This is a genomic window from Desulfovibrio sp. (assembly GCA_016208105.1).
Taxonomy (GTDB): domain Bacteria; phylum Desulfobacterota; class Desulfovibrionia; order Desulfovibrionales; family Desulfovibrionaceae; genus Fundidesulfovibrio.
In genome coordinates this window covers 1-114,864 of sequence record JACQYS010000012.1, presented here as the reverse complement: position 1 = coordinate 114,864, position 114,864 = coordinate 1, and the positions used below count along the sequence as shown (strand labels likewise).

Sequence of the window (114,864 nt, the reverse complement as noted above, 5' to 3'; positions counted from 1 at the left end):
GAGCCATCCTAGAACTTGCCGATGTTCTTGCCAGGATGCGCCGCTACCAGGACGCGCTCAAACTGCTCGAGTCTATCACCCTGGGCTCGACCCCTCGTCCCGAGAGCGTGAGCCTGCTTGGGGACATCAGGCTCTACTCAGGGGACATTCCAGGTGCAGTCCAGGCCTATAGCAAGGCGTATTCACTCAAACCCACCCTGCCAGGCCTTGAACTGAAACTGGCCCAGGCCCTCAGTTGGTCCGGGAGGCAGCGCGCGGCATTGCCACTTCTCAGGCACCTGCATGCCGTAAAACCTGAGGACACTGGAGTAGCTGTTCTGTTTGCCCAGGCCCTGGCTGCCACCGGGAACCGGGAGCAGGCCGCCGGACTGGTTGCCGGGCTGCTGGCGAAAAGACCTCATGATGTGGATATTCTCCTGACTGCGGCAGACATCCAGGCAGGGATGGGGCACGCAAAGGATGCCAGGGGGTTGTTTGAACGGGCTGAAATTCTTGATCCAACCGGAAAAGCCAGGGCGGTACACGGCGACCGGTCCATCGCCTGGGGCGATTTCCACCGGGCCGAAGATGCCGTACGAGCCGAAATCGCCACCCGAGGCAATGCGCGTGAACTGAGCCTCAAGCTCGCTTCCGTGCTCAGTGGAGCGCAAAGGTACGAGGAAGCGGCTATTCTCTATGACAAGCTTCTCTCGACTGATGCAAACGACATGAAATCCCTGGCCGGGTTGGCCAAGCTGCGTCTTCTGGAGAAGAACCCGTCAGCCGCCTTGGAACTTGCCGGACGTATGTCCCAGAGAGCCCCGGGATTTGTGGATGCCCTTCGATTGGAAGCGCAGGCCAAATCGGATTCGGGCGATCTGGAGGGCGCACTGATCGCCGCGTCAGCCGCAACCGAGAGGCCCGGAGCCGTCCCGGAGGACTTCAGCCGTCTGGGAGACTTGTTTCAACGCAAGGGACAGACGGAACAGGCGGTTGCGGCTTACCGGCGCGCGGCTGGTATGGAGCCGCCAGATCCCTGGGCAGTCTGGAAGATCTCAGGGGAACAAGATTCCGTGCTTCCGGACGATTCTTCGGGTCTGAGCACCTTCGCTTCGGAACTGAAAACCGATGGCCGCTTTGAAGCGGCCGGACGCCTGTATAGAAAAGCTCTGAAACGGGATCCTGAAAATTTCCAAGCCCAGATGGGCCTGGCGGAACTGCTTGCCACAACAGGCTGGTATGGCGAGGCGCTGGCGATTCTTGACCAACTCGCCAAGGATAACCCCGGCGTCTCCAAGGTTCTCCTGACAAGGGCCCGAGTGCTTGGCTGGGCAAAACGCTATGACGAATCCCTGGCCGCCTATGACGCTCTGCACCGTATGAGGCCGGAGGATCCAGTTCCGCTTCGAGAGGAAGCGCGAACGGCCGTATGGGGCAAAAAGCCAACTCAAGCCGTGGCCCTGTATTCCTCCCTGGAAAAGGGCAACTACCCTGACAAAGTGCGTCAATCTGCCGAACTTGAACGCACAGCCAAGATGGAGGGCTTTGAACGCCGGTTCTCAAACGCCAAAGACGCCAATGACAAACTCCTCTCTATTGAGCCCGGCAACCAGGAGGCCCTTTTCGACAGAGCCCAGGCTGCCTGCGCCCTGGGACTGTGCGACGAGGAGGAAGCCACCTACCGGCGCCTCCTGGCAGTCGACCCCCGGCACACCATGGCCGGCCAGGCAGTGGACCGGCTGCGTTGGCGAAACGCCACGTCTGTCAAGGCAAGCTTTTCGGCGTGGGACGAGGACGGCAAATCAGGACGCCTGGCCCAGATCACGCGTTACCGCTGGGATATGGAGGTCAATGTCCCCATCGAGGGCCGCTACTATCTCCGTGCGGCCCAGAACCTCTGGTTGGAAGACCCAAAGACTCCCAAGGAAGCCCAGCAGAGTCAGGGGCAAGGGCAAACCCGGATACCGGTACGCCGCTTCGACGGCTCCTACCTGGCCGAGGGTCAGACCGTCGGGGCGGGTGGCAAGGTGAACCAATGGCTCTCGGGTGATTTTTCCTTCACCAACAAGCAGTATTTCGATGCAGGCCTTCGCCCTTTGTATTCCGGGCTGGCGCGCATAGAAGCCAACCTGCGCGACGTGGCCAGACTGGCAGTCTTCTACCAACGCACGGACGAGATAACCAACGACATGAGCCTCGCCCAGGGCATACAGATCGACAACTGGGGCGCGAGTGTCCTGCTGCAGCCCACCCGGCGCGTGGAGTTCTCCTTCCAGGGCCGCTACCAGAACTACAGTGATGGCAACCAGGGGACGCATCTCAAGGCCGACGCCGGGGTCACCCTCACCGATCATCCGCACGAGTTGAAGCTCACCGCCACCGGCGAATACCGCGACACCCGGGATATGAACAAGTTCGTCTACGTGGACGGAAATCTGATCACCATCATCCATCCCTACTGGACCCCGCAACGGTACTACTCCGGGGCCATGACGCTTGGCTGGCGCCACGACCTGGCCAAGGATTTCTTCTGCGGTGCGCGGCAACATTTCTACGGCCTACAGTTTTCCGGCGGTACAGACACCGACAACAATCCGTTCTGGCGGTTGGAAGCTGAGTACGTGAATGACTTTTCCGACCGATGGTCGTTAAGCCTCAAGGGATTGATCCACCGTTCCCAGCAATGGGACGCCCTGGGGGCCTGGACCGGGCTGACATACAGGTTCTAGGAGGAAGCGTGTCGAAAGCCGCGACGATTCTCGGACCATTGGTGAGCATGGCGCTTCTGGCGTGCATGATCGCCACGTTCCTCTACCTGATGGTGCGAACCGCGCTCCTGCTGGAGGCCGACTATCTCTGGTATGAGAAGTCCCTGGCCACTCTTTTGCTGCTGGCTGAAGCCTTCACCATGACCCACGCCTTCGGTTACTTCCTGAACCTGTATCATGTGATTTCCAAGCCTTCAGGCCAAAAGTATTCTCCCGACAACGTCCCCCCTTTGGACGAATACCCTCCGGTGGCCATCATCGTCTCCTCGTTCCATGAACCCTTGAGCATCATCGAGGACACTCTCACCTGCTTTTATAACCTGACCTACCCCAACAAGCGCATCTACTTCCTCGACGACACCCGCTACGACCGGCCCGGACAAGATCCGGCCGCCATGGCTGCCTACCGCAAGAGTGTGGAAGCGTTGTGCGAACGCATCGGGGTAAACATGTTCCGGCGGGCATGGCGAGGGGCGAAGGCAGGCATGATCAATGACTTCCTGTCGTTCCTGAAGGGAGAAGATAGGCAGGGGTTCACCTTCTACGGCTTCGAGGACGCACCCAAGGACCGCGATGAAAAGTACATCATCGTCTTCGACGCGGACCAGAACCCCTTCCCCGACTTCGTCGAACCTCTTGTTGCGTTCATGGAGGCCAACCCCAAACTGGCCTTCATCCAGACGCCCCAATACTACACGAACTTCGAAACCAACCGGGTGGCCAGGGCTGCGGGGCTCCAGCAGGCAGTGTTCTATGAGTATATATGCGAAGGAAAAAGCATGCAGGACGCCATGTTCTGCTGCGGCACCAACGTCATTTTCCGCCGCGAAGCCCTTTCGTCCGTCGGAGGTTTTGAGGAAAGCTCCGTCACCGAAGACTTCGCCACCTCCCTCAAGTTCCACCTTGGAGGCTGGTCTTCGGCCTATCTCAACAAGATCTGCGCCTTCGGCATGGGGCCTGAAGACCTGGGCGCCTACTTCAAGCAGCAGTTCCGGTGGGCACACGGCACGGTTGGTCTATTCCGGGAGATTCTCTTTGCGTTCTTAAGAAACCCGCGCAGGCTTCCTGGAGCGAAATGGTGGGAGTACTTCCTTTCAGGAACGCACTATTTCGTAGGCTGGGTGCTCTTCACCATGATTCTTTGCCCGGTGTTGTATCTTTTTCTGGAGGTGCCAAGCTATTTCGCGCGGCCCGAAATATATTTCCTTTTCTTCTTCCCCTATATCCTGCTGACTTTATCGCTTTTCATCTTCACCCTTACTCAGCGCAGATACGGACTAGCCGAGATGGGAATAGGCATCGTTCTCCAGGCGCTGGCCTTCCCAGTGTACATGCAGGCATCACTGCTTGGTATTCTTGGCGTCAAGCGCAGTTTCGGAGTGACTCCCAAAGGCGGAAGCTCGTCTCTGCCGCTACGGGCGTTGTGGCCCCAGGTGCTCACCTGCATGGCTGCGGCCGGGGCGGTGGCCTATGGACTCAACCGGGCGTATTTCGAGCGCGAGCCAGTGTATGCCATCCTAGTCAACTGCATGTGGTGCCTGTACCATCTGGCCATCCTCTCTTCCGTGCTCTACTTCAACCATCCGGAGGTACAAAGGCATGATTGACCTCCGGGCGAGGCTTGTACGCACGCTTGCCGTTGTAGCTATTGCCGCACATATCATGATCCCCTCGTGGGCACTTGGTGAGGCGAAACCCTCTTTCGGCTTCGTTCTGGACGGCTACCCTATCGATTCGGCCAGACTCAAGGTCTTACGCAACCAGACCGGTATAACCCCGGGCATGGTGACCTTCTTTCTTCAATGGCCAAAAAATCCGGACGGTTCACCATTCCCGCTGGAGTCGGTAAAGGCCATCAGCCAGGCCAACGCCCTGCCATGCATTACCTGGGAGCCCATGTTCATCGAGGAAGACAAAGAGGTGGCCATCGACGCCCGCGACATCCTTTCCGGGCGCTACGACATGTATATCGACCGTTTCGCTCAGAACGCGAAGCAGTACCAAAAGAGCCTAATGATCCGTTTCGCCCACGAAATGAACCTAGAGCGCTACCATTGGGGAGGGCCAAAAGAATCCTACGGGCCACAGAGTCCTGCCCGCTACCGCGAGATGTTCCGGTATGTGGTGAAAAGATTCCGGGAGGTAGGGGCACACAACGTGTTTTTCGCCTTCTGCCCCAATGCGGAGTCCCTGCCTCACCCCAGGCGCGACAACGCCGGCTGGAATGAAGCCAAAGCGTACTACCCAGGAGACGATGTGGTCGATGTGGTGGGCATGGACGGCTATAATTGGGGGACAACCCAGACCAGGGAAAAGCACGGCTGGGAAAGCACGTTCAGAAGCTTCGCGGACATTTTCGGCCCAATCCGTCTCGAACTTGTCTCCTTCGCTCCTGGCAAGCCCGTGATGGTCTTCGAGACGGCCTCGGCCGCCTTAGGAGGCGACAAGGCCGTCTGGGTGAATGATGCCCTTGATACGGCCAAGGCCTGGAATCTGGTCTCGTTCAATTGGTTCGAAGCGGACAAGGAAGTGGATTGGCGGCTTATGACGGGAACCGGCTCATCCATGTCCACATTGGTGAACGGGAAAACAGACTCGGGAACGGCGAGCATTCTCGCGGCGTTGAAGCGCTCAAGGCTCAAATAACCAGCAGTTCAAGCTAAGTGGTCCTGGCCTCTCCGGTCAAAACACTTGGAGCAACAAGAAGGTGTGTATTCATGGAAACCAGGGAATCACTCATCGATGGGGTAATGGTGGTCGAGCTGATCGGCCAGCGCCTGGACGCTGCAACAGCACCTGTTTTCAAGGGCAAAATGATCGATCTGATAAACAAGGGTAACAGCCTGTTTCTTTTAGATTTTACGCGCTTGGATTTCATGGACAGCAGCGGTCTCGGTTCGCTCATCTCGTGCGTGAAGTCATTGGGAGGCGATGGGGCTCTGGCGCTCTTCGGCCTGCGCGAAAGCGTACGGAAGATTTTTTCTGTCACCCGTCTGGACCGGGGAGTTTTCCGGATTTTCGAAAGCAGAGATGAGGCGCTCAAGTCGCTTGCCGGGAGAAAAGCATGACTGCGGACATTGCCCGAACCTTGACCATCACCATCCCGGCGCAACTCAAACACGTTGCCCTGGTGGGCCTTTCCGTGCGCGCTATAAGCGGGTTCGAACTCTTCATACAAGACGATGCGGTATTGATCGAACTGGCGGTGTGCGAAGCGCTCAACAACGCCATCATTCATTCTCTCAAGGAGCGCGAAGGAGAATCCATAGAGCTTGGCATCTCCTTGCGGCCAGGACGGATCGGTTTCACCATTCGCGACAGGGGAACGCACATTGAGGATGGCTTGAACGTCGACCAGGAACGCTCCCGGGAACCGTTGGCAACCAGCGGGCGCGGGATGGCCATCATACACGACATCATGGACAGCGTTCGGTACGAGAGGCATGGTGAGTACAATGTTCTTTCCATGGAAAAACAATCCGACAACGCTTGCCCGAACATCCCGTGAGCGATCTCCAGCCTCGGCGGGAAGCCCGCCTCCCCATTGAATCCATCGTCCTCCCCTTTTTCGGGTCCAGGGGGACGGACTACCAGCCTTTCGACTACCTTATCCAGGATGTGAGCCCGGGAGGGGTTAAAATCGCGATTCCCAGCTGGGTGTTGGGTCGCGAACGGATTCACCAGGGGGAGAGAGTCAACCTTCATGTGCCTTTCGAGCTTGAAGGTAAGGTTCTCTATTCAGGTGTGGCCGCCTGGCAAAAGCCCGATGAGGATGGCCAGGGACAGATTGTCGGCCTCATCATGGACCAGGCCAGACCACTCAGTTATCCGGTCTTCTTCTCTGTAAGCTCCAGGCAACTGGCCATTGATCTTACGGTTTTCGAGTCGAGGGGATCGCTTTTGGCGAAGATTGCCAAGGACGCGTATTTGCTCAAACGGGGATGTCTTATTTATCTCAAGCATCTGTCCGCGTTCTTCTCACGTATTTCGGATCTCTCCCACGAAGAGTACAAACAGTTCCGGGATTTCGTTTTTGACGACATAATCGCCAGAACGCAAAAGAACGCCGACCATCTCTTTGTTTTTCACGAGAAAATGGCTCAGGCCAAGGATTCATTGGAGGACGCCTGCGCTGTCGTGGATCTTGCGGAGTTGCGCCAGGCAGTGGAGCCCGAAATGTATATCGAGCTTTTCAAGAACGTATACACCGACAGCTTTGCCATGCAGTATCTCTATGCCATCAAAGAACTCGAGAACAAACTGTATATAAGCTACAATTCTCTCGTCCTGGTGTACTGTAGCACCCTGTAGTTATTCGCAGCGTAATAATTTCAGGCACAGAAGCGATACGTCATCTTCATAGGCATTGCCGCGTCCATGCTCATCCATTGCCGCGCCTACCTCCCTGACAAGAGATTCCGCAGTGTCGCCACAGGATCGAATCATGCTTTCCCTAAGTCTCACCTCCCCGAACTGTTCGCCTGCGGGATTCATATGTTCGGGGCACCCGTCCGTGTAGAGAAGAAGGCAGTCACCCAGGCTCAGGACGCCACTTCCCACACGAAAGGGCTCCTCTCCATCTACCCCGATGACTGGCCCTCCCTCGGCAAGAAAGGTCAAGTTGCCGTCATTTTTCATAAACAAGGGTGGAGGGTGCCCCGCATTGCAGTACTCAAAACTTCCAGTGGAGATGTCGAGCACGAGGTAAAACATGGTGAAGAACTTCTCGAAACGCTCGAAATAACCTTCGTAATTGAGCACTCTCATCACCTCGCCTGGGGAGACGATGGAAACTCCCCCCCCCCCGGGGGCCGAGCGAGTCAGTATCCCCACGCCAGGCAACATCGCCTGGTGAACCAGAACGCTGACAAGGGCTGAAGGAACACCATGCCCACTGACATCCATGATGTAGGCGCCCACATGGCTGCCATCAAGTTCTACGATATTAAAAATGTCTCCGCCGAGTGCGGAACTCGGCTCGAACCGCCAGGCAACGTCAAGCCTATCCTCCCAGAATGGCGATAGTGGCAGGAGAGCTCGTTGTATTACTGAGGCAGCCGACAGGTCCGCGTCCAAGCGGCGCTGTTTCTCCTCAAGCAATGCGTTGGCTGTCCGCAAGTCCTCCCGGGCCTTCACCCTTTCGGTGATGTCTCTGAGAATTCCCGTAAACATGCGGGCTTCGCCCACGCGCATCTCGTTGACGGCAAGCTCAAGATGCACAGTGGAGCCATCCTTTCGCAAACCCAACACTTCACGCCCCCCCAAACCAACCACTGTCCCCTTGCCCGTGTTTAAATAATTTCTGATAGCTGTTTGGTGGTTGCTGCTCTCTGGTTCGGGCATGAGGAGGCTGACGTTTTGTCCGATCAACTCTTCTTGTGAATACCCAAAGATACCAAGTGCGGAATTGTTCACGGATTCGATGGTCCCGTCACCCTGGATGGTTATGATCCCGTCCACGGCGGTGTTCACCAAGGCGTTCAGCTTCGCTTCGCTGTATTGGAGTTGCCGCTCGGCCTGAAGTCTTTGGGTGATGATCTCCCTCATTATCAGCATGCCGCCTACCGACTCGGGAGTCTCGTACCAGGGTAGCATTTCCCACCGGAGGAACTCCACGGAACCGTCCTGACGCATGAACACGTCCCGCTCGTTCCGAAAAGTTTCGCCCTGAAGGCAGCGGACATGCATATCCTTCCACAGTCGCGGAGTATCGGGGAATACATCGTAGTGGGATCTCCCGATAACCACCTGGCCTTCAAGGCCGTAGTCCTTGAGCCACCGTTGACTGACAAGAAGATAGCGCATGTCGCGGTCGAGCATAGCCACTGCGGCCGGGGTGTGCTCAACGAACAGTCGGAGCCTGGCATCGCTTTGCCGCAAAGCGGCTTCGTTTTCTTTTTGTTCCGAGATGTCGACCGCGATGCCGAGAAACCCCTTGAACCCTCCCTGTCCATCCGGAATGCCGGTTACCGTGAGCAGCACAGGGACATGAGAGCCATCCTTGCGGACGTATGTCCATTCGCGGGCTTCGTAGCTGCCTTGTCTGGCCAACTCAACGAACACGTCGAACCCTTCGATTCGTCTCCCGAACTTCTCCGAGAGATAATCCCCATGGGCTGTGACTTCGGAATCCAAGTGAAATTCCGTCGGAGTTTTAAGCCCAACCATCTCCTCTGATGTGTATTTGAGGATGTTCTCGGCGCCGACGTTGAAAAGAGTGATGATCCCGCTTTGATCCGTGGCAATTATGGAGACGTGAGTTGCAGCGCTGATGACGCTAAAAAGGTGATCGGAGAGGCTGGCTTCCCGCGGAAATTGCATCGTGCGCCCTCATGATGTCACAGTGACACGGAACTCGGTCGAGAGTTCACTACCAGACTCTGAGGTGGAAAGAAAAGGCCGCGTCAGCCTTTAACGTCCTAGAGGCTCGGGTGGGGCTCATTTAATTGTGTGACCAGCGATTTTTACCAAAGAAAAAGGGCTCACGGTTTGTCACCGTAAGCCCTCGATCTTTATGGTCGGGATGAGAGGAGTTGAACCTCCGACCCCCTGAACCCCATTCAGGTGCGCTACCAGGCTGCGCTACATCCCGACGCGAAAGGGACCCTCCTTTACCGCTGGGGGGCGTACGTGTCAACGCGGAATTTCACACGTTGGCCAATTAATCCATTCTCGGGGTGGACCGATGTTGCCTCTTCCCTGTATGTCGACGTTATGGAGACTCCCTTGAGTACGGAAAAAGCGCCTATACTGGTAACAGGTGCCACTGGCTATGTGGGGGGCAGGCTTGCCCCCATGCTGCTGGAGCGCGGCTGGCGCGTGCGGGCTGTGGCCCGGTCTTTGGAAAAGCTGGCTTGCCGCCCTTGGGCTTCCCACCCCCGGTGTGAACTGGCCCGGGCCGACGTGCTTGATTTGAAAAGCCTGTGCGCGGCTCTGGAAGGATGCCGGATCGCGTACTACCTGGTTCATTCCATGGGATCGGCCGGGCAGCATTTTGCCGAAGCTGATTTGGAATCCGCCCGAACATTCGCTAAGGCCTGTGCCGAGGCGGGCGTGGAGCGCATTATCTATCTGGGGGGGCTGGGCAACGATTCCGACCAGCTGTCGCACCACCTTCGCTCCAGGCTGGAAACAGCGAAAGCCCTGGCATCCGGACCGGTCCCCGTGACGTATCTGCGGGCAGCGGCCATCCTTGGGGCGGGCAGCGCTTCCTACGAGATCCTGCGCTCCCTGGTGGAGCGTCTGCCGGTGATGCTTACCCCCCGCTGGGTGCGCACCAAATGCCAGCCAATCTCCGTGCGCAATGTGCTCGAATATCTGGTGGGCTGCTTGGAGCACCCTGAGACCACTGGACAAACCTATGACATCGGCGGCCCTGACATCCTGACCTACGAGGATCTCTTTCAACTTTACGCAGAAGTGGCCGGATTGCGTCGGCGGATCATCATACCAGTACCCCTTATGAGTCCCGGCTTGTCAAAGTTCTGGGTGCGCCTGGTCACTCCGGTGGCTCCTTCGGTGGCCTCCCCCCTCATAGAAGGATTGCGTAACGAGGTGATATGCCAGGACAACCGAATCCGGGAAATCATTCCCCTGAAGCTGCAGAGCTGCCGGGAAACCTTCCAGGCCGCCAGGCGAGATCTCAAAGACAGGCTGGTTCCCACATGCTGGGCGGATGCCGGCCTGGTTCAGGCTCCTGAGTGGCTGGTGTGCGGCGACGCGCCATACTCCGGGGGCGCGGTCTACGAGATGGGATACAAGGCGTTGCTCCAGGCGCCTCCGGAAAAGGTATGGCCAGCTTTGGAAGCCATTGGTGGAGAAAGGGGCTGGTATTTCGCGGATATCTTATGGACGTTGAGGGGATTGGTCGACCGCCTCATGGGAGGAGTTGGTCTGGGGCCTGGCAGGCGCGACCCCAAGTGCCTGCTGACGGGCGACGCGGTGGACTGCTGGCGGGTGTGGGAAGCGCAGCCACCCCGGCTTTTGGTGCTCCTGGCAGCAATGAAGTCTCCGGGCGAGGCGGCCCTGGAGCTTTCGCTTGCCCCCGATGCTGGCGGGACTCAGTTCACCCTCCTTGCCAGATTCCAGCCAAGGGGCCTGGCCGGGCTCATCTACTGGTATGGCATGTTTGTGCCCCATATGATTTTGTTCACCGGTCTGGTCAAAGGGCTAGCGCAAGCTGCTGGGACTCGGATTGTCAAAGGGCCCTATAGATTCACGCCCACAGTGCCAGGCAAATGTTCTCCGCCTCCGCGCAGCGTGTGACTTTTCAGTCACAACCGCTTGCCACGCTTGCTTTTTGGCCGCACTGGGGGTAGCCGGGCAAGGCCTTGAAAGGGGGGCACATGCGCGTTTTTCAAACTTCTCTTCCCGCCAGAAAAGGGGTGTCGGCGGCTGACGGGCTGGTCCTCCTGGCCTTTTTCGTCCTGGTGTATGCTGGCGTTCGCCTTGCCGCCCAATCTCCCGACGTGGTGGACGGGCCGGCTATCACCACCGATCCAGCCAGCCTGCCCTGGTACGCGCTCTTGTCCGTTGGGCGCATGTTCGCTGCATACGTATTGTCCCTGCTCTTCACCTTCCTCTATGGTACCGCCGCTGCCCGAAACAAACAGGCCCAGGTGGTGCTCATGCCCATCCTGGACATCCTTCAGAGCGTACCCATCCTGTCGTTCTTGCCCGTGGTCATCCTGAGTTTGGCCGCCGTCCTGCCACTTGGCTTGGCTGTTGAACTCTCCTCCATAGTGCTCATTTTCACCTCCCAGGCCTGGAACATGACCTTCGCCTGGTATCAGTCGCTGACCACGATCCCCAGAGAGCTCCGGGAGGCCGCGCGGATATTTCGCTTCAACAAGTGGATGCGCTTTCGGGTTTTGGAACTGCCATTTGCGGCCATAGGCCTGTTGTGGAATTCCATGATGAGCTGGGCCGGTGGCTGGTTCTTTCTCATGGCCTCGGAAATGTTCACGGTGGGGCAGAAGGATTTTCGCCTGCCCGGGCTCGGGGCCTACCTCCAGGAGGCGGCCTCCAAGGGCGACATGCAGGCCATTGCCTGGGGAGTGGGCACGCTGTTGGCGGTGATCATCTGTCTGGATACCTTCGTGTGGCGCCCTCTTCTTGCCTGGTCGGAGCGGTTCAAGCTCCAGATGCAGGACAGCGAAGAACATGCCACGTCCTGGTTCCTCAATTCCCTGCGAGCCTCGCGCCTGGTCGGCTGGATTTTCGAGAAATGCCTGGAACCGGCAATGGAATGCGTGGACTCCCTGTTCCTCAAATTAAAACCCGTGGAAAGCGAGACGTCCTCCGGACGAGGCTGGGGCATACGGCTGTTCACTTTGGCGGTGATGGCCGGGGGCGGCTACGGGGCCTTCCTGGGCGTGGGCATGCTGAGCGAGGTTGGAGCTGCAAAATGGGTCGAGATCGGCCTGGGGCTTCTGGCCACCCTGGCCAGGGTGTGGGCGGCGCTCGTCATAGCCCTGGCCATTACCTTGCCGCTGGGGCTTGGGATCGGGCTCAACAAGCGCATGTCCAACATGCTGTTGCCCGTGGTACAGGTGCTGGCCTCCATCCCGTCAACGGCGCTTTTTCCCGTGGTGCTGCTGGGCTTGCTCAAACTGCCGGGCGGTCTGGCTCTTGCCTCGGTATTTCTCATGCTCATGGGTACCATTTGGTACCTGCTGTTTAACATCATGGCCGGAGCCTCGGCCATTCCGCAGGAACTCATTAGCATGAGCGCCATCCTTAAGATTGAAGGATGGGAGCGCTGGAAGACCTTGTATCTTCCCGCGCTGTTTCCCTACTGCATCACCGGAGCCATCACGGCCACGGGTGGGGCCTGGAACGCCTCCATTGTTGCCGAGTATGTGCTCTTTGGCGGTGAGTACGTCACAACCACCGGCCTTGGCTCCATCATCGCCCAGGCCACGGCCGCCGGGGATTACCCACTGCTGTTGGCAGCCACCCTGGTCATGGTGGGCACTGTGGTCGGGTTCAACCGTTTTTTCTGGCGCAGGCTCTATCGGCTTGCCGCCGAACGCTACGTCATGGAGTAAACCATGTTCGAAGTCTTGCAGCACTTGAAAAACGTCTCGCAGGTCTACGGAATCGGCGACCGGCAGTTCACCGCCATTTCCGATGTGGAACTCGATATCGGAGAAGGCGAGTTCGTCTCCCTGCTTGGCCCTTCTGGCTGCGGCAAGTCCACGCTTCTGCGCATCATCACTGGGCTGCAGCCCCCCACCTCTGGCGAAGTGATCTACCGGGGCGAGCAGCTCAAAGGCGTAAACCCTCGATCATCCATAATATTTCAGAGTTTTGCTTTGTATCCGTGGCTCACCGTACAGGAGAACGTGGAAGTGGCCCTCAAGGCGCGTGGTGTTACGCCCAAGCAGCGCGGACGCCGTGCCCTGGACATGCTCCACAGGGTGGGCCTGGAGGGCTTCGAGACGGCCTATCCCCGCGAGCTCTCAGGCGGCATGCGCCAGAAGGTTGGTTTTGCCAGGGCCCTGTCCATCGAGCCCGAGCTTCTCTGCCTGGATGAACCCTTCTCAGCCCTGGACCCCTTGTCCGCCGAGGCTCTGCGCGGCGAGCTTTTGGAACTGTGGACCACCGGGGCCATACCCACCAAGAGCCTGCTCATGGTGTCGCACAACATCGAAGAGGCGGTGTTCATGTCCGACCGTATTGTTTTGATGGACAAGGAGCCCGGGCGGGTGGTTGCCGAATTGACGGTGAGCTTGCCTCATCCCAGGGACCGCAAGTCAAGGGAGTTTCTTGAAATAGTGGACAAGGTGTTCGCCATCCTGGCCGGGCAGACCTTGCCCGAGGCCGACGAACACGGCTCCGCTCCGGGTGCACCTGGCCGGACGCGCCCCCTGCCGCACATTGAGCTTTCGGACCTGTTCGGCCTTGTGGAGCATATCGACCTGAGCCCTGGCAACACCGCCGACATCTACCGGCTGGCCGACGAATTCCAGATGGAGGTGGACGATGTGCTTCCCCTGGTGGAAGCGGCCGAGATTCTGGGCATGGGAGTGGTCAGCAAGGGCGATATTGCCCTTACCACCCTGGGAGAAACCTTTGCCGAGGCGTCCATTGGCGCGCGCAAGGAGATCTTCGCCAGCCGCATCCGCAGGCTGCCGTTTTTCCAGTGGCTGCTCACGCTTCTTAAGAAATCAGACAAGCATCAGCTCAAGTGGGATGTGGTCCAGATGGCCCTGGAACTGGAGTTCCCCCCCCATGAGGCGGAGAAGCAGCTGGAAACGGCCGTCACCTGGGGCCGCTACGCCACGGTGCTGGCCTATGAGGACGATACAGGCATCCTGAGTCTGGAGCCGGAGTCTTCAACGGACAAGGCGGCATGACCCCCCCCGCCAGCGATGGTTCTTGTGCATGGATCGTGCAGGGTGGCCCGCCTCGTGCATGAGAGGGCCAGACATTGCCACACCGGCAGAATCGGCCTATTTGAGAGGCCCAATCAGTCACCGAGAGGCCGCTATGAAACCGATCAGGCTTTTCGCCGTTCTAGTGCTTGCCTTCCTGGTTGCCGTTCCGGCCCAGGCTGCGAAAAAGGTCACCAAACAGGAGGCCGCGCCCCCAGCTGACGCCAACGCGCAAAGCCTGGTGGAGTTTTTCAAAGGGGAGACAGCCCCTTCTCCCCAAAAATTGGATTTCATGATTGAGGGCGGATACGCCGACATACGCACGGAAACCTCAGAGTCCTCAGGCCGGTACTTTCTGGCCGGGCAGGCCATAAGCGGGGTCGCCCAGGATATCTACCGGCTGGACCTGACGTTCAAGAAAAAATACCAGCGGGACGTGATAGATCTGACGCCTGAGTATTTCTTTACGCAGCAGCGTTCGTATTACTTTTGGTATAACGGGGGGAACAGGATCGTGTTCAAGATTGGTGGAGGCAAGAAGGAATTCAAGTTCCCCAAGAAGGAGCTCACCGAGATCAAGGTGAAGTCGCTCGAGACCTACACCATCGAAAAGACAAAGCTTCCGTTCGATATGAAACTTTCTGATGGGAACACCCAGATTTTTATGCAGCTGAAATTCATATAAGAAAAGCCGGAGAGGGCTTTGCCCCCTCCGGCCGCCAGAGACCGCCCCCTCCGGTGGCCCCCAGCCTTTAAGCAGATTATCCCAGATTCTTAGCCACGAATTCCCAATTCACCAGTTTTTCCAGCACGTCCTTCACATAATCGGCCCGCCGGTTTTGGTAATCCAGATAGTAGGCGTGCTCCCACACGTCCACGGTCCACAGGGGTTTCTGGTTATTTACCAAGGGATTCATTGCGTTGGGGGTCTTGACCACCTTCAATGCGCCGTTCTCCTCCACCAGCCAAGCCCAGCCGCTGCCGAACTGGGTTGTGGCAGCGTCAATCATGCTCTTTTTGAATTCCTCGTAGCCCCCGAAAGCGGCCTTTATGGCGTCAGCAAGCTTGCCGGAGGGGTTTCCCCCGCCACCTTTTTTCAAGCCAGCGAAGTAGAATGTATGGTTCCAGGCCTGGGCGGAATTATTAAAAAGCCCAACGGTGGCGGCATCCTTGGCCGCGTCCAGGAAGACCTTCTCCAGGGTCAGGCCAGCGGTGGGTTTTCCTTCCAGAGCCTTGTTCATGTTGTCGTAATAGGCCTTGGTATGCTTGCCGTAATGAAACGACAGAGTTTTGGCTGATATCACGGGGTCTAGGGCGTCTTCCGGATAGGGCAGGGCAGGGATGGGGAACACGGCTACTCCTTGCGCTTGGGCCGGTTGGGGTGAAAATACGCCAAAAGCGGCGGCCGCGGCAGCGGTTGCCGCAAGAGTGTTGAAGTCTCGCCTGGTCAGGCCGCTCGTGGTCATCTTGTCCATGAATACCTCCAAGGTTCGCCGGCAGCGGGTGTGCCGCTGTCCGCAAAACGGGATTCTCTGATAATCCCTCATGAACCGTGTGGGTAAAGCTGTCAAGCGGGCTGATGCCGCTCAGCTTTCGAAGGGCATGGCAAGGGCCGGGGCAGCCTGGAAGTGATGGAGTGTCCGGCGGATGCGCCGGATACATTTCTGGCGGATTTGCAGAGTTCAGGCCAACCTTAACAACTGCCCGGCACAGCATTTTCTGATGTTTTTTGGAATTGCGAAAGTGACTTCTCTATCAGGAGTGATAGGGCGTAAGAGCAAATTTTTATGGGCACATTAAAAACAACAAAAAACTACAATCAGCGACAATATAGTCTGTGCAGGGAGAAATTACACCTACGTGATGGAAAGTCTGGGAAAAGCGTTTCTGGTCCTGCTGGAGGAGTGCGCTTGTACAGGAGTGCTAGAACGAACAGGATCAGAAGCGACCGTTAGCTGGACGGCAGGCAGCCTGCGCAAACGCTGAGTCTAATCGTGCTCGTGGGGAATGGCGCCCAGCAAGTGGACGTGCTGGTGTACATGCGGGGCTTCTGCAGCTTCGTGAAGATGTCCGTGGGAGAGTAGAAAGTAGCGGGAGGTTACTTGCGTCAGAAAGTCCCATTCGTGCGAGACGACCAGCAGAGCGAGGTCCAGGCCGCACAGGACCTCGGCCACCCTGGCCTTGCTCTCGGGGTCCAGGCCGGTGGTGGGCTCGTCAAGAAGAAGCGCCTTGGGGCGCATGGCCAGCACGCCCGCCAGGGAGGCCAGGCGTTTCTCGCCGCCGGACAGGCAATGGGTGAGCCGTTCCTCGAATCCGCCCAGGCCGACCATTTCCAGGCATTCCTCGGCAATGCTTCGAGCCTGAGAAGCAGTTACCCCTAGATTCAGTGGCCCGAAGGCAACGTCCTCGATCACCGTGGGGCAAAAAAGCTGGTCGTCTGGATTCTGGAAGAGATAGCCGAGCGCGGTGCGGGCTTTGGCGAAGTCGCGTTCACAGCGGCACTCCCGGCCCTCGATATGGACCGACCCGGACTTGGGGGTGACAAGCCCCATGATGGTTTTAAGCAGAGTGGTCTTACCGCTTCCCGTGTGTCCGGCCAAGCCGAGCCTGGCCCCCGGGTCCAGGCAAAGATCGAGGTGATTGAGGACGTCGCGTCCATTGTAGCCGCAGCTGAGCTCTTTGATTTCGATCAGCCTCACGCGACCTCCAGCCAGACCACGGCGGCGACGGCCAAACAACTCGCCATTCCAAGGGCGGTATCCCTGCCCTGCCAGCGCAACCCTCCCAGGCTTCGGAAACGGCCGTCGAACCCGCGGCAGATCATGGCCTGATGGATGGCTGTGGCCCGGTCAAGGGCGCGCATGAACAAGAGCGCCAACATAAGCCCATATGTCCGAAAGGTTTTCCCGGAAAGGTTTGGCAAAAAACCTCGCAACTTGGCCGAAGTGGCCAGCCGCGACCATTCGTGGCGCATAAGGTCAAGATAGCGGTACGTGAGCGAAAGAATGAGGCACAGCTTGTCTGGAACCCCGAGCGCAGACAGGGCCGCTCCCAGCCTGGGAGGCGAAAGCGGCCGCACGAGCCCCCAGAAGAGCAGGAATATGGCGTTGCCCTTAACCGTCATGTGCAGGGCGAGCATGAGGCCTTCCCTGGTGAATGACAAGGATCCCAAGCGCAAAAGCGATTCGCCCGGGACAGCCATCGGCACCGTGGCCAGGATACCCAGGAAAAAGATGTTCACGAGGGCGAGGCGGCGCACAAGGCGACCCCACTGGCGTTCACCCACGGCCAGAGCGGCGGCGCCGCAGCACATGCCAAGCATGGCTGAAGGCCACCTATGGCAGACCGCTATGGCCACTGAAAGGGCCAGGGCGCAGAGAAGCCTGGCGCGTGCGTCGAGTTCGCTCATAGAAGTTCCGGGCGCATGCGCTTTAAGAAACTGAGGATGAGCATGGTAATGGCTCCCTCGATTCCCATGAGCACCAGGTGTGCCCAGAAGAAAAGCCCGGCGAAAACGGTCAATGCTTCCCCGGAGAGGACCAAGGACAGGTAGAGCAGGGCCAGGCTGCCGAGTATGGAGAACGCCCCGCATCCGAAAGAAGCAAGAGCGAAGACCGTGCCGTTGCGCTTAAAAAAAGGTCTGGCCGCGAGCCCGCAGAGCACGGCGGGCAGGCCCATGACCACGGAGTTGACGCCCAGCACGGTGAGTCCGCCGAACTGGAAAAGCAGAGCCTGAAGCAAGAGTCCCACGAAGATGGCAGGAAAAGCGGCCCAACCGAGCATGGCCCCCATGAGGCCGGAAAGAACAAGATGTATGCTCACCGGCCCCAGAGGAAGGTGGATCAGGCTGGCTGCGAAAAAAGCCGCGGAGAGAACTCCGGTTCTGACCAGGGCTTCGCCTTCGAGCTTCTTGATGCCCACTGCAATTCCGGCTGCCGTGGCAATCGCGCCGGAAAGCAGCACAGGACCGGAAAGAACGCCTTCGGAAATATGCATAATTACTAAGCCTGCCGGACCATCGTCTCATGAACGGTGCTCATGAAAATGATCGATATCAGAGCAAAATCAACCATCTGCGATCCAGGCAACAGATTCTCAGCCGAGTGAACTCGTCCGGGTAAAGGTAGCCTTTGGCAGTACCACATGTTTTTAAAGCTTCCAGGCAACGGCGGTCTTTGTTCGCAGAAACGAACTTGGCGGCCAGAAGTTCAAAGCCAAGTGAGTAGGGCCCCGAATCCGTGCTCGTATGTTCGTGTTACGTAAACGTGTTGTGTGCCACGGTCAACCCCGGAGATCTTGACAGTGGTGCAACTTGGTTGCATGTGGCCGGTTAAGAGTGTTCTCCGGAGGATGTATGAGACGAGTCAAAGCTGTGCTGACGCTTTTGTTCTGGCTCTGGGCGGGGTTGGCATGTGCTTCCCCTGTGTCGGTAATGGTCAGTGTGCCGCCCCAGAAAAATTTTGTGGAAAAAATCGCGGGTCCATTGGCCGAGGTTTACGTGATGGTTACCCCGGGCGCGGACGCACACACCTTCGAACCCAAGCCCAGCCAGATGGCCCAGGCGGCCAAAGCCACGCTGTACCTGACCCAGGGGGTGGAATTCGAGCACACGTGGCTTCCCAGACTGGTCAAAACCAATCCCGGTCTTTTGGTGGTGGACACCCTGGAGGGCGTAGAACTCATGCCCATGGGCGGAGGACACGGGAATGGGCACGGCAAACATGGGATCAAGGGAAAGCATGCCGACAAGGAAATGGATGTTCATACCTGGACGTCTCCGGCCCTGGTCAAAATCCAGGCTGGCGCTATCGCCAGGGCCTTGGCCAAGGCCGACCCCGGCAACAGGGAGACATACGTTGCCAACCTTAAGGCGTTCCAGGCAGAGCTAGATGCACTCGATATTCAGGTCCGAGCTTTGCTGAAGGGCGTGCCTGCCGGGGCGGAGTTCTTGGTGTTCCATCCTGCCTGGGCCTATTTCGCGCGCGACTACGGGCTCAAGGAGCAGGCCATAGAATCCGGCGGTAAGGAACCGGGCCCCCGCAAGCTCAAAGACCTTATCGAGCACGCCAAAGAGTCGCGTGCCAAGGCCGTGTTCGTGCAGCCGCAATTTTCCCGGAAGGCCGCACAGACCGTGGCCGACGCAATCGGAGCGAAGCTGGTGGAGGCCGACGACCTTGCCGAAGAGTGGGGAAAGAATATTCTTCTGGTGGCCAAGGCCCTTGGCGATGCGTTACGGTAAACAGGGAAGGGAGCTGACTTAAAGGGACGTAATGAACGATCTTGCCATCGAGCTTGATTCCGCCAGTTACGGCTATGCCAACAATCCGGCCTTGGAAAACGTGAGTCTTCGCGTTCCCAGGGGCGAGTTCCTGGCGGTCATCGGTCCTAACGGCGGAGGGAAGACCACCCTCCTGAGACTTCTGCTGGGTCTCATCGAACCTGTGTCAGGGGCTGTGCGGGTGTTGGGTGAGGCTCCGGAGAAAGCGGCAGAGCGGGTCGGATATATGCCGCAATTCACCTCCACGGGCAGGGCTTTCCCTATTAGCGTATTGCAAACGGTGTTACTCGGCCGGCTCACGCCTCATTCTTTCTGGCCGTGGTGGCCCCGCTCCGACAGGATCAAGGCCCTGGAATGTTTGGCCCGGGTGGGCGTGGACCACTTGTCCGCAAAGGCACTGTCCGACCTGTCAGGCGGGCAGCGCCAAAGGGTGTTCATTGCCCGGGCCCTGGCCTGCGATCCGGAGTTGCTCCTTCTGGACGAGCCCACGGCCAGCGTGGACCCGGAGGGCCGGGCATCGCTCCAGGAACTGTTGGGCGAACTGGCCAAAAGCCTCACCGTGGTGCTGGTGAGCCACGACGTGTCTGTCATCTCCCGGCATGTGACCTCCGTGGCCTGCGTGAACCGCACGGTCCATTTCCATCCTCGTCCGGAGATCACGCCGGAAATGTTCGGCATGATGTACCAGTGCGGGCCCCACAGCTGCCCGGTGGAGCTTATCGCCCACGGAATTCCGCACAGGGTGGTGGCAAGCCACGAGGAAAAATCGTGATCGAAGCCCTTTCCTACGACTTCATGCGCCACGCAGTTCTGGCCGGAATTCTGGCCAGCATAGCCTGCGGCATCATAGGCAGCCTGGTGGTGGTCAACCGGGTGGTGTTCGTGGCCGGGGGAATCTCACATGCGGCGTATGGCGGTGTGGGCCTGGCCTTTTTCCTGGGCCTGCCCGTCCTGCCGGTCACCATCGCATTCAGCCTGGGGATCTCGGCCATCATGGCCGCAGTCACCTTCGGGCGCAGAGAACGGGCCGACACCGTGGTGGGGGTGCTCTGGGCGGCCGGCATGGCCTTCGGCATCATCCTGGTGGACGTAACCCACGGCTACAACGTGGATCTCATGAGTTTCCTGTTCGGTTCCATATTGGCCGTGCCGAAGTCGGACCTGTGGCTCATGGCCGGGTTGGACGTTCTCTTGCTGGCGGTCATCGCCCTTTACTACCGGGGATTCATGGCCATGAGCTTCGACCCGGAATTCGCAGGATTGCGCGGCGTGCGGGTCAGGCTGCTGCATTTCGTCATGCTGGCCATGATTGCGGCGTCAATAGTCATGATCATCCGGGTTGTGGGGCTCATCCTGGTCATCGCACTGTTGACCATCCCCCCTTACCTGGCCGAGAGGCGCTGCAGGTCGCTTGGCGGGATGATGTTCTCCTCTTCCCTGTATTCTTGCGTATTCTGCCTTGCCGGGCTGGGTCTTTCCTATGCCTACGATCTCACTTCCGGGGCAAGCATCATCGCGGTGGCAACCATATGGTTCTTCCTGGAGAACATTCTGGGCAGGAGGGCTGCCTGATGTGCTCCCAGTGCGATCCGCGAGCCATGCTACAAGACAGCGGGTTGAAGGCAACGCCGCAAAGGATCAGGGTGCTCTCCGCAGTGCAAGCCTCCCGGGAGGCTTTGTCACCGCTCATGCTTCTGGCCAAGCTCAGGGAAAACGAGCCCATGGACAAGGTGACGCTGTATCGCGCCCTGGACTCTTTGGCCGAGCATGGGCTCATAACCCGTCACGAGGCCGGGGATGGCTCGGCAAGGTATTGCGCTGGAGGACCGGCCCATCCGGAGCATCATCACTTTTATTGCCTGAGCTGCCGCAGGCTGCTGTGTCTGGGGCCTGAGGCTGTCCGCGTGGGCGTGGACCTGCCCGGAGTGAAACATGTGAACGTCCGTCTGGATGGTACGTGCGAACACTGTGGAGGCTAGGCATCCCCAGTGGCCTAGAAGCATCTTTGTTTCTTTTACCCGATGAATCTGGAACTCCGGCGCTTCTATTGCGCTCCAGACCGTTATTTTCGTTGATAGGTCTTTCTGGCGGGGGTATATGAGAACAAGAATCCTAAAAGCCAGGAGACCCCGACATGAAGATCGACGACATCGCCAAGCTGCTTGGCGGCGAAGCCAAATCCCTGCTGGAACACGTCTGCACAACCGTACCCAAGAAAAACCTTCATCTGCCAGGCCCGGACATGGTGGACCGGATCTATGCCCTCTCGGACCGGTCCGTGCCGGTTCTGCGCAGCCTGCAGGCGCTGTATTCGGCGGGCCGCTTGGCGAAAACCGGGTTCGTGTCCATTCTGCCCGTGGACCAGGGCATCGAACATTCGGCCGGGGCGTCCTTCGCGCCCAACCCCATCTATTTCGACCCTGAAAACATCGTAAAGCTGGCCATCGAAGCCGGATGCAACGGGGTGGCGTCAACCATGGGAGTGCTCGGGGCAGTGGCCCGCAAGTACGCGCACAAGATCCCCTTCATCCTGAAGATCAACCACAACGAGCTGCTCTCCCTGCCCCCGAAGCATGATCAGATCATGTTCGCCCAGGTTGAGCAGGCTTTCGACATGGGGTGCATAGCAGTGGGTGCCACCATCTATTTCGGGGCGCCTGAGTCCACCCGGCAGATCCAGGAGGTCTCCAAGGCCTTTCGCCGTGCCCACGAGATGGGAATGGCCACCATCCTGTGGTGCTACACCAGAAACCCCGGTTTCGTGAAAGACGGAGTGGATTACCATGCCTCGGCGGACCTCACGGGCCAGGCCAATCATCTGGGCGTGACCATCGAGGCGGACATCATCAAGCAGAAGCTGCCAGTGAACAACGGCGGTTATACGGCCATCAAGTTCGGCAAGACCGACAAACGGGTCTATTCCGAACTGACCTCGGACCACCCCATCGACCTGTGCCGCTATCAGGTGCTCAACTGCTACAGCGGGCGAATGGGACTCATAAACTCCGGCGGTCCGTCGGAAGGCGCTTCAGATCTGCTGGAAGCGGTGAAGACGGCGGTCATCAACAAACGGGCCGGTGGTATGGGCTTGATTTCCGGGCGCAAGGCCTTCCAAAGGCCCATGGCCGAGGGAATAAAGCTCTTGCGGTCCATCCAGGATGTGTACCTGTGCAAGAAGGTGACAGTGGCCTAGCCTAGGAAGGGGGCGAAGCTCCGTTCCTGGAAAGTGTTCTCCACAGTTTGTCCAGAATATTTACGGGCGCCATCGAGAATTCGGTGGCGCCCATTGCGTTTAGCAGACTGCGAAGATCGCCGGTTGCACCGGGCTGTTAAAGAAACAGAAAATGTCTTCAATCATCCCCAGAAGAAGGCTCAGTGGAGGTTGAACTACTGCTTGCTTAAGAGAAAAATACCGTAGTTCGCCAGCAGGTTGGGGAGCCTGGTGATGACCAGGCCGCTTCGCGAAGAGGGGCCTGTCTTGATGGCCACAGCCTCGTGCACGGTGATTAAATGGCGGGTGCAGAAGCGTGAAAAGTCCTTGAAGGTGATCACCCGGATGTTCGGGGTGTCGTGCCAATCGTAGGGAAGTTCAGGCGTCACAGGCGCCTGGCCCTGGAAAAAGAGCTGGCAGCGGTTTCGCCAGTGGGCGAAGTTGGGGAAGCTCACCACGGCCTTGCGGCCAACACGCAGGATCTTCTGGAGCAGCTTGAGGGGTTCCGGCACCTGCTGCAAGGTCTGGGAGAGCACCACGAAATCGAAGGCGTTGTCCGGGTAGTCTCCCACTTCCTGGCTCAAGTCTCCCTGGAGGATCGACACACCTCGGCTGATTCCGGCCGCGGCATTCGATTCGTCCTGCTCCACACCGAACCCGCGGACCTGCTTGGTCTCATGCAGAAACTCCAAAAGCTCTCCCTTGCCGCAGCCCAAGTCCAGCACGCGTGAGCCCGGAGTGATCCAGGAGGCAATGAGGTCTAAGTCGTAACGCATCAGAGGATGCCCCTTTCCAGGTCGCGCTGGGTGCGTTCGAGATGGCCGGAAATGAGCCCGGCCAAACGGGGGCTGTCCAGGAGGAAAGCGTCGTGACCCCATTGGGCTTCGATCTCACAGAAGCTCACGTCCTTTCCGGCGCGCTTGAGAGCCTGCACCAGTTCGCGGGACTGGTAGGTGGGGTAGAGCCAGTCCGAGCTGAAGGATACCACCAGGAACCTCGTGCTCCCGCGTGAGAAGGCCTTGGTAAGCGAGCCCCCCCCATGGGTGGCTCCCAGGTCGAAATAGTCGGCTGCCCGAGTGATGTAGAGAAAGGAATTGGCGTCGAAGCGTTCCACGAACTTGAGCCCCTGGTAGCGCAGGTAGGACTCCACCTGGAAGTCGGCTTCGAAGCTGAAGGAAAAATCAGCCCTGTCCTGGAGGCCGCGGCCGAACTTGTGGCGCATGGCCTCGTCGGAAAGGTAGGTGATGTGCCCTATCATGCGGGCCACGGCCAGGCCGTGGGCTGGTTTGGCGCAGTCGTAGTAGTCGCCTCCGTTCCAGTCAGGATCAGCCACGATGGCCTGGCGGGCCACCTCGTGGAAGGCGATGTGAAGGGCGGAGTGCTTTGCCGCCGTGGCCAGGGGGATGGCTGAAACAACCATCTCGGGATAGCGGGCGGCCCACTCCAGCACCTGCATGCCGCCCATGGAACCGCCGACAACGGACAAGAGCCGGCTGATGCCAAGGTGTTCCAGCAAAGCCTTCTGGGCGCGCACCATGTCGCCGATGGTGAGCACCGGGAAGGCCAGTCCGTAGGGTTTTCCGGTGGCGGGATTGGGACTCGCCGGTCCGGTGGAACCCATGCACCCCCCCAGGACGTTGGCGCAGACCACGAAATATTTATCGGTGTCGAGCCCTTTCCCAGGGCCGATCATCACTTCCCACCAGCCAGGCTTGGGGTCCGAAGGGGAGTAGATTCCAGCCGCGTGGGAGTCACCGGTGAGGGCGTGGCAGACCAGCACAGCATTGGAGGCGTCCGGGGCCAGCTGGCCATATGTCTCGTAGGCCAAGGTGACGGGGCCAATGTCCGCTCCACTCACCAAGGGGAAGGGATTGCTCTCGGCGAAGGTGAAGAAGCGTTTCTTAACCAGGCCGACTCCAGCCCCGTCCACGATATGTTCAGCGTACTCGCTCATGATTTACGGTGCGGGTGGAGAGTTGAGGGATGCGATGGCCCTGGCCAACTGCGCCTCCAGGTCGCCAAGAACGACCAACGCGCTGCTGAGGTCGCTGGTTTTCAGAAGGTCTTCGAGTTGTCCAGAGAGTTCCTGTACCGCTGTGGCGCAGACCACCGACGACATCCCTTTCAGGGTGTGGGCTGCGGTAGCCGCTACCGGAAGATCGCCACAGGAGAGGGCTGTGCGGATAGTGTCAAGATGCTCTCCGGCGTTTACGCGAAAGAGGCTGAGCAGTTCGGGGAGAAAATCCATCATGTTGGCGAAGCGATGCCTCTGCAGGGCAAGGTTGAAAGGGGCGAATCCGGATGTGTCTGCGCTCGTTGGCCAGGAAACGTCGCGAGGTCCGTGCTCAAACGTGGTTGCACAAGCGGTGCTTTCGCAGCTCGTGGGAGAAGCAGTTGGAAAAAGATGTTCCGGATATACCTGGTCAGAGTCACGCATTGGTCACCATGCACACCGCTAGCGGACTAAAGTGAAGGGGCTGTCACTCATGCAATAACAACCAAATTTTGTCATGTTGCCAATGAAAGTTCAAGCGGCCAAGAAGGCATGTCCGGAGGCAGTCTGAGGGCTTTTAAGAATCAGAGTTTAGGCTTATAAGTCTGTCGATTTCGCGGATGACATCACCGGTCTTTGGAGCTATCCACCCTGAATCCCGTACAAGGAGCCACTATGCGAAGCAAACTTATGACCGGCGGGGTGGAGAAAGCCCCGCACCGTTCCCTGCTCCACGCCCTGGGACTGACCCGCGAAGAAATCGAACGCCCCCTGGTGGGCATCGTCAACTCCGCCAACGAAGTCGTTCCGGGCCATATACACTTAGACACCATAGCCAATGCCGCCAAGGCCGGCGTGCGCATGGCCGGCGGAACCCCCATGGAGTTCCCGGTGATCGGCGTCTGTGACGGCCTGGCCATGAACCATGCGGGCATGCGCTTCTCCCTGCCCAGCCGGGAGATAATTGCCGACTCCATCGAGATCATGGCCATGGCCCATCCTTTTGACGCCCTGGTGCTCATCCCCAACTGCGACAAGACGGTTCCGGCCATGCTCATGGCCATGCTCAGGCTCAACATCCCCTCGATTCTCATCTCGGGCGGGCCCATGCTTGCCGGAGCCTCCGCAGGGGGGCCGGTCGACCTCATCAGCGTGTTCGAGGCCGTGGGTCGGGTCAAGCAGGGCACAATGGGCGAAGCTGAGCTTAGCGAGCTGGAGGTTCGGGCCTGCCCCGGCTGCGGCTCCTGCTCCGGCATGTTCACGGCCAATTCCATGAACTGCCTCTCCGAATCCATCGGCCTTGCCTTGCCCGGCAACGGAACCATCCCGGCGGTCACGGCCGAGCGGGTGCGTCTGGCCAAGAAGGCGGGCATGTTGGTGATGGATCTTTTGAAAAAGGACATCAAACCCCGCGACATCGTCACCAAGGCATCGGTGGCCAACGCAGTGACCATGGACATGGCGCTTGGCTGCTCCACCAACACAGTGTTGCACCTGCCTGCGATCTTCGCGGAGGCTGGCCTGGACCTCACCCTGGACATTTTCGACCAGGTGAGCCGCAAGACGCCCAACCTCTGTAAGCTCTCACCCGCTGGTCACCACCATATCGAGGACCTGCACAGGGCGGGTGGCATCCCGGCGGTTATGAACGCTCTGTCTGCTCGGGGGCTCATAGACACCTCGGCGCTTACAGTTACCGGGAAAACCGTGGGCGAGAACCTGGCCGAGTTGAAACCGAGCATCATGGATGCGGATGTCATTCGTGATAAGAAGCCCTATTCGGACCAGGGCGGAATCGCGGTGCTTCGCGGCTCGCTGGCTCCTGACGGCGCGGTGGTGAAGCAGTCCGCCGTGGCTCCGGAAATGATGAAACGCACCCTGACCGCCCGCGTGTTCAATTCCGAGGAGGACGCCTACAAGGCCATCCTGGCCGGAGAGATCACCAAGGGGCTGGCCATCATCATCCGTTACGAAGGCCCCCAGGGAGGCCCTGGCATGCGCGAGATGCTCTCCCCCACGGCAGCCATCATGGGCATGGGGCTGGGATCGGACGTGGCCCTCATCACCGATGGCCGGTTCTCGGGCGGCACGCGCGGCCCGGCCATCGGGCATGTCTCCCCGGAGGCGGCCGAGGGCGGGCCCATAGGACTTGTGCAGGACGGAGACACCATCGAGCTGGACATTCCGGCCCGCAGGCTGGACCTGGCTCTTTCCGAGGAAGAGTTTGCCAAGCGCAGGGCAGCCTTCAAACCGGTGGAAAAACCTCTGCCTTCAGGACTACTGAGGCGCTACGCCAGGTCCGTGAAGTCAGCCGCGTACGGGGCGGCTTACAAATAGGGCAGGCTGCCGTCGTCACTGGCTTTCTGCAAAACGCAAAGGGCGGCCCATCATGGGCCGCCCTTTTTTCATTCAAATATCCCAGAAGGTTTATCTACCAGCCTCGCCTGTATCCCCGTGGGGGGTAATGGTGCCATGGCCGGCCATCCGCAGCCGGAATGACCACATACCTTCCCAGGCGTTGAGGGTAATACACATATGACGGCAAGGGACCCAATACCCAAGTCCCGCGATGCTGCGACCAGTAGAGGCCCCAATAAGGATGCCAGCACAGATGGGTCGGGGCAAGCGGGTGATTCGTTACGTCCCGGAAAGAAGTATCATCCTCTCGCGATGAAGGCTCTTTAGGCGATGGTCTTCGTGATTCAGCGTCACTAGCTGTCATGGAGTGTCTCTAAGCTTGCGAAGCATCTCCCGCATCCTGTCATGGTGGGATCCCGCCCAGTACACACGCCCGCAGGAAGGGCACTGTGAAAACGCTTCATAGTAGAGCTTGGTCTTGGGCTGAAGTACGTGCAGCACGGCGGATTTAGGAACTGACGCGAGTGCCCTGTTGCAGCGTACGCATCGTGAAAATGGAGCCGCAAGCGGGGCGAGGCCGAAAAAGCGGACGATGTCCCTGGTCTGCTCAATTGGATCGTTGGCGCGTACCAACCTTCCCCACTCAACGGTTTTGCGGCGGAGAAGGCCATGGTCCCGGGTAAGGACGACTCTGCCTTCCCGGGCAGCGGTTAAAGCTACGTCGTCATCGCTTAAGCAGCGGTTGTAGGCCACATCGAGACCCATAAGTCGCAGGTAGGTGGACAGGCGGCCCACATTGGCGTCCGCAATGAAATGTGGTGATGGCAGGGCGCTCCGCAGCGGATGATCGCAGGTAACGTTCACCGGCGGCTCTCCGGGATGGACGCTGACCTCATCACCAGGAACCAGGATATGCCTGAAATGGACGGGTTGCCCATCCACCGTCAGGAAGTATACTTCAGTGTGCGGCACGCCGACCGCTTCCAGGACATCCTTGAGCGAAGCCCGGCGCGTCACACGATAGTCCAGCCTTTCGCCCCCGGTTAGGGGGGCGAGTTCGCCGTGGAAATGGAGAATTGCCGTGCTCATCAATGGCTACGTGCTGTTTGTTCTTGGGGCTCTTGCTCTTACATTCACCATAACAGGCCTGGCCCGTTGGCTCAATGTGCGTGGTTTGTCCGCAGAGTTGCCTGAAGAATTCGCGGGAGTCTTCGACCCTGCGGAGTATGGAAAGTCCCAGGAGTATCTCCGTGCCCGGGTTCGGCTGGAGTGGGCGAGCGAGGGATTTGATCTCGTCGTGGCCTGTTTGTTCGTGCTGGCGGGGGGCATGGGGTGGCTGGACGCCGGAGTTCGCTCCCTGGGCTTTGGGGAAATATCTTCGGGAATGATGTTCATCGGCGTCCTGGCCTTGGCCCAGTCAGTCCTGGCCCTGCCTTTCGACGTGTACGGGACTTTTGTCATAGAAGCCCGTTTCGGGTTCAACACGACCACGCCCAGGGTGTTCGTGGCGGACAGGCTCAAGGGTGTTGCTCTGGGAGCCGTTCTCGGAGGCGGGCTTCTCTGGGCCGTGTTGTACGCGTATTCGAGCCTCGGGCAGTTGGCCTGGCTGGTCTCCTGGCTGGTGATCACCGCGGTGACGGCTGTCTTGCTGGTGGTCGCTCCGGTCTGGATTCTGCCGCTCTTCAACCGATTCACCCCACTTGCCGACGGGGAACTTCGTCAGGCCATAGAAACGTATGCATTGAGCCAGGGGTTCCATCTCTCCGGAGTGTTCATCATGGACGGCTCCAAACGCTCCACCAAGGCCAACGCCTTTTTCACTGGCCTTGGCAAACACAAGCGCATTAGTTTGTATGACACTTTGATAGACAGAATGACCGTAGATGAGGTCGTGGCTGTACTGGCCCATGAGGTGGGGCATTCAAGGCTCGGGCACATTGGCAAAGGGTTCGCCCTGGCGACAGCCAAGATGGGCTTGGTGCTTATTGTGCTCCAAGCCTTTCTGGGGAATGCCGATGTGCAGGCGGCTTTCGGAGTGGCCAAGCCCTCGGCCCATGTGGGTCTGGCCCTGTTTGGCCTTGCCTATCAGCCGCTGGCGCTTCTTCTGGGGGTTGTGGCGAACGCTGTGTCCAGACGTTTCGAGTTCCAGGCGGACGCTTTTGCCGCAGCGGGAACAGGAAGTGCTAAAGAGTTGGTTTCGGCTCTTAAAACCCTGAGCCTCGCCAACCTTTCCAATCTGACGCCGCATCCTTTCACGGTGTGGCTTCAGTACAGTCATCCACCTGTTCTTGAGAGAATCCGGCGTCTTATGAACCTGTCCGCGTGAACGAGGCCGCGAACTCCATGGCCTGGGTGTAGCCTTCGGCAGCAAGGCTAGCCGGGATGTTCAGGGCCTCAAGGGTGTTCTCCAACCCTGCCCAGTCACCCTGCTCGAACTGGAGGGCCATGTTCATCCACCGGGCGTATTCCCCATGCTGGGTGAGGAGCGCATCTTTCAAAACCGCGTCCAGGGGGAGGTTAAGCAGTATTTCCTGCATGGGCGCGTGCAGCATTGCGTCCAGCAGCGAGAAGAGCCCCAAGGTGAACAGATTCTCTGTTTCCGCGCTGTCGCGCCCAAGGCCCTGTCCCACCACCTCGAAAAATCTGGCCCGCTGCAAGGACAAAAAGGACAGTTCACTGGTTTTTCCTGATGGGGAAAGATCGGTCAATGCGATGACCTTCAGCCAGTGCCGCAGGTGGGTCCAGCCGAGCACCAGGAGGGCCCGGGGGATGGAGAGTCTGGACATGCGTTGGCCGTTGAGCGGCGAATTGAGGTAGCTGAGCAACCGGTAGCTGAGGGATACGTCCGAGCGGATGGCGTCGCGCAGGGCGTTCTCGTCAGGATGGTCGGCCTGGGTGAGCCGCAGGAGCTTGATCCGGGCAAGCTCGTTGGAAGCCAGACGCTTGCCGGCCACCACCTCGGGGCGTTTGAAGAAATAGCCTTGGAAAAGGCTGAATCCTAGACTCTTGCACAATACAAAGGAGGCCTTGTCTTCCACTCTCTGGGCAACGGCTCGGAGCTTCTTGGCCAGCACGGGCTGAAGCAGGCCCTGGAGCGCCTGCTTGCTCTTGCCCAGGACGTCGATGATGACCAGATCGGCTATGTCTAAGAGGGATGACGCTTCCGGGAGGGAGTTGAATCCGTCCACTGCCAGGAGGTATCCGTCGGCCTTGAGGGCTGTAAGAGTTTCAAGCAGAGGGGAGTCAAGCTGGACGTTCTCCTCCACCTGGACCACGGTCCTGTCAGAGGGGAGGGCGTAGGGGGCTTTGTCCAATATGGTCTTGCGGCCGAAGTTAACGAGAATTTTCTGTCCGCCGGCAAGATCCCCGGGATGCCATTGAAAAGCACCGGCCACGACCGTGAGGGTGGCCGCGTCCAGATCGGTGAATACCGCCTGGGTGGATGTGAGGGCCTGCCGATAGAGCAGCTCGTGGCCGAAGACGTTCAAATCCGCGGTGAATACGGGTTGGCGTGCGAAAAGCGGGGGGGCAGGCAGGGCCTGAAAGCCGTCCATGTTGGGCGCACCCTACCCGTCTTGCTTTCGGGATGCAACACGCGACAACGCCGAATTCAGGCTAGTCCAGCATGCAATAACCATCGGTAATGGATTCACATTCCTTGAAGACTTTCGCCTGGCATCGGCAGCAGATGGAGTAGTCGATGTTTTTTAAAACCTCACGCACGGCCTCGGCTTTGGTGTCGAACACGGAGTCCTTGCCCAGGCCCTGCATGCAGCCGCACAGGCGAAGGGTATCCAGCACCTCCTGCTTCAGAGAACACAGGTAAAGGCGTCTTCCTTCCTTGCCGAGGGCTGTCTCCTGTTGAAAGACCATTTGGCAGCCGGTCACGTCGATGAAGTTCACTCCGCTGGCCACAAGGATCACATGCTTTTGTGCCGGTGTTTCTTGCATCAGGTGATGCAATTCTTCTGAGATGTGGTTCACTGCTCCGAAAAAGATCGAGCCGTCCAGGCGCAGTATTTTTATTTGCGGGCATTCAGGCATGGGCTTTCGGGCAATGTTCACCAAGTGGCGTCTGCGGCCGGAGCCGTCCGGGGCGAGAGTGATGAAGTTGGGGTGGGAGGTGCGGTTTAAGTAAAAGAGCAATGAGAGCATGACGCCAGTGAAGAGGGCGAATTCGAGATTAACGGCCAAACAGGAGATGGCTGTGATGGCCATGACCATGGCCTCCTGGCTGCTGGTGCGTATGATGCGGTCGATGTCGCGCATATGTATGAGCCCACCGGCCACAACCATGAGCACTCCGGCCACCCCGGCCATGGGTAGGTGTGCCGTAAGCGGAGCGACCAGAACGGCTGCCAGGGCGACAGCCACTGCCGAGACCACGGCTGCCAAGGGAGTCTTGCCCCCGGACTGGATGTTCACACCCGTGCGGGTGAAGGACCCTGAAGATGCGTATGCCGAGAAAAAACTTCCAAAGAGGTTGGAAAGGCCCTGGCCCATGAATTCCTGGTTGTTGTCCAGGCGCTGCCCCGTGCCGGCCGCTACGGCTCGCGCTATGGCCACGGCCTCTGCCAGCCCAAGCATGGCAACTGCGAGGGCTCCAGGAATGAGGCTGCCGATGGACGACGCTTCGGCCAGGGGCCAGGAAAGGGGAGGCAGACCGCCCGGCAGGGCACCGGCCATTTTCAACCCGCTTTGTTCGCCCCCGAAGAACCAGGCCAGAAGACTGGCCACCACCATGGCCACCAGCAAGCCTGGAAGGCGGGGAAACTTTTTCTTAAAGAACAAAGCTGTGACCAAGGCTGTGCCGCCCACTGCCAAGGAAGGGAGGCTGGCCCGCGACAGAGCGCCAGGAAGGGCGGCCAGGAGTCCGGCGATGGATCCCTTCGGCAGATCCACGCCAATGAAATGGTGCAGCTGCCCGATGGCGATAAGCACAGCGGCCCCGGCCGTGAAACCCGTCATCACCGACCTGGACACGAAATTAATCAGGCCGCCCATTTTGGCCATACCAAGGCCCAGTTGGAAAAGTCCGGTAAGGAAGGTGAGTGTCAGGGCCAACTCGATGTATCGGGGGGTAAACGGCTGCGCCATGGTGGAGATATTGGCGAAGACCACGATGGAGATGGCCGTTGTGGGTCCAGATATCAGGTGATGGCTCGACCCGAAGAGGGCGGCGATGATGGTGGGGACAATGGCCGTGTACAGGCCGAATTCGGGAGGCAGGCCGGCGATAAGGGCGAAGGCCACGCCTTGCGGAAGCACGACCACCGCGCCGGTAAGCCCGGCGAGAATGTCGGCCTTAAAGGCTTCCCGGGTTAACCCCTTGCGCCAGACGCAGCAGGTGGGGGGCTGAACATGACGTCTGACGATGTCCAAGACGTCCCGAATTACGGCCATGGGCACCCCGGCTCTTGCAGTTCTTATACTTTGTATTTTCTTAAGCCCGGGAGCGGTTTTTTGGCAACCGTCAGGAGCCTTGGCCAAAATAATTGCCGGCAGCGGCCCAGGTCCTCAGAGCAAAGTCCCCAAGTCAGGAGGGGGAACTTCAGTGGGTTCCACATGCCGGGCTATCTCGTAGCCTGACGCGGATTTCTCCAACCCAAGACGCAGCGTTGCCACTCTCCTGGGTTTCACCGGGAGGCCGTCAGGGTTTCTGAAAATCGTCATGTACGGGTTCAAGGGTCTTGCCGGGTCATGCCCGGTCACAATCGCGTAGTAGCCATTTTTAAGCTGGACCACGGTGCCAGGGGGGTAAAGACCCACGCACTTGACGAAACGGTCCAGGACGTTCTCGGGAAATGCCCCCCCCCGTTTTTCGTAGATGGTCCTAAGCGCCATGTGCGGGCTCATACGCGTCCGGTAGACCCTGTCGCTGGTCAGGGCGTCGTAGACGTCAAGGACCGAGAGAATTCGGGAAACTCCGGCGATGTTGCTTCCTTTGAGCCTCCTGGGATAGCCGCTGCCATCGAGCCTCTCATGGTGTTCCAGAACTCCCAGCGCCGCGGGAACCGGAATGCCTGGCTGATCTTTGATGTACTCCCAGCCCAGCACCGTATGGCTTTTCATCACCTCGTACTCAGCGTCGGTCAGCTTGCTGGGTTTGTTCACGATGTCCTTCGGGAGCAGACATTTGCCCACATCGTGCAACAGGCCCGACAAGCCGATGAGTTCAAGCTGACTGTCCGGAAGGCCCATGTGGTTGCCGAAAAGAACCCCCATGGACGCCACGTTCAAACTGTGGGTGTATGTATATTCGTCGTAGTCCTTGAGAACACAGAGCAGGCGCAGGACGCTCTCGTTGGTCTTGACGGAGGCTATGAGCCTGGCAATGAGCATTTTTGCCTGTTCGAGCTCAACAGGCTTGCCGTCTTCAACTCCACCCAGAACATGCCTGGTGCGGTCCACGGCTTCAGTGAAGAGCTTCTTGGCGAAACGCAGGGTTCTTGAGGGATCTGACGCAGAGGGAATGGCTGTTTCGGAATTGTCAGGCTTCGGAGGTTCTCCCTGGTGGAGTAACCAGTCATCTTGGCATGGCTCCTCCACATCCAAACCTCTGTCCAGATCGATCTCAACCGAATCGATGCCAAGTGCCTTGAGCTCAGCGATGGTTTTATGATCGCCCAGCACGCCGAGACGGGAGGTCAGATAGGGATGCTTGAACCAGGAGAGCTCAAACCTGCTTACGAACATGCCCGGACGCAGCCGCTCAACTGGAATGCGTTTGATTACCGCCATGGCGAGGCTCCTCTGGCCACAGAGAAGCGCGGCGAGATGGGAGGCCTGAAAACGAAGATGACCTCCTGCGGACTCGTCATTGCGGCGAAAAGTGGTTCAGGGTGCAGCGAACGTCCTTCGCCCTGGCCCTACAGCCTGCCAGAGCACCGGCGTGCTCCCTCAAGTTTTGTGCAAACCCACTCTGTGGAGTCTCCGAATGCATGGTGACTCCGGCCGGGAGCATGGCCGGCGTACCTATGCGATGCCAGCGGCAGTGGGAGCGGACAACTCGTCCGGTTCCACCGGGCGTTCTATTTCGAATTCCTTGCGGGCCATTTCACCGCATAATCTCCACGTGTCCACCTTGCGTTTGACCACGGGCCTGCGGTTGCTGTCGCAGAATACCATCACTTCCGGGAAGAGCGGTTTGCCTGGCGTCTGCTTGACAACAAGGGCGTAGCATCCATTTCTGAGCTGCACGACGCTATAGGCGGGGTAAACGCCGAGATGCTTGATGAAGCGGTCCACCATGTCCTCGGGGAAAGCCTGGCCTCTGAGACTGAAAAGCGTCCGCAGAGCCAAGTATGGAGAAACAGGGCTCCGGTAGGCCCGGTCAGAGGTCAGGGCGTCGTAGACATCCACCACGCTGATGATGGAACTGAAAGGATGAATGGCATCCCTGGTAAGGCCAGCGGGATACCCCTTCCCGTCAATGCGTTCATGATGCTCGAGCACGGCCCTCAGGACAATCTCGGGAATGTTGCCCTGCCTTCTGAGATGCTCATAACCCAGGCAGGGGTGGAGTTTTACGGCCTCGAATTCGGCGGGTGTGAGCGTGCTGGGCTTGGCGATAATCTCCTTGGGAACGAGGCATTTGCCAACATCATGGAGAATTCCGGCCAGTCCCAGTGTTTCCAGGTCGGCAGTTTCCAACCCCATGGATTTGCCCAAAAGCACTCCAAGACCGGCCAAATTAAGAGAATGCGTGTAGGTGTAGTCGTCGTAGGTCTTTAGCGAGAACAGAACGTGCAGCACATTTTCGTTCTGGTTAACCGAATCAATGAGCTTGGCTATAAGCGGTTGCAACTCCTCAATGTCTACGGCGTTGCCCTTGGTGACGCTATCCATCAAGGCTTTGGTGGCGCTCATGGCCTGGTCGAAGAGCTTCTTCGCAAACCGTGCAGTCCGTTCCGGGTCTGAAATCGGAGGGCACGGAGTTGCGCGGGGTTTCTTGAGGGACTCGGCCTCAGCAGCTGCGGGTGGCGCTTTTGGGGCAAGGGCGGACCTGGACGTGTCGACTTCAACCTGGCTTACTCCGAGGCGGCGGAGTTCCTCGATCAGGTTCTGGTCGCGCACGAGTCCCAGGCGGGTGGAAACGTAGGGGTGTTTGAACCAAGAAAGATCAAAAGCGCTGACGAACATGCCTGGCTTCAGATCGTTCAAGGGTATCTTTTTCAACATGGATGCGGCCCACTACAAACAGCTTTTTTCATCAGCGGGAAATAATCCATTCAACCCCTAACGGATTACGCCGGGAAGCAACAATACCTGTTTCCCTAATTTTTTTTGGTATAAACGTCAAAAGTTGTATGATTACGGGAGAGGCGCGCCCCCTTTGAGGAAGTGCGAAACGGCCATGATGGTGTTCACATAGGTCTGCGAATGGTTGTAGCGGAACAGCGCTTCGCGCAGAGTGGCCTCGTCATTCAGGTTGCCTGTGAAACCGTGGGCGCGCAGGTAGTTGGCCATGGAGTTCACGGCATCGCGAACATTGAAGATGTCCACCCTGCCGTCGCCGTCACCGTCCGCACCGTAGCGCAAGAGGCTTGTCGGCATGAACTGGCTGACGCCGATGGCCCCGTAGATTGACCCGGGCATGCCCCCCATATCCAGCTTATTCTGGCGGGCATATTGGAATAGGGCCTTGAGTTCCGTGTAGGCCCAGGCGGCTTTTTCCGAAGCCTTTGTATCCAGCCATGCTTTGCGGTCTGGGGTGACATTTTCCCCGGCAAAGACGCTCATGACGCTGGCAGCCTTGGAGGAGGCCGCCATGCTCGCCAGGTTGTTGAGCGCCAGATTGTCTCCCAGGAACTTGCCTACGCGGGTTTCAACAGTGAGAAGCCCGACCGTAACCACTGCCGGGACCCCGTAGCGCTGCTGCACCTCATCGAGAATCTGCCTGTTGGCCTCCAGGAAAGCCTTGGCCTCGGCCAAACGCTCGGGCTGGATGATGACCTCGTACATGTCAGGAGGACCCTTTGCGGCCATTTCCTTGAGCTCGGATTGCGTCTCAGCGGAGGCCTTCTGCTGTTCCTGTTCGGCAAGAGTGAGCAGGTCCTGGCTGTACCGGCCGTCCACGGAGAGACCATGGTCGCGCTGGAAGGCTCGCAGACCATTTCTGAACAGGTAATCCGGGCGGCCGTTGGCCGGACCGAAGAAGTAGCCGAGGGTGCTTAAGCGCGTCTGGAGTTTGCGGACCACGTCGGAACCAAACTTGGCCGTATACATCTCCAGGAGCTTCTTTCCCATGGGATCAGGGGTGAACCGCACTTCCGGCTTGGAGAAGACGGAATTCACCTCGGACTGAGGAATGCCATCCGAGATGAGCTTGGACTTCACAGCGTCGAACTCGCCTGCCAAAGCCCGGGGAGCGGTCAAAGCCAGGAAAAGCACCAGTAGAAGAGCCTTGCGCATAGCTGCCTCCAGAGTGTCAGTTGCCCGAGAGCATCTCGCCCATGTCTAAGAGAATGGCCCGGCCGTCTTCAAATCCGCAAGCCAAATGAAGCCCCTGAGCACTCCAGGCCAGGGCGGAGACTGGACTTGCAGGGACGATGTCCAGCGGGAAGGCCGCAAAGCGTTTGAGCTCCGCCAGGAGCACCGTGCCGTCCGTGAATCCGCCAGCCGCGAAGGGGATCAGAGGGTTGGCGCTCAGGGAGCACATTCTGGCCTCTTCCTGCACGGCGAAGGCAACCGGCTGCGGATTCTCCCGGAAGCAGGCCGGAACCGGCCAGCAGATCACCGCCTTGGTGCCTGAGTGCAGCAGCAGGCTTCCGTCGTGGGACCAGTCCAGCTTGCCGGGTTTGGCGGGCAGGCCGGAAAGCCCGAAAACCTTGCGTGAGGCCAGGTCGATGATGTGCACCGCGTTTTCCTGGTGGCCGCAGGCAAGATAGTTGCCGTCCGGGGAAAAGGCCGGTGCCACATTCAAGCCGCGCAGATCCAGGGTGATCGGCTCGCCTGGCTCGTCCAAGTCATAGAGAGAGACGCCGCCCACGTGTGTGGCGGCCAGGACGCCTCCAGCCGGGCTCACTGCTATCCCGGACACCGAAGCGGGATGAGGGCCGTATGTCGCCAGGGAACCGGCCGCGAGGTCTAAGATGATGACCTCCCTGCCTGCCGCCACGGCAACGGTGTCGCCGTTTTTCGACCGGGCCATGTGTTCGAGCCAGTGCCCCTTGGAACGGATGATCTCGTCCACGGTGCCATCCGGGGACGTGTAGGCCAGCAGACCATCGTCGCCTCCGCTGATGAAGCCTCCGGCCGGGTGAGGGGCCAGGCTCAGGCAGGAACCTTGGTGGACGGCAGAAAATTGGGGATCGTCGCAGGGAACACCTATGGTGGCTATACGGCCGTCGCCAAGGGCGAAGGCCACGCGCGAGCCGTCACTGGAGAACGTTGCCTGGTCGATGTAGGCGCCCAGGTTCCATTGCCAGAGTCCGGGGGAGAGGAGCGTAGGGGCACCCATCATTTCACCAGGCAGCCGCGAAAGGCAATTTGGAGGGCTAGACGGTCCAGATTCCTGCCGATGAAGACGACCTTGCTTTGCCGCGCCTCGTCTTCTTTCCAGGGGTGGCCAAAGCCCATTTCCACCAGCATATGAACGCCCTGGAAAACAAGGCGTTGGCGTTCGCCCGGGATGTTCAGAATGCCCTTGCAGCGGTAGACGTGCTGGCCGTGGTCGTTCAGGTACGTTCCGATCCAGGCTTTGAATTTGTCGAAATCAACGGGCTTGTCGCTCACCATGGACACGGACTGGACTTCATCGTGGCTGTGCTCGTGCGCTCCCTCGTCCAAAAGGTCCGGCTCGATGTCCAAAAGCTTCATGAGGTCGAAGGAACGCCTGCCAAGAACCTTGTCCAACGGGACGTCGCACCGCGTGGAAGGGATGACCTCGGCCCTCGGATTCAGGCGGCGGATGCTCTCCAGCGCCAGGTCGAGGCCGGCTTGATCCACCAGGTCGGTCTTGTTCAAGATGATCGCGTCAGCGAAGACCACCTGTTCGCGGGCTTCCTTGCTTTGACCCAGCTGGCCTTCGAAATGACGGGCGTCGACGACTGTGACCACCGCGTCCAGGGCGGTGCGGTCCTTGGTCTCCTGGTCCAGAAAGAAGGTCTGGATCACCGGCGCGGGGTCGGCCAGCCCGGTGGTCTCGATGAGCACGGCGTCCAGGTGCCCCTTGCGCCGGATGAGCCCCCCCACCATGCGGATGAGGTCGCCGCGCACGGTGCAACAGATGCAGCCGTTGTTCATCTCGAAGATTTCCTCGTCAGAGTGCGCCACCAGCTCGTTGTCGATGCCCACCTCACCGAATTCGTTGACGATCACGGCGTAGCGCTTGCCGTGGTTCTCGGTGAGGATGCGATTTAGGAGCGTGGTCTTGCCAGCGCCGAGGTAGCCGGTCAAAACGGTAACCGGAATTGGGAGCATGAAGCCTCCGGAAAGTGGAATAAGGAAAGGTGTAGCTAGTTCCCGGCGTCTTTGCTGTCAACCGGCCGAAGGACCACCCGGGTCTGGTAATAGGGAGTTCCGTTTCCCAGGCTGCTGACCCGGGCCGGAATGAGGCGGTTCAAACCGTGTCCTGCGGTTATCCAACCGCCCCTGCGGCACAGACACACGTCCTTGCGTTGGCGGGGGTCAAACACAACCAGCACGGTCATGCGGCCGAGATCGCTCTTTAAATAGGCAGGAGAATTCTCGGCAAGACCCAGCTCCCGGCCTGTGTCCGGGTGGATGCGGGCCTCGGGCAGTGGCGAATGTTCGGCCAGGGTCAGTTCGGAGCACAAGTGCTTGGGGCTGCCCGTGGTGAGAAGGGTCAGGGGATATTCCTGCTCGCCGTCCGTGGTCTCTAGAATATCTCCGATGAATTCGAACCTGCCTGAGGAGGTAAGGAAGGCCCCGTCGCTCCATGGGACCATGGGGGCGTCCGGGTCTCTGGCAGGTCCCTTGCGGAGTGTGTCCAGTGTGAACCCTTTTTCCAGAAACGGGCGGCAGATGATCTCAAGCCATTCGTCCATGGGTTTTACAAAGTCCTGGGCGAAGGGAAAACGCTTCGCAAGGCTTTGATAGATGTCGAACTGGGAGCGGCATTGGCCGAGGGGTTCGATGGCCTTGTTCACCGGGCCCACGTGGTTGTGCCCGTATGCAGCCACGATGTCGTCCTCTTCCAGGAAGGTTGCGCAGGGCAAGAAGAGGTGTGCATGGCGGGCGGTGTCGTCCATGAAGTGGCCCAGGTAGACCACGAACTCCCGCGAAGCGAAGGCCAGGGCCACCTGCCCGGAATCCGGGGCCATGCAAACAGGGTTTGCGGCGCTGACCACGGCCATGCGCACGGGCGGATTCTCAGCTCCGAGAATTTCAGCGCCGATTGTGGGGATGCGCAGGGTTCGGCGTGGAGGGTGCAGTTCATCTCCCCAAACGGTTTGGTCATACGGACCGTATTCCTCGAATCCCTGGCTCACTCCTCCGCCCGGGATTCCGATGTTTCCGGTGATTGCAGCCAAAGCATCGATGGCCCGGACCGAGGCGTGGGCATCGGTGTGGCGGTGCATGCCCCAGCCAAGGAGCACGGCGGCTGGCCCGGACTTGCACATGGCCTGGGCCAGATCATAGATGTCTGCGGGGTCAACGCCTGCGCGATCAGCGTGGCCGGTACACGATTGTGAGAAGACCAACTGCTTGAACGCGTCAAACCCCTCTGTCCGGTTCGCCAGGAAGGATGAGTCCTCCCAGGAATTCTCCAGGATTATTCTGGCAGCACCCAGGGCCAGGTGGAGGTCCGCTCCGGGCTTCACCTGGATGTGCCGGTCGCACAGAGCGAGACTCTCGGTGGCCGCCGGGTCCACAAGCCAGATGGTCGAACCATTTTTACGAGCAAGGCCCAGTATCCGGGCCATGTTGAACTGGGTTGCGGCCGGATTGCGACCCCAGAGGATGATCGTTCGGCTGTTCAGATGGTCCAGGGGATCGTGGGAGACGCGTGTCCCGAAGTCCAGACCCATGGCGGCGAATGCCGTGCCGCTGCAGAGCGAGCCTGTAAGCGTGGTGGCACCGCCCAGGTGAGAGAAAAAGCGGGCGTTCAAGAGCTTGAGCGCTGTGCGCTCGCCATACCCCTGGTAGTGGAGAATCGCCTCGGAGCCGGACTGGGCGATAATCGTCTTGATCCGTTGCGCCCATTCGTCCAGTGCCTCTTCCCAGCTGATGCGGTTCCACGCGGCACCTTGGCGGCGCATGGGGTGGAGCACCCTCTCCGGGCTGTACACCCGGTTTACATAGTGCTTCATCTTGGCGCAGCAGCCGCCCTTGTTGAGAGGGTGGTCCGGATTGCCGGAGATGCCCGTGAGCCTGCCGTTCTCTACCTGGGCGACAAGCCCGCAACAGCTTGGGCAGTCCCGGGTGCAGGTGGTGATGGTCCGGCTGGTTTTCACGGTGTTTGGCCTCGCTGTTTCTTTCTACGCCAATCAGGTTGGGTCTGCCAGCCGTTTGAGGGGCTAACAGTCGCTTGACCCTTCTTGTGCTTGGCTGTAGCCCCCCCACGATGTTCGAAACGAAACGCCGCGAGCCAAGTGCATTCAGCCAGGCCCTGCCTATCGTGCTCGGCTATCTTCCCGTGGGCTTCGCCTATGGGGTGCTCGCGGTGAAGGCTGGTCTTTCGGTGGCCAACACGGGCCTCATGTCCGTGCTGGTATTCGCGGGCTCCGCCCAGCTCATTGGTGTGGACATGCTCGGAGCCGGTGCGCCGCCAGTGTCGGTCATTGCCACGACCTTGGTGGTGAATCTGCGCCATGTGCTCTTCTCAGCGGCGCTCTCTCCGTATCTTGGCGGCTGGCCAAGGCGGCGTATCGCCCGTTTCTGCTACCAGCTCACGGACGAGACGTTCGCACTGCACGCCACACGCTTCCACAATCAGCAACAATCAGCCACACATACTTTGGCCATCAACATGTTCACCCAGTCAGCCTGGGTGATCGGGGGACTGGCCGGGGCGGTGGCCGGTGGATTCGTCCCGGACGTCAAGCCTTTTGGGCTGGATTTCGCCCTGGCGGCCATGTTCGCTGTTCTTCTGGTGGGCCAGCTTCTCTCTTTTGCGCATGTTCTGGCTGGAGGCTTGGGGGCGGCAATTGCCTTGGTGCTTTCCCAGACCCCGGCAGCTCCCTATGCCACTCTCGTCGCAGCGGTTGTGGCCGCGGCGGTGGCCGCCGCAACACCTTGGACGAAAAACCGCAAAGCTGAAGCAGCAGGCAGCCAATGATATGGGAAGAGAGTTTTATTCATCGGCCCGTGGACTGTGCAAGAGCGGGTAGCGAGAGATGAATCAGTCAGAAATCTTCCTGACCATAGTTGGTATGGCGGCGGTAACCTATGTTCCGAGGGTCGTCCCGGCTTTGTTTTTCGCTACCCGGTCCATGCCGGAGCCGCTCCGGCGTTTTCTCTCCGTTGTCCCACCCGCCGTGCTCGGGGCGCTCCTGGCCCAGTCGGTTCTTCTTGAGGGAGGCAGGCTTCGCTTCACCGCGGACAACTGCTTTCTCTGGGCATCCCTGCTGACGGGCATCCTGGCTTGGCGGACCAAGGGTTTTTTCGGCCCAGTTTTGGCAGGGATGGCTCTGGTAGCCGCCTCCCGCTACTTTCTCGGGGCATAAGCCGTTGCCATTATTCTTCCACTGAGTGTATCTTCCACAAGAATACTCTTGGAGGTTTGCCATGAGCATGGACGAATTTACCGAGACAGTGGTCATCAGGGGCGAAGAGTGCATGTACGACCCCAAGGCTGGTATCGCCATCATCCAGTGCGAGAAATGTGGGCACATGAACCATGTCGAAGTGGAGGTGGTGGATGGAGAGGCCAGGTTCTACGGTTTCTCCTGTGAAAACTGCGGCACCTTCAACTCAGCTGACTGACGCTCACGTCATCGGTTGTTTGCGCCAGTGCTGCCATCCGTCCAGCAAGCCGAGACCCGGGGCAGGGACTTTGCTCGAAGTCAGCAGAGAATGGCTTCGGGTAATGTCCTTGCCATCTGGCCGGCGGAGATGGTGGGGATACTCCTCTTGATGCTCCTTCTCCATGGTTGCGGGCCTGATCCGGTGGCCAGGATCAAGGCGGAACGAGCAGGGGATGGTTCGACGCTTACCCTGGAGCAGGCTTTCGAAAAGTATCCCTTTTTTTCAAAAGTAACCTGGTCGACCTATCCCGGGAGGCAGGGACAGACCATGGCCCGGGCGACCGGCATATTCGCTCTTGATCAACTGGTGGGCAAAGCCGGCAATGGCCGTATCTTCTCAGGCAGGGACCGGATGGTTCTGGCAAAGGCAAGCGTCAATCTGTGTTACGTTTTGGAATACGCTTACGGCAAAGAGGCGCAGCAAGGGGTACGGACCCAAATGGCCATAACCATTTCGTCCATGGATTGGGACCAAACCGCGCAGTTGGAGACTGAGGCGGTGCTTGCGGAAATAACTCAAGGGGTGGCAGGAGAGGCCACCATCAAGGTGGTCCTGGATGCGGCCGACTACTGCCGGTCCCGGCCGCCGTCTTCGCCCAAACGCCAGTAGGGGATGTCCACGCCCACGTCATCCGGGGTGCCAAGACGACCGTCCGGCCCAGCTGAAACTATGCGGGGGAGACCTGCCGGGGGTATAAGCAGGAGATACGGCGCACCCCAGGGGTCGAAAAAAATCTCGCTGGGCGCGTCTATGGGCTGGCCAGGGGCGGGGATTGCCGCTTTGAATATCGAGTGCCGGTTGAAAACCCAGGCTTCCCGGCAGGGGTGGTTGGGCAAGGTCTGACGCACGTCTATCCCGGAACAATCAGGGGTCATGTCCCTGGCAAAGGCCGCAAGGGGTTTCCCTTGCGTCTTTTGGGCGAGCCAGGCGGTGATGCTGACGAGCTTCACGGCCTGCGACGCCGTGACGGATTTAGCCGCATCGATTTCAGCCCGGGCCGCCTCCTGGCGAGACCATTGCCATCCCCACCAGGCAGCGAGCAAGAGAGAGGTAATGCCTAGCCACAGCGCCCAGTTCCGGCCCTCCCTGCGTACAGCGGCTTCCCTCTTTTCGTCAGCCACGGATCTCCATTCGCCAGAGCATACGGATCGGTAGCGGCTCTCCATTTTCTCCAGATCAACCCCAGCCGCGCGTCTGAAGGCTTGGAGTGTCTCGGGGTCGGTTCCGCTGTGCGAGACCGCTTCAAGAGGGCCTTCTTGGGACAGCAGCTTCCCAAGCTGCTCAAGCAGAGGCAGAACGACGTTGCGTTGGATAATTGCATCGGCGGTGTGCCCGGCTTCCAGGCATGATCGCATATCCGCAAGGCACAGGCGAAGCTGGACAATGAGGGATTCACCAGCTTGTTTCCGCGATTCCGCGTCGATATCGGTCTGGGAGAAGGTCATTGGTCGAGAGTATCCTTCACTTGGCGCAACAGAGCCTGGAGGGAGTGCTCCGGGCTTAGTTGCCCTCCGGAGGACAGGGAGGAGAATCGGGCCACGGTATTGCCTCTGGGTGTGACGGCCTGCTGGAAGTGATGCTCGAGTATTTGGCCCTGGCTTTTAAGACGCAGAACCCATTCCTGGCCGTGTTGCTTCCAAAGCGGCTGGTCAGTTCCCGCGGTGTCGGAGCGGCTTATGAGGAGCGCCGTGAACTGGGATAGAGTGAGTGGACGGCCGGATTTCATGGTGACGCCCAGAAATTCGCCATCATCTGAAAGGACCACCGCCGGAACTTCCATGAGCGCCTGAGGAGGGTGAAGAAGCTCTGTTTTGCCAGCGGAATTCGGAACCTGGGCGGGCGTGGCGATGCCTGGCTGTTTTGAAGAAGCCGTTGGGGGGGGAGTTTGCTCTGCTCGTGAAGGCCTCTCTGCGGCTGCGCGAGCAGGTGTTGCCACGCGGTCGGCAAACGTGTCCAATTTGACCACAAGTTCCGCCAGAAGAGAATGGGTTCGGTTTTGGAGGGTGAAAAGCCCCTCTAAAAGGGTTTCAATGCGGGAAAAAGTATCGGAAGGCTGTGCCGGGAGCGTCTTTTGGGGCTGGCTCGCTGGAGGCGGCAGAGCGAATGACTGGAACTCCTCTGCCAGGCGCTTGCGGGTTTCGTCCACGCTCAAGCCCCGCTTGAAATGATGGTGAATGCGTTTGCACAGACCTAGCGATTCCTCCGGAAAGCGGATGGGTTTGCCCTTGGCGCTGGGAGGCCAAAATTCGGGGAATTTTCGACGGTAGCTCTTGATGGTGGTAACCGTGACACCCAAGGCTTTGGCGAGAAGGGCATGGGTCAGGCTCGGGTCTTTCTCAACGGTCATGGGTCACCGCTTGCCGGAAAGCAGCAGGGTCAGGGCTGTGGTAAGCTTCATCACCTCGGAATTGGACGAACGGACCATATCCGCCAAGCGCTCGCACAAGGCGGACAAAAGCTTGCATCCAAGCCCGGTGTCAGCTTGCACCAGCGCAAAAAAGCGTTCGCGGTCGGTAACCAGGAAACGTGCGGCTTCCAGTGTCTCCACTGTGGCGGAACGGGGGCTGTCCGAGATGAGCCCCATTTCGCCGAAAAGCGGTTGCACCTCGCCGGTGAGTGTGGCCAGCACCTTGCTCGGATCTTTCCCTGCCAACGCGGCGATATCGATGCCCGGCAGAATCATGGATTTCACGATACGTACTTTTCCGGAAACCAGGATGAACATCTCGCTACCGGTTTCACCCTCGACTATCACATGGGTACGGGGCGGAAAGGACCGTTCTGAAAATATTGGTCTGACCCGGTCAATCTCATCAGGGCTTAAACGCGCGAAGAGCGGAATGGACTCGAACCGGACGGTGCTCATGGCGTGCGGCCCAGGAAGATGACGCCGTCAAATGTTGCCAGGTCGACCTCGGGGCCTGGATTGAGAACCACCTGCGGGCTCTGGCTGGCCAAGGCGGCGTCTTTGCCGGCGGCCTGGAACAGTTCCATGATGTAGCTGTCCAGAGCTTGAGAAGTATCGAGAACGTCGCTCAGCTTGAGTTCACGGGGCAGACGGCAAACCGCGAATGGGAGCTGTCCGGTTTTTTCGAGGCTCGTGCGGATGACCGCAGGCCAGCCGTGCGACTTTTCCTCGGCAGACAACGTTCTGTAGCGCAGCATTCCATTGTCTTTGCTCGAGAGCAGGGCGTAGAGAACGTCGTGCATCACCGGGTGGGCTGCCAGGAATGCCATGGCCTTGCCGGTGAGTTCCTCGCGGCCGAGAGCCTTGGTGACCCCGGCCCTGAGCAGATGCTCCCGGCTCTGGTCGTGCAGGGCCTCTGCATACAGGGTGACTTGCGGGGCCAGGGACCTGAAGGTGAGGGCGGTCAGGACGCTCAAACTGTCGGCTTCCTCAGGGGGGATGTCTTCTCGGGGAAGAATGTACGCCACCTTGGCCTTGGAAGGGTTGGCGCGTTCCTGCACGGCCTTGTGAACGGTGCTGCCCCGCACGAAATAGGAATCGGAGCCGAGCCCCAGGTTCTCTGACACCTCCTCGTACTGGGCGGGCTCCATGTCCGCGGCGATCACCACCGGCAGACGCGTAAAGCCGGGCATGTTGCGGAGGCGTTCCAGCAGAAGGCTTCCATGGCCGTTCCAGCCCAGAATGAGGATGTGCCCTTCGACGATCACCGGCAATAGCCCCCGTCGCTTTTTGAGCCTGCGCTCCACCATGGCCGATGCGAGCGACCCGGTGATGGTGGACACCAGGCCGATTCCGGCAGCCATGACGCCCATGCCCAAAATCCTTCCGGGCACGGTTTTGGGTGCGAAGTCTCCGTAGCCCACCGTGAACAGAGTGACCACGGCCCACCACAGACCCTCGAAGAAGCCCACGGGCTCCTGTTGGGTGAGGGACTCATAGTAGACGAATCCAACCGCCGAGACCGCCAGAATAAACCCCATGAGGGTGAGCGGCAGGGCGAAAGGCTTGTCAATCCACCTCGTCCAGATCTTTCTCATATTCCAGGTCACCCTGGCGTTTCAGGAGCTCTTCGAAGCGGATGTCCGCGCCCAGCACGCCGGTTATCTCGTCGCGCTCGTTGGCCACAGGCAGGGACACCGTAAGGCAGAGCTTGCCCGTGAACGCCGAGGTGTAGAAATCAGTGATGTGCAGTTTGCCGTTCTGCATGGGCTTCTGAAACCATTCGCGGTCGGATTGATCCACCCCGATGGTCATGGGAGCGAACTTGGGACGATCAGCGGGGTTGGCCACTTCGCGGGCAACCAATTTGCCATGGGTGTCGGTCAAGTACATGAACTGGATGAACGGGTAGTCCTCCAGGAACTTCTGCATGCAGAAGGCCGCATCCTCGGTGATGAGCTGGCGGATGCACAACTCTTCGGAGAGCTTGAGGATGAGCTGGGCCGAAAGGGTGTGGGCCAGCTTCTTCAGATGGTCGAATTCCGAGGCGAAGAGCTCCGGCAGGTAGCGTTTCACCAGGGCCTTCATCTCTTCATTGGAGAAGGAGGTGTTGCGTCCGGCATCGTAGGCGTCCATGATCTTGGCGTAGATCTTGTCCACTGCGGGATGGCGCTTGTCCACCTGGGCATCGCCTTCAAGGTTCAGGGACGTGTTGATCCAGTAGCTCACGCCGGCCTTGCCGGATTTGTCCGTGATGATGATGGGCACGGCGCGGCCAAGAATCTTCTTGGTGTCGAAGATGTTGTAGATCTCCTCGTTCTTGGCCAGTCCGTCCACATGGATGCCTGCCGAGGTTGCGTTGAAGTCCCGGCCGGCAAAGGGGTAGTTGGCCGGCACCACGTAGTCGAGTTCCTCTTCGAAATAGCGCACGATTTCGGAGATCACCGGGGTGTCGGCGGCGTCGTCCTCGCCGGTGAGCGAGACGTACTCGATGACCATGGCCTCAAGCGGAGCGTTGCCGGTGCGCTCGCCAAAGCCGAGCAGGGTGCAGTTGGCCCCGGAGCAGCCCGAGAGCCAAGCAGTGCCGGCGTTGACCAATACTTTATGGAAGTCGTTGTGGCCGTGCCATTCCAGCCATTCGCTGGGCACCTCGGCCTCGTCGGTGAAGGCACGAACCAGCTTGGACACGCTTCGCGGCAAAGCGGCACCGGCGTATGGCACTCCGTAGCCCATGGTGTCGCACAATCTGATTTTAACAGGGATGCCGGCGTCCTTGGAGCGCTCCATGAGCTTTTGTGCGAAGGGGAGGCAGAACCCGTAGATGTCGGCGCGGGTCAGGTCTTCGAAGTGGCAGCGCGGGATGATGCCCCATTCCAAAGCCTGGTCGACCACGGCCAGGTAGTCAGCCATGGCGGCCTTGCGGTCTTTGTTTAGCTTCAGGTGGATATGGTAGTCCGAAACCGAGGTGAGCATCCCGGTTTCCTTAAGGCCCATGGATTTGACGAGCTTCAAGTCGTTCTTGTTGGCCCTAATCCAGCCGGTGACCTCGGGATACTTGTAGTCCAGGGCTTGGCAGGCTTCCACGGCCCGGCGGTCTTTTTCGGAATAGAGAAAGAACTCGCTGGCGCGGATGAGTCCGGACCGGCCGCCGAGCTTGTGCAACAGCATGAAGATGTGGGCGATCTGGCGGACCGTGTAGGGCGGTCTGGCCTGCTGTCCATCACGGAAGGTGGTGTCCGTGATGTACATCTGGGTGGCGGGCCTTGGCATGACGATGGTGTCGTCGAAGGGGACCCGGCTTATCTTCGAATACGGGAAAAGCTCCCGATAGAGTTCTGGCTTGGCCCTATTCTCCAGGCGCAGACGGGGCGAAGTGCGGTTCAAATTCATAAGGGTCATGGCCGGGGACTCCTTCTGTCGAAATACTAGCCGGAGGGCTTTAAGGCATTGTCATGCCTTGATTCTCTCGGTCCAGGTATCAACGATTTGTTTTTCCCGCAACACACGCGGGTTGGCTGGCCCAAGCTCGCAGGCCCTTTTTGCCGCTTCGGCCGCATGGGTCATCCAGCCGCCTTGCCGCAGGCTCTGGGAAGCCATCACGTACATGAGTTCCGGAGCGTCTCCGTATATGGCAGAGATGAGAGAGTCGTAGTCCTGGCCGAAAATCTTGCGCACCAGCTGGTTCTGCTCGAAAAGGAAACGGCCAAGAAGCGAGTTTTCTCCTTGATCCGAAAGGTAGACCATGGAGAGCTTGCGGCATTTCTCGAAAAAGAAGCGCACCCGGGCGATTTCCCGGCGGATGGACTCGTTGGTCTGCAGCACCACCTGGAAGAGCTCGCGCGAGACCATGCTTTCGGGCTCGGGCAGTTCGCGGTCCATGAGCCCCTTGAACCACGGGCCGTAGTTCTGCTGCTGGTAGGCGTCTTCCTTGAGTTTCATGGTCTCGTGGAACACATACCCGAGGCACCAGTCCAGAATCTGTCCGGACAGGCCCTGCTTGCCGTCGTTGCGAAACAGGTGGTGGGCCGTGTCTTTCAATCTCCAGAGCAAACCCTTGTTCATCTCCTCGCCCAAAAGGTCGTGGAGCGTCTCGAAGGAGAGCTGGCTGGTCTGGTCGAACATGGTGAACTGGCTCTCCAGAATGTCTGCGGCAAGGCAGAAATCGCGCATCATGTCGCGAGCGAATTCCGGGAGCTTTTCGGTGATCCAGGCTTTGGACATTATGGCCTCAGGGTTCGCAGTTGATGCGGTGGGGTCCGCCCCATTTTGCGGCCAGGGAGGCGAAGGCCGCCAACCGGTCGTCCACCAGCCTAAAGAGCGTCCCCTCAGGGAACTTCCCATCCGGGTCACGCTGCCCGGCAGGAAGGCCGGTGAGTATTTCTATGGCCTCCTGGATGCTTTCCAATGGATAGATGTGGAACATGCCGTCCTCGACGGCCTTCACCACCTCTTCCTTCAGCATCAGATTCACCACATTGTCCTTGGGGATAAGCACACCCTGGCGCCCAGTCAGGCCACGGCGCCGGCATACTTCGAAAAAGCCTTCGATTTTCTGGTTCACACCGCCCACAGCCAGGATGGCGCCGGAGGAGCTCACGGCACCTGTGAAGGCGTAGGAGAGGTCGATGGGCGCCCCGGAAAGGGCTGACAAAAGGGCGGCGAGTTCAGCTCCGGATGCTGAGTCGCCTTCCACCTCGGCGTAGCTCTGCTCGAAGCAGAGACTGCCGGTGAGGACCACGGGCTTATCCTGGGCAAACTGGCTCACCAGGTAGCTTTTTAAAATCATCATGCCCTTGGTGTGGATGGGCCCGCCCAGTTCGGCTTCGCGTTCCAGGTCCAGAATGCCCCCGTGCCCCACGCCCACGGTGCAGGCGATCTGGTGGGGCAGGCCGAAGGCGAAGTCCCCGTACATTCGTACGGAAAGGCCGTTGGCTCTGCCCGTGGCCGAGCCCGAGGTGGAAACCTTGATCATCTGCCGGTCGTATTCGGCGATGAACTCCTCCTCCAGCAGGTTGGCCCTGAAAAGCCTGGCGTCCCTGGCCTGGCGCAACACGTCGCCGTCAACCATGGACTTGCCCCGGATTCCAGCCAGGGCCGAGGCCTCGCACATGATTTCGCGCAGGAGCGGCAGGCGAAGGGTCAGGCGTTGCTGGTCGTCGCACAGGGCCGAGGCCTGCTCGATGAGTCCGGCCAGGGCTTCCCGGGTGAACGGCATGAGCTGGGCCTCGGAGATTATGCGCCCCAAAAGCGTCAGGAGCCGCGCCTCGTTCTCCGGAGTGCGGGGGATGTGGTCCTGCAGATGGGCTTTGAGCTTGAAAAGCTTCTGAAAGCGTTCGTCGCCGTAGAGGAGCATCTCGTAGGCCTCGTCGGTGCCCACCAGGATGACCTTGGCCGTAAGCGGAAGGGGCTGGGGTTCGATGGTGCGGGTGCGCACCTGCTCGCCCTCGGTGGGGTCCTCTATGCGGCAGAGTCCAGAGCGAAGCGCCCTGAGCAGGCCTTCCCAGGCTTGGGCGCCATGGGCCAGATCATCCACGCGAAGAATGAGGAACCCCCCCAGAGCCTTGTGGATGGCTCCGGCCTTGATGAGGGTGTGGTCGGTGTAGAGCGCTCCGAAGTCAGATTCGCGTTCGACGCAGCCCAGAAGATTGTGGTGGTTGGGGTGGTCCTCGATGATCACCGGAGCGCCTGCGCTTTTGGAATTGTCCACCAGGAGGTTTATCTCGTAGCGGTCGGCCAGGCTGTCCGCCGTCACGCTCTGGTCGGGTTGACCGTGTTGCTGGGTTTGGGGGGGCTCTTTGACCAGAAAACCTTCGTAGTTCTCAATGATGTCCTGGCGCACGGCGCGGATGAAGTCGCAGGTCTCTGGATGGGTTTCAAATTCCCGCAGAAGTTCCGAGAGGTGAAAGTCAGCCACCTCTGCCGCTGTTTCCTGGTCGAGCTTTTTCTCCCTGTCGCGATAGCTCCGGTCTTCCGAGGAGAGCTTGCGCAGATATCCGCCCATGTCGTTCATGATCTCGTCGCCCTGAGCCTTGAGGCTTTTGCGGGTCTCGGGATCCATGCGTTCGTATTCCTCGTCGCTGACCACCTTGCCTTCAATCAGGGGATAGAGGGTCAGCCCCCCTTGCTCGTCCACTTCCAGGTTGAACCCCTGGTCTTGGGCGCGCTCCTCCATTTCGGAGAAAAGGTCCTCGCGGGCGGACTGGAAGGACCTGGCCAGGCCCTGGCGCTTGGAGAGGTGCGCTTCCTGTTCGAACCGGGAAGGGATCTCATCGCGTATGGCGGCCACGGCCTTGGTCAGGTCGGCCTTGAGCCTGCGTCCCTGGCCTGCGGGCAGAAGCAGGGCGCGCGGGCGGTCCTGGTCTTCGAAGTTGTAGACGTAGAGGATATCCGGCGGGGTCTGCGCCTTGGCGGCCACAGGGGTGAGGAAGCTTTTTAAAAAATAGGTCCGGCCAAGGTAAGGGTCGCCTGCCAGGTAGATGTTGTATTCACGGCCGGTGAGTGAAATGCCAAGTTCCAGGGCAGAGAGCGCCCTGGGCTGGAATGCGGTGGTCGAGGCGTCCCCGACGGGGATTTCGCGGCTGTCCTCAAAAGGCACGGACATGGGAGGGCAGACGGCTCTTAATTTGTTCAAGGCAAGAGAAAGGGGTTTGGGCATGGATCGTCCTGGTTCAAGTCTTTGCCTTGCTGTAGCGCGACGGGCCGTGGCTATCAAGGCCCGGGACGCAGTCTGGCGTTGCCCTTGGGCCCGTCTTTCTGTAATGATGCCAAACGGCTGGTTGGCCGCCAACAAAGAGAGGAACTTATGCTTATTCGCGACTGGATGACCAAGGAAGTGATCACCGTGGGCCCGGATACCTCCATGATGAAGGCCTCCAAGCTCATGCGCGAACACAAGATCAGCAGGATTCCGGTGGTGGACGATTCCAACCGCCTCTTGGGCATCGTCTCCGACCGCGACCTCAAGGAAGCTTCCCCGTCCAAGGCCACTTCACTCGACATGCACGAGCTTTACTACCTGCTCTCCGAAATCAAGGTCAAAGACATCATGACCAAGGCCCCGCTGGCCGTGAAACCGTCGGAAACGGTGGAGAAGGCGGCCGTGCTCATGATGAACAACCACTTCGGGGGGCTGCCCGTGGTGGACGAAAACCTGAAAGTGGTGGGCATCATAACGGACTCCGACGTGTTCAAGGTGCTGGTGAACATCACCGGCATCACCGAGGGCGGGGTGCAGCTGGCCTTTAGCCTGCCTAATTCGCCTGGCTCTCTCAAGTCCGTGTTGGACGACATGAAGGACTTCAACGCCCGCGTTATCAGCGTGCTCACCTCCTTCACCCATGCCGACGAAGGCCACCGCGCAGTCTACATCCGCATCCAGGATCCGGACAAGGCCGTTTTGAACGACATGGTGGCCCAGCTCTCCACCAAATACACCCTTCTCTACTGGGTGCGCGACAACTTAAACCCCATCATCCCATAGCATTCCATGCTCCGGCCGTCCCTGTGCAAGGGGCGGCCGGCCTTGACACCCGCTGTTTTATGCCTAGTTCACTGGGCGTGGCGGAAAACGCCTAGCATTATCGCTGCGAAAGAGGAGTATATCATGTCCAGTACCCGCTGCTGTCCGCACTGCGGCGTCGAATTGACGGATTGGCTTGGGCCCCCCGAAACCGGCTGGGGCAAGATTCTGGTCTGCAACAACAACGAGTGCACCTTCTTCAAAGGATCACCCGCCGCAATCCGCAACACGGAAGAGGGGCAGCCCCTCGGCTGCCGCTACGCCGAGGACCCTGACAACAATTATATCCCCTTCAGCCTGGTTGCCTGGCACGGCGCCTGCCGGGATTAGGCCAGAGAGCGAACCTGTCGCCAGGACCGACTCGTGTCTTGGGCAACCGGTCCATGCAAATCGCGCCCGCCATCGGTTCTCCGGTAGCGGGCGCGGCGCTTTCGAATAGGTCTTTCCCAGAGGCAGCTTGCGGCTTCCCCTTTCAATTTGGTAGCCAGACCCTTGCGTGTGCAAAAAATGGCGGATGATTCTGATGAATAACCCCGGCGAGGGTCAGCCTTCGCGCAACTGAGACACCCTTAAGGACAGCCGATGCCCTTTGTCACTCTCTTGGCCATTGCGGTGGCCCTGGCCATGGACGCCTTTGCCGTGTCTCTGGCCACCGGAATATGCCTTCGTCAGGCCAAAGCAGGACAAGTCCTTCGCATGGCGGGAGCCTTCGGCCTCTTCCAGGCTCTGATGCCCGTCGCGGGCTGGCTGCTTGGACTTTCGGTTCGTTCCCACATCGAAAGCTACGACCATTGGGCGGCTTTCGGGCTTCTTGCCCTGGTGGGGGGCAAGATGGTTTACGAAGGTATTAAAGGCGAAGACGCGGGGGAGACGTGTGATCCCAAAGATCCAACCAAGGGGTTCCAGCTCATTCTCTTGTCCGTGGCCACCAGCATTGACGCCTTGGCCGTTGGACTCTCCTTTTCTGTGCTGGGCGAGCCAATTTGGTTCCCGGCGTTGGTGATAGGCTTGGTCTGCTTCGTCATCACCGCTCTGGGAGTAAGAATAGGCTGCATGGCCGGGCATGTTTCAGCCGTGAGCCGATACGCTGAAGTCCTTGGGGGCGTGACGCTCATCGGGATTGGCGTGAAGATACTCGCTGAGCATGACGCCCTGGCGCTCTTGTCCTGAAAGGCGGTTTAGGCAAGCGGGCACGAAGAAATTTTCTCTACGGAATTTCTCAGCAACTCCGGTTGTGAAACCACAGCATCCAGGAAGGTCTGAATGGGTGAGAGTTCTGAGCACGACCTGGATTTTTCCGTGCCCCCGCGAATTCTTTTCGAGGCCCGGCCGGATGCTCCGGCCCGGCTGAACGTCGTTCTGCCCCATGTGGACGCCCGCGGGGCGTTCGGCGGCATTTCCACCGCTGTGGAATTGGCCAGGTTGCTGGCTGATGGCTACGCGTCGGTGCGGATGATCTCCCAGATGCCCCTTCCGGAATCCGGGCGGATGTTTGCCCCGATCAAATCAGGAGAAGACGGACAGTACGAGGTGGTCAGCCTGGCCGGAGGCGAGCTGGTCTGCCATGGACGCGAAATTTTCCTGTGCACCCATTGGAGTACTGTGGGAACCTGGCGGGCGTATGACGAGGCCATGGAGAGCATTGGCCTTCGCGCTCCGGATTTTTACTATCTCATTCAGGACTTCGAGCCGGATTTTCTGCCTGAGGGGGAAAAACGCCTTCGCGCTCAGGCAAGCTATGGCCACGGGGAACGCTGCACCGCGGTGATCAATTCCCTTGAACTGGCCAGGCATTTCAGCCGCTCCGGCTACAGATTCGCCAGAACCCACGCCTTTGCGCCATCACTCAACCCTGATCTTCGAGCTTTTCTGGATGAGAGGCGGTGGAGGCTCGCCAAACCTGAGCCGGCTCCGCTGGTCGTTCTGGTGTACGGCCGGCCCTTGTCCCCCCGGAACAGGTTCCAGACCACCGTGCAGGGGCTGGCTTTGTTCATCGGGGCAATCCCTGAGAGTGAAAGAAACCGCTACGCGTTTTTTTCCGTCGGCCAGCCGCATCAGGACATTATGCTAACCCCCGGGGCGGTGCTGAAAAGTCTTGGGAAGCTGCCGCTTACGAGCTATGCCGCCCTTCTTGAACAAAGCCACGTGGGCCTGTCTCTCATGGCCTCTCCGCACCCGTCCTATCCCCCTCTGGAGATGGCCCTGTTCGGTTTGAAGACAGTGACCAACCGGTACGCCTCAAAGGATTTGTCCCAGTCTCATCCTGGCATCGTCTCCATCCACGAGCTTGAGCCCCAGGCCGTGGCCAGTGGTGTGGCCGAGGCCTGCCGTAGAGTTCGGGAAGAGTCGGGCCCGGAGCTGGCCGTGCTTCCGTCGTCTTTAAGCACTTTGACTTGGCGCCAGAATCTGCGCGGGTTGGGCCTTGAGATCATCGGTTCGTCTGGACAATATGCTGGTGGACTTCTATAGTCGCGCAAATTTTTCCAAGGAGTTTCGCATGAAACGTGCCGTGTGTTTCTTGACCGCCTTGGCTCTGATCATTGGCATTTCCGTGGCTGCCCAGGCCCAGGACGACGCCGCATCAGCCCCCAGGGGCGAAAGGGGCTTTAAAGTGCTCGATGCCAATGGAGACGGAAAGGTGACCAAGGAAGAATTCCTTGCCGCCTCCCAGAAACGGGCGGAAGCCCGTTTCGCCAAGTTGGACAAGGATAATAAAGGATACCTGACGAAGGACGATTTTACAGCGGCCCGGGAAAAAGCCCGCGAAAAGGCGAAAACCCGTAAAACCAAGGCTGACGTACCTCAATAACACCCGGGCGGAGCGGGCCCGAGCCCGTTCCGCCTTTTCGTACCTTCCCGGGCGCCCCCTGGGTTGGTGCTTCACCTGTTTCCAACCACTGCGACGTCTCCCATGGGCAAAATACCCGAAAGGTCCGCTTCAACCATACCTCGCAAAGCTCTCCGTATCCTCGTGGCGGATGATGACCCCGTAAACAGGCGCCTGGACGCAATGCTCCTTGAGCGGGCCGGGTTCGAGAACGTTGTCGTGGATGATGGCCTTTACGCTTTGGAGGTACTCAGGTCAGGCTATTTCGACCTCATCCTGCTGGACCTCGACATGCCGGGCCTGTCAGGACTCGAGACGGCCAAACGCATACGCGGCGGCGTTGCCGGGGAGCACCAGGCAGGGGCCATCATACTGGCCCTCACGGGGTACTCAGGCGATCACGACCATAAGAGCTGCCTGGATGCGGGGATGGAGGGGGTTCTATCCAAGCCGCTGGAAATGCACGACCTCGCACCCTGGCTAGCCAAAGCGTTAGCCAAGCCAGATGGATAGTTAGACCGCTCGTTTGCTCCCCTCATCAGCCTTGCCCAGCAACACTCCGGGGGTTACAGAAACTACAGTACACCGGAGGAGGCTCATCATGACTGACAGATCGAAATCCATGGTCCTTGGGTCGTTTCTTGGCGACAGCTTGGCTCTTGGCGTTCACTGGATATACGACCAGAAAACCATCGCCACCCTTCACGGGCGTCTGGACGCCCTCAAGGCTGCTGGCCCTGGGTCCTACCATCCAACGAAACTTGCCGGGGATTTCACACACTATGGGGATCAGACCCTGGTGCTCCTGGAATCACTGGCTGAGAAGGGGGGATTCGACTCAGCGGATTTTTCGGCGCGCTGGCTGAATCTTTTCCAGGGCGGTTACACCGGGTATGTGGACAAAGCCACCTCCGCCACCCTGTCGCAGCTTGCGGCCGGGTGGGAGCCCCAGGATGCCGGGTCCGTTTCGGATGATTTGTCCGGAGCAGCCAGGATAGCACCTCTCGTGTATGCTTACAGAGTCGACGTGGAAGCCATGGTGAAGGCCTGCCGAAGCCAGACGGCCATGACCCACAACAACGGAAAGGTTGTGGATGCGGCCGAGTTCTTCGCCCGCACCGCCCACGCGGTTTTGGCTGGGACCCCGCCAGTTCGGGCCATGGAGAGCGCTTTGGCGGATCGTCTGCCGGGTTCGCCTCTGCATGGTTGGTTTAAGGACGGAGTCGACGCTTCTGGCGAGGATTCCATTCAGGCCGTGGCCCGTTTCGGGCAGAGCTGCCATATAGACGGGGCCTTCCAATCCACGGTGCAGCTTATAGCCAGGCACCAGGACCATCCGGGCGAAGCCCTGGTCGATTCGGCCATGGCCGGAGGTGATTCTGCTGCCCGGAACTTACTGGTAGGCATGGTGCTGTGTGCTTGGAAGGGGATCGAATCTCTGCCGTCCGCCTGGCTCCAGACACTCACGCGAAGGGAGAAGATAGAAACCCTGCTGGCCGAGCTGGGATAAGTGCGGAGATATATGAGCGATGGGCAGACTGGAAACCCTGGGTTTTTAAGCCAGCAGAAGTCCCAAGGTTAGTACGCGTAGGGCTCCTCAGACCGCCATTCGTACATCATGCCCATGCCCGGGGCCTTCTCGGGTTCGAGCCGGCGGGCATCGAGCCGGTAGTCAGGCTGCACGGACGAGAACGCCGATCCTTCCATCGAGGCCTGGGGTGTTTCTTTAGTTTCCTTGACTGAGGCAAGGCCTGCGTAGGCCACCAACCATGTTCCATTCTCCGGCAAGGGAATGCCCTGCGGGGTTAGAACCCTGAAGCCCACGGCGGTCGAATCCGCATAGCAGCAGTAGAGGGCCACCCTGTAGAGAACGAATTCTCCCTTGGCGTCCATCTCGGGAGAGCGGCGAACGAATCCCCTGACAGCGTAGTTCAATCCCAATTTATCAGGTTTGGCATTGGCAGCGATATCGTAAAGTTCCCCAAGGTTTATCCGCACGTACTCTACTCCGCCCTGAGTGACCCGGGAGGGCAGTTGCGGGGCTTCCTGCAAGGCAGCTGCGGAATCGATCCCAGACGCCGAAGCCCATCTTTTTAGCCCTACTTCGCTCATGCCACAGAGGGCGAGAACGAACACGTAAATCGCGGCCCTGAACCATGTGGCCCCGATGGGAGGCCGCAGCAGCGAGTATACTCCCAGGGCAGCCAGTACAGCCGCCGCTGCCCAGGAGAGGCTCTTGAACTTGGGGTTTAAATACATCCAGTAGTTCCCGCCAATGATCAAATAGGCCAGGAAACAGGCCAAGCCCAAAAGACATGATGCCTCGACGAGTCCAGGGAGTGTGCGGCGTGTGTTCATGAACCGATCCTCCCATACGAGCCAAGAAGAAGGCACGCTGCAAAGACCATTGCGGCCGGCACCACAATAAGAAGGCGAACCACGTCCTTTTTGAACGCGCTCTGCCACATGAGCACCAGTTTGAAGTCAAGAATTGGCCCAAGGGAAAGAAAGGCCAGGCTGGCGGCCATGGGGAAGCCAGTGAAAGAAGCGGCCACGAACGCGTCCGCCTGGGAGCACAAGGAAAGTGTTACGGCCAGGGCCATCATGCCTGTCACGGCAAGGAGCAGGTCCTTTTCCAAAAGAGTGATGAGTCCTGCTGGGGCCAGTGTTTTGAAGGCTGCGGCAATGATCGCGCCGAACACGAGAATCTTGAACATGTCCAGAAAATCCGCCTGGGCGTGGCGCAGCGCATGGTCAAAGCGTTTGGTCAGGGATGGAGTGTTCGCCTGGGCCAAGGGCACCGCGTCCGAAAGGGATCCGAACAGGTCAGGCTCCCCGGTGCATCCGCAGGCGCAATGATCCGAACCGGACCTGGCAAGCAGCATGTCTTCCGGGCGTCTGTTGCGCAGTGTGTAGCCGATCACAATGGCCACAAGCCCAACCAGGGCGCAGCGCAGGACAACGATCTTGTGGTCACCCTGAAAGGCCACGAACGTGGAGGCGAGCACCACCGGGTTGATAACAGGTCCGGCCAGCATGAAGGTCATGGCCGTGGCCGGGGGGACGCCTTTGGCCAGAAGGCGTCTGATGAGCGGCACAATGCCGCATTCGCAGCAAGGCATCACCATGCCGAGGAATACTCCCGCCAACACTCCGGCTAGAGGAGATTTTGGCATCAACCGTTCCAGGCTTTCCCGGGGCACGAAGACTTCGAAGAATCCGGACGCCAGGGCGCCCAGGAGCAGAAACGGCGAGGCCTCAAGCAGAATGGCCACGCACAGCTGCGCGAAGAGGTCGATGTTTTCAGGTGTCGGCACGTTGCGTTTTCTCCAAGACGAGCCCGATACTCCGGGCATGCTGTGCGGTCAACATACTTGACCGCTATGGTCCCCTTCACTACCCAGAGCCTGCATGCGCATACTGATGGTCGACAACAAAGACAGCTTCACCCGCAACCTGGAACATCTGATTGTGGCTGCGTCCGGGTCTGTTCCCGTCATTGTTCCCTACGCTACGTTTTTTCCGGAGATGGTCCATGGGTACGATGTAACGGTACTTTCGCCTGGGCCAGGCCATCCGGACGACTATCCGGGCTACAAGGGGCTTTTCGGACCCGGACGACCGGTGCTCGGCATCTGTCTCGGACTCCAGATAATAAATGTCCACTTCGGAGGGGCTGTGGATCGTCTTCAGGGCTGCATCCATGGCCGTATCAGCCGATTTACCCTCTTCGGAAAGGAGATTGAGGCAGCCCGGTACCATTCACTCTACTTGAGCCAGGTGGCTGCAGACCTGGACGTTCTGGCTGAATTTCAGGGCATTCCCATGGCCGCCAAACATAAGAGGCTTCCTGTATTAGGCCTTCAGTTCCACCCGGAATCTTTTCTGACGCCGCAGGGGGAGGGGATCATACGTGACGCCCTACAGATGCTCCTGTCCGGTTGACGGGCTTTCCTGGCTGAGCGTCCTGGCCCCGCAAAAACCGGACGTGTTTCTTACTCCGCCAATGCCGGGTTCTTCCGTGAGCGGTATGGTGGGGCTTTGGCCAGTGTCGGAATGGAGGTGTGGTCAGGATGGAGGCAGGGAGGGGCTCAAGGAGTATTGTTTCTCAACCCCCGGTCCGGCTTTGGGCTTTCTGAGCTATCATGCCGGGTTCAGCGGGCTCGGGCTCTCTCTGCCTGAGCCGGATTTTCCCGCTGGAGTATTCAGGAAATACGGGGTCGTTCTTTCGCCTGGCTCCGGCGCCCGAACGGTGCACATTTTCGCGCAGAACGCCACCCTGGCCCTTCACGCAGAGCGGCTCCTGCGGGGGAAGCGGTGTTTCCACGCGGAGATTCCTGAGCTCGTTTCCCCCGTGCGGGCATCGCTGGACCGCGAAGCCTTTGAACAGAGAGTGCGTAGCGCAGTGGAGCATATTCTCGCGGGCAACGTCTATCAACTGAACCTTTCCATTCGCTTTGAAACCGAAAGGCCGGCGGGTCTCGAATCCATGAGCCTCTTCACCCAGCTGATGGAGGTACATCCAGCAACATTTTACGCTTTGTATTACGACAGCCCGTTCACAATTCTCTCAACGTCGCCGGAGAGGTTTATCAAGGTTTGCCAGGGACGAGTTCTCAGTCAGCCCATTAAAGGCACCCGGCTTGCCCGAACACCCCTGCTGGCGGAAGTCCGCGCGCTGCGCGCCTCAAACAAGGAGGATGCCGAACTGTCTATGATTGTGGATCTTATCCGGAACGATGTGAGCCCCCATTGCGAGTACGGATCCGTCGGTGTTGAGGGACACAAGTCCGTTTTCGAGGTGGATGGGCTCTTGCAGATGTATTCCAATGTTACGGGCAGACTCAGGCCTGGATCAACGGCATTGGACCTTCTGTGGGACGCGCTTCCTCCAGGCTCAGTAACCGGATGCCCCAAAAAGCGGGCAGTCGAGATCATCGCGGGGTTGGAACCGCACCACCGCGAGGCCTACTGTGGCTGCTTGGTGGCCGTCCACGGCCCCGGCGACCTGGACAGCTCGGTTGCCATCAGGACAGCCGTGGTCGATGAGAACCGATCGATCTTCAGCTTTCATGCCGGAAGCGGCATCGTTGTGGACTCAGACCCATACACAGAGTATGAGGAAACCCTGGCGAAAGCCGCAAAATTTCTGGCTCTGGGCAGGAGGAAACGGCAATGATCGCGTGGTTGGACGGGCATCTGGTCGAGGATGCCGCCCCCCTCCATCTTGTGGGGCCGGCTTTCCGTTGCGGGATGGGTGTCTTCGAGACTGTCCTGCACCATGTGCATCAGTTGCCGCGTTTCGAACGCCATGTTGAACGGTTGGTTTCAAGCCTAGACGCCTTGGGTATTCCGCACGACATCCCTGGTGGTTCGCAGCTGCGGCGAGTGGTTCTCGATGTGGCCTTGGCCAACGGGCTGGCCGGCGAGACAGCACGGGTCAACCTTTTCGGCTTTCAGGACCTGCCTGGTGCGAAAGCCAGTCTCTGTGTCACGGTCATGGCGCATGCCATCGACCTCGATGGCGTTCGCAAGCTTTCAGTTTACCCGAATGTTCACGAATCGTATCTGTGCGGCCACAAGACCATGGCCAATCTGCACCAGAGGCTGGCCTGGGAACACGCCCAGCGGGAAGGAATGGACGATGCGGTGCTCTTGGGGAAGGGCGGCCTCGTCCTGGAGGCTGCCAGCGCCGCACTGCTCTTTTCGGACGAACATGGGTTTTATGTCAGCCGCACTCCTTTCCGGCTCCCGAGTTTGACCCTCGAAGCCGCCAGAGGGCTCCTGCCGATTGATGAGGTGGAAGTGAACTTGGGGAGCATCCAGGAGTTCAAACATGTTTATTGGCTGAACAGCCTCGGAGGAATACAGCCTGTCATACAAATTGACGCTGTGCGGTATGAACCCGACTGGAAGACATGCCGCCCCCTCCTTAGACACTTGCTCGGGCTCGACGAGTAAGCGGATTGCCCTTTTGTTCCTTGTGGCGAAGGGTCAAAAAGAGTTGTTCCTCATGCCATCAAGCCCGGACGAGGCATGGAAAAGCCGGGCCTGGTTTTGACATGCCTCAAGTTTTGCCCTAGCTTTTGAGCGCCTGGGTGCCCCGCGTTGGGGCACAAAAGGGAATCCGGTGTAATTCCGGAGCGGTCCCGCCGCTGTAAACGGGGACGAAAGCCGCATAGACCACTGCCGCAAGGCGGGAAGGCGCGGGGAGTAGGTTGATCCGTGAGCCAGAAGACCTGCCCAGGCCAGTTCCGTGTCGGCCTTGCGAGAGACGGCGGCCACATGCCCACGCGCAAACGCATTCCAGGTTCTTCTTTCTTCCATGCTCCTGGGCGCTTGTATTGGGCTCATCCCGCTTCCTCGGATGGCTGTAACCGTCCACTCCCGAGGAGGATGTGATGAAACGTCTGGCTCTTTCCATCTTACTTCTTTTGTTCGCCCTTCAATCGGTGGCGCTGGCCCAGGAGCCCGCAAAGTCAAAGCAACAGTGGGCCGTGGTTTTGGCGGTGTTCGGCTCCACCAAGCCTGAGGGCATGGCCGGAGTGGACAAAGTGAAGTCCCGGGTCGAGGCTTCTTTGCCGGGCATTCCGGTGCGAGTCGGTCTCACCAGCCGCCACGCCATTATGTCCCTCAAGGCTCCTGGAGTGTTGACGGCCATGGCCCAACTCGGGGACGAAGGCTACCGCAACATACTGATCCAGCCTTTGCACGTGAGCGCCGGCGCCGAATATGAAGATTTGCGCGCCTTGTCGGCTGCTCTAAACTCTCTGGTAAAAACTGGCGGAAACAAGCCGCCTTTCGCCATGATCGTGTTGGGCGACACGGCCCTCGGCCGGTCCCGGTCCGGGGATGCCGTTTCAGTTGCCGAAACGGCAGGGGCCTTGTCCGGGGACGTGCTGGAGGCCAAGAGCAACGGAGCCGCGCTGGTGTATGCGTCCCATGGGAATCCAAAATGGCAGGCCCAGGAGGTCAAGACGTTTCAGGAGACAATGTCTCGAACCTATCCGGGCGTGGTGATCCTTGCTGGGACCCTGGAATCAAAACCTGGTATTGCGGACGTCCAGGCCGGCTTGAAGAAACGCGGGGCGAAGAAAGTCTTGCTCCTTCCGCTGCTTTTCGGTGCCGGAGTGCATGCTTCAGAGGACCTCTGCGGCCCGGAGAAGGACTCCTGGAAATCTGTCCTTGAGAAATCCGGCTACTCGGTCGATTGCCGGTTGCGGGGTCTGGGGGAAGTGGATGCCTTTGCTGACATGCTGGCTGAGCGGGCGCGGGCTGCCATGGAGAAAGCGCGTTGACAAGGTCCTGGATGCTGTTGGTGCCTGTCCTGGTGGTCCTGGCTCTTATGGCCGCCGGGAGCGGGACCGTGCCTGTCCAACCTCTGGACACGGTCAGAATCCTGGGAGGCAAACTCCTGGCGCGCTCGGAGTGGATGGTCGGAGTTCCGGACATGGCTGTGGCCTTGGTCTGGGACGTGCGCTTGCCGCGAGTCGCCACGGCCTTGGCGGTTGGCTGCGGTCTGGCCGTGTCGGGAGGGATATTCCAGGGAGTGTTACGAAACCCTCTTGCGGATTCCTATACCCTGGGAGTTTCCGCCGGAGGGGCTTTGGGAGCTTGCCTCTGCCTGCTGACGGGATTCACCGGGATTGGAGTATTGTCCGTGCCGGTGTGCACTTTGGCGGGATCCGTGGCTGCCCTTACGGTGGTCCTACTCATGGCCCGGGCGGGGGGGGGGTTCGACACTCTTACCTTGGTTCTGGCCGGAGTCATGGTGGCGGCCACATTGCAAGCGGCCATCGGTTTTGTGAAGTTTCTGGCTGGGGAAAATGTGGCTGGGCTGGTGTTCTGGCTCATGGGCGGTCTTTCCGCGAAAACATGGGCCGAAGCAGGAATAGCCTGGGCTGGGGTATGTGTTTGCCTTCCTGTTGCCCTGCTGCTTTCCAGGGATCTGGACGCACTGTGCTTGGGGGATGAACAGGCCGCTGCCCTTGGGGTGTCGGTGTCTCGTACCCGCCTTTTCCTCCTGGGCTCCGCGGCCCTTATGACCGCCTGCTGCGTCGCGGTTTCCGGCATAGTGGGCTTCGTGGGGCTCATAGTGCCCCACATCGTGCGTCTGGCCGCAGGGCCGGTACATTCCCGGCTGCTGCCCTTAGCCGCTTGTGGCGGAATGCTTCTGCTCCTGGGGGCGGATACGGTTTCCAGGACCCTTCTGCCTCACGAGGTTCCGGTGGGCGTGCTCACGGCCATGCTGGGAGGACCGTATTTCTGTCTGCTCTTCGTGCGGGGACGCGTCGGTGCTTGAAGCTCGGTCTGTCCAGGTCCGACGCGGGAATACCCTGGCGCTTCAAGGAGTGAGCCTGTCGCTTCGTCCTGGTGAGGCTTTGGCCATAGTGGGCCCCAACGGCGCTGGAAAAACCACACTCCTGCGCTGCATGGCGGGCATTCTTGCGCCTTCCCGGGGCGAGATTCTGCTGGACGGACGCCCCATGGCGGACTGTTCCCGGCGTGAGATAGCCCGGAGGATAGCCTATTCACCGCAGGAATCGGAAGAGCGCTTCGGATTCACTGTCCGCCAAGCCGTACTGATGGGGCGTCATCCCTGGGTGTCCAGGTTCGGCTCCCTCTCTCTGGAGGACGAAGGAGCTACTGGCCGCGCCCTTTCCGCCATGGACCTGGTCCATCTGTCGGACAGGTCGGTAACGAATCTTTCCGGGGGTGAGAAACGCCGGGTTGCCCTGGCCAGAACCCTGGCCCAGGGGGGGGGCGTCTACCTGCTCGACGAACCTGCCGCAGGCCTGGATATCAGGCATGCGCTTATGGCCATGCGCGCATTCACCTCGCTGGCGGTCACGCTCAAGGCAGCGGTGGCGGTGGTTCTCCACGATCTCAATCTGGCCGCCATGTTCTGCCCCATGATGCTCATGCTTGATGCCGGGGGCATTGCGGCGTATGGAGCCACCCCCGATGTACTTACGCCTGAGAATGTGGCCCGGGTGTTTGGCGTGCGGGCCCGGATCGACGGGCGGCATGTACGGTTTTTGGAGGAATGATGCGGTTGCGGATGGTGTGCATACTTGTTGTGTTGCTGATATTTCCTTGGTCCACCTGGGCTGGGGAGCGCACCTATAGGCGCGTGGTAAGCCTCTATCCGGCCCATGCAGAGAATCTCGTGGCCATGGGGGCGGGTGATGTTCTCGTTGGGGTCAGTGAACCGATGGGTTCTCTCCCGGTGGTGAGCGCCCGCGATGGAGCGGAGGCCATTGTGGCCTTGAAGCCGGATCTTGTTCTGGCCAGGCCCATGCACCGGTCCACGCATCCGGCCCTTCTTCAGCAGCTCGAGAGTATGGGAATCACCGTGGCCTGTATACTTCCGAGTACCTCCGAGGAGATCGAACCCTATTGGCTTTCCCTGGGCCGCTTCACCGGCCGCGAAGACGGGGCGGGCGCCATGGTGGCCCGGTTTCTCCAGGGGCTTGCGGAGTTTGCCCGGAGGGTGGATGCCATCCCTCCCGAGTCCCGCAAGCGTGTGTTTTTTGAAGCAATCCACCGCCAAATGAAGACGGTGAGTCCGAATTCCATGGCGGCCTTCGTTCTCAAATCGGGGGGAGGGATCAACGCTGCTCCGGATGCGGACCCTGTGCAGGAATTCAATGTGGCTCATTACGGCCTGGAGCGGATTATCGCCCTCGGAGATTCCGTGGATGTGTATTTGGCTCAGAAAGGGCCCATGAACCCGGTAAGCGTCGAGGAGATACAGGGCACGCCGGGTCTCAAGAGCCTGAAGGCGGTACGTGAGGGGCGCGTGTATCTTGTTGATGAAGCCCTGGTCAGCCGTCCAACGCCGAGGCTGTTGGAGGGGATACACCAGGTGGCGGCGATTCTGTACCCAGAGATGTTTGCAATGGCCGGGGGCAATTGATGGAACGCGGCACGCTCTATGCGGTGGGGGTTGGGCCGGGAGACCCGGAGTTGCTCACTTTGAAGGCTGTAAAAGTTTTGAACCATGTAGGAGTGGTCTTTGCGGCCGCCTCAACGAAGAATGATCATTCCCTGTCTCTGTCCATAGCGGCTCCCCACATGCGCCCGGATACGCCAGTGATCCGGCTGGGTTTTCCAATGACCAGGAACCCGGTTGTCCTGGAAGAGGCATGGCGGACCAACGCCCTTCTGGTTATCGATCACCTCTCCAAGGGGGAGGACGCGGCCTTCATCACCTTGGGCGACCCCATGACCTACTCAACCTTTCTCTATCTTTGGCGAACCATGCAAAATCTTCTTCCGGATTTGGCGGTGGAGATAGTTCCCGGAGTGAGTTCCATCCATGCGGCTGCCGCAGCCGCCGGATTCGGGCTCGCCGAGTCCGGTCAGAACCTGGCCATTCTCTCTGGCGTGGATGAACCAGAACGCTTACGCCAGGCTCTTGAGGCCTGCGACAGCGCGGTAATACTGAAGGCCTATCGAAGTTTCCCCGCGCTTCGGGAAATGCTTAGCGCCATGGGGCTTTCTGAAAACGCCGTTCTCGTCAGCCAATGTGGCCTTGAAGGCCAAGCCATTGTTCGGGGGCTGGCTGATTGTCCAGAACGGCCGCCTTATTTCTCGCTTCTGCTCGTAAAAAAATAGCGCCATTAAAGCTTTGTAATTACAGGTGGTTGTCCGATGTGTTCGGGCAACCTCTCTTTGTTGTTCACGATTTCTTAAAGCGCTGCTCTAAAGATTCTCCCCGGGTGAACGATAAGTACGCCAGAAAGGGTGCAGTAGAGCGTGGCACCCTTCCGGGGGGAGGGGAGAAGCCACGCACGGCAAGGATGCCACCGTAATTCAAGGAGGAATCGTAATGGCTCTTATCATTAACCACAACTTGATGGCTCAGAACGCGGCCCGGAACCTTTCCGGATCGTACAGCAGCCTGGCGGTGTCCACTCGCCGCCTGTCTTCCGGTCTCCGGGTCGGCACCTCTGCCGACGACGCAGCCGGTTTGGCCGTCCGCGAGCTCATGCGCGCAGACATCGCTTCTCTCAACCAGGGCGTACGCAACGCCAACGACGCCATCTCCATGATCCAGACCGCGGACGGAGCTCTGGGCGTTATCGACGAAAAGCTCATTCGTATGAAGGAGCTTGCCACACAGGCGGCCACGGGCACATACACTTCGGACCAGCGCCTGATCATCGACTCCGAATACCAGGCCATGGCATCGGAAATTACCCGTATTGCCAAGGCGACCGACTTCAACGGTATCTATCTGTTGAACGGAAACCTTTCGAGCGGAACCCACGACGGAGCCGGCCTGCAGGCTTCAGGCAAGCTGAAGGTGCATTTCGGCGCTGGCAACCTTTCCGCCGAGGACTACTATTACGTCCAGATTAACAATGCCACCGCCTCAGCTCTCGGCATCGGCATGGGCGCCGCTTCCAGCAACGGCCTGTCCATCTCCACCCAGGATTTGGCTCAGCGGGCATTGGATCAGATCAACAAGGCCATCGTGTCCAAGGACAAAATCCGCGCGAACCTTGGCGCCATGCAGAACCGCTTGTCCAACACCGTGCAGAACCTGGAGATTCAGGCCGAGAACACCCAGGCTGCCGAATCGCAGATCTCCGACGTGGACGTGGCTACTGAAATGACCGAATTCGTGCGGCAGCAAATTCTGTCGCAGTCCGCGGTGGCCATGCTTTCCCAGGCCAACAGCCTGCCTAAGATGGCGTTGCAGCTTCTCGGGTAAAAGAGGGAACGAGAGACTCCCTCCTCCGTGGGCCGGGTCGCGAAAGCGGCCCGGCCTTTTCAATTGGGAAAGTGAAAAAGACCCTAAAGGAAAAATAGAGCTGGTCGATATGAGGGACAATGGCACCTCGCCACGGACGGGTCAGGGACCCGGACGGATGGGAAAGGTTCCCGGCGGGGTTGTCTGGCAAGGATGCCAAGCTTAATTCACGGAGGAAGAACCATGTCTCTCGTTATCAACCACAACTTGATGGCAATGAATGCGTCTCGCAACCTTTCGCAGTCGTATTCAAGCCTTGGCGTGTCTACCCGTCGCCTGTCTTCTGGTCTGCGTGTGGGAACCGCGGCTGACGACGCAGCGGGTCTGGCGGTCCGCGAGCTTATGCGCGCTGACATTGCTTCTCTTAACCAGGGTGTGCGCAACGCCAACGACGCCATCTCCATGATCCAGACCGCGGACGGAGCCTTGGGCGTTATCGACGAAAAGCTCATCCGCATGAAGGAACTGGCCACCCAGGCGGCCACGGGTACCTACACCTCGGACCAGCGCCTGATCATCGACTCCGAGTATCAGGCCATGGCTTCGGAAATCACCCGTATCGCCAGCGCCACGGACTTCAACGGCATTTATCTGCTCAACGGTAACCTCTCCAGCTCTACCCACGATGGCGCCGGGCTGGCTGCCGTTGGCAAGCTGAAGGTGCACTTCGGCGCCGGCAACCTCTCGGCTGAGGACTACTACTACGTCCAGATTAACACCTCCACCGCCTCCGCCCTTGGCGTCGGCATTGGCGCGGCCGGTTCCAACGGAAGGACCATCTCCACACAGGATCTGGCCCAGCGTGCCCTGGATCAGATCAACAAGGCCATCGTGTCCAAGGACAAGATCCGCGCGAACCTTGGCGCCCTGCAGAACAGGCTGTCCAACACCGTGCAGAACCTGCAGATTCAGGCCGAGAACACCCAGGCCGCCGAATCGCAGATCTCCGACGTGGACGTGGCGACCGAAATGACCGAATTCGTCCGCCAGCAGATCCTGTCGCAGTCCGCGGTGGCCATGCTGTCGCAGGCCAACAGCCTGCCCAAGATGGCCATGCAGCTCCTCGGCTAGCGGTAGCTACCGGGTAGGGGGAAACCAGAAAACAACGGCCGGGTCGCTTGAGCGGCTCGGCCGTTTCGCGCACTCGGCGCGATGATTGCTATCTTCCGGTCAAGGCGAAGAGCCAGGCAAAAAATTCCTAGGGGAAAAGCCATGTCGATCGGAGATGTCACTACCGGCACTACAACTTCCGGCCAAATAAACTTCCAGGGTCTTGGAAGCGGAACGGACTTTGGCACGCTCATCGACAAGCTGGTCCAGGTCGAGCAGACCCGCGTCAAGACCTACCAGACCTGGAAGCAGTCCTGGCTCGACAAAAACGTAGCCTTCAAGGACCTGAATTCCAAGATGCTCTCCCTGCGGACCACACTGCAGGGAATAGACACCATCGGCGAATTCCTCAAGAAAGGCGCGACTTCCTCCAACACAACGACTCTTACCGCCACCGCGGGCGGTGAAGCCGAGACCGGAACGGTCACCTATTCGGTTCAGCAATTGGCTAAGAACAAGATGATGGTCACCAGCTCAGGGTACGCGACGCTCACCCAGAACATCAATTCATTAGGAACAGCGGCGAACTTCGTCTACTCTTATAAGGGCGTCACGGTATCCAATTCGGTTCCGGCCACCGCTTCCCTTGCGGATCTGGCCAGTATCATCAATACGAACTCAGCCAACAACGGTGTACGAGCGACCACGATATTCGATGGAAGCAACTATTATCTTCAACTTCGCGGTCTGGACACTGGATCCAATGCCAGCTTGACCATTTCCGGGAGCACCACGCTCCCTGGTTTCGGCAGCTCGAATTTCCTTACCACGCAGAACAACCAGGACGCCAAACTCAAGATAAACGGTTGGCCGCTTTCTAACGCCTATATCTCAAGGGCGTCTAACACGGTCACGGATGTGCTCGCGGGCATCACGCTCAATCTCAAATCCTCCGGGGCCGGAACGATAACCGTGGAAACGGATATCAACGCCGTGGTGGAAAACGTGCGCACCTTCGTCAACCAGGTCAACGTCGTACGCAAGCAGATCCAGGATCTCACCAAGTACGACCCCAACTCCAAGGAAGGGTCGATACTGACGGGCAACTATGGCCTGCAGATGATCGACACCATCATGAAGAATATTACAGCCGCGCCTGGCATAGGTTTTGACAGCAACATCGATACCTATGTTTCGCTAGCTCCGCTTGGATTGACCACGGACGCGACGGAAGGATCAGCCACCCTGGGACAAATACTCCTGGACGAAACGAAGTTGCGAGCCGCTCTTGCATCCAACGCATATGCCGTTGGCAAGATTTTTTCCGCCCAGTACATAGGCGACACAAATAGCGCAAACATAACCTACTCCTCGTATATCAGCGGAATAACCAAGGCCGGAACCTATCCCGTCAGCTATACGGTTGCGGGTGGCAAAATCACCTCCGCAACCATCAACGGGCACGCAGCGATCTTTAGCTCCAATTCGGCCTTCATTACGGGTGCTTCAGGAAAAGACGAGGCAGGTTTGGTGATAAGGGTCAACAATCTCACCGACGGAACATATACTCACAACGTCAATTTGCGTTTGGGAAAAAGCGGCGAACTGGTTGATGAACTCGCCACGCTGACAAATGCTGACAATGGGACGCTTAACATCCTACAGAAAAACTATGTCACGATTGCCGATAACATACAGAAGAAGATCGACGACGAGAACGTACGCATTGCCAGAATGGCGGCACGCCTCAAGGACCAGTACTCCCGGCTGGACACTCTCTTAGGGAAGTACAGTCAGTTGCAGTCTCAGCTGACATCGCAAATTACACAGATTACAAAAGATTAGCTTGCCGCGAGGTAGAAGTCGTTATGCAAAAGGCAGCACAAGCATACTTGCAGACCCAGGTAACCACCAACACTCAGGGAGACCTGCTCATCATGCTTTTCGACGGCGCGCTCAAGTTCATCGGGCGGGCCAAAGAGCGGATGGCCGCCAAAGACTATGCGGAAAAAGGGATACTTATATCCAAAGCCCTCGATATTCTGTCAGAATTGCAGGGAAGCTTGAACTCGGCAAAGGGCGGTGAGGTCGCTGAGAATCTGCGCAAGCTCTACCTCCTGTGCTCCACCAAACTGCTGGCGGCCAACATGAACATGGACCAGAACATGTTGGACGAAGTCGCCCGCATCTTAACCGGTGTCCGAGACGCGTTCTCCCAGATTAACACGCCTGAATTCGTTCCGGCTTCGCCAGGACCAACGCAGGCCGCCCGGGCGACCGGAACTCTCCTCCCCCCCTCAGGGCTCGCGGCTCCTTCCGCGGGGGCCCCTGCCCACAAGGCCTTTGCGGCCTACTCCCAAGCCCAGGCCACAAAGGAAGCAAGCTAGCGACGAACCCACTCCCGACTCCCAATGAGGGCCGTCCGGGCGCCGGGTTTTCTCTTGGCGGCACAGGAGTGCCTGAAAAGCTGAGATCGCCCGAAGCTGCCCCGCTGGACTGCCAGGACATTTCGGGCGATACTTCGATCATGTCGGCAAGCCTGCCTGTCCGCGTCCTGCACGTGGTCAATTCTCTTGGCCTCGGTGGCACTGAAAAAGCCATGCAGCTCATGGTCTCGAACCTGGACCGCTCCCGGTTTTCCCCTTTTGTTTTCAGCGTGTCCGACGGTGAACGCCGAAGTCTACTGAAGGAAGCGGGAGTGCCTGTTATTCTGGGTGGGGACCTGCTTGCCACCCTCGAGCGTCTGAAACCGGAAATTGTTCATGTTCACAGGGCTGGCTGGGCTGAATCCGGCCTCATGAGGCCCATTAAACGCTATAGGCCGAAGGTGGTTGTCGAGACGAACGTCTTTGGCAGGTTGGATGATTCGCCCTTGGCTGACACCATAGACATGCACCTGTTCGTTTCCCATTTCTGCTTGGGTAGGTTCGCGTCCCATCATGGCTCGAAGGTGAACCTGGCCCGGTACCGGGTGCTCTATAATCCTGTGGACACCGATCTTTTCGGGCGTCTTGCAACTCCGGGAGATTTTAGCTCTCCGACCGCCGGCAGGCTTTCGCGACCAGACCCCGGCAAGTGGTCCCGCCTGGTGTTTGAAACCCTGCCCATAGTGAAAACGTTGGAGCCCGGTTTCAGGTTTTTGGTGATCGGCGCAACCCCTCAATTTGAAGCGTTCGTCAAGGAAAAGGGCTTGCGGGACAATGTGCAACTCCTGCCTCAGGCCGGGCGGGACGAAGAGCTGGCAGCATTTTTCGGGGAAGTGAGCCTCCTGGCTCATGCCAACGACACGGGAGAATCTTTCGGCATGGCAATTGCCGAGGCCATGGCCTCCGGGCTTCCGGTGGTCACGCATCCCGCGGAGGGAAACAGAGACAACGCCCAGTTGGAGCTTGTGGAGCACGGCGTCACCGGTCTGGTGGCCCAGACGGCTGAAGACTATGCCGGGGCCATGGTGTGGTTGTGGCGCAACCCGGATGCAGCAAAGCGCATGGGGCTATCCGGAAAGGATAAGGCTCGCAGGCTGTACCGGGCTCAGGAAATAGCCGGTCAGTTGGCTGATATTTATACAGAACTTTTGGAACGGCCATGCTGAGCGCATTCGAGCAATACTCACGGGCTTTGCTTTCCTTCCAGCTAGGCGATGGGGGGGGCAGCTACGAGACTAAACCGGCATCCCCCGGAGTTTTGGACATCATTTTGCGACAAGCACTCCGTTCGGGGCACTGCGTGTTGCTGGGCGTGGGTAATGGGGAGACAGCAAGGAAGCTGGCCAGTGTTTTGCCAGCTGGTACCGGTTTTACTGTCTGCGAGTTGTATCCGGAGAAGGCTCGGGGTGTCGGGGATGGCTTGCCGCTTCTGGTGGATACTTCGCCGGTGGCCTTGGTTTGGTTGTTGTTTTCTGTTGGGCTTTTTCGGGAAAGTGCCTCCTGCATCCTAAATCCCGAGATAGACGATCCTAAGACACGTAGCCGCTTTCAGATGATCCAAAAACTCCACGCGTCTTTCTCGCCAATTGACCCAATTAAAAGGGCCAGCAATGCGAGTCTTAGTGTGTCAGCCATCCTCCACCCGGACGAGCCTGAACTAGAGGATTTCTTCGCCGCGCTGCCCACGGCAGCGTCAGAGGCTGTGGTTGTTTGGGACAGTGATAGCGTTCCGGATGCCGTCCCGGCTTCTCCTGTGCCGGTCAGGCATTTGGCGCATAGGTTGGAGAGGAATTTCGCTGCGCAGCGCAACCGGATGCTGTCCGCCTGTACAGGGGACTGGGTACTTTATCTGGATGGCGACGAAAGGCTGGCCCCATCTCTTGTCGATATTCTTCCACATCTTCTTGGCGTTAATGAGTGCAACTGCTTCGCCTTTCCGCGAATGGCGGTGACGAACACGGGGATCAAGATTGGCTGGGGATTGTGGCCCGACCTGCAGATTCGCTTGTTCAAGAACAATCCCGGAATTCGTTTCGTCCGCCCGGTGCATGAACGGCTCGAGGGACTCAGCGGTCCAACCGGACTGGTTGTGGGTGCATCGATCAGACACCTGAGCGATGTCCTTAAAACCCCGGAAACGTTGGCACGCAAGCATGCGCTGTTCGATGCCGCAGGAGGATTCCAGAGGCTGCACAGGCAGAATTTGGTGTACCCCACGCTTGAGGACTCGTTCTTTTCTTCGCTTACGGAGCATCCAATTATCGGAACTTGGCCGGAAACGGTCAGTTTCCAGCCCCTTTGACATTGATTTGCAGGCCGAGGCGGGCTAATGCCTTGGCAGGCCTTAAGCCTATGAAGGGTTACCGATGCGCATCGTCTGCCCGCAATGCGGCTACAGCCGGGACATCCCTGCGGATAAAGTCCCGGCCCGCTCCAGCATAGCCACCTGTCCCAAGTGCCAGTTCCGCTTCCGGTTCAGGGGCCTTCAGGCGCCGTCCCCTCAGGACGATGCGCCGGATGAGCCCGTGTATCCTCCGAGGCCGTCCCGTCCAACGGTGGAACCGGACCCCCCTGCGTATACCCAATCCGCCCCGTATGAACCCAGGACCCAGCGTTCCTATGCCGTGGATCATTCCGGGGAGCCCGAACATTACGGTCATCTGCCCCCAAGACCTCAAGCCCGCTGGCTGCCAGATCCCGAACCGTCCAGATCGGTAGACCCTGCGGAGCAGGGGGCTCCGGATTTCGGCAGGCTGGGCGATCAATCTCCGGGCACTCCCCCCCGTGCCGTTGCATACGAGCCCATTGGGGATTCTTTGCCAGGCCCTGCTCCGGAGGCGGTCTGGGCGTATGAAGAAACGTCCGAAGCCGCATCGCCTCTTGCTTCCCCCGTAATAGAAAGGAACCTTCCTCCCCATCCTGCGCCGGTTGAGCATGAACCGTTGCCACCTGAGTACGCAATGCCGGAACCCGGTTCCACCGATTCCGGGAACGAGGGGATTCAGTCGGAACAGCCGCATCAGGCTGAGGTGCAGCCTTCCGAAGCGGTGGCCGGAGAAGACTCCGTGCGAGACATTTGGGCCAGGCTCCAAGCCATGGGCGGCGAGACCAATGTTGCGGCCGGAGCGTACCGCCAGCCTGAGGGGGAGTCGGTCGCACCCGCTGCCGTTCATTCGGATTCAGGCGCTCCCTGGGAGCAACTGGAGCACTACGGCGTTGTTCCCGCATTCCTGAACACTATCAAAAGCATTTTGCTCAAGCCCGGCGATTTTTTCGACCAACTGCCTCACGTATCCGGCAAGCTGCGTCCTCTGATATTCGCCATGGTTTTATGCGTTGTGTCCATGCTCTTCGGGCTCATCTGGAATTATTTCGGGCTTGGGCCGAATCTGTACGAGCTTGGGCGCACCGACGGCTTCCAAGGCCTTGGGTCCGGGGCGCTGGGCGGTTTGGCCCTGCTGGGACTCTCTCCTATCGTACTGATTGGCTTCGTTTTCCTGGACGCCGCACTGGCGCATCTGCTGCTGGGCCTTCTGCGATCCGCCACCAGGCCTTTCGACGAAACCTTCCGCACGATCTGCTACTCTGGAGGCCCTTGGATTCTTACGGCCTTGCCAGTGCCGTATTCCTATCTTATTCCTGTTATATTGATCTGGCACATGACGCTTCAGGCCATTGGGCTTAAAAAGCTCCATCAGGCTGGCTATCCTCAGGTACTCGCGTCGGTGCTGGTCAAGTGGTCCCTGTTCTTCATGGCTTCCTTCGCCATCTTGCACGTGCTCATTACGCGCAGATAGGAGGAATGGCATGTTTGCTTGGCTTACGCGCAGCATCAAAAAAGCGCTTCAGCGCCGGCGGATGTCCAATGACACCGGTCCGAAAGCCTTTCGGGATCTCTCCAGGGAATTGCGTGAGCTCGCAGAGATCGCTTCACGCGTGTGGCCCGAGGAGTCATCCTTCCAAACGAAGATAAAAAATATTCGCGAAGAGATGGATCAGCTCGATGAGCTGACAGCCAAGCCAGAATTCAGACTTCTACCTTTGAAAAAACGCCTGGAATTGCGCGAGAGCCTGCTCCATTCCAAAACGCAGCTCATGGACACCGTCTCCACCGCCCCTCCGCCAACCACCAGGCCGCAGTAGGGAAGGTCCGGTTCTTGCTTGAAACCGAGTAAAAACTCCCACGAGGAGCCCTTATGAAACGTATCGCCATGATTTTGGCGCTGGCCGTCTTTCTCCCCGCCTGCGCCCTGGACCCAAAGCTCGCCGAGCAGCCCATCGTCTATGTGGACATCCACGTGAAACGCAATAATCCCTCAGTGTTCATTCAACCTATGAACGCCCCCTCAAGGCCGTTCAAGGCTGTGGTCTTGCCCTTTGCCGTGCAGCAGGACGTCTATAATGCCAGGCACCTCTCCAAACAGCTCACCGAAATATTCGCCAACACCTGGAGCCAGGACCAAGTATTTCCAACGCTGTTCTACGAACCCTCCATGGAAGGCCTCACGACTGAGCAGGCCATACTTGTGGGGCGCGATCGTGGCGCGGACTGCGTTGTTACGGGCCGTCTGGCCTACATCCTGGCTGGTGGCACCCGTTCGGATTCCGCGGTGTCCCTCTCTTTTGAAATATTCGACGTGAACACCGGGCAGCGTATCTGGTCCATGGCCCAGGCAGGGCGCATGGACCCGGACCGCAGTTCGGACTTCGTGCTGTTCAAGCGTGAAAGCCGCATGCCCCAGGATCCGCTCTGGTCCATCATGACCGCCCTGGCCCATGATACGGGCGGACCGATCAAGAAGTGGAACACCGGGCTGCAGTTCCAGTCTTCCGGGGCAACATCCGTTCAGGTTGCGGTCCCCAAGGAGCATTCCCCGCCGCCCCCGCCGAAACAGCCGCTCCAGAGCTCCAAGCTGGAGAACTAGCATCTTGCCGAATGTTTTTGCTGTCTTAATTTAATCTGTCTAAACGAAAGCCTTCCTCTGAATCGGGGAAGGCTTTTGTCCATTAAAAATGTGATCCAGGTCCTTTCGGGCCGGGGGGAAAAATGCTAGCACCCCCCCACCTAAAAGAACAATCGAGGACATAGCATGATCGGCATCTCCAAGCTTTACTGCGGCACCGTGGAAGCATCCGACGCACTGCGCTACGGCCGCCACTCCGGCAAGCTCCCCTCCCACCTGCTTCAGTTCTCCAAGGACAAGAAGCCGGTGGTGGTCTGGAATATGACCAAACGCTGCAACTTGAAATGCGTCCACTGCTACGCCAAGGCCATCGACGAATCCGGCAGCGATCCCATCAACACCGATCAGGCCAAGACCATGATCGACGACCTGGCCGCCTACGGTGCGCCGGTCATGCTCTTTTCCGGCGGCGAACCGCTGGTCCGCAAGGATCTTGTCGAGCTGGCCCACCACGCCGTGGGTCGTGGCATGCGCGCGGTCATATCCACCAACGGCACGCTCATCACCAAGGAGAAAGCTCGCGAGCTTAAGGATGTTGGCCTTTCCTATGTGGGCATCTCCGTGGACGGCCTGGAGGAAATCCACGACAAGTTCCGCGGTGTGCCCGGTTCCTTCAAGAAGACCATCCAGGGCATCGAGAACTGCAAGGCCGAAGGCCTCAAGGTGGGCATGCGCTTCACCATCAACAAGCGCAACTGGACCGAGATCCCGGGACTGTTCGACCTGATCCGCGACCTCGAGGTTCCCCGCATCTGTTTCTACCACCTGGTCTATTCCGGGCGCGGCTCGGAACTCATCAAGGAAGATCTGGACCATGCCGAGACCCGTCAGGTTGTGGACCTGATCATGGATAAAACCCGGGCTCTCTTCGAAGCCGGGCACGAGAAAGAAGTTCTCACTGTGGACAACCACGCGGACGGCCCCTACGTGTACTTCCGCCTGCTCAAGGAAGATCCCAAGCGCGCCGAGGAAGTCATGGAGCTGCTCCAGTACAACGAGGGCAACAACTCCGGGCGCGGCATCGGCTGCATCTCCTGGGACGGCCAGGTTCACGCCGACCAGTTCTGGCGCATCCACACCTTTGGCAACGTCCTGGAGCGGCCTTTCTCGCAGATTTGGGACGATCCCAATATCGAGCTGCTCTCCAAGCTGAAGGAGAAAAAGAAGTACGTTGGCGGCCGCTGCGCTGACTGTCGCTTCCTGAACATCTGCGGCGGCAACTTCCGCGCCCGAGCCGAAGCCTATTACGGCGACGTCTGGGCCCAGGACCCCGCCTGCTACCTGACTGACGACGAGATCAGGAAATAAGAGCGAGTAAGAGAAGGCCAGGGCTTCGCCTTGGACCCGCTGGGGGGAGAGCCTCCCCCCCGGACCCCGGCAATGGGTTCGCGGGAGTCGTGAGTTGGGTGGAATCTGATGCGGGTCAGCCGCCGGGAACGCCCAAAGCGGCTTCTTCCTGCGGATCGCCATCGCCGAAGCGGCGAGATAAGCAAAAGAACCGCGGGGGTACGCCAAATTGGCGAATCTCAACGCGAAGCTATGATGGGTCCAGGGAACGAAGTTCCCTGGCGGGAGAGTTCAGAGAGGGCGGCGCCCTCTCTGGCAGCCCAGGCCCTCTCCAGCAATACAGGCCAGGAGAAACCCCATGTTCGACTTCCATCGCGGCCGCCGCCTGCGCCGCACCCCAGCCTTGCGCGACCTTGTCCGCGAGACCGCCCTTTCCCGGAACGACCTGATCATGCCCTATTTCGTGGCCGAAACCGGCCCCGAGGACATGGTCAAGCCCATCGGGGCCATGCCCGGCCAGAACCAGCTTGGCATGAAGGCCCTGGTGGAGCGCGTGGCCAAGGCAGTGGACAAGGGCCTCAAGTCAGTCATCCTGTTCGGCATCCCCAGGGACAAGGACCCGGTGGGCAGCCAGGGCTACGCCGAGAACGGCGTGGTGCAGCGCGCCGTTCGCGAACTCAAGAAGAAATTTCCGGCCCTGGTGGTGGTCACGGATGTGTGCCTGTGCGAGTACACCTCCCACGGACATTGCGGCATTCTGACCGACGAAGGGCAGGTCCTGAACGACCCGACCCTGGAGCTGTTGGCCAAGGTGGCCTTGTCGCACGCCGAAGCCGGGGCGGACATCGTGGCTCCGTCGGATATGATGGACGGCAGAGTTGCTGCCATTCGAGCTACGCTGGACGCCAAGGGACATGAGAATATTCCCATTATGTCCTACGCAGTGAAATACGCTTCGGCGTACTACGGCCCCTTCCGGGAGGCTGCTGAATCAGCGCCCAAGTCCGGGGACCGCAAATCCTACCAGATGGACCCGGCCAACTGGCGCGAAGGCCTGCGCGAGGCCTCGGCGGATGTGGCCGAGGGGGCGGACTTTTTGATGGTCAAACCCGCCGGGCCCTATTTGGACATCATCCGGCTGGTGCGCGATAATTACGACCTGCCCGTGGCCGCCTATCAGGTGAGCGGCGAGTATTCCATGATCAAGGCTGCGGCCCAGCTCGGCTGGATCGACGAACAAGCGGTCATGATGGAGTCGCTCACGTCCATCAAACGCGCGGGCGCGGATTTGATTTTATCCTATTTTACTGAAGAAGTTCTGGCGGAGCTTCTGTGATGGATGATGAAAGACAGAAAAGGTTTTATCATGCTTTTATCAGTCTTAGTATGGCTTATGGTACGGGTTTAGTCCGCTTGATGAATGCGAGGATTTTTCAGCATAAAACAATATTACATTACTTAAAAACTGAACCTAAGAGTGATGAGAATTCCGAGGGAAGGCTCTGTATTGAGGGATTTCATGGTTTTTTAGGACGTGTGTTAGATGATGAGTTGTCGTCAAATGAATATATTTCATTGGCAAGTAGTATAGTTTATTTAGTTAGTGTATTTGAGTCGTACGTTGACAGTATAACTAAATTGCTGATTTTATATCATCCAGGGGTGGTAAGAGATTCTCTTTCCGCCGACTGGAATGCAATAGAAAATGCAAAGTCAATTTCCGCTCTAAAGCGTTCAGTCGTCGATGTAAAGTGCAAGAAGTTGTCATATATGACAATGAAGGATAGGTTGAAATTTCTTAAAAAATCATTTGGATTAAAGATAAATATTTCTGATGTGGATTATCAATCTTTTCTTAACGTCTTTGAACTGAGAAACGCATTGGTCCACGATCAGTGCTTTCTTGATATAGTGATCGATGATGAGGGCAAAGTGTGTGTTTCGAAGGATAAATGTGAACTTTCTCCGGTTCCAATCCCAGAAGGGTACTTTTGGAAGGCGTTTAATATATTTGATGACGTATCATTGTGTTTGGTTGATTCATTTATAAATGATATTATTAAATATTCTGAAAAAGATAGTTACGATAGAGTTCATGGCATTATAGGGATATGCCGAGAATTGCGTAAAGAACCAAAAGATAATCAAATTTAACTGAACTTGTGCTAAAACTACAGGTAGTAAATACCTGTCGTTGCTATAGGTGATTAGAATGCAAAAGTTTAGCAGCCCAGGCTCCCAGCTGGCAGGATCTCACGGCGGCCACCCCGGGAGTCACCCTGGAGGAATGCCAAAAACGCTCCCTAACGGCGCTCCTCCGGTTCGCCTCATCGCCTGGGAGATCACCCGCCGCTGCAACCTGGCCTGCAAGCACTGCCGGGCCGAGGCCCACTTCGCCCCCTATCCCGGCGAACTCTCCAACGCCCAGGCCAAGGCTCTCATCGACACCTTCCCAGAGGTGGGCAACCCCATCATTATTTTCACCGGTGGCGAGCCCCTCATGCGTCCGGACTGGGACGACCTGGTGGCCTATGCCAATGCCAAGGGCCTACGCTGCGTCATGGCCCCAAACGGCACCTTGATAACCGCCGAGAACGCCAAACGCATGAAAGAGGTCGGCATCCAGCGCTGCTCGATCTCCATCGACGGCCCGGACGCGACCACCCATGACGAGTTCCGTGGGGAGAAGGGGGCTTTCGACGGAGCGCTCCGGGGCATACAGTATTTAAAGGACGCGGGCATCGAGTTCCAGATCAACACCACGGTCACCAAGTCCAACCTTCACAATTTCAAGAAGATTTTTGAACTATGCGAAAGCCTGGGGGCCAGCGCCTGGCACATCTTCCTGCTGGTGCCCACAGGGCGGGCCACGGAGATAGCGGCCCAGGTCATCACTGCCGAGGAATACGAGACAGTGCTGAACTGGTTCTACGATTTCCGCAAGACAACCACCATGCAGCTCAAGGCCACCTGTGCCCCGCATTACTATCGCATCATGCGCCAGCGTGCCAAGGAGGAGGGGGTTTCGGTAACTCCTGACACGTTCGGCCTTGATGCCATGACCCGGGGCTGCCTGGGGGGCATAGGTTTCTGCTTCATTTCCCACTCGGGGATGGTACAGCCCTGCGGCTACCTGGAGCTTGATTGCGGCAACGTTTTGGAGACGCCGTTTCCGGAAATATGGGCCAACACGGCTTGGTTCAAGAAGTTCCGGGATCAGAAGGCGTATGAGGGCAAGTGCGGCCCATGCGAATACCACAAGGTCTGCGGCGGCTGCCGGGCCAGAGCCCACACCATGCAGGGTGATCCCATGGCTCCCGAGCCGTTGTGTACATATCAGCCCAAGCGGGGCTAAAATTGTCTTTTTGATGCTTCATAAAGGGCGGGTCCGGTGTTCGGATCCCGCCCTTTTGTGCTCTTTGCCTTGGGCCCTTGATAGGCTATGGTGTTGCCCATGGACGCATACGACCGTAAAATTCTGGACATCATTCAATCGAAGTATCCGATTGCCGCCAGGCCTTACGCTGAAGTGGGCGCGCAGCTTGGGCTCACCGAGGCTGAAGTGCTGGCCCGGGTGCGCGCACTCAAGCAGAAGGGCGTCATCCGCCGCATCGGGGCCAATTTCCAATCCAACAAGCTGGGGTGGCAGTCAACGCTCTGCGCGGCCCGGGTGCCGGAGGATCAGGTGGAGTCCTTCGTGGCCGAGGTGAACCGCCATCCCGGAGTGACCCACAACTATCTGCGACAACACTCCTACAATGTGTGGTTCACCTGCGTCGGCCCATCCATGGAGGCTGTCAGGGAAACCCTGGGCGAGATCTCCAGGGCAACGGGTATTTCCGTATTGAACCTGCCGGCAGAGAAGCTCTTTAAAATAAAGGTCGATTTCGCCATGGAGGAGTCGTGATACTATCCCCTTCACTGCTCTCGTCCGATTTTGGGCGTCTGGCCGAAGAGCTGGCCGCACTTGAGGCCGCTGATCTCAAATGGGTGCACTGGGACGTGATGGACGGGCTTTTTGTACCCAACATCACCATCGGTCCGCTGGTGATCAAGGCGCTTCGCAAGCGTTCCAAACTATTTTTCGACGTGCACCTCATGATAGAGCGCCCGGAACGCTACCTGACCGAATTTGTCGATGCCGGCGCGGATCTGGTGTGCGTGCATGCCGAGGCGACCATGCACCTTGAGCGCGCAGTGGCTGAGATTGCCAGACTCGGGGCGAAACCAGCCGTGGCGCTTAATCCGGCCACTCCCCTCGACATGGTGGAATATCTTCTGCCACAGCTCTCCATGGTGCTGATCATGAGCGTGAACCCCGGCTTTGGTGGCCAGTCGTTCATACCCTTTAGCCTGGAAAAGATTCGCAGACTCAAATCCATGATCCAAAAACAGGGTGCGCAAACCCTGATCCAGGTGGATGGCGGGGTTACGGTGGAGAACTGCGGGGAGTTGGTCCAGGCCGGGGCGGATGTCTTGGTCTCAGGTTCAGCCTTCTTTTCTAAGCCTCCCTATGGGCAAAGGCACCGAGCATTTCTTGATGCCGCAGCCGGAGCTGGTGAGTGACCGACGTAGCTGGGCGGATCCGGAATCATTTCAGGACGGCGTTCAACCTGCCGGATGAAGCCATTGAGCGGCTCACGGAAACGAGCCGGACAGCCCTTGTCGAGGGTTTTGCAGCACTGAGCATCTCCCTTGAAGCTTCAGATTCAAAAGAAGCCGCCCGATGGGCGCACAGCCTGAAGGGAACTCTTCTGAACGCCGGCCTGGCCCGGATGGCCGAAGAAATTGGCGCAATCGAGAGGGGCCTGCTCAGCGGTAATGCCAAAGAGGCGGGTGAGAAATTGGATGCCTTGCAGAACGGCTTACGCGGCTTCCTGAATGGGCACTAGCCAACCATTCCCCCCCATGGTAAGAGGCGCGGGCCTTCTCTAAGTCCCCAGCGGTGGATTTCAAGTGAACTATTCTCGCATATACGTAGCGGGCCACAGGGGCCTCGTGGGTTCGGCCGTAGTGAGGGCCCTTGCCGGTTGCGGCGGGGTTGAGGTCATCACGCGCACCCGGGCCGAGCTTGATCTCACGGACCAGGCTGCTGTACGCCGCTTTATGGCGGACGTGCGGCCCCAGGCCGTGGTGCTTGCCGCCGCCAAGGTGGGGGGCATCCGCGCCAACGACGCCTACCCTGCAGAGTTCGTCTGGAACAACTGCATCATTCAGTGCAACGTCATTGATGCGGCTTATCGCAACGATGCCGAGAAACTGGTTTTTCTCGGCTCCTCGTGCATCTATCCGAAATTCGCTCCCCAGCCCATGCGCGAGGAGTGCCTGCTCACCAGCGAACTTGAACCCACGAACCAGTGGTATGCGGTGGCGAAAATCGCGGGGATAAAGATCTGCCAGGGTTACAGACGCCAATACGGCTTCAATGCCATAAGCCTCATGCCCACCAACCTGTATGGCCCGGGCGACAATTTCGACAAGCTCAACTCCCACGTGCTGCCGGCGCTCATGCGCCGCTTTCACGAGGCCAAGGTCGCGGGAGCTCCCAGCGTGACCGTTTGGGGTACGGGCAACGCCAGGCGGGAGTTTCTGCACGTGGACGACTGCGCCAAGGGCATTGTGTGGTGCATGGAGAACTACCAGGGGGAGGATATCCTCAACCTGGGCACCGGACAGGACGTGACCATCAGGGAACTGGCCGAGACAGTGGCCCGGGTTGTGGGCTACAAGGGCGAACTGGTCTTTGACGCCACCAAGCCCGATGGAACTCCGCGCAAGCTTCTGGACGTCTCGCGCATCAATGCTCTCGGTTGGCAGGCTTCCATCGGCCTGGAAGAGGGTGTGGCGGACACCTACCGCTGGTTCCTGAACCATCTGGACAGTTTGCGCACCGAACCCCGCTTCGACGGATAACAATACACATGCGATTCAAATCCATTGTCCTGGTCAGCCACGTGACGGACCTTTCAGGCCCTTCCGAGGCGGTGGAGAATTATCTCAAGAGCCGGTCGGACAGGCTGGGCGTAATCTATCACCCCTTCCACTACTGCGCCGACCGCCGTTCCCGCCTCAAGGAGTATCGCGATGGTCGTCCGACTCGCGAGCTTCGCCAGGGAGGATGGAACCTCCCCCCCCTGCTGACCTACGTGAAGGATGCGCTGTTTTCCTTAGTGTATTTCTTCAGGCTGGGAGGACGCTTCGACGTCTTCCTCGGAGCAGACCCCCTGAACACGGTGGTCGGGGTGCTGCTCAAGTGGCTGGGACTGACGAAATTCGTGATCTTCTACACCATCGACTGGATGCCGGAGCGTTTCTCCAACAAGGTGCTGAACGCGGTCTACCATTGGCTGGACCGTTTCTGCGTGCGCCACTGCGACGCGGCCTGGAACATCTCGCCACGCATCCAGGATGTCCGCCGCTCTCAGGGCCTGCCGGATTCCAAGAACATCCTGGTGCCGGTTGGTGTGGACCTGGAAAAGATCGACCTGCCGGACAAGGCCGGGACAAACCCTTCGGAGCTGGTGCTGCTTGGAGCTTTGGCCCCGTCCAAGGGAGTTGATCTGGTCATTGAGGCCTTTCCCAAGCTCAAGGAGCGCTTCCCGCAGCTGAAGCTTCACGTGATAGGCAAGACGCCCCATGACGCGGTGGAGGACGGGGTGGTCTACCAGCCCTACGAACCTCGGCTGGCCGCTCTGGGGGAAGACGTGATCCTGCACGGCGCCAAGCCGCACGACGATGTGCTGCGCATGCTGCCCGGTTACGACATAAGCCTGGCCCTGTACAAACCCTCGCCCAACAATCTTTCCCAGTGGGCTGACCCCAGCCGCGTCAAAGACTACTTGGCCTGCGGCCTGCCCGTGGTCATCACTCCGGTGCCCGAGATCCACAAGGACATCGCTTCCCGCAAGGCGGGGTTGGTCGTGGAGTACGACGTCGAACCCTTGGCCGAAGCTATAGGCCAGATGCTTGCCGACCCGGAGGGATGGCGGGCCATGCGAGCCAGCGCTCTTGAATACATGGCTTCTTATTCTTGGTCTTCCATCCTGGACAGGGTGTTCGGCGAATCTTTCAAGGCATAGTGCATGCGTGAACCGGTGAAGATGCTCCTGGCCGCGGCCGCAGTGACCGCCCTGGCGTGGGCCTCCTTCTCCGGGGTTCTGGCCAGGCCGGGCCTGGTAGGCCATACCTGGGATTGGGGCATCCCAAGTTTCGCCGAGCAGTTCCGCTCCATGGCCGAGCACCATTTCTCCACCTGGGACGCGTACTTCGAGACCGGCCGCTACCACTATTTCAAGCTCGAACTGCTCTACTGGCAGCTTATTACCCCCCTGTCCGTTATCGGCGGGGAATGGATGTCCAAGCTCCTGCCGCTTTTTTTCGTGACGGTTTCGGGACTGGCCATGCTCCCCCTGGCCCGCAGGCTCGGTCTCAATTGGTTCTATTCCACGCTGGCAGCGGTCTTCTACAGCCTTTCACCCTATACCTTCAGCCGGGTTGTGGCCGGTCACATGCCCATGCTAGCGGGCTTCGCCCTCATCCCTCTTTTGCTCTTGGGCTTTTTCAACCTGGTGGCGTCCATCAGGGAGAAGGGGCGTATCTCGGCGAAACTGGTCATTGTCTGCGGCCTGCTCTTGGGTCTCACCTCCCTGCATCCCAGTGTGGGCGTGGGCTCCGTGGCTATGCTCTGTCTGCTTGGTCTGTATTATCTGGTCAGGGGGCCGGGCCGGGGCCGTCTTCTGGTCGCGGTCGGGTCCATCTTCGCCCTGGCCATGTTCATGAACATCCATTTCATGGCTCCGTTCCTGGCGGACTATCTCGGCAAGGGAGCCATCCGTCACGGGTGGGGGCTGTCGGCCTCTGCCAAGGGCGATGTCACGGTGGACACCGAACTGCCCATGCGCGAGGGATTCCACCAGTCCACCAGCCAACCGGTAGATGCTGTCATACGTCTTGACTTACGTCCTGGCATGGATACCGAATACGCTTTCCCGGCCCCAGGGGGCATGCGTCTGGCCTGGATAGCGGCGTCCATGGTCCTGGCCGGGATGGCCTTGTGTTCATTTCTGGCGCGCCGAGGCAGAGACGAGGTTCCCGGGCTTTTCGTGGTGGCGGTCACCGGTGTGCTCCTGGTGTGCGGTTCCCGGACCCCTTTCGGAATCGTCTTCTATCAATGGCTGCTCAAAGGGTTCGTGCCCATTCTTTTTGCGGCTTTTTCCAACACCACCAGATGGCTGCCGCTCATTGTCACAGCGTATGCCCTTCTTGCCTTCCAGCTGCCCCAGGCCTGGGAGGAGAGAGGGATCAGGCGTCCCTGGCTGCTTCGGCTGGGCATGCTCGCCGTGGTTCTTGTCTTCGTTTCTCCATATCTGGGGCAGAAGCTCCTGGATAATTCTCCGAAGGACAAGATCCCCCAACCGCTCACCTTGAAGCAGACTCCCATACACCCCGAGGATGCGGCGGTTTATTGTTTCTTGCGAGACCAGCGGGCGGGCTTCCGGGTGGCCTATCTCCCCCCGGTGGGCATCAGCTGGCCAGGGGACTCCCTGTATGGTTATGAGTGGTCCTCGGCCTACTCGCCGAAGCCGTTTTTCCTGGCCTTTTACAACAACCCCCTGGGCAACGAGATAATTAAGAGCATGTTTGCCGAGCAGCCGAGTCCCCACCTGGACAGGCTCTTCGGCTTGGCGTCGGTCAAGTATCTCGTCTATCCCCGGTACGATTTTTTCATTTCCTACCAGGACTTTCAGCCCGGTTACCGGGCAGAACCGGTTGTGGACGGGTTCAAGAATTACAAGCCTGTTCTGGACAAGGCCTTGGCCCAGCAGGAGGGACTGGTTCTGGAGCGCCGCTTCGAATCAGTTGACCTCTACCGAAATCCGCTGGCTGCGCCCTACGTGATGGCGGCGGATCAGCTGTTGGCCGTGGCCGACGCCTCGGGCAACGGGGCCGACCTGGTGGCCGCTACGCTGCCCGACGCGGTGGGCGTGGACTTGTATAGGCCAGGGCAGACCCTGATATCCGCGGGCAACGATCCCCGCTTCCTGGCTCTCTTGGGACAGGCTATGGGTGAGAGTCGTGACAGGGCCTTTCTTTCGGACCGCTCAGGCAAACGCCAGGCGCTTTTGTACCGGGGCAAGGCCTACCAGCCCCCTGCTGTGGAGTTTCGCAGGGTCGGCCCCACCACATGCGTGGTCAGGCTCTCTGGAGTAACGCAAGGCTTCCCGCTTCTTTTTCAGGAGACGTTCCACCAGGGTTGGCGGGCCTACCTCGTGCCTCTCGAGACGCGTGACTGGCCAAAACCGCAAGCGCTCCTGCCTGAATATAAGATATTCGCTGACAACGAGGAGGACCAAGCCGGACCGGTGGAATTGGCTGATTTCATCGCAAAGGGCTGGGTAAGCACCCTGGGCGACGGAGGGCCGAAGACCAGGAGCACTTCTCAGTACGGTCCAGGCGGAAAAGTGGTCAAGACCAGAACCGATACCTACCAGGTGGATTTCGTTTCCAGGCGTTTTGTGACCAGCCTGCAAAACGATAATCTGCCTGCCCCGCCCATGCGAGCGACCTGGAACGAGGGCAACATTGATCCTGTGGGGTCGGACAAGACGGACTTCAACCCTCTCCTCCCTTCTTCCTGGCGGTCCGAAGGTGCGGATTCGGGCAAAGCTATGCCCTGGCCCGAACTCCTGCACTGGCAGGCCGGTGGATTCGCCAACGCCTGGTGGATTGAGCCCACAATCGTAAAATGCCTCGGCAAGGATGCCAGCCGCTATGTCCGGCCCAACCCCTCGGGAGGGGTGGATATGGACTTCATCATCGAATTCAGGCCGCAGCGGTTCTATATTCTGGGCCTGGTGGTGTCCGGCTCAACGGTGGTCTTGGCCCTTCTGGCGTGGGGAATTCTGCAGGCCAGGGATTGGGCGTTCAGGAGAGATTCTCGTGGCTAGGATGGGCATCATTCCGGCTGATCGTCCCCGCTGGCCATGGACCATGGGCATTACGCTCTTCGGCCTGCTGGCTGCCCTGGCCTGCATGCGCTACCTGGCGTTGCGCTCCACGGTGTTCGACCTGGGAGTGTTCGTCTGCAACTTAACGGCCATGAGCGAAGGCGGTGAATGGTGGAGGGCCTTGAACGGGCATATCCAGCCCGTGCTGTGGGTCTACTCCTGGATGATAAGGCCCTTGCCGGACTGGCTTGCTCCTCTTGGCCTCATGGTCGCCCAGGCGTTCATGCTGAGCCTGCCCTTGCCGTTTCTGGCCTGGCGGTACGGCGTGTTCACCGCACTGGCCTATTTCGGTTACTTTGCTGTCTGGCATAACGGGCTTTTTGATTTCCATCCGGATCACTTGGCTATTCCGATCAGCTTATGGTTTTTTTTCCGGGTACAGGACGAGCGCCCCTGGGCGGCGGCTTTCGCCGCGCTGTGTCTGTGCTTCATCAAGGAATCCTTCGCCATTCAGGCCGCAGCCTGCGGGTTGTACCTTGTTTTCCAGCGCCGTGGCGGAATACCTGGAATGGTTGTTTTTGTCGTTGGCCTTGCCTGGTTCTGGCTCGCCACGGCCAAGCTCATCCCATTCTTCACCATGGATAGCGGAGTGGGTGCGTCCGCCGGGGCATTTGCCTGGATTGGCGGCAGCTCCGTGCTGGGAAAGATCTGGTTCGTGATTACCCATCCGCTGAGCTCTGTTGGGCATGTGCTCGGGGATGTGAAAAAGCTCAAATACCTTGGGGCTTTGCTTGGAGGGTTGGCGTTTCTTCCCCTGCTTTCCCCTGGGCCGCTCCTTGTGGCGCTACCGACCTTGGCCCTGTCGCTTCTTTCCACCCGTCCGGACTATTATTCCATCGCCAACCACTATACCGCCGGTTTGGTTGCTCCCTTGATAATCGCTTTCGCTCAGGCCATCCCCCTGGCCACGGAAGTGGTACACGCCCGTAGAAACCGGGTTGATCGGTGGGCTGGTATCTTGTTTCTGACACTCTTGGCCGGGCACATGACCTTGTCGCCGTCGCCGTTGTCGGTCGGTTTTTGGAAGAACGGGGGGTTCGCCGGCTATTGGCCGGATGCGCGCGACACCCGTATAATAAGGGCCATGGAGAGCATTCTGCCAGACGACCCCGGTGTGGTGGTCGTCACCCAAAATAGCCTGAACTGGGGGAAGGCGGTTTCACGCTATTTCGCGAACAGTTTTCCTTTGGCGGTATTCGAGCCGCATCTGGCGCAGAATTCGGGGCAGGCCACCAGGGCCGACTTCAGACGATTTGTCTTCACTGGAATTAAGCCGGATTTTCCGGTCACGCAGAGTCTGGCCGAATATGTGGTTCTGGACCTCAAAAGACCCTGGTTTGTTGTGGACCTGGGGTGCGGATGGCAAGGCGGCGTATGCCGCGACCAATCCGTAGCCGGTTCTTTCCTGGCGTATGTGGAAAAAACTCGCCAACTCTTCGACACGATACATGAGGACGATGGGTTCTTGATCCTCAAGCGGAGACAGCCATGACGCCGTGGTTGTTTACCAAATCGGAGAAGAGTTTGGCCCGGGAAGGTCTTTCGAAAAAGACAGTGATCCCTCACGGGTTTCTTGCAAAGACGATGAGGCTCTGGAGGCGCCTGCCCCTGGCGTTTCTTCTGCTTGGTTTGTTGACGGGAACTCTTCATTCGGCCCAGTTCGAGGCGCGGCAGTTGGCCCTGCCTCCATCGCTTTGGACTGGGGGGGCCACGTCCGTGAAAGGAGACGTTGCAGGCCGGGTGTCCATGCGTAAGGTGAAGTATTCCCGGGTCCTTTCTGAACGAGGCTTGGAGCTTCCCAAGGAGGCTGCAAGCTGGTCCGGTCAGGCAGGTGTTCGGCGCATGGACTTGGTCAGGCAGGCTTCTGGGGTTACTCTAGGCGGAGTAAACGAAGCCAGGCTGGACTACCTTACCGCAGACCCGGGCAAACCGGGCTGTCTTGGCTTTGCCGTTGAATTGGCAGGGGGAGACTCGCCGGTGGTCTTCGTGTCCGATCCTCTGGAAACCGTGGATCAGCTCACCCCCGAGTGGGCCGACGGACAGGGGAGGGATATGGTGGCAGTGGCCCGCGCCGAGTGGGCTTCCAAAGGTGTCCGATACCAGTTGGGCAGATTTTTGGACCGAGAGCCGGACCAGGTGTGGAGATACTCCCAGGACGGCCTTTCGACCTTCGTGCAGCGCCGCTTCCGGAAAGATCTGCGAGATGTAGGGGCCTTGGACGTGGTATTGCTGCGAGGCCAGGACGTACAGGTAAACCTGGTGGTTTCCTTGGACCAGGAGGGAAAGGGAAAGACCGTTCTGGACTGGTATGCCATACCCAAGCGCACTTTCGAGCTGGGTGATGGCCGAACCATCCTGCGCCTGTATGTGGGGAGACATCTGAGGGACCTGGCCCCAGGGCGGAAAATGGTCCTGCTCAAGGAAATGGCCCTCATGTTTTTCAAAGAGAACCAGGACGATGTGGTCCGCTCCCGCAATGTGGAAAAGGTCATTTTCGTCCCATCAGGCTTGGACGCGAAGGCTACGGAAGCTGGTCTTCCCAGGAATCTCCCGGCCCGTGCCAGGGAGGTCTTCGCGGGCAGGGGAGAACTGGCGGCCAATCTCCAGGAGCTCTCCCAGGCCCCGTGGAAAGATATGCCGCTTGCGGGAGTGTCGGTGCTGCAGTCTCCCCAGGAACCCGCGACTGCTTTTGCTCAGGCCATTGAGTCGGCCAGACTGGTCAATGTGGCTCCGCGCCGGGATGTCCCGGCCCTGTTGGCGGCCACGGCTGAGCGTTGCGCGAGCTTCGGGGCCGCCTTTGATATCGACGACCCAAAAGGACTGGTTGGCCAGTCCCCTTTGTGGGCTCTTGATTTTGGCCCTCTGGCGGGAAATGCCTCGGAATCCGGTGGCGTTGTCACTCCTGCCTGCACCCATAAACTATTTTCGTCTTCGGGGAGGCTCGGCTTCGTATCCGCTACTGACGGTTTGACGGTGGAGAGTTCCGGTGGGGACCTGATCCTGGAGACCGGTGGGGCATTCATTCCCGAACCTGGCAAGGAATACAGTCTGTGGCTGGAGTTGGGGAGGCTCAGGCAGGGGCTTGCTGGAGTTGAGGCCGAGGCCTATGGAGGCGGCAAAAGCGTCAAGGTGGCGGTAAAACCAGGCTTCCCGGCGGTATTCACCTCCCTTCCGGACAAGGTCGAAGGAGTCAGGCTGCGGTTCGCCGCTGGCGGCCCGGAAATGTCCGTAAGCCTGCGCCGTGCGGTGCTGCAAAGCTATGCCAAGGACGCGGCGCGCCAAAATATTTTCTCGGCACGTTACCTTTTTGACGAAACAAGACCCTTAAAGCCCGTACGCTCGGGTAACAGGGGGTTCTCTTTGGAGGTGCCGAAGGGGCCAGCGTTCAGTCCCCAGTGGCTTCTTTTGGATGTAACCGTTCCCCCTTGGTCCATAAATGACAAGCACCCCCAATTGGAGCTCTCGTTTGCTGGGAAACACGCTGTTATCAATATTTCATCCGCGTCTTCTCGGATAGCGGTGTATCTTCCGGGCTTGCAGGGTCCGGATGATCGTACGGAGGGGACGGACTGGCCAAGGATGTCGATCTCCCTCGCGGGGGGGAGAGCAGGGGCGGGGTTGGAGTGTTCAAACGCAGTGTTGTCCGGGCAACGTTTGGCCACCTGGCCGGAGGTGCTAGGGGACGAGCCCCTTCTTGAACTCGCCGGAAAGGCTCGGACACTGGACCATCTGGATTCAAACCAGGCCGCACGAATGGCGGCTCTGGCGAATTGGCTGCCCATGGGTGCCGCTGAAATTCCAGCCGGCTCGGCTTCGGTCAGGTTCATGAAAAATCCCTGGCTGGAAATGGAGGCGCTTCTTTTATCGAACGTCTCAGGGCCGGAGTTGTCAAGCCTGGGCAAAAAGTCGGAAGCTGCTCCAGCCAGACCAGGGAAAAGTGGGAAATGGGTTTTGGTGTTGACCGCGTTGACCGGTGCAACTCTTCTTTGGGGAGCGGTGCGTAGGGGCTACCTAGCCCGAGCGTTCGATATTCTTGCCGAGTGGCTGTCCCACTCGCATGACGCCAAGGGGCACCCTTTGCCCGTCAGGTTCTGGCTGATTGGCGGTGCGGGTGTCGTCGCGTCCGGATTGGTTCTTGGCGCAGAGACTTTTCGCATCGTTGGGATGTTGGGAACGACCCTGGCTGTTCCACTTTGGCGCGCTTTCAAACCCTGGCTGGAGGGACACCTGCCGATTCTGGCCAAGAGCACGCCGGTTTACTATTGCAGCGGCTTTCTGGCGACGGCCTCCCTGGCGGCACTCATCCGTATGGCGGGAATCGCAATGGTGTCCGAACTGCTCGGCCTGTGCGGCCTGTGGCTGTTCTGCGCCGCCCTGGCGACCTCCCTCAAAAGACGCTCGAACTCACTCGGGGGCACCTCGTGAAGCGGTTTCTCAAACAGAATTTTCTCATCCTCGTGCTCATGAACTCGGGCAACATCTTCAACTACCTGTTCCAGCTGACTGCCGGCCGGGCCATGTCGCCGGACGAGTTCGGCAGTTTCAACGCACTCAACTCCTCCACGGTTATTCTTGCGGCTCCAATGGGGATCGTACCGCTTATCATGGCTCGGTTCACGGCCGGTTTCGCTCTGGAAGGGATGGGCCGGGTGAGAGGGCTCTTCGGCAAGGCCATGAAGCTGTCGGTACTGGCAGCTTTGGCGGCTGGCGTGATTGGTTTGGCCTGCGCCTCGCTGCTCCGGGATTTTCTCCACCTGGACTCGATCGGACCGGTGTACGTGATGCTGGGTCTTGTGGTGTTGTCGCTCATGGTGCCGGTCCCCTGGGGGATGCTCCAGGGCTTGCAGCGTTTCACTGGATATGGCTTGGCCGGAGCCAGCAACGCCTGCATCCGCTTCGCGGCAAGTCTGGTCCTGCTGACTTGGTTGGCCCAGGGCGTGACCGGGGCCATGCTCTGCGGCTTGATAGGCATCTTGTTTCAGGCGGGCATTGCTCTCCTATTTCTGAAGGACATCTTCCCCATAAAGCCGGACCCCCTGCCTCATGGGTTCCATAAGGAAGTGGGGAAGTACTCCCTGGCCATGGTCGTGAGTTCCGTGGTCACCATGTGTCTCAATAACCTGGATCTCGTGCTGGTGCGCCATTTCTGCCCTGGCAACGACGCCGGACTCTACGCCACGGCGGCTATCCTCGGGCGCATTGCGTTTTACGGCCCTGCTGTACTGATGAGCGTGCTTTTCACGGAGGCAGCCACGGCTAAAGCCAGCGGGGAGGATGGCGATAAGAGTCTGTGGATGTCCGTGGGCATGACGGTACTCCTGGGCGGCGGATTCGCCTCGGTATGCGTGGCATTTCCGGAGTTGGTGATGCGTCTGCTCTTTGGGGCTCAGTATGTGACAGGAGGCCCCCTGCTGGCTGTGATCGCCCCGGCCATGGCCCTGTTGGCCACAGCCAACGTGCTCTTCGTCTACTCCCAGGCGCGCAACGAGTTCGGCTTCATGTGGGTGCAGGGTTCAGGGGTGGCGCTGTTCGCCACCATGGTCGTCCTGAAGCATGACAACGCGATGCAGGTAGCCTATATGCTGCTCGCATCAGTGGTCTTCATTCTGGTAGCGACTCTCATTTGGTTTTTCCTGAAGGTCCGTCGCGCAAATGCCGCGGTATAGAGGAGAGCAAAGGTGAAATGTTCCGCAGCTGAATTTTACAAGACGATGTGTTCGCTCACCCAGGCCATCCTGTACACCCGCTCCGGGAGCGAGAGCATGGATCTTGCTTCGGGCGTGGCCACTGGAGCCGAATTGATCCAAGAGCGCACCCAGGCAGGGAGCAAGCTCATGTTCATCGGTAACGGAGCTTCAGCGGCAATCTCCTCGCACATGGCAACGGATTTTTGGAAAACCGGCGGAATGCGGGCCATGGCTTTCAACGACTCATCGGGTCTGACCTGCATAGGCAATGATTATGGCTACCAGCACCTCTTTGAAAAACCCGTGGAAATGTTCGCCGACCCGGGCGACGTGCTGGTGGCGATCAGTTCCTCGGGCCGTTCGGAAAATATTCTGCGCGCGGTGGCTGCAGCCAGAAGCAAGAAGTGCCAGGTGTTGACCCTGTCCGGCTTTGAGCCGGACAATCCTCTCCGGGCCCTTGGGGATGGCAACTTCTACGTGCCGGTTCAGTCGTATGGGCAGGTAGAGGTACTGCACCACTCCATCTGCCATTGTCTGTTGGACACCATCGTGGCTACGCGAAGGGGATAGTTCCTAGCCACTGAAGTCTTGCGCCGTACGTGGGAAAATGCCTGTATCAACCCGAGAGCAGGTGGCTGCTGCTTGCGTCATTGCGCACAGTACGGTTACCATGATTTCAGGCGGGACATGTTCCCGCTGTGATTGATCCGAGAGGGGCAGGCGAAGCGGCACAAGTGTTCGAACCAAAGGCTCGGGGAATGGGCAGAGAGGCTACCATACGCTCTGAGATGGAGAGCATTGACGAGGAGACGCTCAAATGGCTCCTCGAGTTCTCCACCTGGAAGCGGCGAAAGACAGAGAATCCCTCGGACGTCAACATCAGGTTTCTGCTCGAGTATATGGCCAAAAGGCTCTATGATTACTATTTCCTCCACCGCAATTACGTTCATCTGGTGCCCATGCTGGAGGCTTACGGAGACGAATTCGGCAACGTTGAAGGCTTAAGCAGGATGATCAAGGATCTAAAGGCCCGATTGTCAGTGGAGTGAGCCCGCTCGCAGTCGGACGATCCTTCCGGTGGCTCAATCCAGGTCCGGGCAAGTGGTGATAATTCCGGGCTGGCTTTGACCACCTTACGAGAGAAATCCGAATAAAAGGACGCAGATGCAAATGAGTTTTCCCGTGAAACGTCTGGCATTTGTCATTGCCGCCCTTGTATTCTCCGGCTGCGCGGCGCGTGGTCCCATGACCGATTCGGAGTTCTTGGGCTTCTGCCATTCCGCGGATAATCGAAGAGGGGGCTGCGACAGCATTGCTCTGTGCGACTCCTACCTGCATGTGGTGGGGGCGCCGCAAGCGGGTTTTCAGCCGTGCATGGCCGGGTGCGAGGAGGTTCGCCTCAAATTGGCGGCTACGTATAGGTCTGGAGCTTGTGCGGGTGTATTGCGTAACGCCAACGACTGGTGCAACAGGTACTGCCGCACGCTTTTTCCCGACTAAGACAATAGCCCTTTCGACAAACGCGCTTTAAGATTCTTAATTAAAGCCCGCCCAACAATACGGATACCCTCACACAAAGCATGAATACGGCTTTTCGTGAGTTACGTCTCTCTTTTGTTTTCTTTCAAAGTGAATCGTAGGGAAAAGCGTGGCTGTTTAGTCGCCCACCAAGGCCTGGAGAGCGGCAAAGCTGCCTTCCAGTGTTTCAGACTGGGCAACATGCTGCTGGAGATAGTCGCGGATGGGGCCGATCATCTGCAGGGCCTGATCGATCTCCTGGCTGGCTCCAGCCTGGTAGGCGCCGATGTTCACCATGTCCTCAACACGCTTATAGGTGGCAAGCATTCGGATGAATGTCCGCCCGGCTGCAATGGCCTCGTCGGGGGCGACGTCTGTGCGCAGACGGCTTATGCTCTTCAACACGTCGATGGCCGGGAAGTGTCCCTGGTCGGCCAGTTCGCGCGTGAGCACGATATGCCCATCCAGGATGGAGCGGGTCGCATCGGCGATGGGTTCGTTGAAATCGTCACCATCCACCAGCACGGTGTAGATGCCGGTGATGGAACCTACGGTGTTACGCCCGGCGCGTTCGAGCAGCTTCGGAAGGTGGGCGAAAACAGAAGGAGTGTAGCCCCTGGTGGTTGGCGGTTCGCCCGCAGCCAGACCCACTTCGCGGCCGGCCATGGCGAAACGTGTCACGGAGTCCATCATCAGGATGACGTCGCCGCCCTGGTCGCGGAAGAACTCGGCCATGGCCGTGGCGGCGTAGGCGGCGCGCATGCGCACCAGCGGGCTCTGGTCCGAGGTGGCCACAACCAGTACGGATCGGGCCAAGCCTTCTGGCCCCAGGTCCTTCTCGATGAATTCCAGGACTTCCCGGCCACGTTCGCCTATAAGCCCAATGACGTTCACATCCGCCTTGGTGTTGCGGGCGATCATGCCCATGAGCGTTGATTTGCCAACCCCGGATCCGGCCATGATTCCCACACGCTGACCCTTGCCCAGGGTCAAGAGACCGTTGATGGCCCGTACTCCCACGTCCATGGGTTCTGTGATGCGGGGTCTGGCCAGCGGGCTGGGCGGATCGCCGTAGAGCGGGTAGTAGCGCCTGGGGTCGATGGGGCCCTTGTCGTCGATGGGGTTGCCGAAGGCGTCAATGGTGCGGCCCAAAAAACGCCTACCCACTGGCAACAGCGGGGGGGTGGCCGTGTTCTGGACCAGACAGCCCTGGCTTATGCCACGCAGGTCGCCGTAGGGCATGAGCAGGCAGGAGTCGTCGCGAAAGCCCACCACCTCGGCGGGCACTCCCTCATCGTGTCCTCCCTCGCCAAGCAGCCGGCAGACGGCTCCCAAAGGGGCTTTGATTCCTTTGCCTTCAGCGATGAGGCCAACAACTTTGCTTACCTTGCCGTAGGTGCGGACCGGTTCCAGACCCGAGAGCAGTGAAATGCAGGCAGGGGCGTCCATTCCTACGGCTGCCCATCGTTGAATTCGACCCGGTCCAGAAGGTCGGAAATCTGTTCAAAGCGGGTGTCCAAGGTATTGTCCACCATGCCTGCCTCGGACTCCAGGCGGACTCCGCCCGGGGCCATGTTGGGATCGGTCTTGATCCTCCAGGCGCCAAGCGTGGGATGGACCTTTTTGGCTTCCTCCAAAAGCTGGGCGGTGGCCGCTTCATCGCTTGGGTTCACCAGGATGGTAAACCCGGCACGGGTGTCCAGCAACTCAATGGCCTGATCCATGAGGTTGCCCAGAATTTCATGATGTCGCAGGGAAAGCTCGGTATGGAGTGTTTTTTCCACAGCGAGCTTGAGTAATGATGCGAACTCCTGGCGATGTTTGCCCCAAAGAGCCTGCCGCTCCTTTTCAAGGCTCTCAAGCAGTCCGGCCAGATTCGCGCCCATGCCGGCAAGTTCCGCCTGGCAGGCCTGGCGGGAATCGGCCAAACCTTGCGCAAGGCCTTCCTGGCGGGCTTGTTCGCGTATCACTTCAGCTTCCGCCATGGCCTGGCCAAGGATGTCCTTGGCCTTGGCTTGGGCCTTGGCCCGGACTCTGGCCCAGAAGGCCAGCTCGGTCTGCTCGTCCAGCACCTGGATCTTGGTGCCTTCAATCTCGTGAACGGTCATCTCGGACGGGCCGGCGGACCCAACGCTCATGACCACCCGGGCGTTTCCGGGCAGGAATGCGCCGGTTTCAACAGTGTCCTGGTTAGATGAAGACATCGCCGCCGCCTCTGCCGATGGCTATCTTGCCTTCGGCTTCCAGCCTTCTCACGGTCTTGACCACGTTCTGCTGGGCAGCTTCCACATCGGCCAGGCGAACCGGGCCCATGATCTCCAGGTCTTCCCGGATCATGGTGGCGGCACGCTCGGAGAGGTTCTTGAAGAACTTGTCCTTCAAGTCGTCGGAGGCGCCCTTGAGTGCCTGGGTGAGTTCCTCGTTGGAGACTTCCTTCAGGAGTTCGCGGATGGAGCGGTCGTCCATGGCCTTGATGTCCTCGAACACGAACATGAGGTTGCGGATGTCCTCGGCCATCTGCGCCGATTCCTCTTCGATCTCGGAGAGGACTTCCTCTTCGGTGGCGCGGTCCACCGAGTTGAGGATTTCGGCCACGGCCGGCACGCCGCCCACTTTCTTGCCTTCCTTGCCACCCATGGCGATGAGCTGGCTTTGCAGCACCTTGTCCACTTCCACCAGCATCTCTTCGGCAACGGCTTCCAGGCGGGCCAGGCGCATGAGCACTTCGGCCCGTACGCCTGACGGCAGGTTCTGTAAAAGTTCCGCCGCCTGGTCCGGATGGAGGTGGCCAAGGATGAGGGCCAGGGTCTGCGGATGTTCGCTCCTGAGTATCTGGGCCAGTATGCGCGGAGAGACATTCTCCAGCTCCTGGAAAGGCGTTGGGCCGGAGGCGATCTCCAAGGAATCCAGAATGTACTTGGCTGTGTCGGCGTCGAGGGATTTGCCGAGCATCCGCCTGACTGTGTCCGGACCGCCGACGAGCATGTCCAGCCCGTACTGCAGGGACTCGTTGAACTCCTTGAGCACCTCTTCGACGCCTTCCTTTTCCACGGTGTCGATTTCGAGCATGGCTTTGGAGATGCGGGCGATTTCGCCGCGATCCATGCGCTTGAACACCTCGGAGCAGAATTTGTCGCCGAGCGCCAGGCAGAGCACTGCGGTCTTTTGCGGTCCGTTCAGGGCCATGATTTATGCGGCCTCCTGCTTAAGCCATCCACGCAGGACCAGGATGGCCTGCTCCGTGTTTGTTTCGAACAGCTGCTGCGCCAGGGCCTTGGCGTTCTCAAGCCGTTTGGAGATCTCCAAAAGTTCCGTTTCTTCCTCTTCCGGCTCCGCCAGGGCGATGCGCCTCTCGGCTTCTGGCAGACGGCTGATCTGCTCGATCTCCTCGCGGGTGACCCTGGGGCGAATGAGAGCCATGACCACGGGCCTGACCACCAGAATCAGGAAGAGGAACACCAAGAAACCGTTCAGGAAGGGCTTGCCCAAACGCTGGGCGTATTCCAGCATGTTCTGGGTGAGGCTTGGCTCGCCCATGATCTCCCGGTCACCGAAGGACATGCAGCTCACTTCGATGGAGTCGCCCCGCTTGGAGTCGATGCCCACGGCTTGGGCCACGGCCTGCTTGATGCGCTCCAGGTCTTCAGCCGGCCTTGGAATGAACTTCGGCTCCTTGCTGTTCGGATCCTGAACGTAGTCCACGATAACCGCGACGCTCAAACGCTGCAACTCCCCGGAAGGCGCGACGACTTCCTGCTGCTCGGCGTCGATCTCGTAGTTGGTGATGCGCTTTTCGGAGTTCTGGTCCACCTTGTTCTGGGTGCCGGTGAATCCGTCGCCCCGGAAGTTTGTTTCCGGAACCGATCCGTCCACGTTTGCCTTCTGGTTGGTGGAGGATTCTTCCCGGGTCTCGGAACGGACCACGGTCTTGTTGGGATCGAAGGACTGGCGCTTGGTGACCCGCTGGGAGAAGTCCAGGCTGGCGGAGACCTTGGCAATGGACTTCCCGCCGCCCACGATGGGGGTCAGGAGCTCTTCAATACGGCGTTCGACGTTCTGCTGGTAGTTGTTGCGGAATTCGAACTGGGTGCTGGTGAGGCCGTCTATGCTCTGGCCATCTTTGGCCTGGAAGACGATCTTACCTGCGGTGTCGGTGATTGTGACCCGGTTCGGCTCCAGACCTTCGACACTCATGGCCACGAAATTGACGATGCCCTGGATTTGTTTTTGCTCAAGCTTGGCACCGCTTTTCAAAGTGAGCACCACCGAGGCGCTGGGCTTGCGCTGCTCCTCGATAAACAGGCTCTTCTGGGGCAGCACCAGGTGGACCCTGGCCTTTTCCACCTGTGGGAATTCAGAGATGGTGCGCGAGAGTTCGCCCTGAAGGGCCCGCTGGTAGTTGATTCTCTGCACGAAGTCGGTCTGCCCAACCTTGGTTTCGTCAAATATCTCATAGCCAAGCCCGGCGCCTCGCAATTTGCCCTCACCCGCCACCTTGAGTCGAGTCTCGCTGACCTGGTCGACCGGGACCAGCACGGTCTGGCCGCCATCTTCAAGCTTGTAGGGTGTCTTGTTGGCTTTTAAGAGCTCCATGACCCGGTTGGCGTCGTCCTGGGAGAGCTTGGTGAAGAGCACCTTATAGTCGGGCTGGTTGATCCACACGATCATCAGCACGAAAGCCGACACCACCGAAACGGCGATGCCTGCGAAAAGTATCTGCTGGGCCAGGGTGCGGCCTGACCAGAAGCGGGTGGCCTGATCCAGAAGGGATTTGAGGGCGACGGGCATGACGGGCTCCTTGCGTTACCAAGCTAGAAAGGCATTTTCACCAGTTCTCTGTACATTTCCAGAACCTTGTTGCGCACGCTCGAGGTCATGGACATGGCCAGGCCGGCCTTCTGCAACTGGATCATCAGTTCATGGACGTTCTGGTTTTCGCCCGTGGCGAAAGAGGCCACCATCTGGTCCTTCTTTATCTGCTCGGCGTTGACTTCAGCCACGGAATTCTTGAGGGAATCAACGAAACTGGTTTTCTTTGTGCCGGTTCCGAAGGCTTCGGCGACTTTCTTCTCGACACCGGCCACGCCCTGGGTGGTTTGGCCCATGGCGGCGCGGTAGGCGTTTATAGCGACGGGATTGATGGCCATGGTCATGTCTCCTAGCGGCTGATTTCAAGGGCTTTGTTGTACATGGCCTTGATGGTGCTGATGGTGGAGGTGTTCGCTTCGTAGCTGCGGCTCACCTGGATCATGTTGGTCATTTCTTCGACCACGTTGATGTCGGGATATTGAACATAGCCGTTCTGGTCCGCGTCGGGATGCCCGGGTTCGTATACCTGCTTGGTGGGGCGGTTGTCGTTGACGATTCCGGTAACGCGCACGCCTTGAAGATCCTGGGTGAGGGCAGCGTTCATGGCCTTGCCGAACGGGGTGACCTGGGTGGACTCAAGGGCCACGGACTTGCGCTGGTATGGACCCTCCCCATTGGCCGTGCGCGTTGTCTTGGCGTTGGCCAAGTTCATGGCGATCACGTTCATGTAAGTGCGCTGGGCGGAAAGCGCCGAACCGCCGATGTCAAGTGCGGTCATGAAATCCATGGCTACTTACCTCCTTCCTGAATGATCTTTGTGATGCCTTCGAATCCCTTTTGCATCACAGTGGTCAGCGCGTTGTACATCAGGGAATTCTTGGCCATGGTGGACATCTCCTTGTCCATGTCCACGGCGTCGGCCCCGTAGATGGTGCGGGGCTTGAATTCCTTGGCAACGCTGCCTTCGAACCCCTGTGCGTTGAATGCCACTGGGATGTGCTTGGTGTTGGTCCGGGTCAGGGCTCCGCGCATTTCGGCGGTGCCCACGGCCTGCTGGAGGGCGTTCTCGAAGTCGAGAGTGCGGGCCTTGTATCCAGGGATGTTGATATTGGCCAGGTTGGACATGACGAGGTTTTGACGCTCCAGGCGCATGTCCATGACTTTGGCGAGCAGATCCGTATTCGTTCCATATATGCCCGGCATGGCGTAACTCCTTGCGTGGCGGCCATTTTTGCCGGGTGGGTTCCACCTGGCGCGGGCCGTCTCGGCACATCCACAAGCAACTCCTGTTCCAATGATGTAATACAATGAAATTAAAGCATAATTTATGGTCAGGCCACAGCGGCCCGTTTTCTGCTTTCTTTAAGGAAGAAGGTCAGACAAAGGGAGGAAATTGCCTGAACAGTATGTTGGCACGCATGTTGCTTAACGAATCTCGCCGGTATGCCTTTCCCCGGGAGGGAATTTGTAGGGAGCCGGCTTGGAAGGGGAGACAGGAGGCCAGGAGGGCCCTCCTGACGCGAAAGCGAATCGACGGACACCTTGCACTGGAGAGATTATTGGCAAGGCAGTCCATGTACCGGAGGGGACAGTCATGAGCGGCCATTTAGACTACGAAATCAACAAGGAACTCGGTGAGTGCTACTTGTTCATGGGCGACCTGGACAAGGCCGAAGAGTACTACCAGAAGGCCATGAACTCCAACGGCGTCCATCCAGACCCGTACATGGGGTTGGCCACAATCGCCGTGCACCGCGGGGAGCTGGACAACGCCTACGCGTTCTACCGCAAAGCGGCCAACGTCGAGGCCAGCGACAAGCCGTTGTCGGGCATGGCCATGATCGAGATGGAGCGGGGCGAGCACGCCAAGGCATTCGACCACTTCTCTCAGGCGTTGGAACACAACCCGGAGAACATGGTGGCGCTCTACAGCCTCATCAGGCTGGGCCACGCCATCGAGCGGTTGGACGAGGTGGAGCCTCATCTCGAGAATTACCTGGCCATCGATCCCTTGAAGCACGACATCAGGTACGCCCTGGCAGGCTGCCTGGTGAAGGCCGGCCGCGACGCCGACGCCAAGGCCCAGCTGGATAAGATCCTGGAGCACGAACCGGGCCATGCCTGCGCCGTGGAACTCAAGGACCACCTGGAAGCCAAGGCTGCCTAGGGCGGAAAATTTCGACCAATCTCCCCTCCCCCATTGGTTCCCGGTCCGGTCCGCTCCCGGCGGCCGGACCGGGAATCAACCTAATAACAGAGGGGAGGAAGGAACTTGGTTGCAAAGCGTGGGCTATTTTGGCACTGCCAAGCCAAACAAGCGAGGCAGCCATGGATCTATTGCCCATTCGCAGGGCCATTCTTTCCGTCACTGACAAGTCGGGTCTGGCAGAGTTTGCCGCATTTCTTCACGGGAACGGCGTTGAGCTGGTTTCCACCGGCGGCACCAAGAAAGCCATGACAGACGCCGGGCTTCCGGTCACGGCCGTTGACAAGGTCACCGGTTTCCCAGAAATGCTGGGCGGCCGGGTCAAAACCCTGCACCCCAACATCCACGCCGGCATCCTCGCCGACAAGGACAATCCCGAACATCTGGACACGCTTGAGAAATTCAAGCTCAAGCCCTTCGACCTCATCTGCGTCAATCTCTACGACTTCGCCAAGGCAGCTCAGGCCAAAGCCTCCCTCAAGGACGCGGTGGAGCAGATCGACATAGGCGGTCCCACCATGCTGAGGGCTTCCGCCAAGAACTTTCATTCCATCCTGGTTGTTCCCTCCCCCGAATACTACGGGCGCATTACCGATGCCCTCAAGGCCAACGGCATGAGAGCTCCTCTCGCGTTGCGCCACGAGATGGCTGTGGAGACCTTCAAGGCCACGTCGGCTTACGATGCAATGATCGCAGGATACCTGGGGCAGGCGTAGTCAAAAAACCTGAGGATGCCTCCGGCGGCCAAAGGAACGTTGTTCCTTTGGAATCCTGTGTTGCTTCGTATCGATCGATGCGAAGCAAGCTGTGAATGCGTAGAGGCGGGAAGCGCGGCTTTGCGTGCTTCCCGCCTCTTGCGTGTTATATCGTTGGTTGGGGATCCATCCTGGTCTCAGGACCGCTCACGAATCCCACGAAGCAGTTGCCGGGGGGCGGTCGCTATTGCTTGGCCGATAGGATGTCCGAGGACACCTCGGTGACGTTTGCGGTGCCGGTGAGCAGCATGGCCGAGACCAGCTCGCTCTGCATCTTCTGGAGCCAGGCTGCCACACCTTCGACGCCTCCGCCGAAAGCAGCGACGGCCATGGGGCGGCCCACCAGGGCGGCGTCGGCTCCCAGGGCCAGGAGCTTGAGCACGTCGGCGCCAGTACGCACGCCGCCGTCAGCCAGGATAACGGTGCGTCCCTTCACCTTGGCGGCGATGTTGGGCAGCACCTCGGCGGCTCCTGGGGTGTGGTCGAGCACGCGTCCGCCGTGGTTGGAGACCACGATGGCGGCGGCTCCAGCGCTGACGGCCAGTTGGGCCTCGTCCGGGGTCATGATGCCCTTGACGATGAAGGGCAGGTTGGTGGAGGCGGTGATCTCCTTGAGTTCCATGAAGGTCTTGGGACCCACGGGCTGGCCTTTGAGGGCCATGGTGATGAGCCCGGCCCCGTCCACATCCATACCCACTGCCACGGCCTTGGCGGCTTCGGCGTCGCGGATGAGGGAGAGCACTGCGTCCTGGGCGCGGGGTTTGATGAAGGGGATGCCATGTCCGTCATGGGCGGCGATGGCCTTGAGGCCTCCCGCGTACATGGCGGGGTCGGCCCCGTCGCCGATCATGCCCATGGTCCCTGCGGCTTCGCAGCCGGCGATGATGATCTCGCTGTAGACGTCCTCGGCAAGCTTGCCGCCCATGTTATAGACCACTCCCGTCATGGGAGCCGCCAGAATGGGCAAGGACAGGGTCCTGCCGAACAGGGTGGTGGACGTGTCGGCTTGCTTTACCCCATGGATGGTGCGCATATTGAGCCGCCAGGACTTGAGAGCCTCAAGGTTGGCGAAAAACGCGGAGCCGGAGCCGGCCCCGCCCATGCCCGGCACTTCTCCAGCGCAGGCCCGGCCGTCGCAGACCGGACACACCCGGCAGTATCCCTTCATTTCCTCTCGTGCCTTCTTGCGAAGAGCGGCCAAATCCATATCTCGAACCTCCGTTTTGGGCGATTAAAAGACTAGATCAGTGCATGGGTATGTCACTGGAAGGTTTTTTTGATTTTCTCAACAGCAAAACCGCTGGAATGCATACCAGGGCGAGAATTCCGAGCAAGCGAAAATTATCGATATAGGCCTTCAGGGTGGCCTGCTGGCCTAAGAGTCCCTGGAGAACGGCCAGGGCCCGTGTCTTGGCCAGAACCGGGTCGCAGCTCTGGGCCATGAACGCGGTGATGTTCTGGAGATACTCCTGGAACAGGGGGTTGGTGGCGTTCATGTTGGCGCACAAGAGGGTCTGATGGGTTTGCGCGTCACGAGCGAGCAGAGTGGTGACTATGGAGATGCCGATGCCGCCACCGATGTTGCGCATCAGGTTGAAGATGCCCGAGGCGTTCCCCATCCGCTCCACAGGCAGCCCCCCCATGGCGGTGGTGTTCAGGGGGACGAAGATGAGCCCTAGGGAAAGGCCCATGATAACATTGGGCCAGGTAAACTGGGATTGGGTGATTTCCAGGTTGATGCCGGTGAAGTGCAAGGATGACCCGGCCAGAATAACGAAGCCCGTGCCGATGAGAATTCTGCTGTCCACTTTGCCGATGAGTTTGGCCACGATCATCATGGAGAAAACGGCCCCAATGCCACGCGGACTCAATGCCAGGCCGCTGTCCAAGGCCGAATAGCCCATGAGGCCCTGCAAAAAGAGCGGCTGCAGCGTGATGGTGGCGTAGAGCACCATGCCTAAAAGGGTCATCATGGCTGTGCCGATGGCGAAATTGGCGTTTTTAAGGACTCGCAGGTCCACGATGGGGTGCTCAGCCTTGAGCTCCCAGATAATGAAGGCGACCATGGAGACGAATGAAATCAGCGAGAACCAGACTATCCAAGGTGCTTCAAACCAGTCTTCGCGTTGGCCTTTGTCCAGAACGATCTGAAGGGTGGCCAACCAGAGGGCCATGATTGCGAAGCCGATATAGTCAACGCCGCCGGCCTTGTCCCTGGCTTGCTTGAGATAGGGCGGATCCTCTACGAAAGCCTGGCACATGATGAAAGCCAGCACCCCGATGGGCAGGTTGATGTAGAACATCCAGCGCCAGGAATAGTTGTCCGTCACCCAGCCGCCCAGAGTGGGCCCGATGATCGGGGCCACAACCACGCCCAGGCCGAAAATCGCCATGGCCACGCCCCTTTTTTCCGGCGGAGCGCTCTCCATCAGAATGGACTGGGAGAGCGGCTGAAGCGCCCCGCCCGACGCACCCTGAAGGATGCGGGCTATTATGAGCATGGGCATGCTGGTGGCTGCTCCGCACATGGCCGATGCCAGGGTGAAGAGCACCACGCAGGTCAGCAGGAAGCGTTTGCGGCCGAACCGTACGGCGAGCCAGCCGGTCATGGGGAGTACTATGGCGTTGGAGACCAGATAGCTGGTGAGCACCCAGGTGGCCTCGTCCTCGCTGGCGGAGAGGTTGCCGGCCATGTGGGGCAGGGCAACGTTGGCCATGGTGGTGTCCAGCACCTCCATGATGGTGGGCAGCATGACCGACATGGCAATGACCCAGAGGTTGACAGAGGGACGCCAGGGGGGATTCACCTGGGACATTGCCTAACGGACCCGAACCTTTGGGACCACAGACATGCCCGGTGCCAGGTGCATGCCGGACTCGGCAGGAAGCAGGTCGAACACGATTTTAACAGGAACTCGCTGCACCACTTTCACGTAGTTGCCGGTGGCATTTTGCGCCGGAAGAAGGCTGAATGCCGCACCTGTGCCGGCCTGGAGGCTGTCCACATGGCCCGTGAAATGGTGGTCCGGATACGCGTCCACGGACAAGTCCACCCTCTGGCCCGGGCGCATGCCCTTAAGCTGCGTCTCCTTGAAGTTTGCCACAACCCATATCTCGTCCTGGACCAGGCTCATGATGGCCTGTCCCACCTGCACGTAGTCGCCCGGCTCCACGGACTTTTTGGTCACCCGCCCGCTTACCAGCGCTTTGATCTCCGAGTAGGCCAGATCGAGTTTGGCCTGTTCCAGCGCGGCCTGATTCTTTTCCACTACAGCCTGCGCGGTTTGGATCTGGGTTGCTGCCAGGGCCGCCTGCGCTTCGGCCGCAGCGATGCGTTTGTGGGCTGCCTGGAGCGCGGAAGACGTTGTGCGCGAAAGAGTGTCCGCATTGTCCTTGGCCTGCTGGGAAACGGCTCCGCTTACCACGAGCTTATTGTAGCGGGTCAGATCCGTGGAGGCGTTGGCCGCCTGGGCCTGGGCAGACGCAGCGTCCGCCTTGGCCTGTTCAACAGCCGCCACAGCCGCAAGATGCTGGGATCTGGATTCCTTGAGCTTTTGTTCAGACTCGTTCAGGTTGGCCAGGGCCTGGTCTCGCTTTACCAGGAAAGTGGCGGGATCAAGCCGGACGAGAAGATCGCCGGCAGCGACCTTTTGGTTGTCCGCAACACGTACTTCAAGAACCCGGCCTGCCACCTGGGAGGAGACAGAGGTAACGCGCCCGGTGATGAAGGCGTCGTCGGTGGTCTCGTATGCCCGGGCCTGCCACCACCAGACTCCAGCACCGGCCATTGAGGCCGCCCCCAGCAGGATGAGAATCAGCGCCGTGGCCTTCCTGGGTTTAGCGACGCTCCCATTGGAAGCAGCGCTCACGGGGGAGCTAGACGTGTCTTTCATCACTTGGCAGCGTCCTCCGCACACATCCCGGAGTCGAGGCGCACCTTGGAAAGGAGGGCAATAAGGGTGTTGAGCTCATCTTCCGAAAGGCCATTCATTACCTCGGCATGTTGCTTGAACAGGCCAGGGAGCACCTCGTCCAGAATTTTCTGGCCTTCCTCGCACAATCCGATGCGCACGATGCGCCGGTCAGCCGAATCCTCCATGCGCTCGACAAGGCCATCCCGGACCATGCCCGAGAGCACTGCCGACACGGTGGGAGTGGTGACTCCAGCCATTTCGGCAAGTTTGCAGACCGGGACAGGCCCATCCACTCGGCTTAAAAGACCAAGAATCATGAATCGGCCGTATGACAATCCGAGCTTTGCCAGTTTGCGCTCCGCGCAGTGGTGGAGAATGGTTCCAGTGCGCAGGACGTGCAAATAAGCCTCGGTCACGAGGATGTTCATGGTTGGGTAGCGGGCGGCCTTCTCAAGAAGGGTTTGGTAGCTGGGAAGTTCTTTGATGATCATGCGTTCCTCCGCATTGGTTAGCCGCCTAATAATTAGGCTTCTAATGGGTGTAAAGTGGAAAATACACTTCCTTGTGGAAATGCGAGAGGAGAAAGTTACGAAGGCTAATGAATTCAGAAGGAAAAGCGGGAGAGGTCCTTTGGTGAAAGTGGTTGCCGGAAGGCGGGATCATTCCAAAGGACGTAAGAGAAGGGTGGATGCGAAAAGAGTTAAAACCCCTGTTCCAGGGGAGGATTGACGAGGGCGCAGTCAAGAGCCCCTGCCAGGGGGACTTTTGCGGGCAGGATGCGCACCTTGCGGCCTTCGAGTCGAATGCGGTCGGTGGCCAGCCACTGGAGGGCCTGGGGCAGAACGCGGTGTTCGAATTTGAGGATGCGGTTGCCCAGGGAGTGTTCGTCGTCATCTGGGTAGGCCGGGACAACCGCTTGGACGATCACCGGGCCATGGTCCATGAGCTCGTCCACGAAGTGAACGGTGCATCCAGAGACGGTTACGCCATACTCCGCGGCGTCACGTTGTCCGTGCACGCCGGCAAAGCTTGGCAGCAGGGCGGGATGAACGTTTATCACTCGCCCGTGGAAAGCGCTCAGGAATTCGCCGGAGAGCATGCGCATGAACCCCGCCAGCACCACGGCCTGGGCTCCAGCTTCCGTGATGGCCCGAATCATGGCCCGGTCGAACTCCAGGCGGTCAGGATACTCCGCGTGTGGTATGCAGATGTGCGGGAGATTGTGGTTCTTGGCCCGCTCCAGGCTGTAGGCGTCAGGCTTGTTGGAAAGCACCAGGACGATCTTCGCCTCCAGAACGCCGGCCTCGATATGGTCGATTATGGCCTGCAGGTTCGATCCTGAGCCGGACACCAGAACGGCGATGGGAAGCCCCACGATCAGACCTCTGACGCTGTTCGGGCCAAGGCCGCAGCCAGGGCCGGGATGGTATAGGCCTCGGGCTGGATGTCGGGCTCGAAACCGTGCTTCTTAAGCGTGGCCGATGTGATGGGCCCGATACAGGCGATCTTCACTTTGGTGCGTAGCGGGGCCAGACGTGTGGCTGGGATCATTTGGAAAAAATTGTCTACTGTGGAGGAGCTGGTGAAGGTGAGATAGTGGATCTCGCCTTCCTCTATGGCCGCGATAACCTCGTCAGGATCCTGCTCGGCCAGCTTGGTCTCATAGACCGGCAGCACCTCCACCTGGGCACCGGCCCGGGACAGCTCCTCGGGCAACACTTCCCTGGCCTGCGCGGCGCGGGGTATGAGCACCTTCTTGCCGCCTATCTGCAGGGCCAGAAGACCTTCCACCACGGACTCGGCGATGTACTTCTCGGGGACAAAGTCGGCCCTGATGCCACGTTCGGCAAGGGCTTGGGCGGTGGCCGGTCCGATGGCCGCCACCTTGAGGCTGCCGAAGGCCCGCGCGTCCAAGCCCATGGCAGAAAGCTCGTGCCAGAAGTATTTGACCCCATTGACCGACGTGAAGACGATCCAGTCGAAGCAGGCGAGCCTGCCTGCCGCTTCACGCACGGGCGTGGTATCCACCAGGGGAACAACGTCAATGGTGGGATACTCCCAGGTGCAGGCGCCCATGTCCGCGAGGGTCCGTACCAGATCGCTGGCCTGTTCGCGTGAACGGGTGACCACCACACCTTTGCCCAGCAAGGGGCGCTTTTCGAACCAGTTGAGCTTGTCGTGCAGTTGCACAACGTCTCCAACCACCAGCAACGAAGGAGACTTGAATCCTTGCTCCTTGGCATCCCGGGGAATATCCGCCAGGGTGGAGACCATGGACCGATGGTGGCACGTGGTGCCCCAGCGCACCAAGGCTGCCGGGGTCTTGGGGTCGCGTCCGCCTTCGATGAGACGTCGGGAAATGTCGGGCAGGTTCTTAACCCCCATGAAGAAAATCAAAGTGGACGCAGCCTGGGCCAGGGCTGGCCAGTTGTGGGCGGATTCGTCCTTGGTGGGGTCTTCGTGGCCGGTGATGAAGCTTACGGAGGAGGCGAACTTACGGTGGGTGATGGGTATGCCGGCATAGGCCGGGGCAGCCACGGCGCTGGTCACGCCAGGGATTACTTCGAAGGTGAGCCCTTCTTCCAACAATTCCTCGGCTTCTTCCGCACCGCGGCCGAACACATAGGGATCTCCACCCTTGAGGCGGGCCACCACCTTGCCTTCTTTGGCCTTGGCCACCAGGAGCTTGTTGATGTCGCCCTGGGCCAGGGTGTGGTCTCCGCCCTTCTTGCCCACGTAGATGACCTCGGCGTCGGGGCGCCTAAAGTCCAGAAAGGCCTTGTTGGCAAGATAGTCGTAGACCAGCACATCGGCGGTCTCCAACACGTGCTTGGCTTTTAAAGTGATAAGTCCCGGGTCGCCGGGTCCCGCGCCGATGAGGTAGACGTTGGGCATATGTGTAAGCCTTGAAGCGGTTAGCGTTTGTCCTGCTCGAACACTGCTTTGGCAGTGGCCAGGGCGTTGAGCGAAGCCGGGAATCCGGCGTACCCGGCGATCTGCATGAAGATTTCCGCGATCTCCTCAGGAGTAAGGCCGATGTTCAGGGCGTTGCGCACATGGGCGGCCAGTTGTGGCTGGGCATGCCCAAGAGCGGCTATGGCCGATAGGGTCACCAGCATTCTGTCGCGAATGGACAACCCTGGTCTTGCGTAGACGTCGCCGAAAAAGCCCAGGATGATGTCCGTCATGCCCGGGGCCACATCCTCGAACATGGCACGCAGACGCTCTTCGTTGCCGGTATCGAGCCGGGCCAGGATGTCCCGGCCCTTTTCGATGCGATCACCGTCCACGCGCGATTATTCCTCGCGCAGGCAGCTGTTGATGGTCACCGGGTCCACGGGCACGTCGTCATGGAAGCCGGCGCGGCGGGTGCGGACCTTGCGGATCTTGTTCACCACGTCCATGCCGTCCACCACCTTACCGAACACGCAGTATCCCCAACCGTCGGGTGTCTTGGACTTGTGGTCCAGGAAGGCGTTGTCGGTCACGTTAATGAAAAACTGGGCGGTGGCGCTGTGGGGGTCCATGGTGCGGGCCATGGCAATAGTGCCGGTGAGGTTTTGCAGGCCATTGTCCGCTTCGTTGATGACCGGGGCGTTGGTGGGCTTTTCTTTCATGGTGGCGTTCATGCCGCCGCCCTGGATCATGAAATTCTCGATGACCCTGTGGAAAATGGTGCCCTCGTAGAAACCGTCATCTACGTATTTCAGGAAGTTGGCCACAGTGGCCGGGGCTTTGTCGGGATAAAGCTCAATGGTGATAAGGCCCATGGAGGTTTCCATCAGAACCATATGCGTGCGCTCCTTGCGGGGGATTTCTTTGTCCGCGCCGAATATCCCACATCAAGCAATGAGTCCATCCCTGGGATGAGAGGGACGAAGATTACTAAAATTGTAAAAAACGATGAATTTTGCGGACAGGCCTCGCTAGGGTGTGGTTAACGAATAGTTCTTAATAAGGAGAGAATAATGACCAAGGCTACATGGGAATAAGTGTTCGAGTACGCGTCCATGCCGGTTCACGGCACGCTTTCGCGTAAACTGCGCAAGGGCCTCAAGATACAAATCAACGAGGGCAAGGTCTACGAACAGGCCACTTTGTTTCTGGGTGAGGAATTCCTGCGTGTTACTGAGAAGTCAGGCAAGGAATCCATCAACACCTACTATGGCTGGGAAAAGCTGACCTGCGTGCGGACCATCGAGAGACTGAGGAATAGGCAGTCCATTCATGGTCGGTAAATATGGCCTCCTCTGCCTAAGCGGGTCATGCAGCCCGGCCATGGAAGTCACTGTTCTCTGCTTTGCTACGCGTTTAGTCCGGATATTTCCAGGCTGGGTCTCTGGGGTTCGTTTCCGGCCCGGGTCTTTTTCTGTCGGGAGGACCCTCGCGTCCGGCGCCGTCTTTCCTGGACTTTTTTGATGCGATTCGTTAACTTAGATTTGGGGCGATTCCACTTCTCTTGGGTTCCGCTGTCACTCCGAACGAGGGGAAGTAACCGTTCAAATAAGAACCGACAGTCCAGCCTGTTTAGAGTTCACATAAAATCGTGTTCAACGCATCTATGAAGCAAATTCTCCCTAAGTCGCCTCCTTCTCTTGTTTTTTCTGATGTGTTTTCGGGGAAGCACGTTCTCATCCTGGGTGGATTGGGTTTTCTTGGGTCGAGTCTTGCATTACGACTCGCACAGTTTGGCGCCCAAATCACCCTGGTGGATGCCATGATAGAAGAGTACGGAGGCAATCCGTTCAATGTCAGCTCCATACTGGACAAAATCCGCATCAATTATTGCGATATCCGCGACCGTGCGGCCATATCCTGCCTTGTCAAAGACCAGGACTATGTCTTTCACTCGGCAGCCCAGGTCTGCCATTTGAAGAGCCTGACCGATCCCTTCCCGGATATCGACATAAATATCACCGGTACGGCCGTTCTTATGGAGGCGTTGCGCAAGCACAATCCCAAAGCCAAGGTAGTGAAACTCGGCTCGCGGGGACAGTACGGCCCGGTGCTGAAACTTCCCGCTACCGAGGATAGTCCTTGTCAGCCTAAAGGGATCTACGAAATATCTCTGCTGGCGGCCGAGCACATCATGGCTTCCTACCATCGCAACCACGGGATCGCCTGCGTCCTGGCCCGTCTCACCAACATTTACGGACCCAGGGCACAGATGCGTAACAACCAGTTTGGAGTGGCCAACTGGTTCATGCGCTTGGCTCTTGAAGGCAAAACCATTCCCGTCTTTGGCGATGGCCTCATTAAACGCGACTTCCTGTACGTTGACGACTGCGTGGACGCACTGCTCTCCCTGGCGGTTACGCCTGAAGTGGTGGGCGAGACATTCAATGTAGGCCATGACCAGCCCTCTTCGTTTCTTGAGCTTGCCCAGATGATTACCGGAAACACCAAGACACGGTGGCAGCTCACCCCATTCAGCGCTGAACGCAAGGCGCAGGAGCCCGGGGATTTCTTTTCAGACATCACGAAGATTAACAAAATGACCGGCTGGCGGCCCCGGATCTCCTTGGAGCAGGGCGTGGCCCGGACATTGGATTACTACCGGATGCACAGGGAGCACTACTGGTGAACCAAGACGTTTATGTGCATCCGCTCGGGGTGTGTGAAAGCCTTAAGGTCGGGGAAGGTTCGCGGATATGGGCTTTCGCCCATGTGCTGCCCGGTGCGGTGATCGGCCGTCAGGCCAACATCTGCGACCACTGCTTCGTGGAGAACGACGTGGTTCTGGGTGATGGAGTCACTGTGAAGACCCACGTATCCCTCTGGGACGGCCTGCGCGTGGAAGATCACGTGTTCATAGGCCCCTCCGCCGTGTTCGCCAACGACAAACACCCTCGTTCAAAACGATATAAACCCTCCCTTCGGACCGTGCTGCGCCGAGGGTGTAGCATTGGTGCGGGCGCGGTGATTCTGCCCGGGATCGTGATCGGCCACCATGCCATGGTGGGCGCGGGCGCGGTGGTAACCAAGGATGTTCCTCCCTTCACCCTTGTGCTGGGAAACCCAGCCGTGCCCAAAGGGCTGGTCTGCGTCTGCGGGGCGGTTCTGGAAGGCGCCCCTGGCGCATGGCGCTGTCCTCAGGGCGGCTGGCAAGGCAGTCAGCCATCGGAAGGAATGCAATGTCCCACGGTTTAAATCCTTGCCGTCTTGCCGTGGTGGTGCCGGTTTACGGCAATGAACCCACCCTGCGCACGCTCCACCAGCGCATTCTCGACGCGACCAGAGACTTCCCGGCGGAACTGACCATCCAGTATGTCAACGACCGTTCTCCGGACAACAGCCAAGCCGTCCTGGAGGAACTCGCTGCCGGCGACTCCAGGGTTCGGGTGCTCCTGCTCTCGCGTAACCATGGTTCCTTCGTGGCCATCACCGCCGGGATCAATGAAGTCCGGGACCACGACGCCACGTGTATTATCGCCGCCGACCTGCAGGACCCGCCGGAGATAATTCCCGAACTTATCAGCAAATGGCGCGAGGGTGCCAAGGTGGTACTTGGCGTGCGGCGCACTCGGGACGATCCCTTTCTGAGCCAGCTTTTTTCCAGGGCGTTCAACTGGTTGTTTCGCAAGGCCGTGATGTCCCAGATGCCCGTGGGTGGCTTCGACCTGTGCCTGATCGACAGACAGGTGGTGGAGGTGCTTCTCCAAAGTTCGGAGAAACAGTCGAGCCTAGTGGGACTGATCCTCTGGAGCGGCTTCGAGCGGGCCGTGGTGTCCTTCGACCGGGCCAAACGACCAGTGGGGCGCAGTATGTGGACCTTCACCCGTAAGCTCGATTATGCGGTGAACTCCATCGTCAGTTTCTCGGCGCTGCCGCTCAAGGGGCTGCTTGTGACGGGCGCGGCGCTTATGGCTGCGAGCCTAGCATACATCCTGGTCGTTTTGTGCGCATGGGCCTTCGGGGGGGTGGAGCAGCAGGGCTGGACGTCGCTCATGTGCGTCCAGCTCGTAATGCTGTCCACTTCCATGGGCGGGTTAGGAGTCATCGGCGCCTATCTTTGGAACACGTTGGAGCAGGTGCGCAAAAGACCGCTGTTCATCGTGGACAAGCGACTGGGAGGGCATGCTCCTCAAACCTTCGATACAGGCCGGGTGGCGCTGTTCGATTCCGTGGCCATCTCCGCCCCTGTGCGCGGCTCGCTGGCCGAAAGCGCCGGGCGCGTCTTGGATTCCAATGCGCTCATTCTAGGGCCGGAGGTGGAGAGATTCGAAACCGTCTTCGCCGCCCAGCTTGGCCTGACGCATGCGGTGGGAGTGGCCAACGGCACCGACGCACTGACCCTGGCGCTCTGGGCTGCTGGGCTGGGCGATGGTGACGTGGTGGCCGTGCCAGCCATCAGTGCGCCAGCCACGGCAGTCGCCGTTCTGCGCGCGGGCTGCCGCCCCTGGTTCCTGGATGTGAATCCGGACACTCTGACCCTTGATCCGCAAGGGTTGAAACAAGCTGCGCCTCCCGGACTTAAGGCGGTCATCCCCGTGCACCTGTACGGCAATCCCTGCGACATGAAGTTCATCCTGGCACTCTCGCGGGAGATGGGGCTGATGGTTATCGAAGACTGCGCCCAGTCTTCAGGGAGCTTCTTTGAAGGCAAACCCTGCGGGAGTCTGGGACACTTCTCGGCGTTCAGCTTTTATCCGACCAAGAACCTTGGGGGGTTTGGTGATGGTGGGGTTGTGGCCACGGCAGACGAGGATGTGGCCCGACGGATCAGGCGCATGCGCTTTTATGGGCAGGATGACTTCGGCGAATGCGTGGATCTGGGCATCAACTCGCGCCTCGATGAAATGCAAGCAGCGCTGCTGTCGGAAAAGCTCAAGATACTGGTTGGGCAGAACCAGCAACGTAAGGAAATCGCCCGCAGGTACGACGAAGCATTGGGCGCTTTACAGCCCGTGCCCACGCTGCCGGGGCGGGCACCTCATCTCTACGTTGTCCGGGTGGCGGATCGCGAGCGGTTCCGCAGTCACATGGCTGCCGCCGGGATCGACACCGGCGTGCATTATCCTCTCGCGCTGCATCGTCACAGTTACTTGGCCGCACGATCCTTGACCCGGCCGTGCCCCAATGCTGAAGCCGCCACCAGCCAAGTGACCAGCCTGCCGTGTTATCCCGGGCTTGGGCGTCAGGCGCAGGATCGCGTCATCGAAGCCTGCCTTGATTGGGTGCGGCAGAGCTGACCATGAACAGAAAGCTGGCAAACGGTATTCTTGTCTTATCTATAGCCGTATCCGTCAGTGCTGGGCTGAGCGTGTATCCGGATGTCTTCAACAGCGTTCATTGCAATTGCATCAAACCATTTCAGCAAGATAAGGAATTGCGGCAAAAGTTCCTTTCTTGCAGCAACGTGGATCAAACCATTTTGTATGATCGTTCTCGAAATGTGAAAAGTGAACCTGCTGAAGTCGAAGGCTGGGAAATCATTTCGCCTTTGGATCCGGAATTGCCTGGGATGTTGGTGGTTGCTGTTCGCAAGGATAGGGATACGATGTTTTTTTATCCCCGTTTGTCTGGGTCGGATTCTCGCATCACTGTTTTTTCTATAAATGATCCTGGAAGAAGTAAGTTGCTTACCATGCAGGGCGGGGAAAAATGGTCCCCCATAAGCGCCCAATATGCTCTGGATCTCCGTTGTGTCGAGCATGGTTATGTCAAGGAAGAATTTTCCGCGTATATCCTCATCGAGTTGAAAGGGCGCTGGACGCAGGTTTGGCATAAAAATGGAAAAATGCTGTTTTAGCCGCCCTCGACGCATTGTCGATTTCATGTGCGCCATGGTGTTGTGCATGATCCCTGCCGCGGCGACGGTTTTTCTGGTGTCGTGCGTAACGCATGGAAAAGTGACAGACTATGTGGCCGTTGGCGGCGACGCGGCCACCTACTGGCATGAAATTGCTACATTCGTGATGGCAGGCCTGCACGGCGGGTATTATGGCTTTGAAGAGCTGACTGCAAAAGCCGCCTCCCTGGGGATTGGTACCTTTGGGAGTCATAGCATGTGGTTCACCATGTTGTACGGTAGCCTTGGAAAGGTATTTGGGTGGCACAGCTATTCGGGGATATGCTTCAATATGGGGTTCATGACCCTGGGTTTGCTGCTGATGGTTTGGCTCATGCGCGCCGATTGGCGGTATTATCTTAAAGCCGGTTCGTTTCTCGCCGCCTTTCCGTATCTCTATCTCTATTCCGGGATGATGATGCAGGAAGCGTTTCACTACGCGATGGCGTTCTTCATGGCGGGGTTGTTTTATCGAGTCCTAAGTGGGATGCCCGTTAGGCGTTACGGCGGACTTTCCAGTCTGTTGTTTCTCTCCATTTTTGTGAGCGCGCTCATGCGTTACAGTTGGGGCGTATTGTTCCTGCCCTATTTTCTCTTTGTCGATAGCCCCGGAACAGTGAAGCAGTGCGGAGCGAGCGTGGCGAAGGCCTTTGTGTCGGCCGCTGCAGCCGCCATGCTGTATGTGGTGTTTGCTGCCCCTTATCCGTACGAGCCCTTTCCTGGCAGTCTCTTTGGGGCGCAGCTCTACTCGCGGGCGCTCAGCGGGGAATGGCATCTCCTGGCCGCACACGTGCTCCTTAATATCCGGGCATTGCTCCAACCCGAACATGTGACCGAATTCCATGTGCTATTTTATGTGCAAATTGTGTTTGTCTTTGTTTGTATTCCGATAATTCTTCGTGGCTATCCCCTTAACTCCGCATAGGTGACAGGGGTGGCACTGGAGCAGGCCCTCAAGAGGCGGTCGAAGCCCTGCCCAGGCCAGAAACGGCGGTTGAATCGGTAGCAGAATTCATCGAGGTATTTTTGAAGATGCT

The 114,864-nt window shown here is 59.0% G+C and carries 109 protein-coding genes, 1 tRNA gene, 1 pseudogene and 1 riboswitch (1 of these 112 only partly in view); of the genes and pseudogenes, 69 read left to right on the top strand and 42 right to left on the bottom strand.

What is annotated here, in order from left to right; all coding sequences use genetic code 11:
* The 6 genes from HY795_07255 to HY795_07230 form a co-directional block, all read left to right on the top strand.
* Positions 1-2,708, top strand: the 3' portion of a protein-coding gene (locus HY795_07255; protein MBI4805016.1) for a tetratricopeptide repeat protein. Its footprint begins 253 nt before the window's first position; only the last 2,708 of its 2,961 coding nucleotides appear in the window; its start codon lies off the left edge, out of view; its stop codon occupies positions 2,706-2,708.
* A complete protein-coding gene (locus HY795_07250) occupies positions 2,663-4,354 on the top strand; it encodes a glycosyltransferase (protein ID MBI4805015.1) in 1,692 nt (563 codons plus the stop codon). The genes HY795_07255 and HY795_07250 overlap by 46 nt, the downstream gene beginning before the upstream one ends.
* Positions 4,347-5,393: an endoglucanase gene (locus HY795_07245; protein MBI4805014.1), complete on the top strand. Its 1,047-nt coding sequence runs from the start codon at positions 4,347-4,349 to the stop codon at positions 5,391-5,393. Before HY795_07250 ends, HY795_07245 begins: the two co-directional genes overlap by 8 nt.
* 71 nt (positions 5,394-5,464) lie before the next feature.
* The gene (locus HY795_07240; GenBank protein ID MBI4805013.1) at positions 5,465-5,815 is read left to right on the top strand and encodes an STAS domain-containing protein; all 351 of its coding nucleotides are present in this window, start codon (positions 5,465-5,467) and stop codon (positions 5,813-5,815) included.
* Complete coding sequence (locus tag HY795_07235; protein ID MBI4805012.1) at positions 5,812-6,255, top strand: ATP-binding protein; 444 nt, start codon at positions 5,812-5,814, stop codon at positions 6,253-6,255. The genes HY795_07240 and HY795_07235 overlap by 4 nt, the downstream gene beginning before the upstream one ends.
* The gene (locus HY795_07230; GenBank protein ID MBI4805011.1) at positions 6,252-7,058 is read left to right on the top strand and encodes a PilZ domain-containing protein; all 807 of its coding nucleotides are present in this window, start codon (positions 6,252-6,254) and stop codon (positions 7,056-7,058) included. The genes HY795_07235 and HY795_07230 overlap by 4 nt, the downstream gene beginning before the upstream one ends.
* On the opposite strand, the gene HY795_07225 is transcribed toward HY795_07230, so the two are convergent.
* Complete coding sequence (locus tag HY795_07225) at positions 7,059-9,068, bottom strand: PAS domain S-box protein (protein ID MBI4805010.1); 2,010 nt, start codon at positions 9,066-9,068, stop codon at positions 7,059-7,061.
* Between the two features lie 194 nt (positions 9,069-9,262).
* A tRNA-Pro gene (locus HY795_07220) sits at positions 9,263-9,339 on the bottom strand.
* A 122-nt stretch (positions 9,340-9,461) separates the two neighbouring features.
* On the opposite strand from HY795_07220, the gene HY795_07215 reads away from it, so the two are divergent.
* From HY795_07215 to HY795_07200, 4 genes are all read left to right on the top strand, one after another.
* On the top strand, positions 9,462-11,012 hold the full coding sequence (locus tag HY795_07215; protein MBI4805009.1) for a DUF2867 domain-containing protein: 1,551 nt from the start codon (positions 9,462-9,464) through the stop codon (positions 11,010-11,012).
* An 80-nt stretch (positions 11,013-11,092) separates the two neighbouring features.
* Positions 11,093-12,796, top strand: a complete 1,704-nt coding sequence (locus HY795_07210; protein ID MBI4805008.1) for an ABC transporter permease subunit — start codon at positions 11,093-11,095, stop codon at positions 12,794-12,796.
* Between the two features lie 3 nt (positions 12,797-12,799).
* The gene (locus tag HY795_07205; protein MBI4805007.1) at positions 12,800-14,107 is read left to right on the top strand and encodes an AAA-associated domain-containing protein; all 1,308 of its coding nucleotides are present in this window, start codon (positions 12,800-12,802) and stop codon (positions 14,105-14,107) included.
* 133 nt (positions 14,108-14,240) lie between these two features.
* Complete coding sequence (locus HY795_07200; protein ID MBI4805006.1) at positions 14,241-14,810, top strand: hypothetical protein; 570 nt, start codon at positions 14,241-14,243, stop codon at positions 14,808-14,810.
* A 76-nt stretch (positions 14,811-14,886) separates the two neighbouring features.
* Here HY795_07200 and HY795_07195 read toward each other — a convergent pair whose 3' ends face one another.
* The 4 genes from HY795_07195 to cbiM all read right to left on the bottom strand — a co-directional run bounded on the left by HY795_07195 (position 14,887) and on the right by cbiM (position 18,121).
* A complete protein-coding gene (locus HY795_07195; protein MBI4805005.1) occupies positions 14,887-15,591 on the bottom strand; it encodes a superoxide dismutase in 705 nt (234 codons plus the stop codon).
* A 522-nt stretch (positions 15,592-16,113) separates the two neighbouring features.
* A complete protein-coding gene (locus HY795_07190) occupies positions 16,114-16,818 on the bottom strand; it encodes an energy-coupling factor ABC transporter ATP-binding protein (GenBank protein MBI4805004.1) in 705 nt (234 codons plus the stop codon).
* A 2-nt stretch (positions 16,819-16,820) separates the two neighbouring features.
* On the bottom strand, positions 16,821-17,534 hold the full coding sequence (cbiQ, locus tag HY795_07185) for a cobalt ECF transporter T component CbiQ (protein MBI4805003.1): 714 nt from the start codon (positions 17,532-17,534) through the stop codon (positions 16,821-16,823).
* Entirely contained in the window at positions 17,531-18,121 is a 591-nt protein-coding gene (gene cbiM / locus HY795_07180) for a cobalt transporter CbiM (protein MBI4805002.1), read from the bottom strand. Before cbiM ends, cbiQ begins: the two co-directional genes overlap by 4 nt.
* 358 nt (positions 18,122-18,479) lie before the next feature.
* Here cbiM and HY795_07175 point away from each other — a divergent pair, with 358 nt between their 5' ends.
* The 5 genes from HY795_07175 to HY795_07155 all read left to right on the top strand — a co-directional run bounded on the left by HY795_07175 (position 18,480) and on the right by HY795_07155 (position 22,596).
* Entirely contained in the window at positions 18,480-19,364 is an 885-nt protein-coding gene (locus HY795_07175) for a zinc ABC transporter substrate-binding protein (protein ID MBI4805001.1), read from the top strand.
* Between the two features lie 31 nt (positions 19,365-19,395).
* Positions 19,396-20,175, top strand: coding sequence for an ABC transporter ATP-binding protein (locus HY795_07170; GenBank protein ID MBI4805000.1), 780 nt, complete (start codon positions 19,396-19,398; stop codon positions 20,173-20,175).
* Positions 20,172-20,975, top strand: a complete 804-nt coding sequence (locus HY795_07165; GenBank protein MBI4804999.1) for a metal ABC transporter permease — start codon at positions 20,172-20,174, stop codon at positions 20,973-20,975. The genes HY795_07170 and HY795_07165 overlap by 4 nt, the downstream gene beginning before the upstream one ends.
* Positions 20,975-21,382 carry a transcriptional repressor gene (locus tag HY795_07160; GenBank protein MBI4804998.1) on the top strand — a complete coding sequence of 136 codons (408 nt, stop codon included), beginning with the start codon at positions 20,975-20,977 and terminating at the stop codon, positions 21,380-21,382. Before HY795_07165 ends, HY795_07160 begins: the two co-directional genes overlap by 1 nt.
* Positions 21,383-21,537: 155 nt before the next feature.
* Positions 21,538-22,596: a class I fructose-bisphosphate aldolase gene (locus tag HY795_07155; GenBank protein MBI4804997.1), complete on the top strand. Its 1,059-nt coding sequence runs from the start codon at positions 21,538-21,540 to the stop codon at positions 22,594-22,596.
* Between the two features lie 194 nt (positions 22,597-22,790).
* On the opposite strand, the gene metW is transcribed toward HY795_07155, so the two are convergent.
* Genes metW through HY795_07140 form a run of 3 tightly spaced genes read right to left on the bottom strand, consistent with a single transcriptional unit; the run spans position 22,791 to position 24,865 of the window.
* Entirely contained in the window at positions 22,791-23,390 is a 600-nt protein-coding gene (gene metW / locus HY795_07150; GenBank protein MBI4804996.1) for a methionine biosynthesis protein MetW, read from the bottom strand.
* On the bottom strand, positions 23,390-24,568 hold the full coding sequence (locus HY795_07145; protein ID MBI4804995.1) for a homoserine O-acetyltransferase: 1,179 nt from the start codon (positions 24,566-24,568) through the stop codon (positions 23,390-23,392). The genes metW and HY795_07145 overlap by 1 nt, the downstream gene beginning before the upstream one ends.
* A 3-nt stretch (positions 24,569-24,571) precedes the next feature.
* Positions 24,572-24,865, bottom strand: coding sequence for an Hpt domain-containing protein (locus tag HY795_07140; protein ID MBI4804994.1), 294 nt, complete (start codon positions 24,863-24,865; stop codon positions 24,572-24,574).
* 417 nt (positions 24,866-25,282) lie between these two features.
* On the opposite strand from HY795_07140, the gene ilvD reads away from it, so the two are divergent.
* Positions 25,283-26,944 carry a dihydroxy-acid dehydratase gene (gene ilvD, locus HY795_07135; protein ID MBI4804993.1) on the top strand — a complete coding sequence of 554 codons (1,662 nt, stop codon included), beginning with the start codon at positions 25,283-25,285 and terminating at the stop codon, positions 26,942-26,944.
* 381 nt (positions 26,945-27,325) lie between these two features.
* Here ilvD and HY795_07130 read toward each other — a convergent pair whose 3' ends face one another.
* A complete protein-coding gene (locus tag HY795_07130) occupies positions 27,326-28,054 on the bottom strand; it encodes a hypothetical protein (GenBank protein ID MBI4804992.1) in 729 nt (242 codons plus the stop codon).
* On the opposite strand from HY795_07130, the gene HY795_07125 reads away from it, so the two are divergent.
* Positions 28,053-29,291 carry a M48 family metallopeptidase gene (locus HY795_07125; protein ID MBI4804991.1) on the top strand — a complete coding sequence of 413 codons (1,239 nt, stop codon included), beginning with the start codon at positions 28,053-28,055 and terminating at the stop codon, positions 29,289-29,291. The two genes, HY795_07130 and HY795_07125, sit on opposite strands and share 2 nt — an antisense overlap.
* Here the strand turns inward: HY795_07125 and HY795_07120 are convergent.
* The 8 genes from HY795_07120 to HY795_07085 all read right to left on the bottom strand — a co-directional run bounded on the left by HY795_07120 (position 29,272) and on the right by HY795_07085 (position 40,386).
* Positions 29,272-30,519 carry an HDOD domain-containing protein gene (locus HY795_07120; GenBank protein ID MBI4804990.1) on the bottom strand — a complete coding sequence of 416 codons (1,248 nt, stop codon included), beginning with the start codon at positions 30,517-30,519 and terminating at the stop codon, positions 29,272-29,274. The genes HY795_07125 and HY795_07120 overlap by 20 nt on opposite strands.
* Before the next feature lie 61 nt (positions 30,520-30,580).
* On the bottom strand, positions 30,581-32,368 hold the full coding sequence (locus HY795_07115; protein ID MBI4804989.1) for a SulP family inorganic anion transporter: 1,788 nt from the start codon (positions 32,366-32,368) through the stop codon (positions 30,581-30,583).
* A 114-nt stretch (positions 32,369-32,482) separates the two neighbouring features.
* Complete coding sequence (locus HY795_07110) at positions 32,483-33,706, bottom strand: HD-GYP domain-containing protein (GenBank protein ID MBI4804988.1); 1,224 nt, start codon at positions 33,704-33,706, stop codon at positions 32,483-32,485.
* A gap of 234 nt (positions 33,707-33,940) precedes the next feature.
* Positions 33,941-35,146, bottom strand: coding sequence for an HD-GYP domain-containing protein (locus HY795_07105; protein MBI4804987.1), 1,206 nt, complete (start codon positions 35,144-35,146; stop codon positions 33,941-33,943).
* 132 nt (positions 35,147-35,278) lie between these two features.
* The gene (locus HY795_07100; protein MBI4804986.1) at positions 35,279-36,379 is read right to left on the bottom strand and encodes a lytic murein transglycosylase; all 1,101 of its coding nucleotides are present in this window, start codon (positions 36,377-36,379) and stop codon (positions 35,279-35,281) included.
* A 16-nt stretch (positions 36,380-36,395) separates the two neighbouring features.
* On the bottom strand, positions 36,396-37,427 hold the full coding sequence (locus tag HY795_07095) for a WD40 repeat domain-containing protein (GenBank protein MBI4804985.1): 1,032 nt from the start codon (positions 37,425-37,427) through the stop codon (positions 36,396-36,398).
* The gene (locus HY795_07090) at positions 37,427-38,389 is read right to left on the bottom strand and encodes a GTP-binding protein (GenBank protein MBI4804984.1); all 963 of its coding nucleotides are present in this window, start codon (positions 38,387-38,389) and stop codon (positions 37,427-37,429) included. The genes HY795_07095 and HY795_07090 overlap by 1 nt, the downstream gene beginning before the upstream one ends.
* Before the next feature lie 35 nt (positions 38,390-38,424).
* Positions 38,425-40,386, bottom strand: coding sequence for a molybdopterin-dependent oxidoreductase (locus tag HY795_07085; protein ID MBI4804983.1), 1,962 nt, complete (start codon positions 40,384-40,386; stop codon positions 38,425-38,427).
* A gap of 110 nt (positions 40,387-40,496) precedes the next feature.
* On the opposite strand from HY795_07085, the gene HY795_07080 reads away from it, so the two are divergent.
* The 4 genes from HY795_07080 (at position 40,497) to HY795_07065 (ending at position 42,508) form a co-directional block, all read left to right on the top strand.
* On the top strand, positions 40,497-41,210 hold the full coding sequence (locus HY795_07080) for an AzlC family ABC transporter permease (GenBank protein ID MBI4804982.1): 714 nt from the start codon (positions 40,497-40,499) through the stop codon (positions 41,208-41,210).
* A 58-nt stretch (positions 41,211-41,268) separates the two neighbouring features.
* Positions 41,269-41,598 (top strand): AzlD domain-containing protein, encoded by a 330-nt coding sequence (locus HY795_07075; protein MBI4804981.1) that lies wholly within the window; start codon positions 41,269-41,271, stop codon positions 41,596-41,598.
* A gap of 67 nt (positions 41,599-41,665) precedes the next feature.
* Positions 41,666-41,857 carry a hypothetical protein gene (locus tag HY795_07070; protein MBI4804980.1) on the top strand — a complete coding sequence of 64 codons (192 nt, stop codon included), beginning with the start codon at positions 41,666-41,668 and terminating at the stop codon, positions 41,855-41,857.
* 90 nt (positions 41,858-41,947) lie between these two features.
* Positions 41,948-42,508, top strand: coding sequence for a hypothetical protein (locus HY795_07065; protein ID MBI4804979.1), 561 nt, complete (start codon positions 41,948-41,950; stop codon positions 42,506-42,508).
* Here HY795_07065 and HY795_07060 read toward each other — a convergent pair.
* From HY795_07060 to HY795_07030, 7 genes are read right to left on the bottom strand one after another with little or no spacing between them, the layout of a single operon-like run.
* Positions 42,466-43,344, bottom strand: coding sequence for a hypothetical protein (locus HY795_07060; GenBank protein ID MBI4804978.1), 879 nt, complete (start codon positions 43,342-43,344; stop codon positions 42,466-42,468). The genes HY795_07065 and HY795_07060 overlap by 43 nt on opposite strands.
* On the bottom strand, positions 43,341-44,246 hold the full coding sequence (locus HY795_07055; GenBank protein MBI4804977.1) for a MerR family transcriptional regulator: 906 nt from the start codon (positions 44,244-44,246) through the stop codon (positions 43,341-43,343). The genes HY795_07060 and HY795_07055 overlap by 4 nt, the downstream gene beginning before the upstream one ends.
* A gap of 3 nt (positions 44,247-44,249) precedes the next feature.
* Positions 44,250-44,765 carry a cyclic nucleotide-binding domain-containing protein gene (locus tag HY795_07050; GenBank protein MBI4804976.1) on the bottom strand — a complete coding sequence of 172 codons (516 nt, stop codon included), beginning with the start codon at positions 44,763-44,765 and terminating at the stop codon, positions 44,250-44,252.
* Positions 44,762-45,904 (bottom strand): potassium channel protein, encoded by a 1,143-nt coding sequence (locus HY795_07045; protein ID MBI4804975.1) that lies wholly within the window; start codon positions 45,902-45,904, stop codon positions 44,762-44,764. Before HY795_07045 ends, HY795_07050 begins: the two co-directional genes overlap by 4 nt.
* Positions 45,876-47,705, bottom strand: a complete 1,830-nt coding sequence (locus HY795_07040) for a histone-lysine N-methyltransferase (GenBank protein ID MBI4804974.1) — start codon at positions 47,703-47,705, stop codon at positions 45,876-45,878. The genes HY795_07045 and HY795_07040 overlap by 29 nt, the downstream gene beginning before the upstream one ends.
* A gap of 51 nt (positions 47,706-47,756) precedes the next feature.
* On the bottom strand, positions 47,757-48,527 hold the full coding sequence (locus HY795_07035; protein ID MBI4804973.1) for a hypothetical protein: 771 nt from the start codon (positions 48,525-48,527) through the stop codon (positions 47,757-47,759).
* Positions 48,528-48,534: 7 nt separating this feature from the next.
* Positions 48,535-50,961, bottom strand: a complete 2,427-nt coding sequence (locus HY795_07030; protein MBI4804972.1) for an AAA family ATPase — start codon at positions 50,959-50,961, stop codon at positions 48,535-48,537.
* A 147-nt stretch (positions 50,962-51,108) separates the two neighbouring features.
* Here HY795_07030 and HY795_07025 point away from each other — a divergent pair, with 147 nt between their 5' ends.
* From HY795_07025 to HY795_06995, 7 genes are all read left to right on the top strand, one after another.
* Complete coding sequence (locus HY795_07025) at positions 51,109-51,786, top strand: CBS domain-containing protein (protein ID MBI4804971.1); 678 nt, start codon at positions 51,109-51,111, stop codon at positions 51,784-51,786.
* Positions 51,787-51,909: 123 nt separating this feature from the next.
* Complete coding sequence (locus HY795_07020) at positions 51,910-52,155, top strand: hypothetical protein (GenBank protein MBI4804970.1); 246 nt, start codon at positions 51,910-51,912, stop codon at positions 52,153-52,155.
* 252 nt (positions 52,156-52,407) lie between these two features.
* Positions 52,408-52,995: a manganese efflux pump gene (locus HY795_07015; protein MBI4804969.1), complete on the top strand. Its 588-nt coding sequence runs from the start codon at positions 52,408-52,410 to the stop codon at positions 52,993-52,995.
* 93 nt (positions 52,996-53,088) lie between these two features.
* Positions 53,089-54,294, top strand: coding sequence for a hypothetical protein (locus tag HY795_07010; protein MBI4804968.1), 1,206 nt, complete (start codon positions 53,089-53,091; stop codon positions 54,292-54,294).
* A gap of 28 nt (positions 54,295-54,322) precedes the next feature.
* On the top strand, positions 54,323-54,634 hold the full coding sequence (locus tag HY795_07005; GenBank protein MBI4804967.1) for an EF-hand domain-containing protein: 312 nt from the start codon (positions 54,323-54,325) through the stop codon (positions 54,632-54,634).
* Positions 54,635-54,736: 102 nt separating this feature from the next.
* Complete coding sequence (locus tag HY795_07000; GenBank protein MBI4804966.1) at positions 54,737-55,165, top strand: response regulator; 429 nt, start codon at positions 54,737-54,739, stop codon at positions 55,163-55,165.
* 88 nt (positions 55,166-55,253) lie between these two features.
* Entirely contained in the window at positions 55,254-56,162 is a 909-nt protein-coding gene (locus HY795_06995) for an ADP-ribosylglycohydrolase family protein (protein ID MBI4804965.1), read from the top strand.
* Between the two features lie 68 nt (positions 56,163-56,230).
* On the opposite strand, the gene HY795_06990 is transcribed toward HY795_06995, so the two are convergent.
* Together HY795_06990 and HY795_06985 are read right to left on the bottom strand one after the other, a co-directional pair.
* Positions 56,231-57,010: a DUF1980 domain-containing protein gene (locus tag HY795_06990; GenBank protein MBI4804964.1), complete on the bottom strand. Its 780-nt coding sequence runs from the start codon at positions 57,008-57,010 to the stop codon at positions 56,231-56,233.
* Positions 57,007-58,008 carry a permease gene (locus HY795_06985; protein MBI4804963.1) on the bottom strand — a complete coding sequence of 334 codons (1,002 nt, stop codon included), beginning with the start codon at positions 58,006-58,008 and terminating at the stop codon, positions 57,007-57,009. The genes HY795_06990 and HY795_06985 overlap by 4 nt, the downstream gene beginning before the upstream one ends.
* Before the next feature lie 55 nt (positions 58,009-58,063).
* Between HY795_06985 and HY795_06980 the strand changes: the two genes are divergently transcribed.
* From HY795_06980 to HY795_06820, 33 genes and pseudogenes are all read left to right on the top strand, one after another.
* Complete coding sequence (locus HY795_06980) at positions 58,064-58,597, top strand: aminodeoxychorismate/anthranilate synthase component II (GenBank protein ID MBI4804962.1); 534 nt, start codon at positions 58,064-58,066, stop codon at positions 58,595-58,597.
* Positions 58,566-59,831 carry an anthranilate synthase component I family protein gene (locus HY795_06975; GenBank protein ID MBI4804961.1) on the top strand — a complete coding sequence of 422 codons (1,266 nt, stop codon included), beginning with the start codon at positions 58,566-58,568 and terminating at the stop codon, positions 59,829-59,831. Before HY795_06980 ends, HY795_06975 begins: the two co-directional genes overlap by 32 nt.
* Positions 59,828-60,613 carry an aminotransferase class IV gene (locus HY795_06970; protein ID MBI4804960.1) on the top strand — a complete coding sequence of 262 codons (786 nt, stop codon included), beginning with the start codon at positions 59,828-59,830 and terminating at the stop codon, positions 60,611-60,613. The genes HY795_06975 and HY795_06970 overlap by 4 nt, the downstream gene beginning before the upstream one ends.
* Positions 60,614-60,731: 118 nt before the next feature.
* A riboswitch (cobalamin riboswitch) is annotated at positions 60,732-60,914 on the top strand.
* 139 nt (positions 60,915-61,053) lie between these two features.
* Positions 61,054-61,950, top strand: coding sequence for a sirohydrochlorin cobaltochelatase (locus tag HY795_06965; protein MBI4804959.1), 897 nt, complete (start codon positions 61,054-61,056; stop codon positions 61,948-61,950).
* Positions 61,951-61,961: 11 nt separating this feature from the next.
* Positions 61,962-62,954 (top strand): iron ABC transporter permease, encoded by a 993-nt coding sequence (locus HY795_06960; protein MBI4804958.1) that lies wholly within the window; start codon positions 61,962-61,964, stop codon positions 62,952-62,954.
* Positions 62,947-63,702 carry an ABC transporter ATP-binding protein gene (locus tag HY795_06955; GenBank protein MBI4804957.1) on the top strand — a complete coding sequence of 252 codons (756 nt, stop codon included), beginning with the start codon at positions 62,947-62,949 and terminating at the stop codon, positions 63,700-63,702. Before HY795_06960 ends, HY795_06955 begins: the two co-directional genes overlap by 8 nt.
* The gene (locus HY795_06950) at positions 63,702-64,571 is read left to right on the top strand and encodes an ABC transporter substrate-binding protein (GenBank protein MBI4804956.1); all 870 of its coding nucleotides are present in this window, start codon (positions 63,702-63,704) and stop codon (positions 64,569-64,571) included. The genes HY795_06955 and HY795_06950 overlap by 1 nt, the downstream gene beginning before the upstream one ends.
* Entirely contained in the window at positions 64,571-65,272 is a 702-nt protein-coding gene (gene cobI, locus HY795_06945; GenBank protein ID MBI4804955.1) for a precorrin-2 C(20)-methyltransferase, read from the top strand. Before HY795_06950 ends, cobI begins: the two co-directional genes overlap by 1 nt.
* Before the next feature lie 214 nt (positions 65,273-65,486).
* Entirely contained in the window at positions 65,487-66,374 is an 888-nt protein-coding gene (locus HY795_06940; protein MBI4804954.1) for a flagellin, read from the top strand.
* A 222-nt stretch (positions 66,375-66,596) separates the two neighbouring features.
* Positions 66,597-67,484, top strand: a complete 888-nt coding sequence (locus HY795_06935; GenBank protein MBI4804953.1) for a flagellin — start codon at positions 66,597-66,599, stop codon at positions 67,482-67,484.
* A gap of 141 nt (positions 67,485-67,625) precedes the next feature.
* Positions 67,626-69,308, top strand: a complete 1,683-nt coding sequence (gene fliD, locus HY795_06930) for a flagellar filament capping protein FliD (protein MBI4804952.1) — start codon at positions 67,626-67,628, stop codon at positions 69,306-69,308.
* 23 nt (positions 69,309-69,331) lie between these two features.
* On the top strand, positions 69,332-69,850 hold the full coding sequence (fliS, locus tag HY795_06925) for a flagellar export chaperone FliS (GenBank protein MBI4804951.1): 519 nt from the start codon (positions 69,332-69,334) through the stop codon (positions 69,848-69,850).
* Between the two features lie 140 nt (positions 69,851-69,990).
* Positions 69,991-71,055 carry a glycosyltransferase family 4 protein gene (locus tag HY795_06920; protein MBI4804950.1) on the top strand — a complete coding sequence of 355 codons (1,065 nt, stop codon included), beginning with the start codon at positions 69,991-69,993 and terminating at the stop codon, positions 71,053-71,055.
* Positions 71,049-72,191, top strand: a complete 1,143-nt coding sequence (locus tag HY795_06915) for a glycosyl transferase family 2 (protein MBI4804949.1) — start codon at positions 71,049-71,051, stop codon at positions 72,189-72,191. The genes HY795_06920 and HY795_06915 overlap by 7 nt, the downstream gene beginning before the upstream one ends.
* Before the next feature lie 64 nt (positions 72,192-72,255).
* A pseudogene (locus tag HY795_06910) lies at positions 72,256-72,366 on the top strand (zinc-ribbon domain-containing protein).
* A 1,330-nt stretch (positions 72,367-73,696) separates the two neighbouring features.
* On the top strand, positions 73,697-74,032 hold the full coding sequence (locus HY795_06905) for a hypothetical protein (GenBank protein MBI4804948.1): 336 nt from the start codon (positions 73,697-73,699) through the stop codon (positions 74,030-74,032).
* Positions 74,033-74,085: 53 nt separating this feature from the next.
* The gene (locus HY795_06900; protein MBI4804947.1) at positions 74,086-74,814 is read left to right on the top strand and encodes a hypothetical protein; all 729 of its coding nucleotides are present in this window, start codon (positions 74,086-74,088) and stop codon (positions 74,812-74,814) included.
* A 165-nt stretch (positions 74,815-74,979) separates the two neighbouring features.
* Complete coding sequence (ahbC, locus tag HY795_06895; protein ID MBI4804946.1) at positions 74,980-76,161, top strand: 12,18-didecarboxysiroheme deacetylase; 1,182 nt, start codon at positions 74,980-74,982, stop codon at positions 76,159-76,161.
* A 337-nt stretch (positions 76,162-76,498) separates the two neighbouring features.
* On the top strand, positions 76,499-77,476 hold the full coding sequence (gene hemB / locus HY795_06890; protein ID MBI4804945.1) for a porphobilinogen synthase: 978 nt from the start codon (positions 76,499-76,501) through the stop codon (positions 77,474-77,476).
* Entirely contained in the window at positions 77,476-78,294 is an 819-nt protein-coding gene (locus tag HY795_06885; GenBank protein ID MBI4804944.1) for a hypothetical protein, read from the top strand. The genes hemB and HY795_06885 overlap by 1 nt, the downstream gene beginning before the upstream one ends.
* Before the next feature lie 133 nt (positions 78,295-78,427).
* Positions 78,428-79,495, top strand: a complete 1,068-nt coding sequence (gene ahbD / locus HY795_06880) for a heme b synthase (GenBank protein ID MBI4804943.1) — start codon at positions 78,428-78,430, stop codon at positions 79,493-79,495.
* A gap of 99 nt (positions 79,496-79,594) precedes the next feature.
* A complete protein-coding gene (locus tag HY795_06875) occupies positions 79,595-80,047 on the top strand; it encodes an Lrp/AsnC family transcriptional regulator (GenBank protein MBI4804942.1) in 453 nt (150 codons plus the stop codon).
* Positions 80,044-80,706 (top strand): ribulose-phosphate 3-epimerase, encoded by a 663-nt coding sequence (gene rpe / locus HY795_06870; protein MBI4804941.1) that lies wholly within the window; start codon positions 80,044-80,046, stop codon positions 80,704-80,706. The genes HY795_06875 and rpe overlap by 4 nt, the downstream gene beginning before the upstream one ends.
* Entirely contained in the window at positions 80,703-81,032 is a 330-nt protein-coding gene (locus HY795_06865) for an Hpt domain-containing protein (protein MBI4804940.1), read from the top strand. The genes rpe and HY795_06865 overlap by 4 nt, the downstream gene beginning before the upstream one ends.
* 64 nt (positions 81,033-81,096) lie before the next feature.
* The gene (locus HY795_06860; GenBank protein ID MBI4804939.1) at positions 81,097-82,053 is read left to right on the top strand and encodes a GDP-L-fucose synthase; all 957 of its coding nucleotides are present in this window, start codon (positions 81,097-81,099) and stop codon (positions 82,051-82,053) included.
* Positions 82,054-82,061: 8 nt separating this feature from the next.
* Positions 82,062-83,219, top strand: a complete 1,158-nt coding sequence (locus tag HY795_06855) for a glycosyltransferase (protein ID MBI4804938.1) — start codon at positions 82,062-82,064, stop codon at positions 83,217-83,219.
* 3 nt (positions 83,220-83,222) lie between these two features.
* Positions 83,223-86,087: a hypothetical protein gene (locus HY795_06850; GenBank protein MBI4804937.1), complete on the top strand. Its 2,865-nt coding sequence runs from the start codon at positions 83,223-83,225 to the stop codon at positions 86,085-86,087.
* Positions 86,080-87,639 (top strand): DUF2079 domain-containing protein, encoded by a 1,560-nt coding sequence (locus HY795_06845; GenBank protein MBI4804936.1) that lies wholly within the window; start codon positions 86,080-86,082, stop codon positions 87,637-87,639. Before HY795_06850 ends, HY795_06845 begins: the two co-directional genes overlap by 8 nt.
* Complete coding sequence (locus HY795_06840) at positions 87,636-90,572, top strand: hypothetical protein (protein MBI4804935.1); 2,937 nt, start codon at positions 87,636-87,638, stop codon at positions 90,570-90,572. Before HY795_06845 ends, HY795_06840 begins: the two co-directional genes overlap by 4 nt.
* Positions 90,569-91,813, top strand: coding sequence for a polysaccharide biosynthesis protein (locus tag HY795_06835; protein ID MBI4804934.1), 1,245 nt, complete (start codon positions 90,569-90,571; stop codon positions 91,811-91,813). The genes HY795_06840 and HY795_06835 overlap by 4 nt, the downstream gene beginning before the upstream one ends.
* Before the next feature lie 45 nt (positions 91,814-91,858).
* The gene (locus tag HY795_06830) at positions 91,859-92,404 is read left to right on the top strand and encodes an SIS domain-containing protein (protein MBI4804933.1); all 546 of its coding nucleotides are present in this window, start codon (positions 91,859-91,861) and stop codon (positions 92,402-92,404) included.
* Positions 92,405-92,592: 188 nt separating this feature from the next.
* The gene (locus HY795_06825; GenBank protein ID MBI4804932.1) at positions 92,593-92,883 is read left to right on the top strand and encodes a hypothetical protein; all 291 of its coding nucleotides are present in this window, start codon (positions 92,593-92,595) and stop codon (positions 92,881-92,883) included.
* A gap of 121 nt (positions 92,884-93,004) precedes the next feature.
* Positions 93,005-93,334 (top strand): hypothetical protein, encoded by a 330-nt coding sequence (locus tag HY795_06820; protein ID MBI4804931.1) that lies wholly within the window; start codon positions 93,005-93,007, stop codon positions 93,332-93,334.
* A gap of 156 nt (positions 93,335-93,490) precedes the next feature.
* On the opposite strand, the gene HY795_06815 is transcribed toward HY795_06820, so the two are convergent.
* From HY795_06815 to flgB, 7 genes are read right to left on the bottom strand one after another with little or no spacing between them, the layout of a single operon-like run.
* Positions 93,491-94,801 (bottom strand): FliI/YscN family ATPase, encoded by a 1,311-nt coding sequence (locus HY795_06815; GenBank protein MBI4804930.1) that lies wholly within the window; start codon positions 94,799-94,801, stop codon positions 93,491-93,493.
* 2 nt (positions 94,802-94,803) lie between these two features.
* Entirely contained in the window at positions 94,804-95,556 is a 753-nt protein-coding gene (locus tag HY795_06810) for a flagellar assembly protein FliH (GenBank protein ID MBI4804929.1), read from the bottom strand.
* Entirely contained in the window at positions 95,543-96,538 is a 996-nt protein-coding gene (gene fliG / locus HY795_06805; protein MBI4804928.1) for a flagellar motor switch protein FliG, read from the bottom strand. The genes HY795_06810 and fliG overlap by 14 nt, the downstream gene beginning before the upstream one ends.
* Positions 96,539-96,541: 3 nt before the next feature.
* On the bottom strand, positions 96,542-98,140 hold the full coding sequence (fliF, locus tag HY795_06800; GenBank protein ID MBI4804927.1) for a flagellar M-ring protein FliF: 1,599 nt from the start codon (positions 98,138-98,140) through the stop codon (positions 96,542-96,544).
* A gap of 23 nt (positions 98,141-98,163) precedes the next feature.
* Positions 98,164-98,499, bottom strand: a complete 336-nt coding sequence (gene fliE, locus HY795_06795) for a flagellar hook-basal body complex protein FliE (GenBank protein ID MBI4804926.1) — start codon at positions 98,497-98,499, stop codon at positions 98,164-98,166.
* An 11-nt stretch (positions 98,500-98,510) separates the two neighbouring features.
* The gene (flgC, locus tag HY795_06790) at positions 98,511-98,948 is read right to left on the bottom strand and encodes a flagellar basal body rod protein FlgC (GenBank protein MBI4804925.1); all 438 of its coding nucleotides are present in this window, start codon (positions 98,946-98,948) and stop codon (positions 98,511-98,513) included.
* Positions 98,949-98,950: 2 nt separating this feature from the next.
* Entirely contained in the window at positions 98,951-99,364 is a 414-nt protein-coding gene (flgB, locus tag HY795_06785; GenBank protein MBI4804924.1) for a flagellar basal body rod protein FlgB, read from the bottom strand.
* A 391-nt stretch (positions 99,365-99,755) separates the two neighbouring features.
* On the opposite strand from flgB, the gene HY795_06780 reads away from it, so the two are divergent.
* Together HY795_06780 and HY795_06775 are read left to right on the top strand one after the other, a co-directional pair.
* Positions 99,756-100,328 carry a tetratricopeptide repeat protein gene (locus tag HY795_06780; GenBank protein ID MBI4804923.1) on the top strand — a complete coding sequence of 191 codons (573 nt, stop codon included), beginning with the start codon at positions 99,756-99,758 and terminating at the stop codon, positions 100,326-100,328.
* 161 nt (positions 100,329-100,489) lie between these two features.
* Positions 100,490-101,083, top strand: a complete 594-nt coding sequence (locus HY795_06775) for an IMP cyclohydrolase (GenBank protein MBI4804922.1) — start codon at positions 100,490-100,492, stop codon at positions 101,081-101,083.
* Between the two features lie 223 nt (positions 101,084-101,306).
* Here HY795_06775 and HY795_06770 read toward each other — a convergent pair whose 3' ends face one another.
* The 8 genes from HY795_06770 to HY795_06735 form a co-directional block, all read right to left on the bottom strand.
* The gene (locus HY795_06770) at positions 101,307-102,329 is read right to left on the bottom strand and encodes an alpha-hydroxy-acid oxidizing protein (GenBank protein MBI4804921.1); all 1,023 of its coding nucleotides are present in this window, start codon (positions 102,327-102,329) and stop codon (positions 101,307-101,309) included.
* 37 nt (positions 102,330-102,366) lie between these two features.
* The gene (locus HY795_06765) at positions 102,367-103,938 is read right to left on the bottom strand and encodes a DHA2 family efflux MFS transporter permease subunit (protein ID MBI4804920.1); all 1,572 of its coding nucleotides are present in this window, start codon (positions 103,936-103,938) and stop codon (positions 102,367-102,369) included.
* A 3-nt stretch (positions 103,939-103,941) separates the two neighbouring features.
* The gene (locus HY795_06760; GenBank protein MBI4804919.1) at positions 103,942-105,015 is read right to left on the bottom strand and encodes an HlyD family secretion protein; all 1,074 of its coding nucleotides are present in this window, start codon (positions 105,013-105,015) and stop codon (positions 103,942-103,944) included.
* Positions 105,015-105,527 (bottom strand): MarR family transcriptional regulator, encoded by a 513-nt coding sequence (locus HY795_06755; protein ID MBI4804918.1) that lies wholly within the window; start codon positions 105,525-105,527, stop codon positions 105,015-105,017. The genes HY795_06760 and HY795_06755 overlap by 1 nt, the downstream gene beginning before the upstream one ends.
* Positions 105,528-105,736: 209 nt before the next feature.
* Positions 105,737-106,411: a phosphoribosylglycinamide formyltransferase gene (locus HY795_06750; protein MBI4804917.1), complete on the bottom strand. Its 675-nt coding sequence runs from the start codon at positions 106,409-106,411 to the stop codon at positions 105,737-105,739.
* A gap of 2 nt (positions 106,412-106,413) precedes the next feature.
* Entirely contained in the window at positions 106,414-107,931 is a 1,518-nt protein-coding gene (gene cobA / locus HY795_06745; protein ID MBI4804916.1) for a uroporphyrinogen-III C-methyltransferase, read from the bottom strand.
* A 20-nt stretch (positions 107,932-107,951) separates the two neighbouring features.
* On the bottom strand, positions 107,952-108,248 hold the full coding sequence (locus HY795_06740) for a carboxymuconolactone decarboxylase family protein (protein MBI4804915.1): 297 nt from the start codon (positions 108,246-108,248) through the stop codon (positions 107,952-107,954).
* Positions 108,249-108,332: 84 nt separating this feature from the next.
* Positions 108,333-108,827 carry a peptidyl-prolyl cis-trans isomerase gene (locus tag HY795_06735; protein MBI4804914.1) on the bottom strand — a complete coding sequence of 165 codons (495 nt, stop codon included), beginning with the start codon at positions 108,825-108,827 and terminating at the stop codon, positions 108,333-108,335.
* 219 nt (positions 108,828-109,046) lie between these two features.
* Here HY795_06735 and HY795_06730 point away from each other — a divergent pair, with 219 nt between their 5' ends.
* From HY795_06730 to HY795_06705, 6 genes are all read left to right on the top strand, one after another.
* A complete protein-coding gene (locus tag HY795_06730) occupies positions 109,047-109,274 on the top strand; it encodes a hypothetical protein (protein MBI4804913.1) in 228 nt (75 codons plus the stop codon).
* A 323-nt stretch (positions 109,275-109,597) separates the two neighbouring features.
* Complete coding sequence (locus HY795_06725; GenBank protein MBI4804912.1) at positions 109,598-110,620, top strand: NAD-dependent epimerase/dehydratase family protein; 1,023 nt, start codon at positions 109,598-109,600, stop codon at positions 110,618-110,620.
* On the top strand, positions 110,539-111,186 hold the full coding sequence (locus tag HY795_06720; protein MBI4804911.1) for an N-acetyltransferase: 648 nt from the start codon (positions 110,539-110,541) through the stop codon (positions 111,184-111,186). Before HY795_06725 ends, HY795_06720 begins: the two co-directional genes overlap by 82 nt.
* Positions 111,171-113,228 carry a DegT/DnrJ/EryC1/StrS family aminotransferase gene (locus HY795_06715; protein MBI4804910.1) on the top strand — a complete coding sequence of 686 codons (2,058 nt, stop codon included), beginning with the start codon at positions 111,171-111,173 and terminating at the stop codon, positions 113,226-113,228. Before HY795_06720 ends, HY795_06715 begins: the two co-directional genes overlap by 16 nt.
* A 2-nt stretch (positions 113,229-113,230) precedes the next feature.
* Entirely contained in the window at positions 113,231-113,788 is a 558-nt protein-coding gene (locus HY795_06710) for a hypothetical protein (GenBank protein ID MBI4804909.1), read from the top strand.
* Positions 113,789-113,834: 46 nt separating this feature from the next.
* Positions 113,835-114,752: a hypothetical protein gene (locus tag HY795_06705; GenBank protein ID MBI4804908.1), complete on the top strand. Its 918-nt coding sequence runs from the start codon at positions 113,835-113,837 to the stop codon at positions 114,750-114,752.
* The last annotated feature ends 112 nt before the right edge of the window (positions 114,753-114,864 follow it).

Bases quoted from the DNA above. Each gene is read 5' to 3' on its own strand.
- flgB (MBI4804924.1), bottom strand. From the start codon at position 99,364: ATGCCGGGCATATATGGAACGAATACGGATCTGCTCGCCAAAGTCATG.
- HY795_07090 (MBI4804984.1), bottom strand. From the start codon at position 38,389: ATGCTCCCAATTCCGGTTACCGTTTTGACCGGCTACCTCGGCGCTGGC.
- HY795_07110 (MBI4804988.1), bottom strand. From the start codon at position 33,706: ATGGCGGTAATCAAACGCATTCCAGTTGAGCGGCTGCGTCCGGGCATG.
- HY795_07020 (MBI4804970.1), top strand. From the start codon at position 51,910: ATGTCCAGTACCCGCTGCTGTCCGCACTGCGGCGTCGAATTGACGGAT.
- HY795_07155 (MBI4804997.1), top strand. From the start codon at position 21,538: ATGAAGATCGACGACATCGCCAAGCTGCTTGGCGGCGAAGCCAAATCC.
- HY795_06780 (MBI4804923.1), top strand. From the start codon at position 99,756: ATGAGCGGCCATTTAGACTACGAAATCAACAAGGAACTCGGTGAGTGC.
- HY795_07130 (MBI4804992.1), bottom strand. From the start codon at position 28,054: ATGAGCACGGCAATTCTCCATTTCCACGGCGAACTCGCCCCCCTAACC.
- HY795_06830 (MBI4804933.1), top strand. From the start codon at position 91,859: ATGTGTTCGCTCACCCAGGCCATCCTGTACACCCGCTCCGGGAGCGAG.
- HY795_07065 (MBI4804979.1), top strand. From the start codon at position 41,948: ATGGCTTCGGGTAATGTCCTTGCCATCTGGCCGGCGGAGATGGTGGGG.
- cbiM (MBI4805002.1), bottom strand. From the start codon at position 18,121: ATGCATATTTCCGAAGGCGTTCTTTCCGGTCCTGTGCTGCTTTCCGGC.
- HY795_06770 (MBI4804921.1), bottom strand. From the start codon at position 102,329: ATGGATTTGGCCGCTCTTCGCAAGAAGGCACGAGAGGAAATGAAGGGA.
- HY795_06725 (MBI4804912.1), top strand. From the start codon at position 109,598: ATGAAGCAAATTCTCCCTAAGTCGCCTCCTTCTCTTGTTTTTTCTGAT.
- HY795_07005 (MBI4804967.1), top strand. From the start codon at position 54,323: ATGAAACGTGCCGTGTGTTTCTTGACCGCCTTGGCTCTGATCATTGGC.
- flgC (MBI4804925.1), bottom strand. From the start codon at position 98,948: ATGGATTTCATGACCGCACTTGACATCGGCGGTTCGGCGCTTTCCGCC.
- HY795_06740 (MBI4804915.1), bottom strand. From the start codon at position 108,248: ATGTTCGAGGATGTGGCCCCGGGCATGACGGACATCATCCTGGGCTTT.
- HY795_06970 (MBI4804960.1), top strand. From the start codon at position 59,828: ATGATCGCGTGGTTGGACGGGCATCTGGTCGAGGATGCCGCCCCCCTC.
- HY795_06855 (MBI4804938.1), top strand. From the start codon at position 82,062: ATGCGATTCAAATCCATTGTCCTGGTCAGCCACGTGACGGACCTTTCA.
- HY795_07225 (MBI4805010.1), bottom strand. From the start codon at position 9,068: ATGCAATTTCCGCGGGAAGCCAGCCTCTCCGATCACCTTTTTAGCGTC.
- HY795_07235 (MBI4805012.1), top strand. From the start codon at position 5,812: ATGACTGCGGACATTGCCCGAACCTTGACCATCACCATCCCGGCGCAA.
- HY795_06915 (MBI4804949.1), top strand. From the start codon at position 71,049: ATGCTGAGCGCATTCGAGCAATACTCACGGGCTTTGCTTTCCTTCCAG.
- HY795_07120 (MBI4804990.1), bottom strand. From the start codon at position 30,519: ATGGACGGCTTTCAGGCCCTGCCTGCCCCCCCGCTTTTCGCACGCCAA.
- HY795_06820 (MBI4804931.1), top strand. From the start codon at position 93,005: ATGAGTTTTCCCGTGAAACGTCTGGCATTTGTCATTGCCGCCCTTGTA.
- HY795_07200 (MBI4805006.1), top strand. From the start codon at position 14,241: ATGAAACCGATCAGGCTTTTCGCCGTTCTAGTGCTTGCCTTCCTGGTT.
- HY795_07145 (MBI4804995.1), bottom strand. From the start codon at position 24,568: ATGAGCGAGTACGCTGAACATATCGTGGACGGGGCTGGAGTCGGCCTG.
- HY795_06810 (MBI4804929.1), bottom strand. From the start codon at position 95,556: ATGTCTTCATCTAACCAGGACACTGTTGAAACCGGCGCATTCCTGCCC.
- HY795_07115 (MBI4804989.1), bottom strand. From the start codon at position 32,368: ATGGCCGTAATTCGGGACGTCTTGGACATCGTCAGACGTCATGTTCAG.
- HY795_06875 (MBI4804942.1), top strand. From the start codon at position 79,595: ATGGACGCATACGACCGTAAAATTCTGGACATCATTCAATCGAAGTAT.
- HY795_06840 (MBI4804935.1), top strand. From the start codon at position 87,636: ATGACGCCGTGGTTGTTTACCAAATCGGAGAAGAGTTTGGCCCGGGAA.
- HY795_07095 (MBI4804985.1), bottom strand. From the start codon at position 37,427: ATGGGTGCCCCTACGCTCCTCTCCCCCGGACTCTGGCAATGGAACCTG.
- HY795_06950 (MBI4804956.1), top strand. From the start codon at position 63,702: ATGCGGTTGCGGATGGTGTGCATACTTGTTGTGTTGCTGATATTTCCT.
- cobA (MBI4804916.1), bottom strand. From the start codon at position 107,931: ATGCCCAACGTCTACCTCATCGGCGCGGGACCCGGCGACCCGGGACTT.
- HY795_07080 (MBI4804982.1), top strand. From the start codon at position 40,497: ATGTTCGAAACGAAACGCCGCGAGCCAAGTGCATTCAGCCAGGCCCTG.
- HY795_07175 (MBI4805001.1), top strand. From the start codon at position 18,480: ATGAGACGAGTCAAAGCTGTGCTGACGCTTTTGTTCTGGCTCTGGGCG.
- HY795_06940 (MBI4804954.1), top strand. From the start codon at position 65,487: ATGGCTCTTATCATTAACCACAACTTGATGGCTCAGAACGCGGCCCGG.
- metW (MBI4804996.1), bottom strand. From the start codon at position 23,390: ATGCGTTACGACTTAGACCTCATTGCCTCCTGGATCACTCCGGGCTCA.
- HY795_06735 (MBI4804914.1), bottom strand. From the start codon at position 108,827: ATGGTTCTGATGGAAACCTCCATGGGCCTTATCACCATTGAGCTTTAT.
- ahbD (MBI4804943.1), top strand. From the start codon at position 78,428: ATGCCAAAAACGCTCCCTAACGGCGCTCCTCCGGTTCGCCTCATCGCC.
- HY795_07160 (MBI4804998.1), top strand. From the start codon at position 20,975: ATGTGCTCCCAGTGCGATCCGCGAGCCATGCTACAAGACAGCGGGTTG.
- HY795_07140 (MBI4804994.1), bottom strand. From the start codon at position 24,865: ATGATGGATTTTCTCCCCGAACTGCTCAGCCTCTTTCGCGTAAACGCC.
- HY795_06715 (MBI4804910.1), top strand. From the start codon at position 111,171: ATGTCCCACGGTTTAAATCCTTGCCGTCTTGCCGTGGTGGTGCCGGTT.
- fliE (MBI4804926.1), bottom strand. From the start codon at position 98,499: ATGGCCATCAATCCCGTCGCTATAAACGCCTACCGCGCCGCCATGGGC.
- HY795_07215 (MBI4805009.1), top strand. From the start codon at position 9,462: ATGGAGACTCCCTTGAGTACGGAAAAAGCGCCTATACTGGTAACAGGT.
- HY795_06980 (MBI4804962.1), top strand. From the start codon at position 58,064: ATGCGCATACTGATGGTCGACAACAAAGACAGCTTCACCCGCAACCTG.
- HY795_07040 (MBI4804974.1), bottom strand. From the start codon at position 47,705: ATGACCCTTATGAATTTGAACCGCACTTCGCCCCGTCTGCGCCTGGAG.
- hemB (MBI4804945.1), top strand. From the start codon at position 76,499: ATGTTCGACTTCCATCGCGGCCGCCGCCTGCGCCGCACCCCAGCCTTG.
- HY795_07060 (MBI4804978.1), bottom strand. From the start codon at position 43,344: ATGACCTTCTCCCAGACCGATATCGACGCGGAATCGCGGAAACAAGCT.
- HY795_07050 (MBI4804976.1), bottom strand. From the start codon at position 44,765: ATGAGCACCGTCCGGTTCGAGTCCATTCCGCTCTTCGCGCGTTTAAGC.
- fliF (MBI4804927.1), bottom strand. From the start codon at position 98,140: ATGCCCGTCGCCCTCAAATCCCTTCTGGATCAGGCCACCCGCTTCTGG.
- HY795_06705 (MBI4804908.1), top strand. From the start codon at position 113,835: ATGATCCCTGCCGCGGCGACGGTTTTTCTGGTGTCGTGCGTAACGCAT.
- HY795_06965 (MBI4804959.1), top strand. From the start codon at position 61,054: ATGAAACGTCTGGCTCTTTCCATCTTACTTCTTTTGTTCGCCCTTCAA.
- HY795_07170 (MBI4805000.1), top strand. From the start codon at position 19,396: ATGAACGATCTTGCCATCGAGCTTGATTCCGCCAGTTACGGCTATGCC.
- HY795_07030 (MBI4804972.1), bottom strand. From the start codon at position 50,961: ATGCCCAAACCCCTTTCTCTTGCCTTGAACAAATTAAGAGCCGTCTGC.
- fliS (MBI4804951.1), top strand. From the start codon at position 69,332: ATGCAAAAGGCAGCACAAGCATACTTGCAGACCCAGGTAACCACCAAC.
- HY795_06760 (MBI4804919.1), bottom strand. From the start codon at position 105,015: ATGAAAGACACGTCTAGCTCCCCCGTGAGCGCTGCTTCCAATGGGAGC.
- HY795_06885 (MBI4804944.1), top strand. From the start codon at position 77,476: ATGGATGATGAAAGACAGAAAAGGTTTTATCATGCTTTTATCAGTCTT.
- HY795_06730 (MBI4804913.1), top strand. From the start codon at position 109,047: ATGCCGGTTCACGGCACGCTTTCGCGTAAACTGCGCAAGGGCCTCAAG.
- HY795_07070 (MBI4804980.1), top strand. From the start codon at position 41,666: ATGGACGAATTTACCGAGACAGTGGTCATCAGGGGCGAAGAGTGCATG.
- HY795_07025 (MBI4804971.1), top strand. From the start codon at position 51,109: ATGCTTATTCGCGACTGGATGACCAAGGAAGTGATCACCGTGGGCCCG.
- HY795_06990 (MBI4804964.1), bottom strand. From the start codon at position 57,010: ATGAACACACGCCGCACACTCCCTGGACTCGTCGAGGCATCATGTCTT.
- fliD (MBI4804952.1), top strand. From the start codon at position 67,626: ATGTCGATCGGAGATGTCACTACCGGCACTACAACTTCCGGCCAAATA.
- HY795_06995 (MBI4804965.1), top strand. From the start codon at position 55,254: ATGACTGACAGATCGAAATCCATGGTCCTTGGGTCGTTTCTTGGCGAC.
- cbiQ (MBI4805003.1), bottom strand. From the start codon at position 17,534: ATGAGCGAACTCGACGCACGCGCCAGGCTTCTCTGCGCCCTGGCCCTT.
- cobI (MBI4804955.1), top strand. From the start codon at position 64,571: ATGGAACGCGGCACGCTCTATGCGGTGGGGGTTGGGCCGGGAGACCCG.
- HY795_06900 (MBI4804947.1), top strand. From the start codon at position 74,086: ATGAAACGTATCGCCATGATTTTGGCGCTGGCCGTCTTTCTCCCCGCC.
- HY795_07055 (MBI4804977.1), bottom strand. From the start codon at position 44,246: ATGACCGTTGAGAAAGACCCGAGCCTGACCCATGCCCTTCTCGCCAAA.
- ahbC (MBI4804946.1), top strand. From the start codon at position 74,980: ATGATCGGCATCTCCAAGCTTTACTGCGGCACCGTGGAAGCATCCGAC.
- HY795_07045 (MBI4804975.1), bottom strand. From the start codon at position 45,904: ATGAGAAAGATCTGGACGAGGTGGATTGACAAGCCTTTCGCCCTGCCG.
- HY795_06935 (MBI4804953.1), top strand. From the start codon at position 66,597: ATGTCTCTCGTTATCAACCACAACTTGATGGCAATGAATGCGTCTCGC.
- HY795_07195 (MBI4805005.1), bottom strand. From the start codon at position 15,591: ATGACCACGAGCGGCCTGACCAGGCGAGACTTCAACACTCTTGCGGCA.
- HY795_06905 (MBI4804948.1), top strand. From the start codon at position 73,697: ATGTTTGCTTGGCTTACGCGCAGCATCAAAAAAGCGCTTCAGCGCCGG.
- fliG (MBI4804928.1), bottom strand. From the start codon at position 96,538: ATGGCCCTGAACGGACCGCAAAAGACCGCAGTGCTCTGCCTGGCGCTC.
- HY795_06755 (MBI4804918.1), bottom strand. From the start codon at position 105,527: ATGATCATCAAAGAACTTCCCAGCTACCAAACCCTTCTTGAGAAGGCC.
- HY795_07105 (MBI4804987.1), bottom strand. From the start codon at position 35,146: ATGTTGAAAAAGATACCCTTGAACGATCTGAAGCCAGGCATGTTCGTC.
- HY795_06825 (MBI4804932.1), top strand. From the start codon at position 92,593: ATGGGCAGAGAGGCTACCATACGCTCTGAGATGGAGAGCATTGACGAG.
- HY795_07035 (MBI4804973.1), bottom strand. From the start codon at position 48,527: ATGTCCAAAGCCTGGATCACCGAAAAGCTCCCGGAATTCGCTCGCGAC.
- HY795_07250 (MBI4805015.1), top strand. From the start codon at position 2,663: ATGGGACGCCCTGGGGGCCTGGACCGGGCTGACATACAGGTTCTAGGA.
- HY795_07075 (MBI4804981.1), top strand. From the start codon at position 41,269: ATGAATCAGTCAGAAATCTTCCTGACCATAGTTGGTATGGCGGCGGTA.
- HY795_07000 (MBI4804966.1), top strand. From the start codon at position 54,737: ATGGGCAAAATACCCGAAAGGTCCGCTTCAACCATACCTCGCAAAGCT.
- HY795_07015 (MBI4804969.1), top strand. From the start codon at position 52,408: ATGCCCTTTGTCACTCTCTTGGCCATTGCGGTGGCCCTGGCCATGGAC.
- ilvD (MBI4804993.1), top strand. From the start codon at position 25,283: ATGCGAAGCAAACTTATGACCGGCGGGGTGGAGAAAGCCCCGCACCGT.
- HY795_07100 (MBI4804986.1), bottom strand. From the start codon at position 36,379: ATGCGCAAGGCTCTTCTACTGGTGCTTTTCCTGGCTTTGACCGCTCCC.
- HY795_06765 (MBI4804920.1), bottom strand. From the start codon at position 103,938: ATGTCCCAGGTGAATCCCCCCTGGCGTCCCTCTGTCAACCTCTGGGTC.
- HY795_07210 (MBI4805008.1), top strand. From the start codon at position 11,093: ATGCGCGTTTTTCAAACTTCTCTTCCCGCCAGAAAAGGGGTGTCGGCG.
- HY795_06775 (MBI4804922.1), top strand. From the start codon at position 100,490: ATGGATCTATTGCCCATTCGCAGGGCCATTCTTTCCGTCACTGACAAG.
- HY795_06920 (MBI4804950.1), top strand. From the start codon at position 69,991: ATGTCGGCAAGCCTGCCTGTCCGCGTCCTGCACGTGGTCAATTCTCTT.
- HY795_06985 (MBI4804963.1), bottom strand. From the start codon at position 58,008: ATGCCCGGAGTATCGGGCTCGTCTTGGAGAAAACGCAACGTGCCGACA.
- HY795_07245 (MBI4805014.1), top strand. From the start codon at position 4,347: ATGATTGACCTCCGGGCGAGGCTTGTACGCACGCTTGCCGTTGTAGCT.
- HY795_06815 (MBI4804930.1), bottom strand. From the start codon at position 94,801: ATGGACGCCCCTGCCTGCATTTCACTGCTCTCGGGTCTGGAACCGGTC.
- HY795_07010 (MBI4804968.1), top strand. From the start codon at position 53,089: ATGGGTGAGAGTTCTGAGCACGACCTGGATTTTTCCGTGCCCCCGCGA.
- HY795_07240 (MBI4805013.1), top strand. From the start codon at position 5,465: ATGGAAACCAGGGAATCACTCATCGATGGGGTAATGGTGGTCGAGCTG.
- HY795_06850 (MBI4804937.1), top strand. From the start codon at position 83,223: ATGCGTGAACCGGTGAAGATGCTCCTGGCCGCGGCCGCAGTGACCGCC.
- HY795_06960 (MBI4804958.1), top strand. From the start codon at position 61,962: ATGCTGTTGGTGCCTGTCCTGGTGGTCCTGGCTCTTATGGCCGCCGGG.
- HY795_06710 (MBI4804909.1), top strand. From the start codon at position 113,231: ATGAACAGAAAGCTGGCAAACGGTATTCTTGTCTTATCTATAGCCGTA.
- HY795_07205 (MBI4805007.1), top strand. From the start codon at position 12,800: ATGTTCGAAGTCTTGCAGCACTTGAAAAACGTCTCGCAGGTCTACGGA.